This is a genomic window from Falsirhodobacter sp. 20TX0035 (assembly GCF_028307215.1).
Lineage (GTDB): Bacteria > Pseudomonadota > Alphaproteobacteria > Rhodobacterales > Rhodobacteraceae > Falsirhodobacter.
In genome coordinates this window covers 169,493-284,122 of record NZ_JAQMHV010000002.1, presented here as the reverse complement: position 1 = coordinate 284,122, position 114,630 = coordinate 169,493, and the positions used below count along the sequence as shown (strand labels likewise).

The 114,630-nt window shown below is 67.8% G+C and carries 101 protein-coding genes and 2 pseudogenes (2 of these 103 only partly in view); 55 read left to right on the top strand and 48 right to left on the bottom strand.

The features are described from left to right. Both PIJ50_RS05345 and PIJ50_RS05340 read right to left on the bottom strand, forming a co-directional pair. Positions 1–143 carry the beginning of a LysR substrate-binding domain-containing protein gene (locus PIJ50_RS05345; protein WP_271973369.1) on the bottom strand. Its footprint begins 817 nt before the window's first position, so only the first 143 of its 960 coding nucleotides appear in the window; its start codon is at positions 141–143; its stop codon lies beyond the left edge, outside the window. Then, complete coding sequence (locus PIJ50_RS05340; RefSeq protein WP_271973367.1) at positions 136–1,083, bottom strand: LysR family transcriptional regulator; 948 nt, start codon at positions 1,081–1,083, stop codon at positions 136–138. Before PIJ50_RS05340 ends, PIJ50_RS05345 begins: the two co-directional genes overlap by 8 nt. Before the next feature lie 288 nt (positions 1,084–1,371). Here PIJ50_RS05340 and tssK point away from each other — a divergent pair, with 288 nt between their 5' ends. The 6 genes from tssK to PIJ50_RS05310 are packed head-to-tail and all read left to right on the top strand — an operon-like array spanning position 1,372 to position 10,946. Further along, entirely contained in the window at positions 1,372–2,727 is a 1,356-nt protein-coding gene (gene tssK / locus PIJ50_RS05335) for a type VI secretion system baseplate subunit TssK (protein WP_271973365.1), read from the top strand. Then, the gene (locus tag PIJ50_RS05330) at positions 2,727–3,947 is read left to right on the top strand and encodes a type VI secretion system-associated FHA domain protein (RefSeq protein ID WP_271973364.1); all 1,221 of its coding nucleotides are present in this window, start codon (positions 2,727–2,729) and stop codon (positions 3,945–3,947) included. The genes tssK and PIJ50_RS05330 overlap by 1 nt, the downstream gene beginning before the upstream one ends. Next, positions 3,940–5,229, top strand: coding sequence for a type VI secretion system protein TssL, long form (tssL, locus tag PIJ50_RS05325; RefSeq protein WP_271973362.1), 1,290 nt, complete (start codon positions 3,940–3,942; stop codon positions 5,227–5,229). The genes PIJ50_RS05330 and tssL overlap by 8 nt, the downstream gene beginning before the upstream one ends. Then, entirely contained in the window at positions 5,226–8,678 is a 3,453-nt protein-coding gene (tssM, locus tag PIJ50_RS05320) for a type VI secretion system membrane subunit TssM (protein ID WP_271973360.1), read from the top strand. Before tssL ends, tssM begins: the two co-directional genes overlap by 4 nt. After that, on the top strand, positions 8,678–9,409 hold the full coding sequence (gene tagF, locus PIJ50_RS05315; RefSeq protein WP_271973358.1) for a type VI secretion system-associated protein TagF: 732 nt from the start codon (positions 8,678–8,680) through the stop codon (positions 9,407–9,409). Before tssM ends, tagF begins: the two co-directional genes overlap by 1 nt. Before the next feature lie 37 nt (positions 9,410–9,446). Beyond that, positions 9,447–10,946, top strand: coding sequence for a chemotaxis protein CheA (locus PIJ50_RS05310; protein WP_271973357.1), 1,500 nt, complete (start codon positions 9,447–9,449; stop codon positions 10,944–10,946). Positions 10,947–10,988: 42 nt separating this feature from the next. Here the strand turns inward: PIJ50_RS05310 and PIJ50_RS05305 are convergent, their stop codons facing one another. Continuing rightward, positions 10,989–12,629: an FAD-binding oxidoreductase gene (locus tag PIJ50_RS05305; protein WP_271973356.1), complete on the bottom strand. Its 1,641-nt coding sequence runs from the start codon at positions 12,627–12,629 to the stop codon at positions 10,989–10,991. Between the two features lie 24 nt (positions 12,630–12,653). Beyond that, complete coding sequence (locus tag PIJ50_RS05300) at positions 12,654–15,773, bottom strand: FHA domain-containing protein (RefSeq protein ID WP_271973355.1); 3,120 nt, start codon at positions 15,771–15,773, stop codon at positions 12,654–12,656. 194 nt (positions 15,774–15,967) lie between these two features. On the opposite strand from PIJ50_RS05300, the gene PIJ50_RS05295 reads away from it, so the two are divergent. The 12 genes from PIJ50_RS05295 (at position 15,968) to PIJ50_RS05240 (ending at position 30,155) form a co-directional block, all read left to right on the top strand. After that, positions 15,968–16,993, top strand: coding sequence for a cytochrome-c peroxidase (locus PIJ50_RS05295; protein ID WP_271973353.1), 1,026 nt, complete (start codon positions 15,968–15,970; stop codon positions 16,991–16,993). Then, entirely contained in the window at positions 16,990–18,771 is a 1,782-nt protein-coding gene (locus PIJ50_RS05290; protein ID WP_271973351.1) for a DAHL domain-containing sensor histidine kinase, read from the top strand. The genes PIJ50_RS05295 and PIJ50_RS05290 overlap by 4 nt, the downstream gene beginning before the upstream one ends. A gap of 44 nt (positions 18,772–18,815) precedes the next feature. Next, the gene (locus PIJ50_RS05285) at positions 18,816–19,760 is read left to right on the top strand and encodes a response regulator (protein ID WP_271973350.1); all 945 of its coding nucleotides are present in this window, start codon (positions 18,816–18,818) and stop codon (positions 19,758–19,760) included. 226 nt (positions 19,761–19,986) lie between these two features. Then, complete coding sequence (gene tssA, locus PIJ50_RS05280; RefSeq protein WP_271973348.1) at positions 19,987–20,994, top strand: type VI secretion system protein TssA; 1,008 nt, start codon at positions 19,987–19,989, stop codon at positions 20,992–20,994. Positions 20,995–21,030: 36 nt separating this feature from the next. Beyond that, on the top strand, positions 21,031–21,564 hold the full coding sequence (gene tssB / locus PIJ50_RS05275; RefSeq protein WP_271973346.1) for a type VI secretion system contractile sheath small subunit: 534 nt from the start codon (positions 21,031–21,033) through the stop codon (positions 21,562–21,564). A gap of 4 nt (positions 21,565–21,568) precedes the next feature. Continuing rightward, positions 21,569–23,074, top strand: a complete 1,506-nt coding sequence (gene tssC, locus PIJ50_RS05270; protein WP_271973345.1) for a type VI secretion system contractile sheath large subunit — start codon at positions 21,569–21,571, stop codon at positions 23,072–23,074. Positions 23,075–23,098: 24 nt separating this feature from the next. Then, on the top strand, positions 23,099–23,629 hold the full coding sequence (locus PIJ50_RS05265) for a type VI secretion system tube protein Hcp (protein WP_271973344.1): 531 nt from the start codon (positions 23,099–23,101) through the stop codon (positions 23,627–23,629). 59 nt (positions 23,630–23,688) lie between these two features. Beyond that, complete coding sequence (locus PIJ50_RS05260) at positions 23,689–24,177, top strand: type VI secretion system baseplate subunit TssE (protein ID WP_271973342.1); 489 nt, start codon at positions 23,689–23,691, stop codon at positions 24,175–24,177. Further along, positions 24,174–26,036: a type VI secretion system baseplate subunit TssF gene (gene tssF, locus PIJ50_RS05255; RefSeq protein WP_271973340.1), complete on the top strand. Its 1,863-nt coding sequence runs from the start codon at positions 24,174–24,176 to the stop codon at positions 26,034–26,036. The genes PIJ50_RS05260 and tssF overlap by 4 nt, the downstream gene beginning before the upstream one ends. Further along, positions 26,036–27,010: a type VI secretion system baseplate subunit TssG gene (tssG, locus tag PIJ50_RS05250; protein WP_271973339.1), complete on the top strand. Its 975-nt coding sequence runs from the start codon at positions 26,036–26,038 to the stop codon at positions 27,008–27,010. Before tssF ends, tssG begins: the two co-directional genes overlap by 1 nt. Positions 27,011–27,034: 24 nt before the next feature. After that, the gene (locus PIJ50_RS05245; protein WP_271973337.1) at positions 27,035–28,129 is read left to right on the top strand and encodes a hypothetical protein; all 1,095 of its coding nucleotides are present in this window, start codon (positions 27,035–27,037) and stop codon (positions 28,127–28,129) included. A 19-nt stretch (positions 28,130–28,148) separates the two neighbouring features. Further along, a complete protein-coding gene (locus tag PIJ50_RS05240; RefSeq protein ID WP_271973335.1) occupies positions 28,149–30,155 on the top strand; it encodes a type VI secretion system Vgr family protein in 2,007 nt (668 codons plus the stop codon). Positions 30,156–30,161: 6 nt separating this feature from the next. Here PIJ50_RS05240 and PIJ50_RS05235 read toward each other — a convergent pair whose 3' ends face one another. The 8 genes from PIJ50_RS05235 to PIJ50_RS05200 form a co-directional block, all read right to left on the bottom strand. After that, positions 30,162–32,390, bottom strand: a complete 2,229-nt coding sequence (locus PIJ50_RS05235; protein ID WP_271973333.1) for a pyrroloquinoline quinone-dependent dehydrogenase — start codon at positions 32,388–32,390, stop codon at positions 30,162–30,164. A 13-nt stretch (positions 32,391–32,403) separates the two neighbouring features. After that, on the bottom strand, positions 32,404–32,796 hold the full coding sequence (locus PIJ50_RS05230) for a glucose dehydrogenase (protein ID WP_271973331.1): 393 nt from the start codon (positions 32,794–32,796) through the stop codon (positions 32,404–32,406). A 162-nt stretch (positions 32,797–32,958) separates the two neighbouring features. Next, positions 32,959–34,368, bottom strand: a complete 1,410-nt coding sequence (locus PIJ50_RS05225; RefSeq protein ID WP_271973329.1) for a sugar porter family MFS transporter — start codon at positions 34,366–34,368, stop codon at positions 32,959–32,961. A gap of 171 nt (positions 34,369–34,539) precedes the next feature. Then, a complete protein-coding gene (gene mqo, locus PIJ50_RS05220) occupies positions 34,540–36,201 on the bottom strand; it encodes a malate dehydrogenase (quinone) (RefSeq protein WP_271973328.1) in 1,662 nt (553 codons plus the stop codon). A 169-nt stretch (positions 36,202–36,370) separates the two neighbouring features. Then, positions 36,371–37,399, bottom strand: a complete 1,029-nt coding sequence (locus PIJ50_RS05215; RefSeq protein WP_271973326.1) for an ABC transporter ATP-binding protein — start codon at positions 37,397–37,399, stop codon at positions 36,371–36,373. Next, positions 37,396–38,169, bottom strand: coding sequence for an ABC transporter permease (locus PIJ50_RS05210; protein ID WP_271973324.1), 774 nt, complete (start codon positions 38,167–38,169; stop codon positions 37,396–37,398). The genes PIJ50_RS05215 and PIJ50_RS05210 overlap by 4 nt, the downstream gene beginning before the upstream one ends. Further along, positions 38,166–39,044 (bottom strand): ABC transporter permease, encoded by an 879-nt coding sequence (locus PIJ50_RS05205; protein WP_442900709.1) that lies wholly within the window; start codon positions 39,042–39,044, stop codon positions 38,166–38,168. The genes PIJ50_RS05210 and PIJ50_RS05205 overlap by 4 nt, the downstream gene beginning before the upstream one ends. Further along, a complete protein-coding gene (locus PIJ50_RS05200; RefSeq protein WP_442900708.1) occupies positions 39,041–40,147 on the bottom strand; it encodes an ABC transporter substrate-binding protein in 1,107 nt (368 codons plus the stop codon). The genes PIJ50_RS05205 and PIJ50_RS05200 overlap by 4 nt, the downstream gene beginning before the upstream one ends. A gap of 206 nt (positions 40,148–40,353) precedes the next feature. On the opposite strand from PIJ50_RS05200, the gene PIJ50_RS05195 reads away from it, so the two are divergent. After that, positions 40,354–41,670: an FAD/NAD(P)-binding protein gene (locus PIJ50_RS05195; RefSeq protein ID WP_271973322.1), complete on the top strand. Its 1,317-nt coding sequence runs from the start codon at positions 40,354–40,356 to the stop codon at positions 41,668–41,670. A 3-nt stretch (positions 41,671–41,673) separates the two neighbouring features. Here the strand turns inward: PIJ50_RS05195 and PIJ50_RS05190 are convergent, their stop codons facing one another. The 10 genes from PIJ50_RS05190 to PIJ50_RS05145 form a co-directional block, all read right to left on the bottom strand. After that, positions 41,674–42,417: a glycerophosphodiester phosphodiesterase family protein gene (locus PIJ50_RS05190; RefSeq protein ID WP_271973321.1), complete on the bottom strand. Its 744-nt coding sequence runs from the start codon at positions 42,415–42,417 to the stop codon at positions 41,674–41,676. Between the two features lie 10 nt (positions 42,418–42,427). Next, positions 42,428–43,282: an ABC transporter permease gene (locus PIJ50_RS05185; protein WP_271973319.1), complete on the bottom strand. Its 855-nt coding sequence runs from the start codon at positions 43,280–43,282 to the stop codon at positions 42,428–42,430. A 13-nt stretch (positions 43,283–43,295) separates the two neighbouring features. After that, on the bottom strand, positions 43,296–44,225 hold the full coding sequence (locus PIJ50_RS05180; RefSeq protein WP_271973317.1) for an ABC transporter permease: 930 nt from the start codon (positions 44,223–44,225) through the stop codon (positions 43,296–43,298). 7 nt (positions 44,226–44,232) lie between these two features. Then, the gene (locus tag PIJ50_RS05175; RefSeq protein ID WP_271973315.1) at positions 44,233–45,207 is read right to left on the bottom strand and encodes an ABC transporter ATP-binding protein; all 975 of its coding nucleotides are present in this window, start codon (positions 45,205–45,207) and stop codon (positions 44,233–44,235) included. Continuing rightward, positions 45,204–46,184, bottom strand: a complete 981-nt coding sequence (locus PIJ50_RS05170; RefSeq protein ID WP_271973314.1) for an ABC transporter ATP-binding protein — start codon at positions 46,182–46,184, stop codon at positions 45,204–45,206. The genes PIJ50_RS05175 and PIJ50_RS05170 overlap by 4 nt, the downstream gene beginning before the upstream one ends. Positions 46,185–46,244: 60 nt before the next feature. Next, positions 46,245–47,876 carry an ABC transporter substrate-binding protein gene (locus tag PIJ50_RS05165; RefSeq protein ID WP_271973312.1) on the bottom strand — a complete coding sequence of 544 codons (1,632 nt, stop codon included), beginning with the start codon at positions 47,874–47,876 and terminating at the stop codon, positions 46,245–46,247. Between the two features lie 97 nt (positions 47,877–47,973). After that, the gene (locus tag PIJ50_RS05160; protein WP_271973310.1) at positions 47,974–48,774 is read right to left on the bottom strand and encodes an ABC transporter ATP-binding protein; all 801 of its coding nucleotides are present in this window, start codon (positions 48,772–48,774) and stop codon (positions 47,974–47,976) included. Beyond that, complete coding sequence (locus PIJ50_RS05155) at positions 48,771–49,802, bottom strand: FecCD family ABC transporter permease (protein WP_271973309.1); 1,032 nt, start codon at positions 49,800–49,802, stop codon at positions 48,771–48,773. The genes PIJ50_RS05160 and PIJ50_RS05155 overlap by 4 nt, the downstream gene beginning before the upstream one ends. Next, entirely contained in the window at positions 49,799–50,809 is a 1,011-nt protein-coding gene (locus PIJ50_RS05150) for a FecCD family ABC transporter permease (protein WP_271973307.1), read from the bottom strand. Before PIJ50_RS05150 ends, PIJ50_RS05155 begins: the two co-directional genes overlap by 4 nt. Further along, positions 50,806–51,777, bottom strand: coding sequence for an iron-siderophore ABC transporter substrate-binding protein (locus PIJ50_RS05145; RefSeq protein WP_271973305.1), 972 nt, complete (start codon positions 51,775–51,777; stop codon positions 50,806–50,808). Before PIJ50_RS05145 ends, PIJ50_RS05150 begins: the two co-directional genes overlap by 4 nt. A gap of 240 nt (positions 51,778–52,017) precedes the next feature. Here PIJ50_RS05145 and PIJ50_RS05140 point away from each other — a divergent pair, with 240 nt between their 5' ends. The 19 genes from PIJ50_RS05140 (at position 52,018) to PIJ50_RS05050 (ending at position 73,883) form a co-directional block, all read left to right on the top strand. Further along, complete coding sequence (locus PIJ50_RS05140) at positions 52,018–54,195, top strand: TonB-dependent siderophore receptor (protein WP_271973303.1); 2,178 nt, start codon at positions 52,018–52,020, stop codon at positions 54,193–54,195. A 143-nt stretch (positions 54,196–54,338) separates the two neighbouring features. Beyond that, on the top strand, positions 54,339–55,502 hold the full coding sequence (gene argE, locus PIJ50_RS05135; RefSeq protein ID WP_271973301.1) for an acetylornithine deacetylase: 1,164 nt from the start codon (positions 54,339–54,341) through the stop codon (positions 55,500–55,502). Positions 55,503–55,648: 146 nt separating this feature from the next. After that, a complete protein-coding gene (locus PIJ50_RS05130) occupies positions 55,649–56,614 on the top strand; it encodes a LysR family transcriptional regulator (protein ID WP_271973299.1) in 966 nt (321 codons plus the stop codon). Continuing rightward, entirely contained in the window at positions 56,611–58,032 is a 1,422-nt protein-coding gene (locus tag PIJ50_RS05125) for an NAD(P)-binding domain-containing protein (protein WP_271973297.1), read from the top strand. The genes PIJ50_RS05130 and PIJ50_RS05125 overlap by 4 nt, the downstream gene beginning before the upstream one ends. After that, a complete protein-coding gene (locus PIJ50_RS05120; protein ID WP_271973296.1) occupies positions 58,029–58,883 on the top strand; it encodes an alpha/beta fold hydrolase in 855 nt (284 codons plus the stop codon). The genes PIJ50_RS05125 and PIJ50_RS05120 overlap by 4 nt, the downstream gene beginning before the upstream one ends. Next, on the top strand, positions 58,883–59,803 hold the full coding sequence (locus PIJ50_RS05115; RefSeq protein WP_271973294.1) for an ABC transporter permease: 921 nt from the start codon (positions 58,883–58,885) through the stop codon (positions 59,801–59,803). The genes PIJ50_RS05120 and PIJ50_RS05115 overlap by 1 nt, the downstream gene beginning before the upstream one ends. Before the next feature lies 1 nt (position 59,804). Further along, positions 59,805–60,644: an ABC transporter permease gene (locus tag PIJ50_RS05110; protein ID WP_271973292.1), complete on the top strand. Its 840-nt coding sequence runs from the start codon at positions 59,805–59,807 to the stop codon at positions 60,642–60,644. Beyond that, positions 60,641–61,807, top strand: coding sequence for a M24 family metallopeptidase (locus tag PIJ50_RS05105; protein WP_271973290.1), 1,167 nt, complete (start codon positions 60,641–60,643; stop codon positions 61,805–61,807). The genes PIJ50_RS05110 and PIJ50_RS05105 overlap by 4 nt, the downstream gene beginning before the upstream one ends. Further along, positions 61,808–62,803: an ABC transporter ATP-binding protein gene (locus PIJ50_RS05100; RefSeq protein WP_271973289.1), complete on the top strand. Its 996-nt coding sequence runs from the start codon at positions 61,808–61,810 to the stop codon at positions 62,801–62,803. Next, on the top strand, positions 62,796–63,686 hold the full coding sequence (locus tag PIJ50_RS05095) for an ABC transporter ATP-binding protein (RefSeq protein WP_271973287.1): 891 nt from the start codon (positions 62,796–62,798) through the stop codon (positions 63,684–63,686). Before PIJ50_RS05100 ends, PIJ50_RS05095 begins: the two co-directional genes overlap by 8 nt. 10 nt (positions 63,687–63,696) lie before the next feature. After that, on the top strand, positions 63,697–65,178 hold the full coding sequence (locus PIJ50_RS05090; protein ID WP_271973286.1) for an ABC transporter substrate-binding protein: 1,482 nt from the start codon (positions 63,697–63,699) through the stop codon (positions 65,176–65,178). After that, positions 65,178–67,409 (top strand): molybdopterin-dependent oxidoreductase, encoded by a 2,232-nt coding sequence (locus PIJ50_RS05085; protein ID WP_271973285.1) that lies wholly within the window; start codon positions 65,178–65,180, stop codon positions 67,407–67,409. The genes PIJ50_RS05090 and PIJ50_RS05085 overlap by 1 nt, the downstream gene beginning before the upstream one ends. Beyond that, a complete protein-coding gene (locus PIJ50_RS05080) occupies positions 67,406–67,867 on the top strand; it encodes a CMD domain-containing protein (protein WP_271973284.1) in 462 nt (153 codons plus the stop codon). The genes PIJ50_RS05085 and PIJ50_RS05080 overlap by 4 nt, the downstream gene beginning before the upstream one ends. After that, entirely contained in the window at positions 67,864–68,427 is a 564-nt protein-coding gene (locus PIJ50_RS05075; RefSeq protein ID WP_271973283.1) for a peroxidase-related enzyme, read from the top strand. Before PIJ50_RS05080 ends, PIJ50_RS05075 begins: the two co-directional genes overlap by 4 nt. Next, positions 68,424–68,885: an Lrp/AsnC family transcriptional regulator gene (locus tag PIJ50_RS05070; protein ID WP_271973282.1), complete on the top strand. Its 462-nt coding sequence runs from the start codon at positions 68,424–68,426 to the stop codon at positions 68,883–68,885. The genes PIJ50_RS05075 and PIJ50_RS05070 overlap by 4 nt, the downstream gene beginning before the upstream one ends. A gap of 122 nt (positions 68,886–69,007) precedes the next feature. After that, entirely contained in the window at positions 69,008–70,438 is a 1,431-nt protein-coding gene (locus tag PIJ50_RS05065) for an aminotransferase class V-fold PLP-dependent enzyme (protein WP_271973281.1), read from the top strand. Position 70,439: 1 nt separating this feature from the next. Further along, on the top strand, positions 70,440–71,021 hold the full coding sequence (gene mobA, locus PIJ50_RS05060) for a molybdenum cofactor guanylyltransferase MobA (RefSeq protein ID WP_271973280.1): 582 nt from the start codon (positions 70,440–70,442) through the stop codon (positions 71,019–71,021). A gap of 67 nt (positions 71,022–71,088) precedes the next feature. Beyond that, positions 71,089–72,465 carry an FAD-binding oxidoreductase gene (locus PIJ50_RS05055; RefSeq protein ID WP_271973279.1) on the top strand — a complete coding sequence of 459 codons (1,377 nt, stop codon included), beginning with the start codon at positions 71,089–71,091 and terminating at the stop codon, positions 72,463–72,465. A 149-nt stretch (positions 72,466–72,614) separates the two neighbouring features. Then, complete coding sequence (locus PIJ50_RS05050) at positions 72,615–73,883, top strand: MFS transporter (RefSeq protein WP_271973278.1); 1,269 nt, start codon at positions 72,615–72,617, stop codon at positions 73,881–73,883. Positions 73,884–73,922: 39 nt separating this feature from the next. On the opposite strand, the gene PIJ50_RS05045 is transcribed toward PIJ50_RS05050, so the two are convergent. From PIJ50_RS05045 to PIJ50_RS05020, 6 genes are all read right to left on the bottom strand, one after another. Continuing rightward, the gene (locus PIJ50_RS05045) at positions 73,923–76,202 is read right to left on the bottom strand and encodes an FdhF/YdeP family oxidoreductase (protein WP_271973277.1); all 2,280 of its coding nucleotides are present in this window, start codon (positions 76,200–76,202) and stop codon (positions 73,923–73,925) included. Between the two features lie 99 nt (positions 76,203–76,301). Next, the gene (gene fdhD / locus PIJ50_RS05040; RefSeq protein ID WP_271973276.1) at positions 76,302–77,057 is read right to left on the bottom strand and encodes a formate dehydrogenase accessory sulfurtransferase FdhD; all 756 of its coding nucleotides are present in this window, start codon (positions 77,055–77,057) and stop codon (positions 76,302–76,304) included. Positions 77,058–77,160: 103 nt separating this feature from the next. Further along, positions 77,161–77,730, bottom strand: a complete 570-nt coding sequence (locus PIJ50_RS05035; RefSeq protein ID WP_271973275.1) for a type 1 glutamine amidotransferase domain-containing protein — start codon at positions 77,728–77,730, stop codon at positions 77,161–77,163. Positions 77,731–77,742: 12 nt separating this feature from the next. After that, complete coding sequence (locus PIJ50_RS05030) at positions 77,743–78,174, bottom strand: PRC-barrel domain-containing protein (RefSeq protein WP_271973274.1); 432 nt, start codon at positions 78,172–78,174, stop codon at positions 77,743–77,745. Between the two features lie 75 nt (positions 78,175–78,249). Then, on the bottom strand, positions 78,250–78,663 hold the full coding sequence (locus PIJ50_RS05025) for a type II toxin-antitoxin system VapC family toxin (RefSeq protein WP_271973273.1): 414 nt from the start codon (positions 78,661–78,663) through the stop codon (positions 78,250–78,252). Next, positions 78,663–78,905 (bottom strand): type II toxin-antitoxin system Phd/YefM family antitoxin, encoded by a 243-nt coding sequence (locus PIJ50_RS05020; RefSeq protein ID WP_271973272.1) that lies wholly within the window; start codon positions 78,903–78,905, stop codon positions 78,663–78,665. Before PIJ50_RS05020 ends, PIJ50_RS05025 begins: the two co-directional genes overlap by 1 nt. Positions 78,906–79,082: 177 nt before the next feature. On the opposite strand from PIJ50_RS05020, the gene PIJ50_RS05015 reads away from it, so the two are divergent. Further along, entirely contained in the window at positions 79,083–79,505 is a 423-nt protein-coding gene (locus PIJ50_RS05015) for a GvpU-like protein (protein WP_271973270.1), read from the top strand. A 5-nt stretch (positions 79,506–79,510) separates the two neighbouring features. Here PIJ50_RS05015 and PIJ50_RS05010 read toward each other — a convergent pair whose 3' ends face one another. Continuing rightward, entirely contained in the window at positions 79,511–80,245 is a 735-nt protein-coding gene (locus PIJ50_RS05010) for an ImuA family protein (protein WP_271973269.1), read from the bottom strand. 143 nt (positions 80,246–80,388) lie between these two features. Between PIJ50_RS05010 and PIJ50_RS05005 the strand changes: the two genes are divergently transcribed. Then, complete coding sequence (locus PIJ50_RS05005; RefSeq protein ID WP_271973267.1) at positions 80,389–81,576, top strand: glycosyltransferase; 1,188 nt, start codon at positions 80,389–80,391, stop codon at positions 81,574–81,576. Here PIJ50_RS05005 and PIJ50_RS05000 read toward each other — a convergent pair. The 9 genes from PIJ50_RS05000 to PIJ50_RS04960 form a co-directional block, all read right to left on the bottom strand. Next, positions 81,542–82,108 carry a DUF2585 family protein gene (locus tag PIJ50_RS05000; RefSeq protein WP_271973265.1) on the bottom strand — a complete coding sequence of 189 codons (567 nt, stop codon included), beginning with the start codon at positions 82,106–82,108 and terminating at the stop codon, positions 81,542–81,544. The two genes, PIJ50_RS05005 and PIJ50_RS05000, sit on opposite strands and share 35 nt — an antisense overlap. 8 nt (positions 82,109–82,116) lie before the next feature. After that, a complete protein-coding gene (locus PIJ50_RS04995) occupies positions 82,117–82,725 on the bottom strand; it encodes a cysteine hydrolase family protein (RefSeq protein WP_271973263.1) in 609 nt (202 codons plus the stop codon). Positions 82,726–82,729: 4 nt separating this feature from the next. Continuing rightward, positions 82,730–83,473, bottom strand: coding sequence for an SDR family NAD(P)-dependent oxidoreductase (locus tag PIJ50_RS04990; protein WP_271973262.1), 744 nt, complete (start codon positions 83,471–83,473; stop codon positions 82,730–82,732). After that, positions 83,470–84,639: a zinc-dependent alcohol dehydrogenase gene (locus PIJ50_RS04985; RefSeq protein WP_271973261.1), complete on the bottom strand. Its 1,170-nt coding sequence runs from the start codon at positions 84,637–84,639 to the stop codon at positions 83,470–83,472. The genes PIJ50_RS04990 and PIJ50_RS04985 overlap by 4 nt, the downstream gene beginning before the upstream one ends. A gap of 59 nt (positions 84,640–84,698) precedes the next feature. Beyond that, entirely contained in the window at positions 84,699–85,583 is an 885-nt protein-coding gene (locus tag PIJ50_RS04980) for a hypothetical protein (protein ID WP_271973259.1), read from the bottom strand. Beyond that, entirely contained in the window at positions 85,580–85,987 is a 408-nt protein-coding gene (locus tag PIJ50_RS04975) for a phage holin family protein (RefSeq protein WP_271973257.1), read from the bottom strand. Before PIJ50_RS04975 ends, PIJ50_RS04980 begins: the two co-directional genes overlap by 4 nt. After that, on the bottom strand, positions 85,974–86,657 hold the full coding sequence (locus tag PIJ50_RS04970) for a hypothetical protein (RefSeq protein ID WP_271973255.1): 684 nt from the start codon (positions 86,655–86,657) through the stop codon (positions 85,974–85,976). The genes PIJ50_RS04975 and PIJ50_RS04970 overlap by 14 nt, the downstream gene beginning before the upstream one ends. Positions 86,658–87,246: 589 nt before the next feature. Further along, on the bottom strand, positions 87,247–87,486 hold the full coding sequence (locus tag PIJ50_RS04965) for an alpha/beta fold hydrolase (RefSeq protein WP_271973254.1): 240 nt from the start codon (positions 87,484–87,486) through the stop codon (positions 87,247–87,249). A 240-nt stretch (positions 87,487–87,726) separates the two neighbouring features. Next, complete coding sequence (locus PIJ50_RS04960) at positions 87,727–88,026, bottom strand: alpha/beta fold hydrolase (protein WP_271973253.1); 300 nt, start codon at positions 88,024–88,026, stop codon at positions 87,727–87,729. A 206-nt stretch (positions 88,027–88,232) separates the two neighbouring features. Here PIJ50_RS04960 and PIJ50_RS04955 point away from each other — a divergent pair, with 206 nt between their 5' ends. From PIJ50_RS04955 to PIJ50_RS04945, 3 genes are read left to right on the top strand one after another with little or no spacing between them, the layout of a single operon-like run. Next, positions 88,233–90,002: a thiamine pyrophosphate-requiring protein gene (locus PIJ50_RS04955; RefSeq protein WP_271973252.1), complete on the top strand. Its 1,770-nt coding sequence runs from the start codon at positions 88,233–88,235 to the stop codon at positions 90,000–90,002. A gap of 26 nt (positions 90,003–90,028) precedes the next feature. Next, the gene (locus tag PIJ50_RS04950) at positions 90,029–90,535 is read left to right on the top strand and encodes a hypothetical protein (protein ID WP_271973250.1); all 507 of its coding nucleotides are present in this window, start codon (positions 90,029–90,031) and stop codon (positions 90,533–90,535) included. A gap of 9 nt (positions 90,536–90,544) precedes the next feature. Continuing rightward, the gene (locus PIJ50_RS04945; RefSeq protein WP_271973249.1) at positions 90,545–90,991 is read left to right on the top strand and encodes a DUF421 domain-containing protein; all 447 of its coding nucleotides are present in this window, start codon (positions 90,545–90,547) and stop codon (positions 90,989–90,991) included. 328 nt (positions 90,992–91,319) lie between these two features. On the opposite strand, the gene PIJ50_RS04940 is transcribed toward PIJ50_RS04945, so the two are convergent. Beyond that, the gene (locus tag PIJ50_RS04940; RefSeq protein WP_271973247.1) at positions 91,320–92,978 is read right to left on the bottom strand and encodes a BCCT family transporter; all 1,659 of its coding nucleotides are present in this window, start codon (positions 92,976–92,978) and stop codon (positions 91,320–91,322) included. A 479-nt stretch (positions 92,979–93,457) separates the two neighbouring features. On the opposite strand from PIJ50_RS04940, the gene PIJ50_RS04935 reads away from it, so the two are divergent. The 3 genes and pseudogenes from PIJ50_RS04935 to PIJ50_RS04925 form a co-directional block, all read left to right on the top strand. Then, positions 93,458–94,219, top strand: a complete 762-nt coding sequence (locus PIJ50_RS04935; RefSeq protein WP_271973246.1) for a glycerophosphodiester phosphodiesterase family protein — start codon at positions 93,458–93,460, stop codon at positions 94,217–94,219. Next, positions 94,216–94,698 (top strand): annotated as a pseudogene (locus PIJ50_RS04930) (inositol monophosphatase family protein); the annotation flags it as partial. The gene PIJ50_RS04935 and the pseudogene PIJ50_RS04930, both read left to right, overlap by 4 nt. 87 nt (positions 94,699–94,785) lie before the next feature. Beyond that, positions 94,786–95,390 (top strand): annotated as a pseudogene (locus tag PIJ50_RS04925) (IS5 family transposase); the annotation flags it as partial. A 171-nt stretch (positions 95,391–95,561) separates the two neighbouring features. Here PIJ50_RS04925 and PIJ50_RS04920 read toward each other — a convergent pair. From PIJ50_RS04920 to PIJ50_RS04910, 3 genes are read right to left on the bottom strand one after another with little or no spacing between them, the layout of a single operon-like run. Further along, positions 95,562–96,449: an amidohydrolase family protein gene (locus PIJ50_RS04920; protein ID WP_271973245.1), complete on the bottom strand. Its 888-nt coding sequence runs from the start codon at positions 96,447–96,449 to the stop codon at positions 95,562–95,564. Next, positions 96,449–97,471 (bottom strand): amidohydrolase family protein, encoded by a 1,023-nt coding sequence (locus PIJ50_RS04915; RefSeq protein ID WP_271973244.1) that lies wholly within the window; start codon positions 97,469–97,471, stop codon positions 96,449–96,451. The genes PIJ50_RS04920 and PIJ50_RS04915 overlap by 1 nt, the downstream gene beginning before the upstream one ends. Positions 97,472–97,526: 55 nt before the next feature. Next, on the bottom strand, positions 97,527–98,774 hold the full coding sequence (locus PIJ50_RS04910) for a LysR family transcriptional regulator (protein ID WP_271973243.1): 1,248 nt from the start codon (positions 98,772–98,774) through the stop codon (positions 97,527–97,529). Positions 98,775–98,955: 181 nt separating this feature from the next. Between PIJ50_RS04910 and dctA the strand changes: the two genes are divergently transcribed. The 5 genes from dctA to PIJ50_RS04885 all read left to right on the top strand — a co-directional run bounded on the left by dctA (position 98,956) and on the right by PIJ50_RS04885 (position 103,864). Continuing rightward, the gene (gene dctA, locus PIJ50_RS04905) at positions 98,956–100,260 is read left to right on the top strand and encodes a C4-dicarboxylate transporter DctA (protein WP_271973241.1); all 1,305 of its coding nucleotides are present in this window, start codon (positions 98,956–98,958) and stop codon (positions 100,258–100,260) included. Continuing rightward, a complete protein-coding gene (locus tag PIJ50_RS04900) occupies positions 100,257–100,928 on the top strand; it encodes a 4-carboxy-4-hydroxy-2-oxoadipate aldolase/oxaloacetate decarboxylase (RefSeq protein WP_271973240.1) in 672 nt (223 codons plus the stop codon). Before dctA ends, PIJ50_RS04900 begins: the two co-directional genes overlap by 4 nt. Then, positions 100,921–101,976 carry a 4-oxalomesaconate tautomerase gene (locus PIJ50_RS04895; protein WP_271973238.1) on the top strand — a complete coding sequence of 352 codons (1,056 nt, stop codon included), beginning with the start codon at positions 100,921–100,923 and terminating at the stop codon, positions 101,974–101,976. Before PIJ50_RS04900 ends, PIJ50_RS04895 begins: the two co-directional genes overlap by 8 nt. A gap of 226 nt (positions 101,977–102,202) precedes the next feature. Beyond that, positions 102,203–102,475: a methyltransferase gene (locus tag PIJ50_RS04890; RefSeq protein WP_271973236.1), complete on the top strand. Its 273-nt coding sequence runs from the start codon at positions 102,203–102,205 to the stop codon at positions 102,473–102,475. 198 nt (positions 102,476–102,673) lie between these two features. After that, complete coding sequence (locus tag PIJ50_RS04885; protein WP_271973235.1) at positions 102,674–103,864, top strand: lipase family protein; 1,191 nt, start codon at positions 102,674–102,676, stop codon at positions 103,862–103,864. Positions 103,865–104,650: 786 nt separating this feature from the next. On the opposite strand, the gene PIJ50_RS04880 is transcribed toward PIJ50_RS04885, so the two are convergent. Both PIJ50_RS04880 and PIJ50_RS04875 read right to left on the bottom strand, forming a co-directional pair. Continuing rightward, on the bottom strand, positions 104,651–106,564 hold the full coding sequence (locus PIJ50_RS04880; protein WP_271973234.1) for a cellulase family glycosylhydrolase: 1,914 nt from the start codon (positions 106,562–106,564) through the stop codon (positions 104,651–104,653). Positions 106,565–106,667: 103 nt separating this feature from the next. Next, entirely contained in the window at positions 106,668–107,153 is a 486-nt protein-coding gene (locus PIJ50_RS04875) for a hypothetical protein (protein ID WP_271973232.1), read from the bottom strand. A 161-nt stretch (positions 107,154–107,314) separates the two neighbouring features. Between PIJ50_RS04875 and PIJ50_RS04870 the strand changes: the two genes are divergently transcribed. The 4 genes from PIJ50_RS04870 to PIJ50_RS04855 are packed head-to-tail and all read left to right on the top strand — an operon-like array spanning position 107,315 to position 111,204. Next, positions 107,315–108,277, top strand: coding sequence for a Bug family tripartite tricarboxylate transporter substrate binding protein (locus PIJ50_RS04870; RefSeq protein WP_271973231.1), 963 nt, complete (start codon positions 107,315–107,317; stop codon positions 108,275–108,277). Positions 108,278–108,328: 51 nt separating this feature from the next. After that, entirely contained in the window at positions 108,329–108,799 is a 471-nt protein-coding gene (locus PIJ50_RS04865; RefSeq protein WP_271973230.1) for a tripartite tricarboxylate transporter TctB family protein, read from the top strand. Between the two features lie 7 nt (positions 108,800–108,806). Then, complete coding sequence (locus PIJ50_RS04860) at positions 108,807–110,306, top strand: tripartite tricarboxylate transporter permease (protein ID WP_271973228.1); 1,500 nt, start codon at positions 108,807–108,809, stop codon at positions 110,304–110,306. Between the two features lie 22 nt (positions 110,307–110,328). Continuing rightward, positions 110,329–111,204 (top strand): GntR family transcriptional regulator, encoded by an 876-nt coding sequence (locus PIJ50_RS04855; protein ID WP_271973226.1) that lies wholly within the window; start codon positions 110,329–110,331, stop codon positions 111,202–111,204. Positions 111,205–111,237: 33 nt separating this feature from the next. On the opposite strand, the gene PIJ50_RS04850 is transcribed toward PIJ50_RS04855, so the two are convergent. The 4 genes in view from PIJ50_RS04850 to PIJ50_RS04835 are tightly spaced (at most 20 nt apart) and all read right to left on the bottom strand, a layout consistent with a single transcriptional unit that may run on beyond the window. Then, on the bottom strand, positions 111,238–111,963 hold the full coding sequence (locus PIJ50_RS04850; protein WP_334212717.1) for an SDR family oxidoreductase: 726 nt from the start codon (positions 111,961–111,963) through the stop codon (positions 111,238–111,240). A 20-nt stretch (positions 111,964–111,983) separates the two neighbouring features. Then, complete coding sequence (locus PIJ50_RS04845) at positions 111,984–113,567, bottom strand: FGGY-family carbohydrate kinase (protein ID WP_271973223.1); 1,584 nt, start codon at positions 113,565–113,567, stop codon at positions 111,984–111,986. 3 nt (positions 113,568–113,570) lie between these two features. Then, positions 113,571–114,302 carry an SDR family oxidoreductase gene (locus PIJ50_RS04840; RefSeq protein ID WP_271973221.1) on the bottom strand — a complete coding sequence of 244 codons (732 nt, stop codon included), beginning with the start codon at positions 114,300–114,302 and terminating at the stop codon, positions 113,571–113,573. 16 nt (positions 114,303–114,318) lie between these two features. Further along, positions 114,319–114,630, bottom strand: the 3' end of a protein-coding gene (locus PIJ50_RS04835; RefSeq protein WP_271973219.1) for an ABC transporter permease. 651 nt of this gene lie beyond the right edge of the window; the window shows 312 of its 963 coding nt (coding positions 652–963); its start codon lies off the right edge, out of view; the stop codon is at positions 114,319–114,321.

The following is a 114,630-nucleotide window of genomic DNA, read 5'->3' as shown; positions in this document are numbered from 1 at the left end:
CCCGCATGGGTGATGTTGCGCCGGCGCAGAAGCGCGGCCAGCACCACCAGCAGGTTGAGGTCGAATTCGCCCAGATCCTGCACCTCGGCGATGTCGTCCAGTTGCAGGTCGGACAGGCTGTCGATGGGCCGGTGTTCAACCATGGGGGGCGGCGTCCCGGCCTGCGGCCGTCAGCGTGCCGTGGGCGAAGGCGCCCAGCCGGTCCAGAAGCGACAGGTGCGACAAGGGCAGGTCCCGTTCGATCCAGGTGATCCGCACTTCGTGGTCGGGCAGGGCGACGGGCGGGGGAAGCGCGCGCAGGTCCACCGTGCGGCGCAGCCAGGTGCCAATGCTGTGCGGCACGGTCAGCGCCACCCGCCCCTGCGCGGCCAGAAGCGAGGCCGCCATCATGTCAGGTACGTCCACGACCGGTGCGGCCGTGTCCTGCAAGGCGGCGGAGACCTGCGGGAAAGGCCCCCCTTCGATCAGCGCATGGGGCGGAAGGGCGGCGGGATCGGTGCCGGGGGCCACAAGGGTCACGAACGCCTCGCGGAAGACAAGGCGGCTGGCCACGCCGTCGCGGTCCGGCAGCGCGGGGCCGAGGATGAATTCGGCCGCCCGCGCCTCCAACTGGTCCAGCGCGTCCTGCGGCAGCCCGTGGGTGCCCACGCGCAGCGGCGTGTTGCCCTGCGGCCGTTCGTGCATCAGCCCCGACATCAGCAGCGGCGAGAAGCATTCGCTGATCGACAGCGCCACGCGGGATTCCGCCTGGCGCAGGTGGCACGCTTCGCGCACCTGCGCCATGGCGGCGGGCAGGCGACGGGCCAGAAAGGCGCCGCGGGTCGTCAGTTGCAGGCCGGCCGACCCGCGCACCAGGAGGTCGTCGTCCAGCAGGTCGCGCAGGCGCGCCAGCGCCCGGCTCATGGCGGGCTGGGTCTGTCCGATCTTGCGCGCGGCCAGCGTCACGTTTTGGTGAAGCAGCAGCGCCTCCAGCGCGATCAGCAGGTTGAGGTCGACTCCGGCCAGACGGATCTCCACCCCCGGGCCTTCGGCGTCCTGACCCTCGGACCTGGGCGACAGGTAGGATTGAGGGACATAATTCATTCTGGAACCTCGTCTTCGATCAATGCTGCCATCCGGCCTCCTCACGGATGGCAACACCATACATACCGGATTTTTGCGTAGCTTATCAGACAGTTTCGGCCAGCGCCCCCCAAAGTCCAGTCCAAGCCATCCCCGCGTCCGGGGCAAAGGGAACGTCGTGGCGGCCATGCCATTTTGCCATGCGCCTATGCCGCCATGCCCAGATTACAGGCTGCGGGCCTCCGTGCCAATCATCATCCAGCGCACGGGGCCGCCGCCCCGTCGGAACGGTTTTGAAAGGGGCACTGCATGTCATGGGACAACCGGGTCGCGTGGACCGAGGGACTTTTCCTGTGCCCCGAGCATCTGCAGCAGGCCGACCGCCACAACGAGAAGTTCGCCCGCCAGATCATGGCCGCGCGCCACGGTTACGGCTGGGGCTTCACCCAGCTGACGCTGAACGCCGAGATGCTGGCGCAGGGCCGCATCGGGATCGTGGAGGCCGCGGGCATTCTGGATGACGGGACGCCCTTTTCCATTCCCGACGACGCCGACGCGCCCCCGCCCTATGCCCCGCCGCGCCATCTGCGGGACGAACGGATCCACCTGTGCCTGCCCCTGCGCCAGCCGGGGATGAGCGAGGTGGAGCATCACCCCGCCCCCGACATTCCGGCCCGCTTCGCCATCGCGGAAAAGGCGCTGGTGGACACGGTCAGCGGCGAAAAGGACCCGGCCCGGATCGAGGTGATGCGCCTGCGCTTCCGCATCCTGCCCGAGAGTGCGGACCGGGCAGGGTTCACCTCCCTTCCCCTTGCGCGGGTGGTGGAGGTGCGAAACGACGGCAAGATCCTGCTGGACGCGGCCCATGTGCCGCCCGTTCTGGATTGCGCCGCGGCCCAGCCTCTGACCGATCAGATTGCCGAGGTGGCGGGCTTGCTGCACCATCGGGGCGAGGCGTTGTCGGGGCGGCTGACAGAATCGGGATCGCGCGGCGTGGCCGAGATGAGCGATTTCCTGCTGTTGCAGCTGATCAACCGGACCGAGCCGCTGTTCCGCCATCTGGGCCAGACGCCGCGCCTGCACCCCGAGGCGGCCTTTGCCGCCCTTCTTCAGCTGGCGGGCGAATTGGCGACCTTTTCACGCGCGAACAAGCGCTTTGCCGAGATGCCGGCCTATGACCATCACGATCTGGCGGGCTGCTTCCGCCCGCTGATCGTGCTGATCCGCGCCGCGCTGAACGCCGTGCTGGCGCCCACGGCGCTGCGCATCCCGCTGCGCCAGTTTAAATACGGCGTCCACATGGCCGAGGTGGCGGATCGCGGGCTGTTCACCGCAGCCAGCTTCGTGCTGGTGGTGCGGGCCGCCACGCCCCCCGAACGGCTGCGGCGCGAGTTTCCGGCGCAGGTCAAGGTGGGCCCGGCCGAACGCATCCGCGAACTGGTGAACGTAGCGCTTCCGGGTGTCGCGCTGGAGCCGCTGGCCCTGACCCCGCGCGAGATCCCGTTCGCGCCGCAGACGGTCTGCTTCCAGCTGGACCAGAACAGCGCCTACTGGAAGGACATGCGCGCTTCGGGCGGGCTGGCGCTGCACGTGCCGGGGGACTTCCCGGACCTTCACATGGCGTTGTGGGCGATCCCGCGGCACGGTTCGGAAGGGGGCGCGTGATGGGACTGCTTCTGGCGATCGAGGGGGAGGCGCCGCTTCCGCCGAACCTGCGCCCCGACGGCACCCTTGTGGTGGAGGATCGGCTGACGCTGGGCAGCGCGGCGGACAATGGGCTGGTTCTGGACGGCGTGGCCCCCGTGCACTGCCTGATCTTCAACGACCGCGGCGCCTATCAGGTGCTGGACCACAGCGAGGGCGGCACCGTCATGAACGACGCGGCCGAACCGTTGCAGGGCGGCGGCCCGTTGCCGCTGGAGATCGGGGACAGCCTGGTGATGGGCCCCTACCGCATCACCGTTCTGGGCCAGTCCCGCCCCGCCGAGGAGGCGCCGCCCGAGGAGCCGGAGCCGCATTTCCTGGAACAGGTGCTGATGGCCGAGGAAGATGCGGATTACGCCATCCGGTCCGGCGGCGACACGACGCCGCCCTGGGATGACGGCGACGGGGACCTGTTCCCGGCCGAGGACGGCGCGTCGCAGTTCGATCACCGCGATCCGGTCCATGACGCCTATGACCCGCCGCGCACGGGGGTGGAGGCGATCCCCGACGACTGGGACCTGTTCGCCGAGATGGGAACGACGGCCCCTGCGCCCGTGCCGGGCCCTGCTGCGCCCGTGACCCCCTCGGCCCCTGTGCCAATGCGGGCGACGGCCCCCGCCGCCGCCGCGCCCGTCACGGATCGGGGCTTGGCCGCCGCCTTCTGCCGGGGCGCGGGGCTGGACCCGTCCGATCTGCCCCCGGGGCAGGAGGCGGCGACGCTGGAACTCGCGGGGGAGCTGCTGGCGACGGCGCTGGCGGGCCTGCACATGCTGCTTCAGGCGGGCGACGACGGACGCCGGACGGGAACGGAGCTGACGAACCCGCTGAGCCTTCCCGGCACCTCGCGCGACATGCTGCGCCTTTTGCTGCGGGGGCCGCTGCCGAACCTGCTGCCGGGGGACATGGCCATCAGCCGCGCCTGTTCCGACATCACCGCGCAGATGGAGGATCTGCGCGACCGCCTGCGCCGCGTCACCGCCATCGCGACCGAGATGCTGGCCCCCGAGGCGATCGCGGAGGCGGTGGAGCCGGCCTCGGTCACCGAAAAGCTGCGCCGGATGCGGGGCGGGCCCGATCCCTTCCGCCGTGCCTATGAACGCCGCCACCGCGAGGCCGCGCTGAGCATCCGCGTGCTGACGGGGCCGGCGGGCGTGCCGCAGGAAGGAGCCGACCATGGCTGACATCGCCCTTGATTTGCAACGCGGGCGTGGCCCCGCGCCGATGGCCAACCTGCCCAACGCGCCGAAGGCCGCGCCCTTGATGCCGTCGGGCGTGGTGTGGGCGGCGTCCTCGGCTGGGCGGCGGTCGCCCCTGGTGATCGCGGCAGGCCCGGTGCTGGAGCTGTGCGCCGAGATGAAGGCGGGGCGGCAGGTGCGGCAGGCCGAACAGGTCCACCGCGAAGCGTTCCGCGCCATCCGGCAGTTCGAAACCCGCGCGGCCACGCTGGGCCTTGCGCCCAAGGCGCTGAAGGCCAGCAAATACGTGCTGTGCGCCACGCTGGACGACATCGCGATGAACTCCTCCTGGGGGAGCCGGTCGGTCTGGACCTCTCGGTCGCTGGTCGGCGCGCATTTCAGCGAGACATGGGGCGGGGACCGGGTCTTCGATCTTCTGGACCAGATGCGCCCCGACGCGCGTGGCAACGTGGAGCTGCTGGAGCTGATCTATTGCTGCCTCAGCCTCGGGTTTGAGGGGCGGTATCGCATTTCCGCGCGCGGTGCGGGCGAGATGCAGATCCTGCGCGAGGATCTTTATCGCCTGATCCGCAGCGTGCGCGGCCCCGCCGAGGCGGATCTGGCCGTGCGCTGGAAGGGTGTGGACGTGCCCTCGGATGCGGGCCGGCTGCGCGTGCCGCTGCTGGCGGCGGCGGGCGCGGCGGTGGCCTTCTTGTTGGCGCTTCTGGCGCTGTTGTGGTTGCTGTTCAATCCGTCGCTTCAGAAGGTGGGCGATCTGGCGGCGGCGATCCCGCCTGACGGCCCCGTGACGCTGGCGCGCGCGCCCGTGACCGCCTTTGTCCTGATGCCCGCCGACCGCCTGCGCGGTTTCCTGGAGCCGGAGATCCGCGAGGGTCTGGTGACCGTGACCGAGGATGACCAGAGCATCAAGGTCACCATCCGGGGCGACGGCATGTTCGACTCCGCCGCCGCCGAGCCGCGCGCCGCGTTCCTGCCACTGTTGCAGCGCATCGGGCGAGCGCTCGACGCCGAAACCGGCGCCGTCACGGTCGAGGGGCACACGGATTCGCAAGCCATCCGCTCGGCCGAGTTTCCGTCGAACGACGCCCTGTCGCTGGCGCGGGCCGAAGCGGTGCGCGCCGTGATCGGCGGGCAGATGGGCGATCCCGACCGCCTTCTGGTCGAAGGGCGGGGGGCCGCCGCGCCCGTGGCCGACAACGACACCCCCGAGGGGCGCGCGCTGAACCGCCGCACCGAGGTCATCCTGATGAAGGAGGCACGCCCATGACCCTGAAGACCCTTCTGGGCCGCCGCAAGACCTGGATGGTGCTGGCGCCCGTCCTGTCGGTGGTGCTGCTGCTGGCCGTGATCTTTGCGGACCCCTTCGGCGGCACCGCGCTGGAAAGCTACAAGGGCCTTGTGATGGGGGCGCTGGTGCTGCCGGTGATCGGCATCCTCTACAGCTATGTCCAGATGATGATCGACGATCAGGTGCGCCGCCGCGTGTCGACCCTTGTGGGTGAGGGCGGGGACACCGCCACCCCCAAGGCCGGCCGGGCCGAGGTGGAGGACGAGGTCGCCACCATCGGCGCCAACCTGAAGGAGGCGCTGGCCACCCTGCGCAAGCGCCGCTTCGGCCCGCGCGGTCGCCGGCTGTATCAGTTGCCGTGGTATGCGGTGATCGGGCCGCCGGGATCGGGGAAGACAACGGCGATCCTGAATTCGGGCCTGCGGTTCCCGCTGGCCGCGCGGCATGGCAGCGCGCCCCTGCGCGGCATCGGCGGCACGCGCAACTGCGACTGGTGGTTCACCGACAAGGCCGTCCTGATCGACACCGCTGGCCGTTATGCGCTGCAGGACGATCCCGGCGGGGTGGAGCGGGGGGCCTGGCTCGGTTTCCTGCGCCTGCTGCGCAAGCACCGGCGGAGGGAGCCGATCAACGGCATCCTCGTGGTGGTGGGGGTGGACCTGCTGACGGGCGCGCCCGGCGTACGGCACGACCATGCGACGCGCATCCGCGAACGCATCGCCGAGCTGTACGAGGAGCTGGGCACGCGCATTCCTGTCTATGTCGTGATCTCCAAGCTGGATCTGGTGGACGGGTTCATGGAGTTCTTCGCCCCCTTGGGCCGCGAAGGGCGCGACGCCGTGTGGGGCGTGACCTTCGATCTGCCGAAGGCGGGCGAGAACGGGCGCCTGTCCAACCCCTGCGACGCCTTCGCGACCGAATTCGATGCGCTGGTGGACCGGGTGGACGGCCTTCTGGTGGACCGGCTGCACGGGGAAACCGACAGCCGCAGCCGGGGGGCGCTTTTCGGGTTCCCGCAGCGCGTGGCCAGCCTGCGCGACGTGCTGACCGAGTTCATGAACGAGGCGTTCGTGCCCGACAGCTATGCCGATCCCGCGCTGCTGCGCGGCGTCTACATGGTCAGCGGCACGCAGGGCGCGGTGGTGCCGGTGGAAGCGGGGGCGGCGCCGAACAGCTTCTTCCTCAACCGTCTGTTCGGGGAAGTGGTGTTTCACGAGGCGGGGCTGGTCGGCGTCGATCCCGCCCGCCTGCGCCGCCGCCGCAAGGGTCTGGCGCTTGGCCATGCGGCGGTGGCGGTGCTGGCCGTGGCCTTCGGGTCGGCCATCGTCTGGGGCTATCTGCGCAACGCGGCCGTGGCCACGGAATTGTCGCGCACCTTTGGCGCCGTGTCGGCCGAGGCGACGGCCCTTGGCCCGGCCGAGGTGTCCGAACCCGCCCTTCCCGACATCGTGCCGCTACTGGACCAGCTGGACGCGGCGCGCGCGCAGGCGCAGGCCGACCGCTGGGGCCAGCCCGTCTTTGACGGGGCGGACCAACTGGCAGGGGCCGCCGTCGGGGCCTATGACCACGCGCTGCAACGGCTGCTGCTGCCCCGGCTGGTGCTGGCGGCGGAACAGGCGCTGGCGCGGGATTCGGACGACGCGCCCGCGCTGTATCACGATCTGAAGGTCTATCTGATGCTGGGCGGCCGCGGCCCCCTGCAGCCCGAGGTGGTGACCGAATGGAGCCATCAGGAAGCGCTGGACACCCTTCCGGGGGATGAGAACGCACCGCTGCGCGAGGCGCTTGGCCGGCATGTGGCGACGCTGGTGGCCGTACCCTTCCCGCCCTTTGCGCTGGACAACGCGCAGGTGGAAGGGGCCCGCGCCTCGCTGACCGAACGCTCGGCGGCGGCGCGGGTGCTGCAGGACATCCTGCAATCGCCCGAGGCGCAGGATCTGGCGCCGTGGCGCCTGATCAACAACGCAGGCCCCGAGGCGGGCCTTGTCTTCAGCGACCGGCGCGGAGAGATCGAGGGCACGCGCGTGCCGGGCATCTTCACGGCGGACGGCTTCCATTCCGTCTTTCTGCCCCGGCTGGACGCGGTGGCCGAGGCCGAGGCCCGCGACCTGTGGGTGCTGGAGGATCAGACGGATACGCCCCAGCCGCAGATGGCCGAAAAGCTGGCCGCCGATGCCACCCGGCTTTATCTGCGCGAAGCCTCCCTCGCGTGGGACGAGACGCTGGCCGCGGTCACGCTGCGGCCGCTGCGCACGCTGGGGGACGCGCTGCGGGTGATGAACGCGCTGTCGGCCTCCACCTCTCCCATGCGGTTGCTGCTGGCGTCGGTGGTGACGGAAACGGGTTTCGACCGTGCGCCCGTTCTAGCCGAGGGGCAGGAGGATCCCATCGCGGGCCACCCCATGGCGCAGAACGCGCGCGATCGGGGCACGGCCTTTGCGAAAGAGCATTTCCACGACATCCGCGCCCTGATCGAGGTGCCGGGCAACAGCCAGCATAACGCCGTGCCCCCCGTGGATCAGGTGATCGGGGACCTGCAGATGCTGTATCGCCAGCTGCGCGATGTCAGCGCCAGCGACCTCAATGGCCCCCTGGACGACACGGCCGGGGCGATGGGCGTGCTGCGTCAGGTCACCGTCAGCGCCGAGCGTCTGCCCGAACCGGTGCAAGGCTGGATTTCCGACATCAGCACCACCTCGGTCAACCAGTCGGCGCGGTCGGCGCATGAAACGCTGAACCGCCGCTGGCAGGAAGGCCCGGCCGCCTTGTGCCGTCAGGTCACCGAGGGGCGCTATCCCTTTGCCGGCGGTGCGCGGCGCGAGGCGGACCTTGTGCGCTTTGGCGAACTGTTCGGCCCCGGCGGCGCGCTGGAGGAGTTCACGAAGACCAACCTCGACAACATCGTGGACCGCACGCCCACGGGCTGGAAATGGCGCGACGTGAACGAGCTGGCCGATCTGGACCCCAAGGCGCTGGCCGAGATGGAGCAGGCGGCGCGCATCCGGTCGGTCATGTTCGGGGGCACGGGGCAGCGGCCGTCCTTTGGCGTGCAGGTCACGCTGGCCGAAGTCACACCCGCCCGGTCCACCGTGCGCGTGATGATGAACGGCCAGAACGCGGAGCTGGATGGGGCGGCCACGCGGTCGGTCCGGATGCAGTGGCCGGGGGCCAGCGGCGGGGGCCAGACCTCGGTCAGTTTTCCGCAGTTCATGAACAACCGCGAACCGGGCATCGCCATGCAGGGCGACTGGGCGATCTACCGCCTGCTGGACCGCGCCAACCGCCGCACCAACCCGCGCGATGGGTCGCTTCAGGCGCGCTTTGCCGTCGCCGACCGGGTGGTGAACCTGGTGATCCAGTCGGACACCGCGCTGAACCCGCTGGACCGCCGGCTTCTGTCCGGCTTCCGCTGCCCCGAGTCGTTCTGATGGCGGCGCTTCCCGAAGGCCGGCTGTGCGTGTTCGGCAAGATCCCGGGCCGGGCCGACTTCATCAACCGGGGCCTGTCGCCCGCCCTGCGCCGCGTCTGGGACGGGTGGGTGGAGGAGGGGCTGGCCGTGGTCCACCGCATCTATGGCCCGGGCTGGATGAACACGCTGTCGGTGCCGATCTGGCGGCTGTGCCTGCCGCCGGAACTGGCCCCCGGCGCGCCCGGCCTGATCGGCGTGATGCTGTGCGGGATGGACGCGGTGGGGCGGCCTTATCCCCTTCTTCTGGGGGTGGAACTGGCGCAGCCGCTGGATCCGCTGCCCCTGATGGCGGGATCGTCACGCTGGTTCGCGGCGGTAGAGGCGCTTGGCCTTGACGCGCTGGACCCGGCCTTTGATCCGCAGGAACTGGACCGCCGCGTTCTGCCCCGCTGGCACGCGGCCGACCTTCCGCCCGTGCCTGGGGCGCCCGCGACGGCGGCCCTTTCGGCGGCGCTGCCCATGGCCTCGGCCGCGGCGGCCACCGCGCAGCGGCTGTGCGGCGATCGGGCGGACAGCGTCTGCCTGTTCTGGACCGCCGGGACGGGCCGCGTGCCGCCGCGTCTGGCCGTCATGCCCGCCCTTTTGCCCGAACGCCTGTTTCCCGCCCTGATCGACGGCCAGTGGCGCAGCCACGGCTGGCCCGCCGAGGCCGATCCCGCCCCCGCCGGGGGCTGGGACCGCGAGGCCTGAACCCCTTCCTGCCCAGACCCGACCGAAAGGACATCCCATGCCCAAGCACAGCCCGGCCATCGCCAAGAACATGCTGGCCCAGATGCGAAAGACCGCGAAGATCCGCAAGACAAAGCCCGACTGGGTGTCGGCCTTTGCCACCGGCACGGTGGAGGGGGGCAAATTCTCGGCCGTGTGCGCGCTGAAACTGCCCAAGGCGCAGTCGGACTTGCGCAACTATGGCATCACGCAGACGAAGGCGGACCAACTGAAGGACGTGACCGCAGGTTTCGTCTGGTTCGAGGACGGGGCGTTGTGGCTTTCGGTCCAGAAGGGGTCGTTCGCCAACGCGCGCAAGACGATGCTGGGCTACTTCAAGGACTTCAAGGCCGGCAACCCACAGATCCGCGAAGGCGAGCCGCTGAGCGCGGATCGCATCGCCGCGCTGGAAGGGGAGGATGACGACGCCTTGGCCCTGCTGGCCGAAGGTGAGGAGGACGAGGTCGAGGCCGATGACGCCATGGCCGCGCCCGATGAAGAGCCCACCCCCGCCGAAGACATGGTGGCCGCGCCGGCCGAAGACACCGCACCCGCCGCAAAGGAGCACGCGCCCGCCCGCGCGCCGCTGAGCGAGGCGGAGGTGAAGGCGGTGAAGGACAGCACGGGCAAGGTCGCCTCGGTCCTTCAGGCGGCGCTGGCGCGGGTGGCGCGTGAAAAGATGCCGGAAGCGGCCGAGATGGCCCGCCAGCTGGAGGAGCGGCTGACGGCCCGTCTGGCCGAAACGGAGGAGGCGCTGCGCCCCGACCTTCTGGAAACCGCGCCCAGCCGGATGCTGATGGAGGAATCGCGCGCCGCGATCCTGGGCTGGACCGGGCGGACCGACATCGACGATGTGCTGGACCTTTACGAACCCTCCCACCCCGTGGGCAAGGCGGAGGTGGCCAACCATTTCGTCGACCTCGGCTCGCACGTGCTGGCGCAGGCGGGGCGGACGGCCAACGTGTCGCGCCGGCTGGTGGAGATGCGGGTGGACGGGCTGTATCAGGACGGTGACGCGGCCAATGCCCGGTTCGCGGCGCTGGAGCGGCTGTTCAAGGTGCTGCTGCCGGTGATGGGCGACGCCGCGCGGCTGGAGCAGACCTTCGGGGTGAAAAGCCCGGCGGCCCTTGACGACATCCCCGGTCCCGAACGCGCCCTGGGCGCGGTGCAGACGACGCTGTTCAGCGCGCTGAGCCAGATCGAGGCGTGCCGCGCCGCGCATGAGGCCGGCCTTCAGGCCGAGGGCGAAACACTGAGCGCGGAGGAAAACGCCTTCTTCGACGGGCTGGGGGACGAACTGACGGCCCGGACCAACGCCTTCCTGTCGGCGGCGCAGGCGCTGGTGAAGGCGGGGAATGCCGACGGGCTGGCGGCGGAGGTGGCGGCGCTGACCGCCCATGTGAACGACGCCTTCGCCGGCACCGACAACTGCCCTTCCGATCATGCCCCGACCGGCATCCGCCGTCTTTATGCGGAGGCGCTGGTCGGGATCGGCACCGCCCGTCAGCAGGCGGCGTGAACCCGCTCCCCGCGCGGCGCCCAGCCGCGCGGGGATGTGGCCTTAGCGCTCCAGCGTCAGGTTGCCCGTGGCCGTGCCGATGCAGGTGAGGACGTAACCCTCCGCAACCTCGTCCGCGCCCAGAAGGGCCTGTTCCGGCATCTGGGCCTTGCCCTTGGTGCAGCGCATCCGGCAGGCGCCGCAGATCCCCGACCGGCAGGAATGTTCTAGGCGATGGCCCGCGGCCTCTGCCGCCTCCAGGATGGTCTGGCCGCTGCGAATGGCAAAGCTGTCGCCGGTGTCCAGCGTGACCGTGGCGGCGGGCAGTGCGGCGGGGGCCAGGGCGGCGCGGGGCAGCGCCACGGGCGTGGGCGGGGCGGGGATGCGCGGGGCCGCCGGGGCGGGCGCGGGGGCGGCGCCGCCGAAGCTTTCCTCGTGATACCTGTGGGTGGGATGGCCCATCTCGGCCAGCGTGTCCTTGACCGCGGCCATGTAGCCGGCGGGGCCGCAGGTGAACACCTCACGCTCGGCGAAGTCGGGGGCGAGGCTCCGCACCAGATCCGCCCCGAACCGGCCCGTCATGCCGTTCCAGATCTGCCCGGGCGGCACGGCGGCCGGGATCACGGCCAGCCGGACGGAGGCCGCGCTGCGCCCGGCCAAGTGCAGCAGTTCGTGCTGGAAGATCACGTCCTGCGGGGTGCGGACGTTGTTGATGAAGACGACGTCGGCCTCGGTCCCCGTGTCGACGATCCAGCGCAGCATCGACATGACGGGGGTGACCCCGCTGCCGCCCGACAGGAACAGCAGCTTCTGCGCGGGATGGTCCACGCAGGTGAAATGCCCGGCCGGACCGAGGATGTCGAATTCGAACCCTTCGACCATGTTGTCGTACAGCCAGTTGGAGATCCACCCCTTGGGCACCCGTTTGACGGTGATGGAGATGGTGTAGGGCCGCGAGGGGGAGGAGGAGATCGTGTAGCTGCGCCGCAGGATACGCCCGTCCACGGGCAGTTCCAGCGTGACGAACTGCCCCGGCTTGAAGTGGAACAGGGTGCGGGGTTCGGACACGAAGGTGTAGGTCTTGGCGTCATGGGTTTCGGGCGTGATGGCGATGCAGCGCACGCGGGTGCGGCCGCCGGCCCAGCCTGCCCCGCCCGGCGTCAGGGTGGCGGCGGGCCAAGCCGCGTCGGTGGCTGCGGGCGCCGGGGTGGCGACGGGGGCGCGGGCGGCGGGCAGGGGGGCGCGGACGGGCGGGGCCTCGGGCTCGTCCCCCTCGATCAGGGCGCGGAGTTCTTCGCGGGCGCGGACGCGGTTTTCAGGCTCCGCCCCCGTCAGGCCGGTGCCGCGTTCCAGCCGTTGCAGGAACACGACCAGCGACCGGCGCAGCGCCGTCATCCGCTCGGGGTCCAGCGCGCCTTCGGCCTGTTCCAGCGCCTGGCCCAGCGTGTCGATGTCGTGGTCGTTCTGCCCTTCGGCATAGGCGGTCCAGCGGCGGGAATAGTCGCGCGCAAGTTCGGCCGCGGCCTCGGTCAGGTCGTCGCTTTGGGACCAGCGGCGGTCCTTCAGCAGGGACTGGAAGCGGCGCACGTCCTGCGGCGACACGTCCCGGTCCACGTCGGCGACATAAACGAAGACCGAGAAGAGGAGGTCGGCCAGAGCCTGCGACGCGCCTTCGGAGGCGGGATTGGGGAAAGGCATGTTCATGGGAACTCCATTGGCGGAATGGTATCACAAGGGGGCGAGGGCGGCGTCCAGCGGTTCGGCACGGGCGCGGGCCTTTCGGGGTGCGGGGGGTGGCGTGACGATGGCGTCCACCTCGGCCGTCTGCGGCAGGTGCACGAGGATGGCGAACCCGCCCGACACCTCGGGCAAAAGCGGCGCGTCGGGGGTGGTGAGGGTGCCCGGCACGATGTCCCCCGGCCCGAAGGCGGTGTCGGGATCGAAACGCATGGCCTGGGGGTCGAACAGGCGGACAGAGCCGGAGTGGATCAGGACGGCGGACGGGCGGCCCTGCGACATGATCCGCGCATGGGCCCCGTGCCGCCGCACGGTGGAGGCGGTGGCCAGCGCCGCCAGACGGTCCAGCGGCAGGCGGCGCAGCGCGGGGTTGCGGGCCAGCATGGCCAGGCGCATCACAGGCTCGATCCCGATGCGGTCGCCGCCCATGCTGTCCGACTCCCATGTCAGCTCGACGGTCGCATCCTCGCCGAAGCCGATCTGCACGCCGCTTTCAAGCGGGGCGGTCTCGTCCTCCACCGGGCGGCGGTTCACGAACAAATCAGAGGCGTCCAGCCGCTGAAGGCGGATCGCGCCGTCGTCCAGCCGCAGAACGGCGTGATAGGCGCTGGCCTCGGGCACGACGATGTCGTTGTCGAAGCTGGAGCCGAGGGACAGGCGCGTGCGGCCGGCGGTGCCCATCTCCTCAACCCGGTCGCCGATGCGCACGTGCAGGCGCAGTTCGGGCGTGCCGGCATGGTCGGGGGCGATGTCGGCCAGCCGGTCGACGACGCTGCGCAGCAGCGGGTCGCGCGGCGGGACAGGGGCGTTCAGCAGGTTTTCGGCCACCTGCTGGGCGGCGGCGCGGTCCACCAGCGCCAGCGCGGCAAGGGCGAGGGCGGCGGTCAGCGCGTCGTCGTCCATCGCCAGCCGTTCGAGGTTCGCCGCCGCGTCCAGCCCCGCCAGCAGCACCTGGCGGGAAGCAGGGCGCGTCCCTTCGGCCCCGGCGCCCTTCAGGATGGCGAGGATCTCGGGCTCCATCGGGCCGCTTGCCTCCAGCCTTGCGTCAAGGCTTTTGCCCGCCACGGCGCGCAGGTTGCGGGCATGGTCGGCCGCGATGGGGCTGGCGCCGAAGATGCGAAGCAGCCGCAGCGCGCTGTCGCACAGGTCGCTTTCCCGCTGGCCCAGACGGTCGGCCAGCAGTTCGACCAGCGTCGTGCCCAGGTGATCGCGGATGTCGGCGGTGGCCAGCGCGAACTGGAAGCCGCGTTCGGCGATCAGCCGGTCCAGCGCGTTCTGCAGCATGCGGCCCAGGGCGCCGTCGGGTTCGGCCAGATGCGCCAGCGCCGACAGATGGCCGCGTTCGTCGATCTGAAGGCTGTCGCGCAGGATGCGGGTCATCTGCTGGAACTCGGGATCGGCGAGGTTTTCATCCATCGACCGCCCCGAGGCGACGCGCGAGGCGACGAGGTTGCCCAGCATGTCGCGATAGGTGTCCCAGGATTCGCGCCGCTCCTCGTCCGTCACCGGGGCGCGGCTGGCCTCGAAGGCCTGCGTGACGCCCAGCTCCTCCACGATGCGGGTGTGTTCGTCTTCGCTCAGGTCCATCTGGACGCGCAGTTCGTCCAGCATCTTCAGGGTGCCGGCGCTGGCCGTGCCGCCTTCGCTGACGGCCTGCCCCAGCACGTTGCGATAGGCCGAGACGCGTTCCTCGTGCGAGACGACGGGAAGGACCTTGGACAGCACGAACACCTCGTCAGGCTTCAGGTCGTCGATGCTGCGGCCGCCCAGCACGCGGCTGATGTCGATCCGCATCCGGCGCAGCTGGTCCAGCAGGCGAGAGGACATGCTTTCGCGTTCATACCGTTCGGGCGTGCGGGCCAGCACCTGCCGCAGCCATAGCGTGGTCAGCGCGATGATCAGGAGGTCCACCACCCGCACGCCCGCCGTGGGCAGAAGCGACAGGTTGGGCCGTCCGCCGAACAGGTAGAACGTGTTGATCGACGCCCACGCGCTGACGCTGAGGCAGTGGTTCATCACGATGGCTTCGGTGTATCCGCGCTGTCCGCGGCGGAAGCGGCGATAAAGCGCCTCCAACCCCCGGCCAAGGGCCAGCGTCGCGGCGCAGGCCAGTGCCAGCGTCAGGGGGGCCGCGATCAGCTTCGGGATGGGCAGCGTGTGGCCGAAGAGGTAGACGCCCGGCGCAAGGATGCGGTCGCGCAGGTTGTCCTCATGCGTCCATACGCCCGAGAAATAGTAGCGCCACGTGCCGGAATACACGTAGTAGTAGCCGTAGAAGCCGATGATCAGCCCCAGGAACATGTAATAGGTGTTGCGGCGGTGCGGATGTTCGATCCCCTGCCAGTAGGAGCGTTCGAGGTCGATGTCGCCGCAGTTGACGGTGCAGCCGACGCAGCCGCTGCGGTCGCCCTGCGGCGTGGGCTTACGGCACATGGATTGCGGCAGGGCCGGGCGCGTCAGGTGCGGCGCGCTTTCCAGAAGGCCGCGCGGTTCGGTGTAGATCTTCTGGACGATGTTGGCGGGGCAGAAGTAGTTGCACCACGTCTTGCCGCCCCAAAGCACGCCCGTCAGCATCGCGGCCCCGATCACCGCCAGCAGCGCCCCCGCCAGCGCATAGCGGTCGGAGTTGATCAGAAGAAGCCGGGCCGTGATCCCCGCGAACAGCAGGCCGAACTGCACATACCAGGTGTGGCGCGCCAGCCAGCTGTCGCGTTCCACCAGCGCCACCACCCGGTCCAGCGTACCCGTGCGGCGGTCCAGCCGGGCCCGCCCGCGCGTCAGCCCCAGATAGCCGGGGATCTGCGAGGCGAAGGAGAGGGGGCAGATCCGGCGCCACGTCTCGTGCCCGAAGACCATCAGGAACAAGGGCAGGATCGGCACGATCATGGTCCAGAAGATCCGCGCGCCCATCGGATAGGGGTCCGAGGACACGCTTCCCTCCTGAAGGGGCACCGCCTCGTCCCCCACGCGGAAGGGGCTGGAGTGGTTCGTGGCCTCGGTCAGCGCGGCCGAGAAGGGGTCCCAGAAGAGCGAGCCGATAAGGATCAGCCAGCCGGCCAGCAACAGTCCTCGGACCGTCAGCATGTTGCGTTCAGGCAGGTTTGCGAACATGGATCAACTCGTGCGATAGGGTTGGCGGACCTTATCGCCCGCTCGCCCTGCGGCGAAACGCGGTGCCGTCGCATGTGCCCATGACGAGAACGCATGAGGCGGGGGGCATGGGCATCGGCTATGCAGATGGGGATACGGCCGCGCCCTTCCCGTGCCGGGGAAGGCGGGGCTTCTGGAAAGGATGTGACACCGTCATGACCGACGACATTCGGATCCGCCGTGCAGGGCGGGGCTGCAGGAAGGCCGGGCGCTTGCCGATCGTGGCGCTGGCCTTCCTGTTGGCGGGGGGCGTGACGGGCGCCCATGCGCAGGGCACGCCCCTGTCGGGAGAGCCCATCACGCCCGTTCCGCTGGACGTGGTCACGGATCCGGCCCGGGTGTCGCTGGGCCAGCGGCTGTTTTCGGACACGCGTCTGTCGGGGGACAACAGCATCTCCTGCTCCAGCTGCCACATGATTGCGCGGGGCGGGGCCGACGGCCTGCGCCTGTCGCGCGGGCCGCAGAACCGCGTGCCGCCCACGAACACGCCCACGATCCTGAACGTGTCCCTCAGCGCGCTGCTGAACTGGAACGGGCGCAACCGCAGCCTGACAGGGCAACTGCGCGAGGTGGTGACCAATCCCCACATCATGGACGGCGAATGGCCGACCGTGCTGGCGCGCCTGCGGGCCGACACCGCGCTGGCGGCCGAATTCCGCGGCCTTTATCCCGACGGCATCACGCAGGACAGCGTGATCGACGCGCTGGCGGAATACGAACGCTCCCTCCTGACGCCGAACGCGCCCTTCGACCGTTACCTGCGCGGAGAGGCGGACGCGCTGAGCCCCGAGGCCAAGGCCGGATACGAGCTGTTCAAGTTCTATGGCTGCGTGTCGTGCCACCAGGGGGTGAACGTGGGCGGCAACATGCTGCAGGCCTTCGGCATCTTCGGATCGCCCGCGGCGGCCGAAGGCGGGCCCGACACGCCGGGCGCCGCGCGCGACACCGGCATCTCTCCGTCCGAGCCGGTGTTCCGGGTGCCCAGCCTGCGCAACGTGGCCCAGACGGCGCCCTATTTCCACAACGGCTCGGTCCAGACGCTGCCGGAGGCGATCGACATCATGGCCAACTATCAGCTTGGCCGGTCGATCACCCCGGACGACATCGCGCAGATCGAGGCGTTCCTGAACTCTTTGACCGGTGAATACCAAGGCATCCCGCTGGGGGATTATCAACCATGACACAGATCACGACCGCGCCCCGGGGCGCCTTGTTCACCCGCGACACCGCGCGGGAATTCCTCGCCTCCAATCGGGCCTGGGCCATCTGCGCGGGGGTCATCGCGGCGCTTGCCTTGGCGATGGCGGGGGTGCTGTGGCACATGCGCCCCACGACCGAGGATCTGCCCCAGTTCCGCGCCCGGTTCGAAACGCTGCGCCAGATCGAAAAGCAGTGGGACCTGGACCTTCTGGCGCTGGAACTGGGCATCGCGCCCAACTATGACGCCGTGTCCCGCGGCACCAACGTCCTTCTGGAGGAGCTGGACCGGGTGGGGGCCTCCATCGAAGGGCAGCCCGATCTGGCGGGCATCGCGCCGCGCTACCAGGATTACGCCGCCACGGTGCGCGAGAAGATCCACCTGGGCGACCAGATCAAGGCGAGCTATGCCATGCTGCGCAACTCCGCCAGCGTGCTACCGGCGGGGATCCAGGCCTTCTTTGACGCGCCGGACGTGTATCAGCCGGCCGGCGACGGCGTCCGCCCGTCCGAGGAGTTGACGCGGTCCGTCATCTCCATGGCGAGCTTCGTCATCAGCCCGACGGACGTGCTGGCCCGGACGGTGGAGGAGGATCTGGCACGGATGCGCGCGCTGGCCGCGGGGCAGGGCCCTATCCTGGCCGAAGCCGTGGAAAGCCTTGCCGCGCAGGCCGAGGTGGTGGTGCGCGAGCGCCGCCGCGGGAACGACCTGATGCTGGCCGTGACCGCCCTTCCGGCCGACGACGCCGCCACCGCCATTCAGGCGGCGGTGGTGGAGGCGGAGGCCGGCGCGGTCAACGCCCGCCAGCGGCTTCAGGCGGTGGCGATCGGCCTTGGCGCGCTTCTGGCGCTGGCGATCGCCCTTCTGGTCCTGACGCTGCGCCGCCGCTTCGTGAAGCTGGATCAGGACAACGTCCTGTTGCAGCAGGAAAAGCAGGACGCGCAGGAACAGGTGCTGCAATCGGCCAAGCTGTCGGCCATCGGCCAGATGGTTGCGGGCATCACGCACGAGATCAACACCCCCCTGTCCTATGTCCGCACCGTGTTCGAACTGGTGAAGGAACGGGTCATGTCCGACCGCATGATCGAGGCGCTGGCCGCCGTCGACGCGACCGACGACGACACCGAGGAGGACGCCCATTACCGGCAGGAGGAGCTGATCCTGATGCTGGACGACGGCCTGCACGGCATCGACGAGATCACGACCCTTGTGCGCACGATGAAGAACTTCAGCCGCTTCGACCGGGGCCATGCCGAGACGTTCTCGGTCGTGGACGGGCTGGAAAGCGCGCTTCTGATCGCGCGGTCGCAGCTGAAATACGTGGCCGACATCGAACGCGACTTTGACACGGTGCCCGACATCATCGCCGCCCCCTCGCAGATCCGGCAGGTGTTCCTGAACCTGATCAACAACGCGGTGGACGCGATGGCCACCACGGGGCGGCGGGGCAAGCTGGTGCTGCGCACGCGGCTGACCGCCTCCGACACCGTGCGGGTGGAGATCAGCGACAACGGCCCCGGCATCCCTGACGACGTGCTGCCCAAGATCTTCGATCCGTTCTTCACGACAAAGCCGGTGGGCGACGGCACCGGAATGGGGCTGTCCATCTGCTACCGCATCATCGAAAACCATGGCGGCACCATCGCCGTCAGCACGGCGCCCGGAAAGGGCACCGCCTTCACGATCACCCTGCCGCGCCACATCGCGACCCACAACAGCAGCACGCCGATCCGCATCGGCCACCACACCATCCCGGCATGAGGCCGCGCCGCAGCTGCGGCCCCACGTAAGAAAGGAAAACGACCATGAGCCAGAAGCCGGTGCTGCTTTTCGTCGATGACGAGCAACGGATCGTGAAGCTTTTGAAGATCATGTTCCGCGGCGAATACGAGGTCCACACTGCGCTGAGCGGGCAGGACGCCTTGGCCATCATGGACACGGTTCAGGTGGACGTGATCGCCAGCGACCAGCGCATGCCCAACATGACGGGGATCGAACTGCTGACGCAGGTGCGCGAACAGCATCCCAGCACGGTGCGCATCCTGCTGACCGGCTACAGCGACCTTGTGGCCATCATCGGCGCCGTGAACGAGGGGGAGGTGTTCCGCTTCCTCAGCAAGCCCTGGGACCAGACCGAACTGCGCGCCGTCATCGCCGAGGCGGTGGAGGTCGCGCAAAGCGCGCGCCGCGTGGCGGGCACGCTGCCGCCGGTGTGGCAGGGGGACGTGTCGGGGGATGCGGGCGGGCCGGGCACGGCGCGCTTCAACATCGGGTCCGAACTTCTGGCCATCGACGGCGTGGACAGCGACCGACAAAGCATGGTGGAGATGTTCACCCGCGATTACAACGTGCGGGCCGTGCCCCATGTGCGCGACGCGCTGGAGATCCTGAAGCAGGAGCAGATCGGCGTGATCGTGATCAACGCCGAGCTGGACGGGGTGGACGTGGCCCACTTCCTGTCCGAGGTGGAGGCCTATGATCCGGCGGTGACGGTGGTGGCCACGACGTCGGATCCCAACAGCGACATGATCATCCGCCTGATCAACAAGGGCAGGATCTACCGCTTCGCGATCAAGCCGCTCAGCCTCAACCTGTTCCGGCTGGCGGTGAACACCGCGATGCGCGAACACCACCGCCGGCTGGCCGATCCGCGCGTGGTGCGCCAGCGGATGCAGCGCAGCGCCGAGCCCGACAACACCTTCTTCGACAGCTTCGTGGAAGGGCTGAGTCGCTTTACCCAGGTCGGCTGATCCCCTTATCCTTCGCCCCTTTGACCGCCCGCCCCCTTCACGGGGGCGGGCGGTTTGCGTTCGTCCACCCCCGCCACCATGCAAAATCGCCATGTCCCCATGCGCCGGCTGACAGGGTGACGGCGCCGCATGGGACCATGAGCAATGCGCATGCCGCCAAACGCGGCGCCCGCCCGTAAAGTCCAACCTGTCGGGGCATCAAGGCCCCTGCCTGAAGGATACGACGATGCTGGACACGGGCGACATGGCCACGGTTCTTCCCATCTCGCAGGATGAACCCTGCGGAGAGGCGCTGGATTACGACCTCGATTTCTTGGATCTGGAGATCATGGCCCGGGGCCGTCCGGAACGGCAGGCGGGGGACGCCACCTCTCCGGCCGAGCCGCCGGACTGGCAGGCGGTGCGGGAGCTGGCCACGCGGCTGGCCGAGCGCAGTCACGACATCCGGCTGGAGATCCTTCTGGCCCGCACCGGCGTGCATCTGGAGGGTGGAACGGGCCCGCTGGCGCAGCGGCTGCGCCGGATCGCGGCCCTGATCGACGGCTTCTGGACGCATCTGCATCCCTGCCCCGAGGACGGGGACGACGACCTGACCGTGCGCACCAACGCACTGGCGGATCTGGCCGATCCGGATGGGCTTCTGGCCGATCTGCGGGGCCTGACGCTGGCCAGCTCGCGCCGCACGGGCAGTTTTTCCCTTCGTGACTGGACCGCCGCCCGCCACGACGACGAGGCGGAGGCGCAGAAGATCGTGGCCGCTTTGGCCGAAACCGATGCCGCGCTGCACGAGGCCGCCGCGGGACAGCTGCGCGCTTGTCTGGACGCGCTGGCGGCGGTGGACACGGCGCTGCGCAATCACGTCCCCGCGCCCGAGGCGCCGAAGCTGGCCCCCCTCGCCTTGGTCCTGACGCAGATGCTGGAGATGCTGACGCCCTATCTGGCACCGCCCGAAGGGGAACCCGCGCCGGCCGCGGCGGCCGAGCTTGCCGCCGAGGCGACTGCCGCCGTGCCGTCGCGCGGGCCGCGCAACCGCGACGACATCGTCGTGATGCTGGACCGGATCTGTGCCTGGTACCGGCTGAACGAACCCGCCAGCCCCATTCCCGCCCTGCTGGAGCGCGCGCGCGCCCTTGTGGCGAAGGATTTCCTTGCCCTGCTGCAGGAGCTTGCTCCGGACGGGGCCGCGCAGTTCCGCCACCTTGCGGGGCTGAAGACCACGCGCACCGACGAGTGACGGTCGCGTTCCCGTATCCCCCTCAGGAGACCATTCATGGCCAAATCCAGCAGTCAGAAGTTCATCGGACGCAACCGCGCGCCGCGCGTGCAGATCGAATACGACGTCGAAACCTACGGATCGGAAAAGAAGGTCCAGCTTCCCTTCGTGATGGGGGTGATGTCGGACCTTGCGGGCAAGTCGAACGACCTGCTGCCCGATCTTGAAAACCGCGAGATGGTGGAGATCGACGTCGACAACTTCGACGCCCGCATGAAGGCGCTGAAGCCGCGTGTGGTGATGCAGGTCCCGAACCGCCTGACGGGCGAAGGCACGCTGCCCGTGGACCTGACGTTCGAGCGGATGGAGGACTTTTCCCCCGCCGCGGTGGCGCGCAACGTCGAAAGCCTGGCCCGTCTGCTGGAGGCGCGCAGCCAGCTTGCGAACCTGCTGACCTACATGGACGGCAAGACCTCGGCCGAAGGGCTGGTCGGCAGCCTTCTGGCCGATCCGGAGCTGTTGAAGGTCCTTGCCGCCGACTCCCCCGTCACCGCCATCGAGGATGGCACCCACCCCAAGCACGGAGAGTGAGGACATGAGCCCCACCGACACCACGCTGGTCGAATCCCCGGCGCAGATCGCGCCCCTTCCGGCCGAGGCGAACGCCCTTCAGGCGCTGGTCCATCAGGAATTCCGCTCCCGCTCCGAGGAAACGCGGGCTTCGGTCGAACAGGCGGTCCGCACGCTGGCCCGAGCCGCCCTTCAGGACGGCACGCTGATCCGGGACGAGGTGATCCCGACGATCGAGGCGATGATCGCGGCCATCGACGCCAAGATGACGGCCCAGATCAACGAGATCGTGCATCACGAGGAGTTCCAGCAGCTGGAATCCGCGTGGCGCGGCCTCAACCATCTTGTCTACAACACCGAAAGCGACGAGACGCTGAAGATCCGCGTCCTGCCCACCACGAAGAAGGAGCTGTCGCGCACGCTGCGCAAGTTCAAGGGCGTGGCCTGGGACCAGAGCCCGATCTTCCGCAAGCTGTACGAGGAAGAATACGGCCAGCTGGGCGGAGAGCCCTATGGCGCCCTGATCGGCGACTTCTACTTCGACCACAGCCCCGTGGACGTGGAACTGCTGGGCAACATCAGCCGGGTGGCCGCCGCCGCGCACGCGCCGTTCATCGCCGCGGCCTCCCCCCGTCTTCTGCACATGGACGACTGGCAGGAAGTGGCGAACCCCCGCGACATCGCCAAGCTGTTTCTGACGCCCGAACACGCCGCATGGAACGCCCTGCGTGAGACCGAGGATTCGCGTTACGTCGCGCTGACCATGCCGCGCTTTCTGGGCCGTCTGCCCTATGGCGCGCGCACGAACCCCGTCGAGGAGTTCGACTTCGAAGAGGAAACCGACGGCGGCGACACCTCGCGCTACCTGTGGTGCAACGCGGCCTATGCGATGGGCGTGAACATCACCCGGTCGTTCAAGCTGTATGGCTGGCTGTCGCGCATCCGCGGGGTGGAATCCGGCGGTCTGGTGGAAAACCTGCCGGTGCACGTCTTCCCCAGCGACGACGGCGGCATGGACTTTAAGTGCCCGACCGAAACGGCGATCAGCGACCGGCGCGAACTGGAACTGTCGAAGGCCGGCCTCCTGCCGCTGCTGCACCGCAAGAATACCGAATACGGCGTGTTCATCGGTGCGCAGACGCTGAACAAGCCCACGGTCTACGAGGACCCGAACGCCACCGCCAATGCCGAGTTGAGCGCGCGTCTGCCCTACATCTTCGCTTCCAGCCGGTTCGCGCATTACCTGAAATGCATGGTCCGCGACAAGATCGGCAGCTTCAAGGAGCGGCACGAGGTCGAGGAGTGGCTGAACAACTGGGTTCAGCAATACGTCCACCCCTCGCCCACGCTGGCGAGTGAGGAGAGCAAGGCCGAAAAGCCCCTGTCGGCCGGCCATGTGGTGGTGGAGGACGTGGAGGACAATCCCGGCTTCTATCGCGCGCGCTTCTTCCTGCGCCCTCATTACCAGCTGGAAGGCCTGACGGTGTCGCTGCGGCTGGTGTCGCGGCTGCCTTCGGCCGGCAAAGAATAACCCAACCAAGCGACGGAGAAAGTCATGGCACATGATGCCTATCTGGTCTTCACCAAAGGGGTGCAAGGCGTTTGGCCGAAAGGCGAATCCAAGGTCGGCAGCGACGAAGGCGCGATCATGCTGACGGACCAGTGGGGGTTCGCGCTGGAAAACAAGCTGAACATCGGCCCCCAGACGATGGGCGCGGGCGCCGGCAAGGCGGAATTCGAAGCGTTCACGATCAAGAAGCAGATCGACAAGGCGTCCTCGCACCTGCTGGAAGCCTGCGGCCGCGTCTGCCACTTCAACGACGTGAAGCTGAAGCTGCGCAAGTCCACGGGTTCGGGCACCGGCAAGATGAACAACTACCTGACCTGGACCTTCCAGATGCTGGCGGTCGAAAAGGTGGAATGGACCTATGGCGACCCCGCCCCCGAGGAGACGGTCACCTTCAAGTTCGGCGTCTGCAAGATCGAATACAAGATGCAGGACGATCAGGGCAACCTGACCCAGGCCGGCCAGGGCATCTGGAACCAGGTGGACAACAACAACACCGAAAAGATCGCCACCCGCTAAGGCGCCCTTCGGGGCGGCGGATGCGCCGCCGCCCCTTTCCCGACAGGTCCGGATCCCCGATGTCACGCAAACCCGATGGCCCCCGGCTGCGCCCGTCGCTGCTGGACTGCTTTTCCGACGCCGCCGAGGGTGGCCCCGCTTCCATGTCTCCGGGGGATCTGAAGCGCGCGCTGGTGCGCGACATCTCCACCCTTTTGAACGCGAGCGGGCTGGAGCAGGTGGTGGACCTGTCGGACTATCCTTACGTCGCGAACAGCACCCTGAATTTCGGTAGCCCCGCGCTGGACGGCCAGCACCGCGAGGGGCTGGATCTCTATCACGTGCAGGAAGGCGTCGCCCGCAGCCTGCACCGGTTCGAACCGCGCCTGATGCCCGACACGCTGCGCGTGACCAGCGCCGACGATCCCGGGCAGGGCGCCATCGTGTTGCGGATCGAGGGAGAGATCCGCGCCGATCCCGCCCCCCTGCGCGTCGTGATGCGGACCGAGGTGGAGGCCGAGATGCCGGCGATCCGCGTCGTCGAATGCCGGGACGAGGGCTTCGCATGACCCCCGACCTTCTGCGCCTTTACAATGAGGAACTGGCCTATCTGCGCGAGATGGGGGACGAGTTCGCCACCGCCTATCCCAAGGTCGCGGGCCGCCTGGGGCTTGAGGCGGGCGAGGCGTCGGACCCGCATGTGGAACGCCTTCTGGAAGGCGTGGCCTTTCTGTCGGCCCGCGTGCAGGCCAAGCTGCGCGCGCGCTTTCCCGATTTCACGCAGGCGCTCTTGGACATCGTTTATCCGCATTTCACCTCGCCCATCCCGTCGATGACGATCGCGGGCTTCACCCCGGACGCCGAGGCGGGGCGGATGGAAAAGGGCCACCTGATCCCGCGCGGCACCCGGCTGGTCACGGGCGTGGTGCCCGGCACCATCACCGCCTGCGAGTTCCGCACGGCGCAGGACGTGCATCTTTGGCCGATCGAGGTGCGGTCGCTCGACTACATCCACACGCCGGACCGCATCTCCTCGCTCCATCTGGGCGGGCGGGGCGCGCAGGCGGTGATCCGGCTTCGGCTGGGCACGACCAACGGCATGGCGCTGCAAAAGCTGGCCCTGCGCACGCTGGCGCTGCACTTCCCGTCGGACGGGGGCACCGGCGGGGCGCTGTTGCAGCAGTTGCTGTCGGACTGCACGGGGGTGGTGTTGCGCCCGCTGGACCGGCCCTGCCCGTGGCAGGAACGGCTTCCGCCCTCGGCCCTGCGGCACGCGTTCGACGCGCCGGAACAGGCGCTTCTGCCGCCGGTGCCGCGGTCTTTCAGCGGCTATCGGCTGTTGCAGGAATACTTCGCGCTGCCCGACCGGGTGCTGTTTGCGGAACTGACGGGGCTGGCCGACGCCATCGCCGCCAGCGATACGGCCGAGATCGAGATCCTGTTCCCCCTGCGCCGCAGCCATCCGCAACTGGAACGCCAGCTTCGGCGCGAGAATGTGCGCCTGTTCGCCACGCCCGCCGTGAACCTGTTCGAAAAGACGGCCGACCGCATCCGCGTGGACGGGACGCGGCACGAGTTCCACATCGTGCCCGACCGCGTGCGCCCGCTGGATATGGAACTGCATTCCGTGCTGGGCGTGCAGGGGGAGCTGGCGTCGGGCGAGCGCATGCCGTTCCGCGCCCTTTACGCCCTGCATGATGCGCGGGATGGGGAGGTGGCGGGCTACTACACTCTGCGGCGCGAGACCCGCGTGCTGTCGCAGCGCGTGCGGCAATACGGGACGCGGACTTCTTACGTTGGGACGGAAGGGTTCCTGACGATCACCGATCCCGCCGCCCCGCCGTTCCGGGCCGATCTGCAGCAACTGTCCGTCCGTTGCCTGTGCAGCAACCGCGACCTGCCCCTGATGCTGCCCTGCGGCGAGGGGGCGACCGACTTTTCGCTGGACATCGCGGCGCCCGTCACGGCCATCCGCTGCCTGACGCTGCCCACGCGGCCCGGCCCCGCACCGGCGGAAGGGGACGTGGCGTGGAAGCTGATCAGCCACCTGTCCCTCAACTACCTGTCGATCACGGATGCGGAGGAAGGGGCGACGGCGCTGCGCGAGTTGCTGTCCCTGTACGCGCCCGCCGATCGGCCCGAACTGGCGCATCAGATTGCGGGGGTGGAACGGGTGTCCGCCGCCCCCGCCATCCGCCGCATCCCCGGCGCGGGCCTCTCCGCCGTCGCGCGGGGCGTGGAGGTGACTTTGCATCTGGACGAGGCGGCTTTTGCCGGCATCGGCAGCTTCCCCCTGTCCTCGGTGCTGGCGCGGTTCTTTGCGCGCCACGCCTCCATCAACAGCTTTGCCGAAACGGTGCTGCACAGCGGGCAGGACGGGGAGGTGGCGCGCTGGCCGGCGATCCCCGGCCGCGTGACGGTGCTGTGATGGAGGGGGGCGACTTCTTCCTGGCCCTGCGCACGCTGGAAGCGGGGGACGACCGCCCCCGCCTGGGTGAAAGCGCCCGCCCGGCCGAGGACGGCGTCCGCATCGGGCAGGAGGCCGGCTTCGGCTTTGCCCCGCGCCCCGTGGCCAGCCTGTCGGAGGACGAGGATGGCGAGGTGCTGCGCCTGCGCACCTTCTTCTTCGGCCTGTTCGGTCCGAACGGCCCGCTGCCCCTGAACATGACGGAACTGGCGCATGCGCGCGGCCTGAACCGCGACGGCGGCTTTGCCGATTTCGCCGACGCGCTTCAGCACCGGATGGCGACCCTGTTCTATCGGGCCTGGGCGGAGGGGGAGCCGGTGCTGGGTCTGGACCGCGCCGAACCGGATGGCTTCGGGCGGCGGGTCGGTGCGCTGGCGGGTTATGGCATGGCCTCGCTGGAGGACCGGGACGCGATGCCGGACCTGTTGAAGCGGCACTTCACCGGGCGGCTGGCCGACGGGGCGCGCAACCCCGAAGGGCTGTGCGCGATCCTGTCCTCGTTCTTCGAGACGCCGGTGGCGATCGAGGAGTTCGTGCCGAGCCGTGCCGTTCTGCCCGTCGAGGCGCGCTGCCGTCTGGGCGGGGGCGCGGGAAACGCCGCCCTTGGCCGTACGGCGTCGGCAGGGCGCGAGGTGCAGGTCCATCACCACGTCTTTCGCATCGTTCTGGGGCCGATGACGCTGGCCACCTATGAACGGTTCCTACCCGGCGGCCCCGCGCTGGCCCGGCTGGAGCCGATCCTGCGCAACTATGTCGGCGAGGCGCTGGACTGGGAGGTGAACCTGGTTCTGGCCGCGCCCGAGGTGCCGGCCCAGCGTCTGGGGCATCAGGGCCGGCTGGGCTTCACCAGCTGGCTGGGGGCCCGCCGCACCGCCGAACCCGCCCGTGACCTGTCGCTGGGCCGCGCCTCGCGCGGTCGGGCGGCCCCTGCATGACCCCCAACCCGAAGGAGACGTGCCATGTCCTCGAACACCCGCCGCAGCCTGACCAGCCTGATCGGCAACACCCCCGAGCCAGATCTGGAAGCGGGCATCCCGCTGGACGACCTGCCCCTTGATCCGCAGGCCGCCTGGGAGCGGCAGGAACAGAACCTGTTCGCCAGCTTCGGCATGGTGGCACCCGCGCCGGTGAACCCCCCGGCGAACACGCCCGCGCCGGCGCCGGCCCCTGCGCCCGCGGCCGCCGTCGTGGCCCCCGTGGCCCCGCCCGCCCCCGCACCGGCGGGCGGATGGACCTTTGCCGGCCTCGCCTCCGGTGTCTGGGACCGCATGCCGGGGCGGGGCCCCGCGCAGCCGAGCGAGATGATGCGATACGTCCAGAACCACTTCGACGGGTCCGAGGTCAACCCCGCGCATCGGGCGCAACAGGACGTCCAGCTGGCGCACCGGCCCAAGCAGGTCGGCGCCGAAACCCTGACCAAGATGAAGCCGCATGACGTGTCGGCCTATCCTCGGGCCAAGGGTGTGGTCGTGATCCTGTCGAACGCCAAGGAAGCCGAAGGCAAGGACGTCACGCTGAAATTCGCCATCCCCCTTCAGCGCGAGGGGCGCAAGGTCTTTGCCCAGTTCACCCCCGACATGGGCGACATGATCCGCGGCACCGTCAAGGTTGAGGGGAGCGACACCGAGGAGGAGGTCGAGTTCGACTTCATCCGCGAACAATGGACCACCCCCGCGCAGCGTCAGGCCAGCCTGGCCACCATGAACGTCGTCGTCCAGAGCGCGTTCGAGGACGTGGTGCGCGAGGAGCAGGTGGATGCCATGTCGAGCGACAGCGTCGTCATGCAGATGCAGCAGCTGATACGGTCCGCGGAACGCAGCGTGGCCCAGTTCTATCGCGGAGAGATCAGCTATGCCGACCTGCTGAAGGAGCTGAGCGCGCGCGAGGCCGACATCCTGAAGCACGCGTCGGACAAGAAGACACGGTCCAGCGCCAAGACCCGCCAATATGCGCTGGCCGGGCTGACCGCCGTGATCGCCCTGGGATCGCTGTCGTTCATGGTCTGGCGCTTCGGCAACCTTGCGGCGAACAACCAGACCAACCGGCCGACCTGAGCCCCGAAGGATCCCCCCGATGGCCCTGAACAGCTCCCCCTCCGTGGCGACGATGCCCTTGCGGGCCAACCGCTTCGCCGCCATCACCGCGGCCCCGTTTCCCCTGCGCGACGTCACGCTGCGCTGGCTAAAAGGGACGGAGCGGCTGGGGGAGCCGTTCAGCTACCGCGTCAAGTTCATCTCCAAGGAGCCGATCCGCGACTTCGGCCGCCTTCCGGGGGAGCCGATGACGGTGGGGATGCTTCTGGCCGACCGGCGCACGGTGCGCCATTTCAACGGCATCGTGACGGCCTTCGAATATGTCGGGATCGAGGACACGCGCCGCCTGAACTACGAGGTGGAGCTGGGCCCGTGGATCGCCCTTCTGGCCCTGCGCCGCAACAGCCGCATCTTTCACGACAAGACGAGCGTGGAGATTCTGCGCACGATCTTCGCCGAACATCGCGGCACGTTCCGGGTGAAGGTGCGCGGCGCGCTGCCCCGCCGCCCGACCTGCGTCCAGTATGACGAGACGGATCTGGATTTCGTCTCGCGCCTGATGGAGCAGGACGGGCTTTACTATTTCTTCGAACACGCGGCCACGGATCACGTCCTGATCCTGGCCGACGATCCTGCCGATCACGATCCCTGCACGCCCGAGGTGGTGACGACGCAGCTGAACCTGCGCCGTTTCCGCTACAAGGAGGACATGATCTGGCAGTGGCGCGAACGCGCCGCGCTGACGCCGGGGCGGGTGTCGCTGCTGGATTACGACCATGAAAAGCCCAATGCGACGCTGAACGCGCTGGAGCCGGTGCCGGACGCCGCGATGGGCGATGTGCGCGGCACCACGACGCGCCTGATGAACGGGGGGGCGGGATCGCTGTTCGGCGCGAAATCCGCCGCCCGCACGGCCCCGCGCAGCAGCCAGACGCGCGAGGTGTTCCGCTTCCCCGGCCGTTTCGTCACGCAGAAGGACGCGGCCTTTTACGCCCGCCGCGAGGCGGAGGGCATCGCCAGCCGCGCCTACCGCGTGGAGGTGGAGGGCAGCATGCGGCAGGTGACCACCGGTTGCCGCTTCCGCGCCGAAAACCCCTATGACCAGCCCGACATGGCGCAGATCCCGACCCCGTCGCAAAGCTGGCTCGCCATCGGCATGCGGTTCGAGATCATGGGCGAGGTGGGCGAGCATGTGGAGACCGCCGATCCCGACGACCACACCGTCTTCGTCTACCGGACGGTGGTGGAGGCGCAGGCCGCCGCCACGCCCTTCCGGCCCACGGTCCGCACACCGTGGCCTCGCATCACCGGCCCCCAGACGGCCGAGGTGGAGGGCCCGCCCGGATCGCAAGTGGCGACGGACAAGCTGGGTCGGGTGCGCGTGCGGTTCCGCTGGGACCGCGACAACGCGACCCCCGCCTCGGGCTGGATCCGGGTGGCGCAGCCCTGGGCCGGCAAGGGGTTCGGGGGGCTGGTGACCCCTCGGGTCGGGCAGGAGGTTCTGGTGCACTTCCACGACGGCAACCCCGACTGGCCGATCATCACCGGCGCCGTCTACAACATGACAAACCTGCCCGCCGAAAGCCTCCCCGCCAAGGGCACGCGGTCGGCCTTCCGCACGCAAAGCGTGCCGTCAAAGGGCGGTCAGACCTACAACGAGCTGCGCTTCGAGGACGCTGCCGGGTCCGAGGAGGTGCTTCTGCGGGCCGAGCGCGACTACAACCTGAAGGTCGGCGACACACACCGCGTGAACGTGGGCACCCGCTTTGTCCTTCAGGCCAGCGCCGCGCCCACGGGCACCGGCGGCAGCTTCCTGGAGGTGGAGGGCGACACGATCCGGCTGGTGACGCGCGGCCCCGGCGGCGCGCAGGGGATCGAGATTTCGCCTACGGGGGTGCTGATCCTTGGCACCACGGTCTCGCTTGCCTCGCGCACGGGGCCGGTCACGGCCAGCCCCGCGATCCTGCCCGTGCCCCAGCCGTCGCCGTTGGTGGTGAAATCCATGGGCACGCTTCCCGTCCTGCGGGACGCGCGCGTGGTGGAATAGCCGCCCTTACTTCGGCAGCTTGTAGGCGATGATGTAGTCGCCCACGGGGGTTTCCATGAAGTGGTGCCCCGTGGCCGCGATCAGCACGTATTGCTGGCCGTCCACCTCATAGCTGATCGGGTTGGCCTGCGGGCCGGCTGGCAGCACGTCGGACCAAACCGTTTCACCCGTTTCCATGTCGATGGCGCGGAACAGGTTGTCGGTGGCCGCCCCGATGAAGATGAGGCCCCCCGCCGTCACGACGGACCCGCCATTGTTCGGCGTGCCGATCTTGAAGGGCAGGTAGGACGGAATGCCGAACGGCCCGTTGCGGCGCGCGGTGCCGAGGGGGGTGTCCCACAGCGTCTCGCCCGAGTTCATGTCGATCGCGCGGATGCCGCCATAGGGCGGGCGGGTGCAGGGAACGCCGGTGCCCGTGTTGCGCCAGCCCGCGTTCACGTTGATCGCATAAGGGCTGCCGGCCTGCGGATCGCCCGCGCCTTCGGCATGGCCTTCGTCCGCCTTGCCGCCGCCTTCGTTGATGGGGCGCAGGCCCATCTTGTCGGCCTTTTCGCGCGGGATCAGCTGGTTGTAGTTCGGCACGTCGTTGTAGTTGGCGATCAGGACGTTGCGCTCGGGATCGATGGCGACCGAGCCCCAGTCCGACCCGCCGTTGTAGCCCGGATACTGGATCCACGGACGATCGGCCGAAGGCGGCGTGAAGAAGCCTTCGTAATGCGCGCGGCGGAACTGGATGCGGCACCACAGCTGATCGATGGGGGTGAAGCCCCACATGTCACGCTCTTCCAGATCGTCCTTGCGCAGTGTGTGCCATTCCGACACGGGCTGGGTCTTCGAGATGAAGTCGGGCTCCACGCTGCCTTCCGTCGGGGCCTCAATCTCCCCCACCGGGACCAGCGATTCGCCGGTGGCGCGGTTCAGGATGTAGATGTCGCCCTGTTTCGACGGCAGCAGGATCGCAGGCGTGCCCTTGAAGTCGATGAGCGAGGCCTGCGAGCCCAGATCGTAGTCCCACACGTCGTGCCGCACCGTCTGGAAGGACCAGACCGGTTCCCCCGTCAACGCGTTCAGCGCCACGAGCGAGGTCGCCCACTGGCTTTCCAGCTCGCTCCGGTTCGAGCCGTAGTAGTCGACGGAGGAGTTGCCCATGGGCAGGTAGACAAGGCCCAGATCCTCGTCCGCCGTGGCGGTGGTCCACATGTTGGGGGTGCCGCGGGTGTAGGTCTCGCCCTCGGCCGGTGCGTCGAAGTCGCCGGGATTGCCCAGATCCCAGGCCCAAAGGAAATCGCCCGTCACGGCGTCGAAGCCGCGGATCACGCCCGAGGGGGCGTTTTCCGCCTGACCGTCCTTCACCTGCGCGCCCGTCACCACCACGCCGCGCACGATGGCGGGCGGTGCGGTCACGGCGTACCAGCCGGGCACCTTCTCTCCGATCCCGGCCCACAGATCGACCTGCCCGTTTTCGCCGAAATCGGCGCAAGGCTGGCCGGTGGCCAGATCCACCGCGATCAGGCGGGCGTCGATGGTGCCCTCGATCACGCGGGTCTTGCACTGGGCGTCCTCGGCCAGATCCGGCGCGGTGTAGCTGGACACGCCCCGGCAGGACGCGGAATATGGAATCGCGTCGTTCGACACGCCCGGATCGAAGCGCCAGTTCTCCTCGCCCGTGGCGGCGTCGATGGAGATCAGGATGTTCTTGGCCGAGCACATGACCAGCTGGCGACCGATCTTCAGCGGGGTGGTTTCGGCGGCGTATTTGTTCTTGGCGTCACCCTCGGGCATGTCGCCGGTGCGGAAGACGAAGGCACGCTCCAACTCGCCCACGTTGTCCGGCGTGATCTGCGCGAGGGGGGAGTGGCGAGTCGCCTGCGCGTCGCCGCCCCAGAAGGGCCAGTCGGCGCCCACGGCGGGCTGGGGCTGCGCCACGCGTTCCTGCGGAGCGGGGGGGGCCTCGGCCGGGCCGGTGCCCGCCTCGGGTGCCGTGTCGGGGGCCAGTTCGGGCTGGCCGGGTGCGGTTGCGTCGGGTTGGGCGGGTGTTTCGGGGGTGGACTGGGCCGGGACCGGCTGTTCGGGCGCGGCCGCATCCGGTTGGGCGGGGGCCTCGGGGGCCGGCCGCGCGGGGGCGGGCTGGGCCGGAACCGCCGGTTCGGGGGCGGTCCCCTCTTGCGCCAGAACCGGAAGGGCGGTGGAGGCCAGCAGCGTGGCGAGCGTGGCGCGCAGGATCAACGAGGTCATGATCTTCCCCCCTTTAGCGGATGCGGTTGCGGCCAAGCGCCGGCAGGACCAGCACGATCAGCACAAGAACGACGGTGGGGGCAACGAGGCGCGGCACCTGCGCCCAGACGTCTAGGCCCACCTCCCAGAAGGCCCAGATCACGGTCAGCAGCCAGATGAGGACATACAGGGGAAGGGCTGCCCGGCGCTGCTTGGCAAGCAGGACGGCGGTGATGAGAAGGCCCAGACCCGCCAGCCCGTAATACCAGCTTCCGCCCAGAAGGATCAGCCAGACCCCGCCCACCAGAAGGGCCAGACCGAAGAGGCCGAGCACGACCGCCAGCACGACGGCTGCGGCCTTCCAGCCGCCGGACCGGGGCGTGCCCGCCCGCAGCCATGTGGATTGGTGAAATGTCGTTTCGGTCATCGGGCCCCTCCGCACGTTCTGGCGTCCGGCCTTCGCCCGTGGCGGGCCCGACCGGCTTTCCGCTGCAAGTGGGGCCGTGCGGAGCGAAGTCGAGAAATTTCACCGCCCTGAACGGCAAAAGGCGGCACCGGGGTGCCGCCTTTTCCTGTGGTGCGATCGGGGTCAGTGCCGGTCGCGGATCTGCTCCAGGCTCCGGCCCTTCGTCTCCTCGATCGCGCGCCAGACGAAGATCAGCGACAGCAGGGCGAAGAAGGCGTAAAGGCTGTAGGCGAAGTCCAGACCGATGCCCGACAGGATCGGGAAGGTGGTGGAGATGGCGAAGTTCGCCAGCCACTGGGCCGCCGCCGCGATGCCAAGGGCCATGCCCCGAATGCGGTTGGGGAACATCTCTCCCAGCAGGACCCAGACGACGGGGCCCCAGCTGGCGGCGAAGCCCAGGATGAAGAGGTTTGCCGCGACCAGCGCGATCATGCCCCACGGGTCGGGCAGGGTCAGCGTGCCGTCGACGACGGTGGCGTTGTGGAAGGCCAGCGCCATCACGGCCAGCGTCACGGTCATCGTGGCCGATCCCGCCAGCAGCAGCGCGCGGCGGCCCACCTTGTCGATCAGCGCGATGGCGAGGAACGTCGCGAGGATGTTCACGAACGACATGAAGACCGAGATCATGAAGCTGTTCGATTCATCGAAGCCGACCGACTGCCACAGCGTGGTGGAGTAGTAGAAGATCACGTTGATGCCCACGAACTGCTGGAACACCGACAGGATGATCCCGACCCAGACCACCGGCAGGAACAGGAACGTGCCGCCCTTCAGGTCCGAGAACGACTTGCGCGCGTCCGCCGTGACGGTGGCGCGGATTTCCTGGATCATGCGGGGGATGTGGGCGGGCGCCACGCCCACCACGTTCTGCAGCACGGTGGCCGCTTCGGACGTGCGGTTGCGTTCGACAAGGAAACGGGGGGATTCCGGCAGGCGCAGCGCCATCAGGCCATAGGCCGCCGTGGGCACGATAGCCGACAGGAACATCCAGCGCCAGGCGGGGATGCCCCACAAAAGCTCGGACGCCCCGCCCGCCGCACGGGCGAACAGCGCGCTGACCAGAAGCGACAGGAAGATGCCGAACACGATCGCCATCTGCTGCAGCGATCCCAGCCGGCCCCGCGCGTCCGAGGGCGACACCTCGGCGATGTAGGCGGGCGCGATGACCGAGGCGAAGCCCACGCCGATGCCGCCCACGAACCGCCACAGGATCAGGTCCCAGGCCGAAAACGCGAAGGCCGACCCGATGGCCGACACCGCCAAGAGCGCCGCCGCGATCAGCATGGTGCGCACGCGGCCCAGCTTGTCGGCGCATACGCCGGCATACCAGGCGCCGACCATCGCGCCCAGAAGGGCGCAGGACACGGTGAAGCCGATCCCCGCCGCCGACAGACCGAAGCGGTCGCGCACGGCGTCGACCGCCCCGTTGATGATGGAGCTGTCATAGCCGAACAGGAACCCGCCCAGGGCGGCCGTCCCCGTGACAAGGAACAGGCGGCCCGACAGGGCGCCGTCGTGATCTTGGTTTTGCATCTATCCTCAGGAAACAACGTCACACGTGTCGGGGCATCTGGCTTGCGAGGGGGCAAGGTCAACGTGCGGGTCCGACAAGCCCGCCTCATGGCAGCGCGCCATGGGGTTGGCAAGGAAACAACGGGTACAAATGAAAGCGAAACGGCGCCTTTCGGCGCCGCTTGCATCAGATCAAAGGGCCATGTCCGGCTGGGGCGCGACCGTGCCCGTGGGGGCGACGCGGTTGTCCTGCTGTTCCTGCAGGCGGCCCGGATTGATGACCGGCGGCGCGATGGCCAGCTGCAGGATGCCCGAGGTGCGGTTCCATTCCTGCTGCAGAAGCTCCGGATTCTCGTTCAGCTTCTGGCCGTAGCTGGGGACGATCTCCTTCATCTTGGCCTGCCATTCAGGGGTGGCCAGCTTTTCGCCGAAGACGGTCTTCAGCAGCGTCAGCATGATCGGTGCCGCGGTGGAGGCGCCGGGCGATGCGCCCAGAAGCGCCGTCAGGGTGCCGTCTTCCGAGGCCACCAGTTCGGTCCCCAGCTTCAGCACGCCGCCTTCTTCGGGGTCGCGCTTGATGATCTGCACGCGTTGGCCGGCCTGCCACAGGCGCCAGTCTTCGGCCTTCGCCTCCGGATAGTATTCGCGCAGCGCGTCGATCCGATCCTCGTCCGACAGCATCAGCTGGCCGGCGAGGTATTGGACCAGGCTGAACTGGTCGTAGCTGACCTTCAGCATCGGCCACAGGTTGTCCAGCGTGACCGACGCCGGAAGGTCGAAGTAGGACCCGTTCTTCAGGAACTTCGTGGAGAAGGTCGCGAACGGCCCGAAGAGGACCATCTGCTTGCCGTCCAGCACGCGGGTGTCAAGGTGCGGCACCGACATGGGCGGCGCGCCGACCGTGGCCTGACCATAGGCCTTGGCCAGGTGGCGGGAGGCCACGTCCGGGTTTTCGCACACAAGGAACGAACCGCCCACGGGGAAGCCGGCATAGTCGTCACCTTCCGGGATGCCCGACATCTGCAGCAGCGGCAGCGCACCGCCGCCGGCGCCGAGGAACAGGAACTTCGCGTTGACCACGCGCTCGTTCCCGCCGTCCGTGTCGGCCAGCGTCACGCGCCAGGACTGGTCGTCGTTGCGCTGGATGTCCTGCACCTCGGTCCCCGTCTGCAGGGCGAAGTTCGGCAGCGTCTGCAGATGCGCGATGTACTGGCGCGTCACCTCGCCCCAGTTGGCGTCGGTGCCCAGGGGGGACCAGGTGGCGGCGAGCTTCTGGTTCGGGTCGCGCCCTTCCAGCATCAGCGGCACCCATTCCGCGATTTTCGCGTGATCGGTGGAGAATTCCATGCCGGCGAACAGCGGGCTGGACTTCAGCGCCTCGAACCGCTTCTGAAGGAAGGCGGTGTTCGCATCGCCCCAGACAAAGCTCATATGCGGGGTGGAGTTCAGGAAAGACCGCGGGTTCTTCAGCACGCCGCGTTCGGTCTGGTAGGCCAAGAACTGGCGCGTGACCTGCCACTGTTCGTTGATGTCGATGGCTTTTTCGATGTGGATGTCGCCGTTACTGTCTTCCGGCGTGTAGTTCAGTTCGGCGAGGGCCGAGTGGCCGGTGCCCGCGTTGTTCCAGCCGTTGGAGCTTTCCTCGGCGACCGCGTCCAGACGCTCCACCATCTCATAGGTCCAGCCGGGTTCCAGCTCGCTCAGCAGGACGCCGAGCGTCGCGCTCATGATGCCGCCGCCGATCAGCAGCACGTCGACCGTCTTGTCGGCGGCCTGGGCCCGTGCGGCAAAGGCGGGCAGCGTGGTCACGGCAGCACCTGCGGCGGCGGTTCCAAGAAGCTGCCGGCGGTTCATGCGAAGCTGCGCGGAGGAGGCATCGGCCCGAAGGCCAACAGGTTTTTGCGTCATTGGTTCAGCCAACTCGATCAAGATCCATAAATTCTCCCCGGGGGGCATCTAATACGTTCTTGCGCAGGGGACAAGGCGGTGCACCGCCGTATGCGGATCGGAAGGCCCCGTGACGTCAGGTCGCGACGAGCACGGGGTCCCCCGGATGGAAGCCGACGGTGACGGGCGAGCCCACCGCCGGCGGCGGCGTCCGGTCGTTGAAACGGTCCAGCGCGAGGGCCTGACCCTCCACCTCCACCCGCAGGCGCTGGACGGAGCCGAGGAAGTCGACCGCCGTCACCCGCGCCGGAAGCCGCAGGGATCCGCCGTCCAGTTGCAGCATTTCCGGGCGCAGGCCCAGCGTGACGGGGCCGGGGGGCAGCGGGCGCTGCAGGTCCAGCCGGTGCGGGCCCAGCACGAAGGTTGAACCGTCGCCCAGGCCTTCCAGCGTGTTCAGCGTGCCGACGAAGCCCGCCACGAAGCGGGTCGTAGGGTGGTTGTAGATGTCGAAGGGCGTGCCGATCTGGTCCGCGACGCCCCCGTGCATGACGACCACGCGGTCGGACAGGGACAGCGCCTCTTCCTGATCGTGGGTCACGAAGATGGTGGTGATGCCCGTCTTGCGCTGAATATCGCGGATCTGGTTGCGCAGCGACACGCGGATCTTGGCGTCCAGCGCCGATAGCGGTTCGTCCAGCAGCAGCACCTTGGGCTGGGGGGCCAGCGCGCGGGCCAGCGCCACCCGCTGCTGCTGGCCGCCCGACAGCTGCCAAGGATAACGGTCGCCCATCTGGGGCAGGCCGATCAGGTCCAGCATCTCGGCCACGCGGGGGGCGATCTGGCGGGTGGGCGTGCCCTTCACCCGCAGGCCGAACCCCACGTTCTGCGCCACGGTCAGGTTCGGGAACAGGGCATAGGACTGGAACACCATCCCGATGTCGCGCTTGCGCACGCCAAGGCGCGTCACGTCGCGGCCGTCGATGGATACGATGCCCGCGTCCGGAACCTCGAACCCGCCGACCATGCGCAGGACGGTGGTCTTGCCGCAGCCCGACGGCCCGAGGAGGGAGATGAACTCCCCCCGCTCCACCTCCAGCCGGAAGTCGCGGACGACGTGGGTGCCGCCAAAGCTTTTCTGCAGGTTCGAAAGGGTCAGGAAGCTCATGCGCGGGCCTTGGCGAAACGGGTGAACAACTGGATGGCGCCCATGCAGGCCCAGGTGATCGCGAAGGCGATGGTGGCCAGCGCGAAGGGTTCATAGGCGCGGTTGGCGCCCATCAGCTGCAGGTAGGGGCCGAAGGCCGGCCGGTTCAGAAGCGCCGCCATTGTGAACTCGCCCATGACGATGGCAAAGGTGACGAAGGCGCCCGACAGCACGGCCACCAGCACGTTGGGCAGGATGATCCGCAGCAGGATCGTGAACCATCCCGCGCCCAGCGACTGCGCGGCCTCGGTCAGCGTCGCGATGTCGATGGCGCGCATCCCCGTGTCCACCGCCCGGTACATGTAGGGCAGGGCCAGCGTGGCGTAGCCGAACATCAGCAGGATGTTGGTGCCCGTCAGCGACCCCGTCAGCGGCAGCCAGCTGGAGGTGTTGTAGAGCCGGATGTAGCCGAACACGACCACGATGGCCGGGATGACCAGCGGCAGCAGGGTGACGAACTCGATCACCGGGCGCAGGTGGGGCAGGCGCAGGCGGACCCAGAAGGCGGTGGGTACCACAAGCGCCATGCCGAAGACGATCGTCGCCAGCGCCATCATCACCGAATACAGGAACGTCTGCCGGAACTGCGGGTCGGCCAGCACGATGCGGTAGGCGTCGAAGCTGTATTCCCCCCGCCGCATGGACAGCGAGAATTCGACCATCCCGATCAGCGGCAGGATGAAGTAGACGAGGCCCAGCAGCAGCGCGGCCCATGCGGCGGCGCGGGTCATTTCAGCCACCGTTCGGACCGGATGCGCAGGACGATGTAGATCAGGTTGGCCGCCCCCGTGATCACGATCATCCCGAAGGCCATGGCATAGCCCAAGTGGGGGTTGCCCAGCACGTCGCCGCGGATCTGGGCGAACAGGCTGATCGGCACGATGTTGAGCGAGGATCCCGTCAGGGCATAGGCCGTGGCCACCGCGCCGAAGGCGTTGGCGAACAGCAAGGCGAAGGTGCCCAGAAGCGTCGGGAACAGGATCGGCAGCGCCACGATGCGCCAGTACTGCGCGCCGGTGGCGCCAAGGCAGGACGCCGCCTCGCGCCATTCGCGCTTCAGGCCGTCCAGCGCGGGGGTGACGATCAGGATCATCAGCGGGATCTGGAAGAACAGGTAAGTGATCGTCAGCCCCCAGAAGCTGAGGATGTTGAACCCGTAGGCCCGCAGGTTGATCCCCAGTTCCGTCCGCAAGACGCCCGTGACCAGCCCCAGCGGCCCCAGCGTGGCCAGGAACGCGAAAGCCAGCGGCACGCCCGCGAAGTTGGACGCGACGCCCGAAAACGTCATCAGGGGCGCGCGGATGGCGCGGGGCAGCCCGCCCAGCACCACCGCCGCCGCCATGGCGAACCCCACAAGGCAGCCGATCGCCGCCGAGGCGACCGAGATCTTGATGGAAATCCAGTAGGACGACAGGATCGAGGGCGTGAACAGCCCCCGGATGTTGGCCAAGGTAAAGCCCCCCTCCGGCGTGCGGAAGGCGCCCAGGACGATGTTCAGGGTCGGCGCGATCAGGAACATCGCGATGAACAGCGCAAAGGGCAGGATGCCAAGCCACGCCGGATTGAACCGGCGCGGGCGGGGCGCGGGGGGCCTTGGGGTCGTCACTGGACGTTGGCGCCCACGACCTGATCCCAGGCGCCGGTCACGGCCTCCTGGTTCTCGGCCTGCTGGTCCAGCGTCGGGAAGACGGCCTTGGCATAGGCTTCGGCCGGGGGCAGGGCATCGATCAGCTCCTGCGGGACCGATCCGGCCTCCACCATCGCGTTGAAGCGGGCGGGGTGGCAGTAGCCCTTCAGCCAAAGGTTCTGGCCTTCATCCGAATACAGGTATTCCATCCACAGCTTGGCCGCGTTCGGATGCGGCGCGTGGGCGGAGATGCCCTGCACGTAGACGCCGGCGAGCACGCCCGTTTCCGGCACGACGATCTGCGTGGGCGGGTTGCCGTTCAGGCTGTCGCGCCAGGACAGCGCGTTGTAGTCCCAGGCCACGACGATCGGCGTCGCGCCCTGTGCCAGCGTGCCGGCCTTGCCGATCACGGGCACGAAGTTGCCGTTCTCGTTCATCTGCTTGAAGTAGTCGAGGCCGGCTTCCGCCGCCGCCTTGCCCGGTTCCGCCCCCGTGGACAGGCCTGCCGCCTGCACCGAGAGGATCGCCTGCGCCGAGGCGCGGGGATCGCCCGACAGCGCGACCTGGCCCGCGTAATCCTCGTCCAGAAGGTCGGCCCAGTCGGTCGGCACCTCCGTCACCAGATCCTCGTTCACGAGGAAGGCCATGACGCCGTAATATCCGGCGTACCAGTGGCCTTCCGGATCCTTGATGTCGTCCGAGACTTGGTCCCAGTTCGACACCTTGTAGGGTTGCAGCAGCCCTTCCTTGGCCGCCTGCGGACCAAAGGCAAGGCCCACGTCCAGAACGTCCGGCGCCTGCGGGCCGGTGTTGCCCTTGTTGGCGCGCACGGCCTCCAGCTCGTCCGCAGAACCCGCGTCGGGGTTCAGCTCGTTCACCTGGATCCACGGGTATTTCGCCTTGAAGCCGGCGATGACCTCGCCATAGGCGCACCAGTTGTGGGGCAGCGCGATCGTGGTCAGCATGCCTTCCTTCTTGGCGGCCGCTTCCAGCGTCGCAAGATCCTGCGCCGCCACCATGGAGGTGGAGGCCAGAAGCGCCGCGGCGCCCAGCATCAGGTGGCGGGGGGTCGATCCGGTCATCCATCGTCTCCGTGCTTTGTCCGGCCGTCGGGCGCGGATTCGCCGGGATCATAGGCAAAATCCGGCCGCCGCCCCAAGAAGATTTTGTAACGGCCGGCGGGCGCCGGACAGATGAAATATTTCCTTGATCCCCCGACCCATGCGGAACAAAAGACTGGAACGGCCGCATCTTCGTGAATGGCGTCCGGCATAAGGAGGAGCCTGCCATGACGAAGACCCAGAACGACGCGCATGATCTGGTCATCGGGGGCGGGGCGACGGGCGTGATCATGGCCGCGCAGATCCTGTCCCGATCCGGCCGGCGGGTGACGCTGGTGGGCCGGGACGCGGCGTTCGGCCATGGCATCGCCTATTCCACGCGCGACGCCGACCACCTTCTGAACACCCGCGTGGCGAGCATGAGCGCCTATTCCGACCGCCCCGACGACTTCATGGACTGGCTGGCGGCGAACGGCCTGCCCGCGCGGCCGGACGGGTTTGTCAGCCGCGCCACCTATGGCCGCTACATGCAGGACCTGCTGCGTCCGTGGCGGAACGATCCGCGCCTGACCCTTGTGCAGGGGGAAGTCGTGCGCCTGCGCCCCGGGGCGGCGGGCGTGACGGCCACGCTGGACGACGGGCGGGCGGTGGATGCGGACCGCGCGCTGCTGGCCACCGGCCACGCGCTTGCGGCCGAGGAGGCGGGTCTGGACAACGCGTGGCGCTTCGACGGCGCGGCCGCGACGGACGGGCGGGTGGTCATCATCGGCACCGGCCTCAGCATGGTGGACCAGACGCTGTCGCTGCTGAACGGCAGGCATCGCGGCCCGATCGTTGCCGTGTCCCGGCGCGGCCTTCTGCCCCTGCCGCACGACGAGGGCGTGCCCGAGGTTCACGCGATTCACCCGCCGGTGGGCGGCCCGGTCAGCCAGCTTCTGCACTGGGTGCGGCGGCACGCGCGGGAGGCCGAGGCTGCGGGCGGCACGTGGCGCGACACGGTGGACAGCCTGCGCCCCCACGCGCAGGCCCTGTGGCAGGCGATGTCGCAGGATCAGCGGCGGCGGTTCCTGCGCCACGCGGCGTCCTGGTGGGGGATCCACCGCCACCGCATCCCGCCCGGATCGGGGGCGCGGATCCGCGCCGCGATGGACAGCGGCCAGCTGGAGATTCGACGCGGCACCTTCCGGCGGGCAGAGCCGGGGGTGGCCCATCTGCGCGCGCCCGACGGAACCGAAACGCGGCTGGACGCGGCCCGGATCATCGACTGCCGGGGCATCCTGCGCGATCCGGCCACCCACGGATCGCCCCTTGTGCGGGATCTGCTGGAACAGGGCGTAGCCCGGATGGACCCGCTGCGCATCGGGCTGGACGTGACGCCCGCGGGGCACCTGATCGGGCGCGACGGCCAGCCGCAGCCGCGCCTTCTGGCCGTCGGCCCTGTCGCCCGTGCGGCGCTGTGGGAGGTCACGGCCATTCCCGACATCCGCGAACAGGCGGTGCAGCTGGCGATACCCGATCCGGCGGTGCCGGCGGTGGCCGGCTGACGCTCAGCCTGCCATCAGGGTCCGCACCAGCACCGGATCGTCCGAGACAAGGAACCCCGGATCACGGGCGATCCAGCGGCGGATCGTATCCGGGTCGTTGATGGTCCAGACCGACATCACCTCCATCGGGCGCAGGGATCGGATGGTGTCCAGCTCCGCCTCGAACAGTTCGTGGTGGACGCCGACCACGTCCACCAGACCGTCCACATGGCGCAGGAAGGTGGCGATCCCTCCCTGACGGTCGGCCCATTCGCGGTTGACCGAGATCAGGCGGCGGAAGTCGGGCGCCAGATCGCGCACCTCCTCCACCACGGCGATGTCGAAGCTGTGCAGGACCGACCGATCCTCAAGGCCCCGAGCGCGCAGGATGCCGGCCACGCGGGCGACCATGCCGGGATAGGGGCGTCCGGCTTCGTCGGCCTTCAGCTCCACGTAAAGGTCGGCCGTGCCGGTGGCCAGAACGTCCAGCGCTTCGTCGAACGAGGGGACACCTTCGTCGATCAGGGCCCCGTCCGGCCCCTTCAGGCGCAGGACGCGGCGGCTGTCCGGCGTCAGGGCGCGCACCGGGCCGGTGCCGGTCGTCGTGCGGTCCAGCGTGGCGTCGTGGATCACCACCAGTTCGCCCGCGTCGGTCAGGTGCAGGTCGAACTCGATCGCGTCGAAGCCGAGCGCCACCGTTTCGCGGAATCCCAGAAGCGAGTTTTCCGCCCAAAGGTTGCGGGCACCGCGATGGGCCATGATCTTCATGTGGGTGTCCTTACCGGATGGTGGGGTCAAGCGTGTCGCGCAGCCAGTCCCCCAGCAACGAGATCGACAGCGTGGTCAGCACGATCACGACGGACGGGGCGAGCATGATCCACGGCGCCCGCGTCAGGTATTCCCGCCCGAAGCCCACCATATTGCCCAAAGAGGATTCTGGCGGCTGCACGCCAAGGCCGAGGAAGCTGAGACCGGATTCCATCAGGATGATCTCGGGGAAGGTCAGCGTCATCGACACGATCAGGGTGGAGGCGACGTTGGGGAGGATGTGCTTGAGGTAGACGCGACCGGGCGTCGCCCCCAGTTGCACAACGGCCGAGGCGTAGCCCTGCGCCGAGGCGGAGATCGCGAGGCCGCGCGCGATCCGGGCGTAGCGTTCCCAGCCGTAGAACCCCATCAGGCCGACCAGAAGCACCATGGAGGTGCCGAAGAAGGCCAGCACCGACAGCGCCATGATCATGAAGGGCAGGGCGGCCTGAAAATCCGCCAGCGCCATGACCAGATGTTCGACCCAGCCGCGGAACTGCGCGGCCAGGAACCCCAGCGTGGTGCCGAACACGGCCGACAGGATCGTGGCGCCAAAGGCGATCACCAACGACATGCGGATGGATTGCAGAAGGCGGGACAGCACGTCGCGCCCCAGTTCGTCCGTGCCGAGGATGTGGCCGGGCGTGCCCATGGGGGCAAGGCGGGCCATCAGGTCCATGCGCGTGATCTCGTACGGGCGCAGCTGGTCGGCGAAGATCGCGACGCCCACCATCAGCGCCATCCAGACGCCCGCCAGCAGCACAAGGGCAGGGACCTTCAGCCGCAGGCGGCGGACCAAAGGCGGGTTGGCGGTGGCCGTGGTCATGCAAACCTCCGTTTCAATGTGCGGGACGGGCCGCGCGCAGGCGCGGGTCCAGAAGGCCGTAGGCCAGATCGACCAGAAGGTTCGCGACCACCATGGAGGCCGCGATCACCAGAAGCAGGCACTGCACGACGGCCAGATCGCGGTTCGACACGGACACCACGATCAGCCGTCCCACGCCGGGCCAGGAAAAGATGCTTTCCACCACCACGGCCCCCGCGATCAGCGCGCCGACCATGAAGCCCACCAGCGTGACGATGGGCACGGCGGCGTTGGGCAGCGCGTGCTTCCACACCACGTCGCGCCAGGGCAGGCCCTTGGCCATCGCGGTGCGGATGTAGGGCTGGCCCAGAACCTCGATCATGGCGGAACGGGAAAAGCGGGCGAGGATGCCGATGCCGCCGATGGACAGGGTGGCGATGGGCAGGATCGCGTGCCGCCACGTGTCCTGCCCGCCCGAGGGCAGCCAGTCCAGCGTCACGGCGAAGATCAGCACCAGCACAAGGCCCAGCACGAAGGACGGGATGGTGAAGCCGAAGATCGACAAAAGGATCACCCCGCGATCGGCGATGGATTCGCGGTGCAGCGCGGCGTAAACGCCCGCCGGGATGCCGATGCACAGCTTCAGCATCAGCGCGGGCAGGGTCAGGGCCAGTGTGGCCGGCACACGCTCCATCACCAGCGCCAGCGCGGGAGAGCCGTCGCGCATCGACACGCCGAAATCGCCGTTCAGAAGCTGCTGAAGGTAGGCGAGGTATTGCTTCCACAGCGGATCGTCGAGGCCCCAGCGGGCGCGGAACGCGTCGATGGCGTCCTGCGGGGCGTCCGGGCCCAGCATGATCTGCGCGGGATCGCCCGACAGGCGCAGGACAACGAAGGCGAAGGTCATGACCAGCACGATGGTCAGAAAGGCGCGCAGCAGCCGGGTCAGGAGGTAGGTGGCCATGGGATCCTCAGGCGGCGGAGGGAAGGGGTTCGTCCAGCCGGAGGCAGGCCGCGAGCCGCCCGTCATGCCGCGCCAGCGCGGGTTCGGTGGCGGCGCAGGCGGGAAGGGCGAAGCGGCAGCGGGGGTGGAAGGCGCAGCCCGACGGGCGCTGCGCCGGGTTCGGCGGTTCGCCCGACAGGATGATCCGCCCGCCCAGACCCTGCCCCGCCCGGGGGATGGAGGAGACGAGCGCCTGCGTGTAGGGGTGCCGCGGGTCCGAGAAGATCTGGTCCGAGGGCGCTTCCTCCACCACGCGGCCCAGATACATCACGGCCACGCGGTCGCAGATGTTGCGGACGACCTTCAGGTCGTGGCTGATGAAGACCATGGTCAGGGATTGCTGTTCCTGCAGGTCGCGCAGCAGGTTCACCACCTGCGCCTGGATCGACACGTCCAGCGCCGAGACGGGTTCGTCGCAGACAAGGAACCGTGGCCTTGTCGCCAGCGCGCGGGCGATCACGACCCGCTGGCGCTGCCCGCCCGAAAGTTCGTGCGGATAGCGGTCCGCCTGATCCGGGCGCAGGCCGACCTGCGCCATCAGCGCGTCGACGCGCGGGCGGATGTCGCCCTGCGGCACGCCGTGGATCTCCAGCGGTTCGGCGATCTGGCGGGCGATGGTCAGGCGGCGGTCCAGCGCGGCCAGCGGGTCCTGATAAATCAGCTGCATTTCCGCCCGCAGGCGGCGCCATTCCTTTGTGCGCGGGGCGGGCATCGGCCGGCCCTGCCAGCGCACCTGCCCGGCAAAGGGCGCCTCCAGCCCCAGAAGCATCCGGCCCAGCGTGGATTTGCCCGATCCGCTTTCGCCAACGATGCCCAGGATCTCCCCCTCGCGCACCGAAAGGTCGATCCCGTCCACCGCGCGCACATGGGACGTGGCGCCGAACATCGACCGGGCAGTGGCGTATTGCTGGACCAGACCCTCGGCCTGCAGAAGAACGGTCATGCGAGGGCCTTTTCGCGGTGGGGCTGGGTCAGGGACACGGGGTAGAAGCAGGCGACCTCGCCCCCCGCCGCCTGCGGTTTCAGGTCGGGCAGGTGTTCGCGGCAGAAACCGGTGGCGCGGGGGCAGCGGGGGGCGAAGGCGCAGCCGGGGGGCAGGTGCTTTGGGTCGGGCACCGTGCCTTCGATCGGCTGAAGGCGGCGGCGGTCGGCGTCGATCTCGGGGATCGCGGCGAACAGGCCGTGGGTGTAGGGGTGCTGCGGCGCCGCGAACAGGGCCGACACGTCGCCGCGTTCCACGATGCGCCCGGCATACATCACGGCCGCGCGGTCACAGACGGCGGACACGGCGCCCAGATCGTGGCTGATGAAGACCATCGCCATCCCGGTCTGGCGGCGCAGGCTGGCCAGAAGATCCAGGATCTGCGCCTGGATCGTGGCGTCCAGCGCCGTGGTCGGTTCGTCCGCGATCAGAAGGTCGGGCTGGCCCGCCAGCGCCATGGCGATCATGATGCGCTGGCACTGCCCGCCGGAAAACTCGTGCGGGTAAAGGTCGATCCGGGTGCGGGCGGCGGGGATGCCCACCATGTCCATCAGGCGGATCGCCTCCTCCCGCGCCGCGGCCCCGCGCAGGCCCCGATGCAGGCGCAGGCTTTCACCGATCTGGCGCCCCACCCGGTGCACGGGGTTGAGAGACGAGGACGGGTCCTGAAAGATCATCGCGATCCGGGCGCCGCGCACCTTTTCCACGGCAGGACGGGGCGCGCCGATCAACTCCTCCCCCTCCAGCCGGACGGAGCCGGAGACGCGGGCCTTGCCCGGCAGAAGGCCAAGGGCCGCCAGCCAAGTCACGGACTTGCCGCACCCGCTTTCGCCGACAAGGCCCACGGCCTCGCCCTTCGCGATGTCCAGATCGATGCCGTGCAGAACCGGCACGCCGTCGAAGCTGACGCGCAGGTCACGGAGCGAGACAAACGACATGCGCCCCTCCTTTCTTGGGTCGTCGTGCCGGGGATGGGAGCCGCCCACCCCCGGCGGGGATCACGCGTTCCAGTTCTCGGCGCGGAAATCCATGGCGAAGGCCGGGGCGGCCTTCCAGTTCAGCTCCGACTTCATGCCGGTGAAGACCGCGTTCTGGTGCAGGACGGTGAAGGCGGGGTCTTCACGCTCCGTGATCTGCAGCATGCGCGCGATGGCCTTCTTGCGTTCGGCGTGGTTGGTGGAGGTTTCCATCACCAGCGACAGCTGGTCCACCTCGTCGTTCCAGTAGTCGCGCTTCTGCTGGGCCTCGCCGTTCGGGCCGAACTGCACGACCAGCGGCGTGATCGGATCGTTGATATTGTTGGAGGCCGACCAGTCGCGCACGCCCTTGGTGCCCGCGGGATCGTGGATCTGCGCCCAGTTCTCCTTCATCTCGATCTCGACGTTCAGGCCGACCTGCTTCCACATCTCCACCAGGATCTGGGCGGTGGGGGTCTGGTTGGTGTAGTAGTTGTTCAGAAGGCGGTAGGGGATCGCGTCGCCCTTGTAGCCGGCCTGCTTCAGCAGGTCCTGCGCCAGTTCGGGGTTGTATTCCGGCACGCCCCAGCCTTCGACGAACATGTCCGAGGTCTTGAAGCTGTCGAACTGCATGCCCGCGGGGATGGCGGTTTGCCCGCCCCACAGCGCGTCCACGATGGCCTGACGGTCGATCGAATGGGTGAAGGCGCGGCGGACCAGCGGGTCGGCCAGGATCTCGTTCTGCTTGTTGAAGACGGTGATCCGGTGGTTCCAGATGGTCGACGACTGCACCTCCAGCCCCGGGGCGGCGGCAATGGTCGCGATCTGGTCGGGCGGCAGGTCGCAGGCGAAGTCGTATTCGCCCGACAGAAGGCCGTTCACGCGGCTGGCGACTTCCGGCACCTCCACGAAGCGGATGCGGGCCAGCGGCGGGCGGCCGCCCCAGTAGTCGTCAAAGGCGACAAGGGTCAGCGACACGTCGGGGCGGAACTCCTCCACCCGGTAGGGGCCGGTGGTGACGGGCTTGTTGGCCCATTCGGCATAGCTTCCGGCCTCATCCCACGCACGCTTGTTCGCGATCTGCGAGCCGAAGGCGTAAAGGCGGCCTTCCAGCGTCACGTCGGGCGTCGCGTTCAGGAAGCGGACCGTGTACTTGTCCACGGCCTCCACCCCGCGCAGGGCGGGCCACAGGCGACGCGCGGTGCCGGGGATGGCGGCCGGCAATTCCTTGGCGTTCTGCGGCTTGAAGTTTTCCTCATACAGCGTCTTGCCGCCGGCGGGCGGGGTGCCCGCGAACAACCGCTCGTCCGAGAAGGAGAAGACCACGTCCTCGGCCGTCAGCTCGTCACCGTTGTGGAAGCGGACGCCTTCGCGCAGCTTCAGCTCGATCGTCTGGTCGTCGATGCGCTTCCATTCGGTGGCCAAGCCCGCGACCGGGCCTTGGTTGCCCATCCAGTCGCGGTTGATCAGACCTTCCCACATGTTGGGGAAGAACACCCGCTCGCCCACGTTGGACTGTTCATTCCAGACGTCCAGCGTGTTGTTGTTGGTGATCTTCTGCACCGCCACCGTGATCTCGCGGCGCGTGCCCTGCGCCACCATGCGGCGCGGCAGAAGAAGCGTGCCGGCGGCGGCACCGAAAAGCCCGAGTGTGTGACGGCGGTTGATCAGCATTTGTCCCTCTGGAAGTGCATGTGACACCTTGGAGACCCCTTTCTGCCAGAAGCGTGACAGTTGGGTGATGCTTTTGCGGCGTTCCGATGAATTCTCCTTAACCAACCATTCCGTGCCGCCCGATGGGCAGCATCATCGGCCGGCCCGAGGTGGGGTCCGTCATGATCCGGCTGTCCAGGTCGAACACGGCCCGCACCATATCGGCCGTCAGCACCTGGTCGGGATGGCCCGTGGCGTGGACGCGCCCGCCCGCCATGGCCACAAGGTGATCGGCGTAGCGGGCGGCGAGGTTCAGGTCGTGCAGCACCATCACCACGGTCGTGCCGCGCTGGCGGTTCAGGTCGGTCAGAAGGTCCAGAACCTCCACCTGGTGGCTGATGTCGAGGAACGTCGTCGGCTCGTCCAGAAGCAGAAGCTCCGTTTCCTGTGCAAGGGCCATGGCGATCCAGACGCGCTGGCGCTGGCCACCCGACAACTCGTCGACCGCGCGGTCGGCCAGCGGCGCGGTGCGCGTGGCCTCCATCGCGGCGGCGATTGCGTCGTCGTCCTTGCGGGTCCAGCGGGCGAACAGGCCGTGATGCGGGTGGCGGCCGCGGCTGACCAGATCCGCGACCGTGATGCCTTCGGGCGCTGTGGGGGACTGTGGCAGGAGCCCCAAGGTCCGGGCCAGCGTCCGCGCGGGCAGGCGGTGGATGGCGGCGCCGTCCAGCAGAACCTCGCCCCCCTTGGGTGACAGAAGGCGGGCCATGGTCCGCAGCAGCGTAGACTTCCCGCAGGCGTTGGCCCCCACGATGGCGGTGATCCGGCCGGGCGGCACGTCCAGATCCAGACCGTCCAGAATGGTCGTGTCGCCGTATCCGGCCACGAGTTGGCGCACGTGAAGGGCGTTCCGGGTCACAGCGATCCTCCGATGCGGTTCACCCGCACGATCAGGTAAATCAGGTAGGGCGCGCCAAGCGCCCCGGTCACCACGCCCACGGGATAGCGGCCGGGCAGCAGGAACTGCCCCGCGTAATCCCCGGCCAGCACTAGCACCCCCCCCACCAGTGCGGCGGGCAGCAGGACGGACCCGTTGCGCCCGACGATCCGCGCGGCGATGGGGCCGGACAGGAAGGCCACGAAGGCGATGGGTCCGGTCACGGCGGTGGCCACCGCGATCAGGCCCACGGCGGTCACGATCACCACGACGCGGGTGCGGGCCACGCGCACGCCCAGGGCGGCGGCGGTGTCGTCGCCCAAACGCAGCGCCTCCAGATCCCGGGCACGGGACAAAAGGGTGCCGCCGAAGACCAGAAGCGACAAAAGGAGGGGCCCCGCCTCGGCCAGCGTGGCGCCGTTGACGCTGCCGGTCATCCAGCGCATCGCGTCCTGCAAGGTCCAGCTGGGGGCCTGCGACAGGACATAGGCGATCACGCTGTCCAGCATGGAGGACACGCCGATCCCCACGAGGATCAGCCGCGTGCCCGCCACCCCGTTGCGGAAGGACAGGCCATAGACCAGAAGCGCCACGCCCAGCCCCACCGCCACCGCGAGGACCGACACCGCCGGACCGCTGAGCGAAAGGACCACGATGGCGAACACCGCCGCCGCGCTCGCGCCCGACGTGATGCCGATGATGTCGGGGCTGGCCAGCGGGTTGCGCAGCATCGTCTGGAACGCCGCGCCGCCCAGCCCGAAGCTGAGTCCCGCCAGAAGGGACAGAAGGGCGCGGGGCAGCCGCAGCTCCCCCACCGTGAAGGCGGCGCCGGGCACGTTCTGGCCCGCCAGCACGCGGATCACGTCGCCCAGCGGCACGAAGGATTGGCCCAGCATCAGCGTCAGCGCGAACAGGGCCGCCAGCAGCAGCGCCAGCCCCGCGATCAGGCGGCGGCGCTGGCGGGTGCGGCGGTGGCGGTGGTCCGCGACGGACAGGGCAAGACCGCTCACAGCTCGCGCACCCGCTGCCGCCGGACGATCCAGATGAAGAACGGCCCGCCGATCAGGGCGGTGACGATGCCGACATCCAGTTCGCTTGGCCGGGCGAGGATGCGGCCCGCGATGTCGGCGGCCACCAGCAGGCACCCGCCCGTGAGGGTGGAGAAGGGAAGGAGCCAGCGGTGGTCGATCCCCACCAGAAGGCGGCACAGATGCGGCACCACCAGCCCCACGAAGCCGATCGGCCCGCAGATCGCGGTGGCCGCCCCGCACAGAAGGATCGCGCCCAGGGCCGCCAGCCCGCGCGCAAAGGCCACGCTTTCGCCGAGGCCTGCGGCCAGTTCGTCCCCAAGCGCCAGCGCGTTCAGCTTTCGTGCCGACAGCAGGCTGATGACGAAGCCCGCGATCAGCACCGGCAGCCCCTGGGCCATCGTGTCGAAGGTGGCGCCGCCGACGCCGCCGATCTGCCACGATCGGACGTTGCCCGCGATGTCGCCGCGCGGCAGCACGATCGCCATCACCAGCGAGGAGAACGCGACCGAGGTGGCCGCCCCCGCCAAAGCCAGCTTCAGGGGCGTCGCCCCGCCGCGGCCCATCGACCCGATGGCATAAACGAACACCGCCGCCAGCCCCGCGCCCAGAACCGCCGTCCACACCTGCGCGTGGGACGAAGACAGCCCGAACCATGCGATCCCCACTACGATGGCCAGCGACGCGCCCATGTTCACGCCCAGGATGCCCGGATCGGCCAAGGGGTTGCGCGTGACGCCCTGCATCACCGCCCCCGCCAGCCCAAGCGCCCCGCCCGCCAGCGCGGCCAGCAGCGTGCGGGGAATGCGCGTCGCCACCGCAGCCTGTGATATGGTGTCGGCGTGCCCCGCCAGCGCGGCGCGGATGTCCGTCCAGCCCACGTCCCGCGTGCCCACCGCGACCGAGGCCGCGCACAAAAGGACCAGAACGCCCAGCACGACCGCCAGCCACAGGGCGCGCGGGCCGCCCGAACGGGCCGTCACGCTCATTCCGGGGTCTGGGCGGCTTTGGCCAGAAGGGCCGCGTAATCGTCCAGCACCCACGGGATGGACAGGGGCGTCGGCGTGGCGGCCGTGCCCATGGGATCGTTGTTCAGCATCACCACGGCGTCCCGCGCCACCGCCGGCATGTGCGACATCAGCGGGTCCTTGGCCAGCGCGGCCTTCAGGTCCGCCCCGCCATAGGTCACGACGATGTCCACGTCGTCGAAGGCGTCCACCTGCTCGGCGCTGACCTCCCCCGCGAAACGGCCGGAGGTGGAGGCCGCGACCACGCTTTTGGGAGAGATGAGGCCGAGGTCGTGGAAGAACTTCACCCGCGCGTCGGCGGTGGTGTAGAAGTGCACCACGCTCAGATCGCGGGAATCCAGATGGGTGACGAACATCGCGGACTTGCCCTGCAGGGCGGGAAAGCGGGCGGCGGTGTCGGCGATCCGGCCGTCCAGCTGTGCGATCAGCGCGTCGCCTTCGGCGGCCATCCCCATGCCCGCGCTGTCCATCCGGATCATGTCGCGCCAGTCGGTGCCCCAGGCCGTGTCGGGATAGGCGACCACGGGGGCGATCTTGCTCAGCGTGTCGTAATCCTCCTGGCTCAGCCCGGAATAGGCGGCGAGGATCACGTCGGGGCGGGTGCCCGCCACCGCCTCGAAGTCGATGCCGTCGCCTTCGTCGAACAGGACGGGGGTGGGGGCGCCCAGTTCGTCCAGGCGCGCCTTGACCCAGGGCAGGACGCCGTCGCCGTCGTCATCGCCGAAATTCGCCGCCGCCATGCCGACCGGGACGATGCCCAGGGCCAGCGGCACCTCCTGGTTGGCCCAGGACACGGTGGCGACGCGCAGGGGCTTTGCGGGGATCACCGTGGTGCCAAGCGCGTGGCGCAGCGTCAGCGGAAAGTCCTGCGCCAGCGCCGCACCGGCCGACAGCGACAGGCACAGAACGGCAAGAAGACACGGGCGCATGGTTTCCTCCGGAAAAGTTTAGTATTTGCGTCGGCTTTTCCATGTTCCCCGCCCGCGGTCAAGATGCCGGGCGGCCGAACCCGCGGGCCGGGCCGTTCAATTTGTGCAAGACAGGGGCGGAAACCTCCGCTATAGCCGCGAAATGCAGAGACTCTGCCGGCGCACCCGCGCCGGGCAAGCGAGACGGCCCGTGCCGATAGCCAGCCTATCCCCACATTGCCCATCGTATGAAAGAGAATCATGCCAGTCCCGATGACCGCCGACCGCCGGAGGCTGCCGAGCCGCCTGTCCCTTCTGACCTGCTGCACCGCGCTGGTGGCTCTGGCGCCGATCAGCACGCTGGCGCAGGAGGTCACGGTTCTGGCGCCCATCATCGTGGACGGGTCGGATGACGATTCCAGCACCGTGGTCGCGCAGGGCCTGTCCTTTGGCGGCAAGGTCGGAACGGACCTTCTGGACACCGCGGGCTCCATCTCCGTCATCACGCAGAAGGAACTGCGGGACCGGGGCGTGCAAAGCACCGAACAGGCGCTGCAATACACGGCGGGCGTGGTGACGGACTTCTACGGGTCGGACGACCGCTGGGACTATTTCAAGATCCGCGGCTTCAACGCGACCACCTATCGCGACGGGCTGCGCGTGGGCGGCAGCGGCCAAAGCGCCAACAACCTGCGCGAGGACGTCTTCGCCTATGAACGCGTCGAGGTCCTGAAGGGCGCTGATACGACCCTGTTCGGCGTGTCCGATCCGGGCGGCATGGTGAACTACGTCACCAAGACCCCGAAGACCGAACGCTTCGGCGAAGCCTATGCCACTGTCGGATCCTTCAGCCACAAGGAGGCGGGCGTCGATTTCGGCGACAACCTGACCCCGGATTCGACCCTGTCCTACCGCGTCACCGCGCGCGTGCAGGATGCGGACGCCGAGGAGGACTATTCCCGCGACGACGGCAAGCTCCTGATGGGCGGCCTCAGCTGGCGGCCCTCGGACGCTACCACGGTCAGCGTCGTGGCGGATTACCTGAAGTCCGACGGATCGACCAGCGCGGGCCTGCCCTTCAACACCGATCTGGACCGCGAAACCTTCCTGGGAGAGCCGGACTTCAACTATGTCGGAAATGAGCGGACGTCGCTGAGCGTGATGGTCGACCATGACTTCGGCGGCGGGCTAACCTTCAGCGGCAACGCCCGCTATGACGACACGGCCAGCGATTTCGGCATGATCTTCCTGAGCGCCACGCCCGAGGAGGGGACGGTCATCGGCCGGTCGTTCTTCTCGGGCGACACGCGAGGACACACGTTCAACGCCGACGCACGCCTCACCTACCAGACGGACCTTGGCTCAGCCCATAGCACGACAACCTTGGGGGCGCAGTATGTCGACACAGGCTATACCGCTCAGGGCTACTATATTGCAACGGACGCGATAGACTGGACAAATCCGAACTATACTGGCGGGCTGAATGAAAGCACGCTTCCCTTCTATAATGACGCCCGCCGTTCCGAGGAAACGCGGGCGATTTACATCCAGCAGCAATTTGACATTGCGGATCGATTTATCATCTCTCTGGGGCTACGGCACGATTGGACGGACATCCGGCAACGCGTGAAAACGCCGACATATTTGGATGACCCAGAAGATCCCACTGACCCTAATGACGTGTATGCTCGTGGACCTGATGGAGATTTTCTCATAAATACTGCGCGCAGCGAAGGTGATTTTAGCGAGACCACCGCCCGCGTCGGCCTGACCTACAAGATCACGCCGGAACTGTCGGCTTATGCGACCTATGCGGAATCGGCCGTGCCCGCCTCCACCCTCACGCTGGACCCAGAAACGGGCAAGCAGTACGAGATCGGCGTCAAGTACCAGCCCGAGGCGATGCGCGCCCTGTTCAGCGCCGCGCTGTTCGACCTGACGAAGGAGAACATCACCCGCACCGACGCGTCCACCGGTCTGCAATACCTGACGGGGGAAATCCGTTCGCGCGGACTGGAACTGGAAGCGCGGGCCGAGGTGATGGACGGGCTCGAACTGATCGCGGCCTACACCTACATCGACACCGAGGTGCAGGACGAGCTGTCGGGCCTTCAGGGCAACGAGCTGGAGAAGGTGCCGAACCACCTCGCCTCGCTGTGGTCCAACTACACGCTGGCGGGGGATGGCACGCGGGGCGACATGACCTTCGGTCTGGGCGCGCGCTACACCGGCACCTATTTCAACACCGCCGCCAACACGGGCGGCAAGAGCGAGGCGGCCGTGATCTACGACGCCGCGGTCAGCTATGAGGTCACCCCCGACACCGCGCTGTCGCTGAACGTGAAGAACCTGTTCGACGAACAGCACGACACCGGCGGGTCGGCCGTCTACTACAACCCGGGGCGCGAGATCTCGGCCACGATCCGTCGCACCTGGTAAGGGGCGGGCACCCGCTCATCAGCGCGTCGACCTCTTTGGCACCGTTGTCATCCAGCGTGCCGCCGGGCCGGGTGGTCGGGGTGCCTTTCCTTGCGGGTGGAATGGGTGCAGGATGGCGTCTTCCGATGCTCAAGGACCGACACATGCCTGCCGAACGGACCGCCCGCGACATTCTTGCCGAACTGGTCGCCTTTCCCACCGTCAGCCGCGACACGAACCTGCCGCTGATCGACTGGGTGCAGACCTATCTGGAGGAATGGGGCGCCGAATGCGTGCGCGTGCCGTCGCCCTGCGGGACCAAGGCGAACCTTTACGCGCATGTGGGCCCGAAGGTGGAAGGCGGGGTGATCCTGTCAGGCCACACCGACGTCGTGCCGGTGGACGGACAGGACTGGGCCACCGACCCGTTCACGCTGACCGAACGCGACGGGCGGCTTTACGGGCGCGGCGCGGCCGACATGAAGGGCTTTCTGGCCCTTGCGATCGCGGCCGTGCCGCTGGCGGTGAAGGCGGGCTTGAGGCGCCCCCTGCAACTGGCCCTGTCCTTTGACGAGGAGGTGGGCTGCGCCGGCTGCATCCCCATGGTGGAGGCGATGGCCCGCGACCTGCCCCGCGCCGTCGCCGTCATCGTGGGGGAGCCGAGCCGGATGAAGGTCGTGACGGGCCACAAGGGCAGCCGCGCCTTTGTCACGCGGATCGTCGGCGTGCCGGTCCATTCCTCGCGCCAGCATGTGGGCGTGTCCGCGATCCACGAAGCCGGGCGCATCCTGCACTGGCTGAACGAGACGAACGCCGCCCTGATGGCCGCCACGCCCACCGCCACGGCCGCGCTGTTCGATCCGCCCTTCAGCACCGTCAGCGTGGGCACCATCGCGGGGGGCGAGGCGCACAACATCACCGCCGCCGAATGCCGCTTCACGCTGGGCGTCCGCGCCGTCGCGGACGAACGGCTGGACGACTGGGCCGACCGCTACCGCGCCGAGGCCGCTCGGGTGGAGGCCGGGATGCAGGCGGTCGATCCGCGCTCCCGGATCGAGATCACGGACGGCTTCACCGTGCCGCCCCTGCGCCCCGAGACGGACGGCGCCGCCGAAACCATGGTGCGCGGCCTGACGGGGGACAACTCGACCAACGTCGTCAGCTACGGGACCGAGGCCGGGCATTTCCAGGCCAACGGCTATTCGACCGTGGTCTGCGGTCCGGGCGACATCGCGCAGGCGCACATCCCCGACGAATACCTCGAGATCTCGCAGTTCGAGGCGGGCTGGGACTTCATGCAGCGGCTGGTGGCGCATCTGGCGCAATAGGGTTGGCCGGAACCATTCTCCGCCTTCTGCTTTTTGTTTAGACATCTGTTTCGGCTTTGCCGTGTTTCGCAGCATCCTGTCCCGTTTCACTCATGCCGGTTTGAAATGGATTGAGGCGACTTATCCGAAATGGATATGATGACCTCATGGAAACGCGTGATCTTCAGACCTTCCTTGCCGTTGCTGCCAGCGGCAGCATCACCCGGGCCGCGGACATGCTGGGCCGGTCGCAGCCCTCCGTCTCGCGCATCATTCAGGATCTGGAGGCGGAGCTGGGCTTTCAGCTGTTCCACCGGACGGGCCGCCGCGTGCAGCTGTCCGAGGAAGGGGTAGCCTTCGAGATCGAGGCGCGGCGGCTCCTGTCCTCGTTCACGGAACTGGCGGCGCGGGCCAAGGCCATCGCGGGGGGCAAGGGGCGCATCTTTCAGGTGGCGGCGACGGCGGCCATGGCCTGGGGGCTGATCCCGAACGCCATCGCGCGCGTGACGGGCGATCTGCCGTTCGAGGTGCATGTGGCCCAGCACGTGCCTTCGGCCGTGGCGCAGGATGTTCGGACGGGGAGGGCCGAGATCGGGTTTTCCAGCCTTCCCCTGGACGTTCCCGGGCTGGAGGTTCTGCGCCTGTATGCCGCCTCGAACGTCGTGGCCCTGCGGGCCGACGATCCCTTGGCGGCCGAGGATGTGGTGCCGCTGGCCGTCTTCACCGAGCGGACGCTGGTCACCATGCTGGACCCGCTGCGGTTCCAGGCCCGCGTCGCCCGCCTGATGGAAACCCGGGGCCTGGTGCCGAAGGCGATCATCCGCACCAACGTGGCCCTTGGCGCGTTGCAGATGGTCCGCCAGACCGGGGGCGTGGCCATCATCGATCCGGTGACGGCCTATGGCGGGCCCTTGCCCGACATCGTGGTCCGTCCGCTGGACGTGGCGGTGCCGTTTCACTGGGGCGTCATCGCTCCCTTGGGGCGCCCGCTGCGGCCCCTGACCCTCGCCTTGGTGGATGCGGCGGAAGCCGTGGCCCGCGAGGCCATTCCCGATCTGCAGATCTTGGACCCGGCCGGTGCCGGCGAAGCCGCCGGGGCCTGGACCCCGCCTGAACCTACGGACGATCGATGACCCTGCACGCCCTTGAAACCCGACTGGCCGAGGATCTTCGCAACCTCGAACTGCCCTCTAAGCCTTGGGTGCCGCCGCGGGAAGGCGTGCACGACGTCATCGTCATCGGCGCCGGGATGTGCGGCCTGGCGGCAACGGCGAAGCTGAAGCTGACGGGCATCACCAACATCCTGACGCTGGACGCCGCCCCCGCGGGGCGGGAAGGGCCGTGGATCACCTTCGCCCGCATGGAAACGCTGCGATCGCCCAAGGCGCTGGCGGGGCCCGCGCTTGGCCTGCCCGCCCTGACCTTCCGCGCCTGGTTCACCGCCCAGCACGGAGAGGCGGAGTGGGAGCGGCTGGACAAGATCCCCAAGGGGATGTGGATGGACTACCTCGTCTGGTATCGCCACGTGCTGGACCTGCCCGTGGTGAACGACACGCGGATGACGAAGCTGTCCTTTGACGGCGACCTGATCGCGCTGGAGGTGAAGGGGGCGATCTCCGGCCGCCTGTTGTGCCGCCGCCTTGTGCTGGCCACGGGGCGGTCGGGGCTGGGGGGTGCGGCGGTGCCGGACTTCCTGAAGAACGTGGACCGCCGCTTCTGGGCGCATTCGGCCGATGACATCGACTTTGACGCCCTGCGCGGCAAGCATGTGGCGGTGATCGGGGCGGGCGCGTCGTCAATGGACAACGCCGCCGCCGCGTTGGAGGCGGGGGCGGGGCAGGTGGACCTGCTGATCCGCCGCAAGGAGATGCCGCGCGTCAACAAGATGACCGGGATCGGCAGCCAAGGCGTGGTGCACGGCATGCACCTGCTGCCCGACGCGTGGCGCTGGCGGTTCGTGGACTACACCGCCGGTACGCAGACGCCGCCGCCCCGCAGTTCCACCCTTCGCGTGTCGCGCCACCCGAACGCGCGGTTCTTTCTGGATTGCGGCATCCGGTCGGTGCACGAGGATGCGGGCCGCCTGCGGATCGAAACGACGCAAGGGGCCATGCCGGTGGACTTCCTGATCGCGGCCACCGGCTTTGCCAACGACTTTTCGGGCCGGGACGAGTTCGCCGCCATCGCCCCCCACATCCGCAACTGGGCAGATGGTCGCTACACACCCGACATGGGCCCCGCCCGCCAGAACATGATCGAGGCGCCCGATCTGGGCCCGGATTTCGAGTTCCGGGAAAAGGTGCCCGGCGCCTGCCCGCTGCTGGCCCACATCCACTGCTTCAACGACGCGGCCATGTTGACGCATGGCAAGGTGTCGGGCGACATTCCGGCCGTCAGCGCGGGGGCCGACCGTCTGGTGCGCGGCATCGCCGCCAGCCTGTTCGCCGAGGATGTGGCCGTGCATTACGAACGGCTGCAGGCGTTTGACACGCCGGAACTTCAGGGCGACGAATGGACGGATTCCACCCCGACGCTGAAGGTGCAGGCATGACCGACGAACGTTACATCACCCTGAACGGCTGCACCTTCCGCTATCGCATCGCAGGGGAGGAGCATCCCGAGACGATCATCCTGCTGCATGGCGGGCGCGGCATCGGGGACCATCTGGGTGAATGGAACGCCTACAAGGCTCTGGCCGACCGCTACCGCGTGATCGCCTATGACCAGCGCGGCTGCGGGCTGTCCACGATCACCTATCCCATGAACTTCCGCCAGTATGCCGACGACGTGGACGCCTTCCGCCGCCATTTCTGCGGCGAGGAGGGGAAGATCATCCTGCAGGGCGGCAGCTTCGGCGGCATGATCGCGCTGACCTATGCCGTCCATTATCACCGCCACCTGTCGCGGCTGATCGTGCGCGGCACGGCCCCCAGCCACCACCACGAGGCGGAGGCGATCGAGACGTTCAAGGCGCGGATCGACAAGGTGCCCTCGGCCTCACCCGCGATGATCGACAAGCTGTTTTCGGAAAACATCGTGGACGACATTGAATTGCGGCTGATCTGGCTGGCGCTGCAACCGCTGTATTACGAGACATTCGATCCCGACGCCGCGCTGGAGCGCACCCGCACGATGCATCTGCATGCCGAAACCCACAACGAGATGTTCCGCGAAAAGGCCCATGACCTGCGCGACGCCTTGCGCTCGGTGCCGACACCCACGCTGGCCTTCTGCGGCGAAAAGGACTGGATCTGCCCGCCCAGCCAGTCCCGCCTGATCGCCGAACTGATGCCCAACGCCGAACTGTGGGAGGTGCCCGGCGCCAACCATTCCTGCCATGTCGAGAAGAACGCCGAGGTCGTGGCCCATATCCGCGGCTTCCTGGCGCGGACGGAGGGCTGATGGGCAGCTACCTGATCAAGCGCCTGCTGGAATCGCTGCTGGCCGTCTGGGGCGTGGTGACGATCGTGTTCTTTGTCACGCGCGTTCTGGGCGATCCCTCCACCCTTCTGCTGCCCGTGGGCGCCAGCGCCGAGCAGATCGAGGCGCTGCGGAGCCAGCTGGGCCTGAACGAGCCGTTGGTGATGCAGTATTTGACCTTCCTGTGGCAGGCGGTGCAGGGCGATTTCGGCACCTCGTTCCAGCACGGGCGTCCGGCGCTGGCGGTGGTGTGGGAACGCATGCCCGCCACGGCGCTGCTGGCCGGATCGGCCATGGTGCTGGGCATCGCGATCGGGGCGGTCGCGGGCGCCATCGCGGCGCTGAAGCGCGGCACGGTGGCCGAACTCGTCGTGATGACTGTGGCCCTTCTGGGGCAGGCGACGCCGGTGTTCTGGCTGGGGATCATGCTGATCCTCTATTTCGGCGTGTCGCTGGGCTGGTTGCCCACCGGGGGCTACGGCACCTTCGCGCATCTGGTGCTGCCCGCGCTGACGCTGGCGGTGTTCGTCTCCGCCTCCATCGCGCGGCTTTTGCGGTCGTCGATGCTGGACATCCTGCGCGAGGATTACATACGCACCGCCCGCGCCAAGGGGCTGATGCCCACGACCGTGTTCCTGTGGCACACGGCCCGCAACGCGCTGATCCCGGTCACGACCATGACGGCCATCCTTGCGGGGGAGCTTCTGGGCGGGTCAGTGGTGACGGAAACCGTCTTCGCCTGGCCCGGCGTGGGGCGGCTGATCCTGCAGGCGATCCAGGCCAACGACTTTCCGGTGATCCAGGCGGGCATCTTCGTCGTGGCCACGATCTTCGTGCTGATCAACTTCGCGGTCGACATGCTCTATGGCGTGCTGGACCCCCGCATCCGGGCGGAGCGCTGACATGACCTTCTTCAAGGAACTGGCGCGCAGCAAGGTCGGGATGGCGGGGTTCGTCATCCTCGTGCTGTTCGTCGCGGTGGCCGTCCTGGCGCCGTGGCTGGGGCTGGAGGATCCGACGCGCGGCAGCTTGCGTGCCCGCATGGTGCCGCCGGACTGGTGGGGGCCGCATCCTTTAGGCACGGACGAGGTCGGCCGCGACATCCTGTCCCGCATCGTTTACGGCAGCCGCATCACGCTGATGGTGGCCGGGGCGGCGGTGGTGGCGGGCGGGATCGTCGGCACCTTCCTTGGCATCCTTGCCGGTTATGCGGGCGGGATCACCGACCGCATCCTGATGCGGCTGGTGGACATCCAGCTGGCCATCCCCCTGATGATGCTGGCGCTGCTGGTCGTCGCCGCCCTCGGCCCGTCGATGGTGAACGTGGTGGCGGTCCTCGCCCTGACCTCGTGGATCCGCTATGCCCGCATCATCCGGGGGCAGGTCCTGTCCTTGCGGGAGCGGGAGTTCGTGCAGTCGGCCCGCGCCATCGGGGCCTCCGGCTGGCGGATCATGCTGCGGCACATCCTGCCCAACGTCCTGACGCCCGCGCTGGTCGTGGCCACGCTGGAACTGGCGCGGATCATCGTGATGGACGCCGCGCTGTCTTTCCTCGGCCTTGGCGTGCAGCCGCCGAACCCGTCCTGGGGACGGATGCTGGCGGACGGGCGGACCTACATCTCCACCGCGTGGTGGGCCGTCACCTTCCCCGGCGTGGCCATCATGCTGACCGTGCTGGGCGTCAACCTGTTCGGCGACTGGCTGCGCGATTACTTCGACCCAAAGACAAGGAGCGCCCGATGAACCGCATCTCCCGCCTGAAGACGCTGATGGCCGCGAAGGGCATCGACGCGCTCGTGACCTTCAAGCCCGAGCACAGCTTCTACCTGTCCGGCTTCAACCCGATCATCTTCTCCCACCCCGTGATCGCGATCCTGCCGGCCGAGGGGGAGCCTGTGATCCTTGTCCACGCATTGCGCGACGATCACGGCCGGTCAGAAAGCTGGGTGAAGGACATCCGGCTTTACGGCGCATGGTCCACCAAGGTCACCATGGGGCCGAACTGGCAGGACGCGCTGCGCGCCATTCTGGCCGAAAAGGGTCTGGATGCCGGCGTGCTGGGGGTGGAGGAGGATTACCTGCCCGTCGCCCGCCACCGCCTGCTGACCGAGCTGCTGCCGAAGGCGAAGCTGGTGGACAGCTCTGCCATCTTCGACCGCGCGCGTCTGGTAAAGGACGCGGACGAGATCGCGAACGCCCGTGTCGCCGCCGCGGTGGCGGATATCGGCATGGACGCCGCGCAGGACGCGCTGGCGCAGGGCGGGAGCGAGCGTGAGATCGCCACCGCCTCCATGTCCGCGATGAACCGGCACTGGGCGCTGCACTTGCCGGATCACGAGGTTGCGGATTTCGGATCGCTGGAAGGCGGCGCGCAGAACGGCCTTTGGACCTGGGCGCTGGCGGGGGACCGGATGTTCCGCAACTGCGACAACCCCACGCAACGCCGTCCGCAGCGGGGGGAGGCGGTCGCCGTCTTCATCTGGGCCATCGCGAACGGCATCCATGCCGAGAACGAACGCACCTTCGCCTATGGCCCGTTGCCGGACGCGAACCGCCGCGCGATCGACACGATCCTGAAGATCCGCGAAGACATCGCCCCCGCCATGCGCCCCGGCGCCCCGCTAGCGGACCTGTTCCACATCACGAAGCGCGGGCTGGAGGCTGCTGGTTATGCCGCGAACATTCCCGGCCGGATCGGCCACACCATCGGCCTTGGCGCGCATGAACACACCTCGCTGGACGGCAAGACGGACGTGATCCTTGAACCCGGCATGCTGTTTACGCTGGAGCCGAACCTGCGCGTGCCGGACCGGGGGGTGGCCACCCAGATATCGGACACGATCCTGATCACGGAAACGGGGCACGAGTTCCTCACGCGGTCCCGCGGCGGGTATATCGAGGTCTGAATGGCGCTCTTGGAGGTCGAGAACCTGACTGTCGCCTTTGACACCCCTTCGGGGCGTGTCCATGCGGTGAACGATGTCAGCTACACGCTGGACGAGGGCGAGACGCTGGGCGTCGTGGGCGAAAGCGGCTCGGGCAAGTCGGTGCATGTGCTGGCGATGCTGGGGCTGCTGCCGAAGCCGCCCGCCAAGGTGCTGGGCGGGCGGGTGCTGTTTCAGGGGCGCGACCTTCTTTCCATGTCGCAGGGCGAATTGCGGAACCTGCGCGGCGGGCAGATCGGCATGGTGTTCCAGGATCCCATGTCCTCGCTCAACCCTGTCCTGACCGTGGGGCGGCAGCTGCGCGAGGTGATCGAGCGGCACACCGACCTGAAGGGACGCCGCGCCGACGCCCGCGCGACGGAGCTGCTGGAGCTGGTCGGCATTCCGCGCCCCGCCGACCGCCTGAAGCAGTATCCGCACGAGTTTTCCGGCGGGATGCGCCAGCGCGTGATGATCGCCATCGGCCTGTCCTGCAACCCGAAGCTGCTGATCGCGGACGAGGCGACGACGGCGCTGGACGTGACGGTGCAGGCGCAGATCCTGGATCTGGTGCGCGACCTGAAGGACCGGCTGGGCACCACCGTCATCTGGATCACGCATGACATGGGCGTGGTCGCCGAACTCGCCGATACGATCCAGGTCATGTATGGCGGGCGGATCATGGAGCGGGGGCCGGTGGGCCCGGTGTTCCGCGATCCACGCTCGGCCTATACTTGGGGGCTTCTGCGGTCACTGCCGGACGAAGGCGCGCGGGCGCAAAGGCGGCTCTACCAGATCCCCGGATCGCCGCCGAACATGGCCGATCCGCCGAAGGGCGACCCCTTCGCCCCCCGCAACCCCTTCGCCACCCCCCGCTGCCACACGGAGGTTCCGCCCTTGCGATCCGTGGGGGATGGGCACATGGTCGCGGCATGGTACGATCTGCCCACCGCGCTGAAGGAGGCGGGCCATGTCTGATCCGCTGATCGAGGTCCGGGGCCTGCGCCGCAGCTATGGCGGCGGGCGCACCCTGCTGGGGGCGGAAAAGCCCGTGACCCATGCGGTCAACGACATCTCGTTCCACGTCATGCCGGGGGAAACGCTGGGTCTGGTGGGGGAAAGCGGGTCGGGCAAGTCCACCGCCGGCCGCGTGACGCTGCAACTGGAACCGGCCGACGAAGGGTCGATCCGGTTCGAGGGGCGGGAGATCACGGGGTTGGGCGCGCGCGAGATGAAGCCCCTGCGCGCCCGGATGCAGATGATCTTTCAGGATCCCTATTCCGCGCTGAACCCGCGGATGAAGGTGGGCGCCTTTGTGGCCGAACCGCTGGTCGTTCACAAGCAGGACGCCCATCCCGACCGGGTGGCGGAGCTATTCCGGATGACCGGCCTCGACCCCGCGTTCATGTCGCGATACCCGCATGAATTCAGTGGCGGGCAGCGCCAGCGCATCAACATCGCCCGCGCCATTGCCCTGAACCCGTCCTTCATCGTTGCGGACGAACCGATCACCGCGCTGGACGTGTCCATCCAGGCGCAGATCGTGAACCTGTTCCAGGATTTGCAGGACCGGCTGGGGCTCGCCTATCTGTTCATCGCGCACGATCTGTCGATGGTGCGCTACCTGTGCCAGCGGGTCGCCGTGATGCTGCGCGGACGCATCGTGGAGACGGGCCCGGTGGAGCAGATCTTCGCCGACCCGCGTCACCCCTACACCCGGTCGCTCCTAGCCGCGATCCCCGTGCCCGACCCGGACCGCCCCCGCCCGAAGCGCGAGATCTTCGACGTGTCCGCCAACATCCCCGCGCGCGAGGCCGCCATGGCCGAGGTCGCGCCGGGTCATTTCGTCCTCCAGCCCTGAAGGAAATCCCATGCGACATCTTGGATACACCGCCGTTCTGGCCGCCCTTCTGGGGTCCGCCGCCGCCGCGCAGGACGTGACGCTGGCGCTGACCAACGCCGTCAACACGCTGGACCCGCATCAAAGCGCGTCGGTGGGGCTGGACCTGTCGGTCCTCAGCCACGTCTACCCCTCGCTGATCCTGCGCGGGCCGGACATGGAACTGCACCCCTCCCTCGCGACCGAGTGGGAGGCCGTGGACGACCTGACCTGGCGCTTCAAGCTGGTGGAAGGGGCGAAGTTCGCGAACGGGGAGCCGATCGACGCCAACACCGTGGCGTGGAACATCGCCCGCGTCACGAACAAGGACAACCCGACGCGCATCTCCTCGTGGTTCACGCCGGTGACGGGGGCGACGGTGATCTCGCCGACCGAGGTGGAGATCAAGACCTCCAGCCCCTATCCCGCGCTGCCGGCGCAGTTGTCGATGTTCATGCTGCTGCCGCCCGAATGGGCCGCAAGCCACGATCCCGCGTCCGAAACCATGTCGGGCGGGCCTTATGTCATCGAGAGGGTGACCCCCGGCGACAGCATCACCATGACCCGCAACCCCGACTTCTTCGGCGAGGCGCCGGCCTTCGAGCATGTGACCTTCCGCACGATCCCCGAAACCTCCTCGGCCATCGCGGCGCTGGTGGCGGGCGAGGTCGACTTCATCAACAAGATCCCGCCCTCGGAACTGCCGCGCATCAGCGCCAGCGGCGTGGCCAAGGGGGGCGCCGTGCCGTCCACGCGGTCGGTCTTCATCAAGTTCAACACCGAAAAGCCGCCGATGGACAACAAGATGTTCCGTCAGGCGCTGAACTACGCCGTGGACAAGGACGCCATCGTGGACGTCCTGTTCGGGGGCGAGGCCGAGGTGTCGAACTGCCAAGTCATGACGCCCGCCTATTTCGGCTACAACCCCGACCTGAAACCTTACGTCTACGACCCCGAAAAGGCCGAGGAGATGATCAAGGAGTCTGGCGTGGACCTGTCCCGCCCCCTGGAGTTCGAGGTTCCGACGGCGACCTATCTTCAGGGCGAGGAGGTGGCGCAGGCCGTCGCCCAGATGTTCGCCGATGTGGGCGTGCAGACCGAATACCGTGCGATGGAATTCGGCGCCTACATGGACAAGTACCGCAAGGCGCATGATCTGGGGCAGATGTCGCTGCTGGGTCAGGCCTGGCCCACGATCGACGCGGACGGGCTGCTGACGCTGTTCAAGCCGGGAGATCAATACGCCTACTGGAACGACGCGAACTTCGGCGCGGCGCTGGAGGCGGGCAACGCCACCACCGACCCGGACGCCCGCAAGGCCGCCTATGCCGACGCCGCCCGCATCATGTGTGAGGAGGCGCCCGTCGTCTTCATGTACGCCCAGCCCGCGACCTATGGTGTGTCCAACAAGGTGGACTACACGCCGCGCGGGGATGACTGGGTGCGCGCCTTCGACATGAAGCCCGCCGGCTGATGCAGATCTTCGCCTCGCATTTCGGGTTCTTCGAGGTGGGGCCGGGCCCCACCCTGAAGCCCTTCCGCCACGACCCCGCCCCGTCCCCCGTGGGCCTGACGCATCTGGACCTTGCGCGCGATCCGGCGCGGGTGCGCGTGCCGATGGCCCGCAAGGGATGGCTGGCCGGGGATGGCGGGGCCGCGCGGGGCGACGACACCTATGTCGAACTGTCGCTGGAGGAGGCGACGGCGCTGGCCGCCCGCGAACTGGACCGGGTGCGGACGGCGCATGGCAACCGCGCGATCTTCGGCGGGTCCTACGGCTGGGGCAGCGCGGGGCGGTTCCACCACCCGCAAAGCCAGCTGAAGCGGTTCCTGAACCTTGCCGGCGGGTTCACCTTCGCGGTGAACACCTACAGCTATGGCACGGCCAAGGTCATCCTGCCCCATGTCGTCGGCGCCGAACATGCCGAGGTGGGGGCGCTGGCGCCCAGCTGGGACCAGATCGTGGAGCATTGCCGCCTGATCGTGGCCTTTGGCGGCATGCGTCTGGCCAACGCGCAGGTGGAGGCCGGATCGACCGGCGCCCACCGCGTCGGCGACTGGCTGGAACGGTTCCGCGCCGCCGGGGGCGAAATCGTCACCCTGTCCCCCGACGCGCGGGACGCGGTGCAGGGCCGGCACATCCCGATCCGGCCGGGCAGCGACACCGCCGCCATGCTGGCCATGTGCCACACGCTGCTGGAGGAGGGGCTGGCCGACGCCGCCTTCCTTGGATCCTTCACCACGGGGGCAGAGGAGTTCGCGCGCCATCTTCTGGGCCAGGACGACGGCACCCCGAAATCGGCCGACTGGGCCGCCGCCCTGTGCGGCGTCCCGGCCGAGGATCTGCGCGCCCTCGCCCGGCGGCTGGCGGCCGAGCCGAGCCTTCTGAACCTTGCCTGGTCGTTGCAGCGCGCGCGGTTCGGGGAACAGCCCTACTGGGCCTCGGTCGCGCTGGCGGCCATGGCAGGGGTGATGGGACGGCCGGGGCTGGGGCTGGCGCTTGGCCTCTCGGCCGTGTCTTCGGTCGGGCAGCCGGTGCGGGGGCTGCGGGGACCGTCTTTCCCCATGGGCACGAACCCCGTGTCCGACTACATCCCCGTCGCGCGGATCACCGATCTGCTGGAGCGTCCGGGCGGCACGCTGCCCTATGACGGCAAGATGCTGGACCTGCCGGACATCCGGCTGGTCTGGTGGGCCGGCGGCAATCCGTATCACCACCATCAGGACCTGTTCCGGCTGGAACGCGCGTGGACGCGCCCCGACACCGTGATCGTGCACGAGAATGTCTGGACGGCCACCGCGCGCCACGCCGATCTTGTCTTTCCCTCGGCCATGCCGTTCGAGCGGTCGGACATCGCCGGATCGTCGCGGGACCGGTGGCTCGCCTACAGCCCCGCCGTGATGCCGCCCCCGCCCGGCGTGCCGACGGATCACGAGGTCTTCGCCCGCATCGCCGCCCATCTGGGGCTGGAGAACGCCTTCCGCGATGGCCGGGACGAAGCCGCGTGGCTGGAGCACCTGTATGACCGCTACCGCATGGCGCATCCGGAGCTTCCGGACTGGGACCGCTTCCGTCAGGACGGCTATGCCTGCCTGGACGCGGATCAAGCCGCCCCGCGGCCGATGGTGCCCTTTGCCCAGCTTCGGGCCGGACACCCGCTGTCCACGCCGTCCGGCCGGATCGAGCTGGTATCCGACCGGATCGCAGGCTTCGCGCTGTCCGATTGCCCGTCCCACCCCACCTGGCTGGATCCGGACGGGGAGGAGGAGCCGCTGCCCTTCCACCTCCTGTCCCCCCAGCCCGAAACGCGGCTGCACAGCCAGCTGGACCCGGGTCCGCTGGCGCGCGACGCACGGGCGCAGGGGTTCGAGGTGCTGCGCGCCCATCCAGACGACCTGTCCCCGCTGGAACTGGACACGGGCGACATTGCCGAGGTGTTCAACGCCCGCGGCGTCACCCTTGTCAGCGTCGCGCCCGATCCGGGCGTGCGCCGGGGCACACTGGTGCTGCCGACGGGCGGCTGGTTCGATCCGGTGACCGACGCGCTTGGCCGGCGGGTGGATCTGGGCGGCAACCCGAACGTCCTCACCTCCGACGCGGGCAGTTCGGCTTTGAGCCAGGGCGCCAGCGCGAACCATCCCCGCGTGGGATTGCGGCCCTTGGCCGACCCCACGCTGATCGAGATCCGAAAGGCACGCCTATGACAGACGCCATCGATCAGGCCGCCGGTCTGGACGGCACCGATCCCCGCCATGCCCTGCGGCGCCGGCGGCCGGAATTCGTGGAGGGGGCGGAGGCCTGCCGCGCCTCGGTCCTGCACCCTGCGGACGATCTGGGGCTGAGCGCAGGGCTGCGGAATGCACTGGCCCACCGCATGGCGCTGTTGAACAAGGATGACACCATCGCTGCGCAATACGTTGTGATGGAAGATTTTTCCGCTGTCGCATCGGGCGCGACGGACCTTCCAGAGCCTCTGAACACCATTGCGCGGCATGTCGACATGGTCACCGCCGATCCGACCTCCGCCACCGCCGAGCACATCCGGCGGCTGGAGGCGGCGGGCCTCTCCGCACCGCAGATCGTGGCCTTGTCGGAGCTGATCGCCTATGTGAACTTTCAGGTCCGCGTCGTGGCGGGCCTTCGCCTTCTGGGGGCCGCATGACACCGCAGATCAAGCTGAAACCCCTGGTGTGGCACCCGCATGTCGCCCCCGTGGAGCTGGCCGACGCCACGTCCGCGCAGTTGGAGGCGATGAAGGTCACGCCCTCGGCCAAGAAGGTGTCGCCCTATGTGCGGACGCTGGCCCATGATCCGGAAAGCTATGTCGCGCGGACCGTTTTGTTCAACGCGATCATGTACGCCGAGGGCGGCCTGCCGCGTCCGGACCGGGAACTGGGGGCGCTTGGCGCCTCGGTCGTGAACGGGTGCCGGTATTGCGCGGTGGTCCATGCCCGCCAGCACGCACACCTGACGCAAAGCGACGCCGTGGTGTCGGCGGTCTATCTGGACCGGCCGCAGGATCTGTCACCCCGCGACGCCGCCATCTACGCCTTCGCCCGCCGCCTGTCGGTCACCCCAAGCACGGCCACGACGGCGGATGTGCAGGCCCTGCGGGATGCGGGGATGGAGGAGGCGGAGATCGTGGACCTGATCCATTCCATCGCGATCTTCGGCTGGGCGAACCGGCTGATGCACGTCCTTGGCCACGCCACACCCGCATGAAGGACGCGCTGGACCGGATCGACGCGCGCATCCTGGCGGAGTTGCAGCGCGACGCCCGCCAGACCCAGCGGGATCTGGCGGACAAGGTCGGCCTGTCGCAGAACGCCTGCTGGCGCCGCATCCGCAACCTGGAGGAGCGGGGCATCATCACCGGCCAGACCATCCGCGTCGACCGCGAGGCGTTGGGCCAAGGGCTGGTGGTGTTCGCGATGATTCGCACGCGCAACCATTCCGGCGACTGGCTGAAGCGGTTCCGCGCGCATGTCCTGTCCATTCCAAATGTGGTCGACTTTCACCGGATCGGGGGCGACTACGATTACATGCTGAAGATCGTGGCGCCGGACATGAAGGGCTACGATCACGTCTACCAGCGCCTGATCGAGACGATGGAGCTGGACGCCGTCACCTCCTACTTCTCGATGGAGGCAATTGCCGAAGGGCGGCCGGTGGATGTGTAGGTGATCGGCCTGATTGTCCTTTTTACTATCAGTGACCCGATACAGCGCAGGTTTGCATTCATCTTTGGGACAAATTCACGGGGCGGACGGTGTACTTGTTGAAAAAAACAGGGGGACCTCGCATGACAGCTTTGACCGACTTCCGCCACCGCCTGACGCGCGACGATCTGCTGGACCATCTGCGGCAGGGGCTGATCGGCGACGGCATGGCGTTCGAGACGCCCTTCGGCACGCAGAACCTGCTGTATGCGGATTACATCGCCTCGGGCCGGGCGCTGCGGGTGGTGGAGGCGTTCGTGGCCGAGGAGGTGCTGCCCTTCTATGCGAACAGCCACACCGAGGCGAGCTTCTGCGGCATGACCATGACCCGCATGCGCGAGGAAGGCCGGGCCACCATCGCGCGGCTGGTCGGTGCGGGGGACGGGTGCCACGTGATCTTCACAGGCTCGGGCGCGACGTCGGGGATCAACCGGATCGTGAACCTGCTGCGCGTGGCCGACCGCGTCCGGGCGGGGGAGCGGGTGGTCGTGCTGTGCGGCCCTTACGAGCATCATTCGAACATCCTGCCCTGGCGCGAAACCGGCGCCACCATGGTGGAGGTGGCGGAGGCCGAGGCGGGCGGCGTGGACATGGCCGACCTGTCGCGCGCGCTGATGGCGGCCGAAGGGGCGGATCTGGTGATCGGCACGTTTTCGGCCGCGTCGAACGTGACGGGGATCCTGACGGACACCGAGGCGGTCACGGCGGCCCTGAAGGCGGCGGGCGCGCTCGCGATCTGGGATTACGCGGGGGGCGGGCCCTATCTGCCCATGTCGATGGAGGGCAAGGACGCCATCGTCTTTTCCGCGCACAAGTTCGCGGGCGGGCCAGGTGCCTCGGGCGTGCTGGTCTTGCGCGATACGGTGGTGCAGCGGGCAACGCCGACGCTGCCGGGCGGGGGGTCGGTGTCCTTCGTGTCCCCGCGCGGTCACGCCTACAGCGGCCGCGTCACCGCGCGCGAGGAGGCGGGCACCCCCAACGTCGTGGGCGACATCCGCGCGGCCCTTGTGATGCTGGTGAAGGACGCCGTCGGCACCGACCGCATCCATCACCGCGAACAGGCGCTGCGGGCGCGGGCCCTGTCCGCGTGGTCCGCCGTGCCGCAGATGGAGATCTTGGGCAAGCGGGCCGACGCGCTGCCGATCTTTTCCTTCCGCATCCGGGACGGGCGGGGCGGCCATGTCCATCACCAGCTGTTCACCCGCATGCTGTCGGACATGACGGGCATTCAGGCCCGCGGCGGCTGCGCCTGCGCCGGGCCCTACGCACACCGCCTGATGGGCATCGACGACACTGCCTCGGACGCGCTGTTCGCGCGCCTGACGGCGGGGGAGGAGCTGGCAAAGCCCGGCTGGGTGCGGCTGAACCTGTCCTGGCTGCACAGCGACGCGCAGGCGGACCGCATCATCGCGGGCGTGGCGGGGCTGGCCGCAAATGCCTCCGCGCTTGCGTCGCGCTACATCGGCGATTCGGCCACCGCGCGTTTCCGCGTGGCCGACATGGCGGCGGAGTAGGATGCTGGCCGTCATCCTGGCCGGGGGCCGCGCGCAACGGATGGGCGGGGGGGACAAGTGCCGGCTGGATCTGGGCGGCACGACCATTCTGGACGAAATCCTGCGCCGCCTGCGCCCGCAATGCGCGCGGGTGGTCCTGTCGGCCAATGGCGATCCGTCCCGCTTTGCCGATCTGGGCCTGACCGTCCTGCCGGATGCGGAGCCGGACCATCCCGGACCGCTGGCCGGGCTGCTGGCGGGGATGGACCATGCGGCGGGGCTTGGCATGAACCGGGTGCTGACCCTGGCGGGCGACACGCCCTTTTTGCCGCCCGATCTGTGCGACCGCCTGCGCGGGGACGGGGCCATCGCCCTTGCCGCCAGCAACGGCGTCCGGCACCCGACGGTCGGGGTCTGGCGGGTGGACCTGCGCGAGGATCTGCGCGCCGCCCTGCGCCGGGGCGAACGGGCCGTCGGCCGCTGGGCCATGCGGCATGACGCGCGGCTGGTAGAGTTCCCGGTGGAAGACCACGACCCCTTCTTCAACGTGAACACGCCCGAGGATCTGGAGACCGCCCGCGCGATCCACCTCTCTGCGAGGTGATGGCGGCGGTCTGGGCATCGCTGGGGCGGGGGTCTATGACAGGGCGACCGCTGCCAAGGGGATGTCCATGACCACCGCACTTCAACCTCTTCTGTCCACACTGGAAAACGCGTTCGGAGGGCGCCTGTCCACCTCGCAGGCCGTGCGCGACCAGCACGGGCGGGGGGAGGCGCATCACGCCACCGCCGCGCCCGACGCCGTCGTCATGGTCCGCAGCACCGAGGAGGTGGCCTTCGTGGTCCGCCACTGCGCCGAGGCGGGCGTTCCCGTCATCCCCTACGGCGCGGGCACCTCGCTGGAAGGGCATCTGGCGGCGGTGCGGGGCGGCATCTCAGTCGACCTGTCGCAGATGGACCGGGTGCTGCGCGCCAGCGCCGAGGATATGGACTGCACCGTTCAGGCCGGCGTTACGCGTGAGGCGCTGAATGCCCATCTGCGCGATCAGGGGTTGTTCTTCCCGATCGATCCGGGCGCCAACGCCTCCCTCGGCGGGATGGTGTCCACCCGGGCGTCGGGCACGAACGCCGTGCGCTATGGCACGATGCGTGAGGTGACGCTGTCCCTGACGGTGGTGCTGCCGGACGGGGAGGTGATCCGCACCGCCTCGCGCGCCCGCAAGTCCTCGGCGGGCTATGATCTGACACGGCTGTTCGTGGGGGCGGAAGGCACGCTGGGCATCGTGACAGAGATCACGCTGCGCCTGTTCGGCATTCCGCAGGCCATTTCCGCCGCGCTGTGCAGCTTTCCGGATGTGGAAAGCGCGGTGGCCGCGGCGACGATGGTCACCCAGTTCGGCATCCCCGTCGCCCGGATGGAGCTGATGGACCGCGGGCTGATCGAGGCCGTAAACCAGCATGCCGGCCTGTCGCTGCCCGTGGCCGACACGCTGGCGTTCGAGTTTCACGGGACCGATGCCGGCGTGGCCGAACAGGCGGCCGTGGTGGCCGAGATCGTGAACGATTTCGGAGCCCTGGGGTTCGAAGCTGCTACGGACCCTGAAGAGCGGTCGCGTTTGTGGAAGGCGCGTCACAACGCGTGGTATGCCGTTGTCGGGCAACGGAAAGGTGCCGTGGGCTGGACTTCGGACGTGTGCGTGCCAGTGTCGGAGCTGACGGGCTGCATCCGCCATGCGCGCGACCTGCTGACCGATTGCCCGGTGCCGGCGGTGATCCTGGGGCATGTAGGTGACGGGAACTTCCACGTCGTCTTCGCGATCGACCCCGACCGCCCCGAGGAGATGGCCGCGGTGAAGCGCATCAACGCCGAAATGGTGGCCCGCGCCATTGCCGTGGACGGGACCTGCACCGGCGAACACGGGGTGGGGATGGGCAAGGCGCCCTATCTGCAACAGGAATACGCCCCCGCCGCCCTGCGCCTGATGGCTGCGCTGAAGCAGGCGGTGGATCCGCGCGACATCATGAACCCCGGCAAGATCCTTCCCTAGACGGGGCTTCATCTTCCTTTTGCCTTCCGGCCCCTCCCTCCGCTATGTCCTGTGATGGGGGAGGGTCTTCGACCGCATGACGCGGCGAGGGCGGAACGCGGGTGGCCGGCACGGCCGTTCGTCCGACCCGCAGGGAAGGAAACGGACACGTGACATCGGCATCCGCCACCATTGAACGGGACGGCGCAAGGGCCGGCTGGGTCGTGACCCTTTGCTGGATCGCGGTGGTCCTTGACGGGTTCGACCTTGTGGTTCTGGGGGCGCTGATCCCCACGCTGACGGGATCGGCCGCGCCCTTCATGACCGGGGGGGAGGCGACCTTCATCGCCACCATCGGGCTGGTCGGGATGATGATCGGCGCGCTGTCCATCGGCGCCGCGACCGACCGCTTCGGCCGCCGTCAGGCGCTGATCTGGACCGTGGCGGCCTTTTCGCTGCTAAGCGCGCTGTGCGGGATGGCCCAGACGCCGACGCAACTGGCGGTCCTGCGCTTTCTGGCGGGGATCGGTCTGGGCGGCTGCCTGCCCACCGCCATCGCCATGGTGACGGAGTTTTCGCGCGGTCGCGCGGGCCGCGCCTCCACCACCGTGATGACGGGGTATCACGTGGGCGCGGTCAGCACGGCGCTTCTGGCGCTGCTGCTTCTGCCCGTGGCGGGGTGGCGGGCGATGTTCGTAGCGGGGGCGCTGCCGGGGCTGATCCTCGTGCCCCTGATGCTGCGGCATCTGGCGGAAAGCCCGGCCTATCTTCTGGCACAGGGCCGGCGGGCCGAGGCGGAGCGGATCGCCCGCGCCCACGGCATCGTGCTGACCGGGCCAGAGGCGGGGGCGGCGAAGGCCTCCACCCGCACGCTGTTCGAGGCGGGACGGCTGAAAACGACGTTGGCGATCTGGGTCACCTCCTTCATGGGGCTGCTGCTGGTCTATGGGCTGAACAGCTGGCTGCCCGCGCTGATGGTGGCCGCCGATTACGGGCTGGAGCGTGGGCTGTGGCTTCTCCTTCTCCTCAACCTCGGGGCCATCTGCGGATTGGTGGTGGCCGGGCAGGTTGGGGACCGGATCGGGTTGAAGCGGGCGGCGGTGATCTGGTTTGCCGCAGGTGCCGTGCTGCTGGCTTTCCTGTCGTGGAAGATGCCGGTGGGGCTGCTGTATCCGGCCGTGTTCCTGACGGGGTGCTTTGTATTCTCGGCACAGGTGCTGGTCTATGCCTATACGGCCGCGCATCATCCGGCCGGCGTTCGCGCCACGGCCATCGGCATGTCCGCCGGGGTGGGGCGGCTTGGGGCCATCGCGGGCCCCCTGATCGGCGGCACGCTGGTCAGCATGGGGCTGGGGCACCCGTGGGGCTTTTACATCTTCGCGCTGGTGGGGGTGGTGGCCACTCTGGCCATGGGCCTGACGGCGGGCCGCGCAAGATAAGCGATCCTCACGGGCCGGGCGCCCGTGAGGATCCGATGGTCAGGCCGCCTCGATCCGGATCGGCACGCCCTTGAAGGCCGGGGTCTTGGAGGCCATGTCGTAAAGATCCAGCGGCACAAGGACGTTCGCCTCGGGGTAATAGGCCCCGACGCAGCCGGGCGGCAGGTCGTAGGCCACAAGGCGCAACCCTTCCAGCCGCCGGGGCGTGCCGTCCTGATGGGCGGAGACGAGCGTCACGCCCTGCCCGTCGCGGAAGCCGGCGGCGGCGATCTCCTCCGGCGCCATCATCACGATCATCCGGTCGGTGTTCAGGCCACGCAGACGGTCGCGATAACCGTAGATCGTCGTGTTGAACTGGTCGTTCGACCGCAGGGTGACCAGCGTGTACACGTCCCCGCCCGGCATCTGGCCAAGGGAGCTGGGGCCGACGGGGGTCGTGAACTCGGCCTTGCCGCTTTCCGTCTTCCAGTTCCGGTCGCGCGCGGTGTTGCCGCGATAGAAGCCGCCCGGCGTGAACATCCGGTCGTTGAAGTCGCGGAACTGGTCGGGATAGGTTTGTTCGATCAGGTCGCGGACAAGGGCGTAGTTCCCGATCCAGGCGTCCCAATGCACGTTGGGGTTCGGATCCAGCGTGGCCTTGGCGATGCCCGCGATGATCGCGGGTTCCGACAGCAGCGTGGGTGCCGCGGGCTTCCGGCGGCCGATGGAGCCGTGGATATGGCTCATCGTGTCCTCGATCGTGACGGCCTGCGGGCCGGTGGCCTGCAGGTCCTCCTCGCCCCTCACAAGGCAGGGCAGCAGCCATGCCCCGTCCGCCACCAGCGTGTGGGAGCGGTTGAGCCGGGTCGCGATCTGGACGTTCAGCCCGAGCTTGGCCCAGGCGTGATCGACGCGGCCCTGATCGGGAATGGCGCGGGCGAAGTTGCCGCCAAGGCTCAGGAACGCCGTGATGTCACCGTCAAGGATGCCTTGCGCCGCCTCCACCGTGGTGACGCCGGTGTCGCGGGGCGGCTCGAAGTCGAAGATCTCGGCCAGACGGTCCAGCGGGACGAGTTCCGGTTTTTCGGACACGCCCACCGTGCGCTGGCCCTGCACGTTGGAATGGCCGCGCACCGGGCAGATGCCCGCGCCCAGACGGCCGATATTGCCGCGCATCAGCAGCAGGTTGACCAGCATCCCGATGGAGTCCGCGCCATGGACGTGCTGGGTCAGGCCCATGCCATAGACACCGATCACGCGTTGCGACCGGGCGTACATCTCCGCCACCTCGACCAGATCGTCGCGGGTCAGGCCGGAGGTGTGCTCTATCTCGTCCCAGCCGAGGTTGCGAACCCATGTCTCGAAGCCGGCAAAGTCATGGGTGTGCTGGGCGATGAAGGCGCGGTCCAGAACCTCGCCCCGCTCCTCGTCCAGTGTCAGAAGGTGCTTGACCATGCCGGCGATGGCCGCGATGTCGCCGCCCGGCTTTACCTGAAGGTAGAGGTCCGAGATCTTGGTGGCCTTGCCGCCCAGCATCTCCACCGGGCTTTGCGGGTTGGCGAATTCCACCAGACCGCGTTCCCGGACGGGGTTGAAGGTGACGATCTTGCAGCCGCGCTTGCGGGCCTCTTGCAGGGGATGCAGGAAGCGGGGGCTGTTCGATCCGGTGTTCTGGCCGAAGAACAGGATCATGTCGCAATGTTCGAAATCGTCCAGAATGCAGGTGCCGACCGGCGCGCCGATCTTCTGCTTCAGCGCCACGCTGGTCGTCTCGTGGCACATGTTGGAGCTGTCGGGCAGGTTGTTGTGCCCGTAAAGCCGCCCGAACAGCGCCCAAAGGTAGGACGATTCAAGGCTGGCGCGGCCGGAGGCGTAGAAGACCGTGGATTTCGGGTCCAGCGTCCGCAGCTTCGCCCCGATGGCTTGGAACGCGGCGTCCCATGACGTTTCCACATAACGGTCGGTCGCGGCGTCAAAGCGCATGGGGTGGGTCAGGCGTCCCAGCATCTCAAGATCATGGTCGCGCCACATCCGCAGTTCCGTCGCCGTGTACCGCCCCAGAACCTCCGGCCCGCAGCGTTCCAGCGTGTGGTCCCAGATCGTGGCCTTGGCCCCGTTCTCGCAGAACTCCGCCAGATGGGGGGAGGCGGGCTTGGCCCAGGCGCAGGAGGTGCACATGTGCCCCTTCGGCTTGTTCTGCTTCAGCAGCGTTTCCAGAACGCCGACGGCCGGCTTGTCGCCGCCCAGATGACGCGCCACGCTCTTGATCGAGCCCCATCCGCCCGTGGGATGGTCATAGAACGGCGTGTTAGGATCCTGATCGGTTTCGGAACGGCTCATGTGCGGTCCCCGGCTGGTTGCGGTCGCGTCATCAGTGCCCCCTGCATGATATGGCTGCGTCTACCCTTCCGGAAACACGGCCATCGCCGGATGGTTCCCCTATGTGATGCGGTGCGGGTGGGTGAAGCATTCAAAGGACGCGCCGCGCGCCAGCCCGACCAGCGTGATGTTCAGCCGGTTCGCCAGTTCCACCGCCTGCGCCGTCGGGGCCGAGACGGCGATCAGGACCGGCACGTTCATCGCGGCTATCTTCTGGACCAGATCGACCGAGACGCGGCTGGTCATCACCACCGCCCCGTCGCAGCGCCCCGCCACGGCCCCGGCCAGCTTATCCAGGGCGTTGTGCCGACCCACATCCTCGCGCACCGCCAGATAGCCGCCTTCGGGCTGCCAGAAGCCCGCTGCATGGGCGGCACGGGTGGCGTCGTGCAGGGGCTGGTGGTTGCGCAGGGTGCCGGTGGCGGCCTCCACCTCGGCCCGCGTCAGGCGCAGGTCGGCGGTGACGGCAGGCATTTCCCGCAGGGCCTGTTCCAGCGAGTCGATGCCGCACAAGCCGCACCCAACCGGCCCCGTCATCATGCGCCGCCGTTCCGCCAGCCGCAGGCCCGCCTGCGGTTTCAGCCAGATGCGCAGGTCGATGCCGCGGGGGACGTCGGCCACCTCTACGCCCGTGATCTCCTCGCGCGTGGCGATGCCTTCGGTCAGGGAAAAGCCATAGGCGAAATCTTCAAGATCCTGCGGCGTGGCCATCATCACCGCCTGGGTGGAGGCGTTGTAGGTGACAGCGACGGCGATCTCCTCGGGCAGGTTGCGGCCAAGGATCGGGCGGAAGGCAGGGGCAGGGGCAGGGGGCATGGGCGATCTTTCCGGAAACACCGCCTTTATCTAGCGGAAAACGGGCCCGCCGACATGCAAAAAGCACCGCCCGGGGGCGGTGCTTTCTGTGATAGGGGCTGCATCAGACGCTGCGCGACTGTTCGTCGTGCACGCCCTCGGCGAACTCCTCCACCAGCTTGGCGCAGAAGGCGTCCAGATCGTCCGGCGTGCGGCTGGTCACGAGGCCGGTGTCCACCACCACCTCCTGATCGACCCAGACGCCGCCCGCGTTGCGAATGTCGGTCTGGAGCGAGGGGTAGGACGTGACGGTGCGGCCGCGCAGCACGTCCGCCTCCACCAGCAACCAAGGACCGTGGCAGATGGCTCCCACCGGTTTACCCTGTTCGATGAAGCGGCGCACAAAGGCCACGGCGTCTTTGTCGGCCCGCAGCGTGTCGGCCCCGACGGTGCCGCCCGGAATGACCAGACCGTCGAAGTTGTCGGCGTTGGCCTCGGCAAAGGCCATGTCGACCTCGTGCTTGTCCGCCGGTTCCAGATCGCCGTTCACGGCCTTGGCCGCGTCGGTGCTCTGGCTGATGACGGTGACCTTGGCCCCCGCCTTTTCCAACGCCTTGCGCGGCGCCGTGAATTCAACCTGTTCCGTCCCCTTGGGAGAAATCAGGAGCGCGATCGTCTTGCCGTTCAGTTGCATGATGTTTCCCGCTCAGTTCCAGAAGCTGTCTTCGACGGCCGGCAGGTTCTTCAGCTCTTCCAGCGAATAGCGGGTGATGTAGGAATACTTGCCATTCTGTTCGGGAACCACGGCCACGTCGGTGATGGGCAGCAGCACGTCGCGGCTGCCGATGTCGAGGAAGCCACCGACCTCGGCCACGACGGCCACGACCTTGCCGGAGCGGTCCATGACGATGTCCTCAACCTCGCCCACGTCCTTCCAGGTGGAATCGATGGTGGTGTAGGTGGTGCCGCCGAAGGTCGACTGCTCGATCCCGGCCTCCACGCTGTAGATGTTGCCATCTTCCAGGTCATCGGCGCGGATCAGTTGCGAAGGATCCGAAAGATCGACGGCGGCTGTCTGGGCGGCAACGGCGCCCGCACCAAGGGTGAGTGCCAGAATCGAGCCAGTGATGATCTTCATGTTATATCCTTTCGTTTGCGTGGCAGCCCAACGGAGAGGCGCGGCAAAAGTTCCTGCGCGCCTCAAGGCGGGCCTTCAAGCCAAGGGCAGAAAAGGGTTTTCCAGACGGCAGCCGGTATGGGCGAAGTCGTCGGTGTTGCCGGTCACCACCGTCGCGTCGTAAGCGAGGGCGCTGGCCGCGATCATCAGGTCGGCCCCGTTATGCCCGATCCGCGCGGACAACTGGCCCCAGATGCGGGCATCTTCGGCCCCGAAAGGCAGGATGCGGTCGGAAAACAGCGCCACCGTCCGGTCCAGCCAGATCCGCAGGTCCTGCGCGAAGGCGGGGTTGCGGGGCTCCTGAAGATGGATGCCGCGCGCGATCTCCCCCAGCGTGATGGTGGACAGGAACAGCCGATCCTCGGGCTGGCGGGCCAGCCATGCGGCCACGAGGGGAGCGCGTTCGGGCCGCCGCGCGGCGGAGATGACGTTCGTGTCGAGGATGAACATCAGAAGGCGACGTCACGCGGGGCGGCCTGTGCACGGGGCGCCTCCTCGGCCGGAAAGGAGAGGAGGTGGTCGGCGAAGCTGGGCCGCTGATCCCGGGCGTCGGCCACCAGACGGTGGTAATCCTGCGCCGAGAGCACGACGACCGCAGGCTTGCCCCGGCGTGTCACCTCTTGCGGGTGGCCGGACAGGGCGGCGTCCACTACAGCGCTGAAGCGGTTCTTGGCGTCCTGCAAGGTCCACATGATCTTCTCCTGTCTAGCTCTCTGGCTAGATAGATCTGGATCAGGTTTTGTTCAAGCCTGACCGCATATGCGCGTCGTCCGCTTCCTTTATCACCACGGAAGATTCGCATGGCTTGATGACAGCTGTTGCAAGCCCTGCGGAATGTCCCGGAATGCGAGGATGTCATGGTGGACGACATGAACCGTGCAGAGATTGAACTTCCCGATCCCCCCTTCGATCCGGCGTGCTGGTTCCTTCGGGATCTGGTGCGGCTGGCGAATGACGGGCTGGGCCTGTCCGTCACCCTGTGCGTCGACGGCTCCGTCGTCACGGGCATCCTGATGGCGGGGGCGGATTATTTCGACCACCTGTCCCGCACCTATGCCGCCGCGTCTCGGGAAGAGGACGATCTGGCCGACAACCTTCGCAAGCTGATGGATGTCTACAAGGCGGTCTATGTGGATGGAAAGGCACCCGTGTCGCGGGGGCGGCCGCAATACATCCACCTGAAAGCGGCAAGGTACCTGGGCGTTGTTTCGCCACGGACGGATCTGGTGTGGCGGGGGCGGCTGTCCTCGGTCAGCGGGTTCAGTCTGGGGCTGACGCCGGTGGGCGGGTAAGGCGGTCAGCCCGCGGCGCGGTCTTCGGCCCGATCCTCCAGCGGCGCGGAAAGGCCCAGATGGCCCGTGGCGTCGCATCCCTCCACCTCTATCTGGAACGGCTCGCCGCCCCGCACGCGGATCAGCTCGATCCGCCAGCGGGATCGTCCTACCCCCGGCACCGGCAGGGGGGCAGAGGGCAGTGCCGACACGCACCAGCGCGTCATGGCCGCCGTGGGTTGTCCGAAAGTGCTGAATTCGGCCTGCGCCCCGCGCCACAGGACCATGCCGGTGGTGCCCGTGCCCTTGGCCGCCAGATGCAACCGGCGCGAGGCGGTCATGGTCAGGCTCTCCACCTCGGCCACGACGGTGGAGAGGCCGCCGTGCCGCAGGCCTTCCTCCATGCAGGCCAGAACGTCGCGATCGTCCTGGGCGTTGACGAAGATTACCCGACCGGGCGGCAGGCCCGCCTGTTCCAGCCCGGGGGCGAAGATGTCCTGCACCGGGGCGCACCACAGCACGTGACCCGGCAGCCGCCCCGCGATGCCCGCGATGAAGGCGGCGGCCACGGCATTGTCCGCCGAACGCCGGCCCGCCACCTCGTGCAGACAGCCAAGGGCAAGCCCGCCCTGAGGCAGGTGGTCGTCCAGCGCGGGAAGGCCAAAGGGCAGATGGCCATGGGCGGCCACACCCCGACCCTCCAGCCGGGCGATCCGGGCGCGCAGGTCCTGAAGGGCAGAGATGTCGGGACGGGGTGGCATGACGGGCCTGTAAGAGGGTTGACGTGTTCATGCTTTGTTCATTTTGGCCGACAAGTCAACCCTGACGGGCAGAGTGCAGATGCCGGCTGTTCCCCGGCGCTGGCGGTGCTACATGCGTTCTTGCCTACGACATCGGGTTGTTCATGAACTTCATCGCCTTCTGCCCGCCTTATGCCAGCCATCTGCGCGCCTTCATGGCCCTGGCGGACGGGTTGCGCGCACGGGGCCATCGGGTGACGTTCGTCCTGCCGGGCCAAGTGCATATGCCTTGGCCCGGCGCGGTGCCCGAAACCTTGGCCTTGGGGACGGAGGTAGAGGACACCGCCCGCACCGCCATCGAGCGCAGCGTCTGGCGGACGGACACGCTGTGCCGCCACATCGACGTGCTGCCCCCGGCCGACGCCATCCTGGGCGACCAGACCGAACCCGCGGGCGGGCTGATCGCCGACGCCCTTGGCCTGCCGCTGATCTCGGTCGCCTGCGCCCTTCCGTTCGAGCGGGAGCCGGGCATCCCCCTGCCGTTCCTTGGCTGGCCCTTCGACGAAAGCCGTCGGGGGCGGAGGCGCAACGTGGGCGGCGAACGGGTGGCCCGCCTGATCCTGCGAAAGCAGAACGCCGTCATCGCCCACTGGGCGGACCGCTTCGCCATCGGCCCGAGGCGGGAACTGACGGATTGCCTGTCCCCCCTTCTGACCCTGTCGCAGACGCTGCCGGGCTTCGACTTTCCGCGGCGCAACCCGGTGGTGCTGGAAACGGGACCCCTGCGCCCGGCGGGCACGGCGGCCTTTCCCGACGATATCCGGCCCGACCCGTCGCGGCCCTTCGTCTACGCCTCGCTTGGCACGATTCAGGGGCATCGGGAGGCGATCCTTCGCAGGATCGTGGCCGCCTGCCACCGGGCGGGTGCGCAAGTCCTCGTGTCCCATGCGGGGGGGTTGTCGGACAGCGCGGCGCGGGATTTGGGCGCCACATGGGTGCGCAATCATGTGCCGCAAGAGGCGGTTCTGGACCGGGCCGACCTGTGCATCACCCATGCCGGCCTGAACACGGCGATGGAGGCGCTGGTGCGGGGCGTGCCGATGCTGGCCATTCCCATCGCCTATGACCAGCCCGGCGTGGCGGCGCGGCTGGTGCATCACGGGGTGGGGTTGCGCCATTCCCGCCACTGGCTGGACACCGGCAGCCTTGTGCGGTCGATCTCTCGGCTGCTGAACGATCCAGGGTTCCGCGAGCGGGCGCGCGCCTTCCGCCCCGGAGGCGGCGTGCCGCTGGCGGTCGCGCGGATCGAGGATGTTGTCAGACCAGCCCCACAGCTCGTAGCAGCCCAATGACGTAGCCGTCGCCGATGGACAGGCTGGTCCACAGTTCCACCGCCACGATGGACAGGACGGCCATCCACAGCGGGGTGAAGGCGGCGAAGATCCCCCCGGCCAAGGCGAAGGCCGTGTCGCCCAGCGAGTTCAGGATGCTGTCGCCGTCATAGGCCAGCGGATCGTCCGCGCTGTAGCCGAAGACGTCGATGACGATGGGCAGGTTCTCCATCACCTCCCACACGACGGAGCAGAAGACCACCAGAAGCGCCAAATCCCGGCGGCGCCACAAGGGCCGCATCAGGGCCAGCACGCTGAACACTGCGACGCCGAAGCCGAAATGCAGCAACGAATAGGGATCGGCGAAATGCTGGGAGTTGTGGGCCGGATCGGGCGTGCGCTGCCACAGCACGTCCCAGCCGCAATCGCACCCGGCGTCGCGGCCCATCAGGTGCAGCGCCACGACCTGAACCAGAAGCAGCACCAGCATCGCGGGCAGGACGGGGAACGGCATCCGGAAGGTCGACAGGGACGGGTCCTTGACGTGCATCATCGTCACGGTCAGCCGTTCCAGGCCGACAGGATCTCCTCGACCTTCGCCGTCTCGATTTGCTGGCCATAGCGGTCGTGATACAGGCGCAGCATCGCGTCATGCGTCTCGTCGGCGGAACTGCAGGTCGCATCCTCGGCCAGGATGACGCGGTAGCCGCGATCCACGGCTCCGATCATCGCGCCCAGAACGCAGACGTCGGTTTCCCCGCCCGACACGACCAGCGTGTCGACGCCGGTGCCCTGCAGCATCCGGTCCAGCCCGCCTTCGGTCCAAGGGGAGTAGACCTTCTTGTCCAGAACCCGCGCCGGCGGAGTCAGGCGTTCCAGCACCGGGACCAGTCGCACCATCTCGGGCGGCATGACTTCCAGCGTGACGTCGCGCCAGCGTTCGTAATACTGGCGCCACGTGCCCTGCATCTCGGACGGGCGGTGCGGGGGGATAAAGCGGGTGAAGATGGTGGCCGCGGCGTGACGGGCGGACAGCTCTTCCAGTTGCGGCATGATGCCTTCCATCCATGGCACGGCCCAGGGGCTTCCCGGGCCGAACAGGAGCTGCATGTCCACGCACAGGTGGATCGTGTTCGGCCCGATGGGCCCGAAGATCAGCCCGCTGCCCATCCCGTCACTCCTTGGGTTTGAACATCTTGGCGCTCAGGCCCGCGACCAGCCCCGCGGGCAGGACCTCGGCCGCCGCACCTTGCGCCTTGTTCAGAAGGCCCGGCGTCATCTGCGCCTTGCCCGCCAGCATCGCGTCGAAGCCGGCCCGCGCCACGTCGGCGGGATCGTCCTTCTTGATCTTGGCGACAGGCGTGTCCTGCATGCCCGCGCGTTCGAAGAACCGCGTTTCCGTGGCGCCCGGCATCAGGCAGGTGATGGTCACGTCCGTGCCCTTCATCTCATCCGCCATGGCGCCGCAGAGGGAGTTGAGGAAGGCCTTGGATGCCGAGTAGATCGCCTGCCAGCTGCCCGGCATGTAGCCCACGATCGAGCCGGTCACGAGGATCCGGCCTGCGTTCCGGGCGACCATGCGGCGGGCCAGCGGATGCAGCAGGCGCAGGGTGCCCAGCACGTTGGTGTTCACGATCCGCTCGATCCCCGGCAGGTCCTGTTCCAGAACGGAGCCGACAAGCCCGGTGCCCGCGTTCAGGAACAGAAGGTCCACCTCGCGATCCGCCAGCGCGGCCAGAACGGCCGCGCAGCCTTCGGGCGTGGCCAGATCTGCCTCCACCGCCTGTGCCGCCAGACCTGTGGAATGGATCGCGGGTTCGTTGGCCACGATGACCAGATCGAAACCTTCCGCCTCGCACAGGCGGGCAAGCTCGAGGCCAATGCCGCTGGAGGCGCCGGTGACAAGGGCGAGGGTCATGGGTTCAGCACCACCTTGATGCAGCCGTCCTTCTTGTCGCGGAAGGTCTTGTACAGCTCCGGCCCGTCTTGAAGGGGGGCCTTGTGCGTGATGACGAAGGACGGGTCGATCCGGCCTTCCTGAATGTGGTCCAGCAAGGTCGGCAGGTAACGCTGCACCGGCGTCTGGGCCATGCGGAAGGTCAGACCGCGGTTGATGGCCGATCCCATCGGGATCTTGTCCACGAAGCCGCCATAGACGCCCACGATCGACACGGTGCCGAAGTTGCGGCAGCACATGATCGCCTGACGCAGCACGAAGGGACGGTCGGTGCCCATGAAGGTGGCCATCTTGATCCGATCCACCACGGCGGTGAAGCCCGACAACGTGTCGGCTTCCGTGCCCACCGCGTCGATGCAGGCATCGGCGCCGCGGCCTTCGGTGCGGGACATGATCTCGTCATAGATGTCGACGTCGCGGAAATCGAGCGTTTCGGCCCCGGCCGCGGCGGCCATCACCAGACGTTCGGGCACCGTGTCGATGGCGATCACGCGCTCGGCGCCCAGAAGGAAGGCCGACCGGATGGCCATCTGGCCCACGGGACCGCAGCCCCAGATCGCGATCGTCTCGCCGCCCTTGATGTCGCAGAAATCGGCGGCCATGTAGCCGGTCGGGAAGATGTCCGACAGGAACAGCGCCTGATCGTCCGTCAGGTTGTCGGGCACGTGGATGGGGCCCGCATCGGCGAACGGCACGCGCAGGTATTCGGCCTGACCGCCGGCATAGCCGCCCAGCAGGTGCGAATAGCCGAACAGCCCGGCGGGGGAGTTGCCCCACATCGTCTTGGCCTTGTCGAAGTTCCGGTTGCTGCGTTCGCAGCCCGAGAAGTAGCCGCGCTTGCAGAAGAAGCATTCGCCGCAGGCAATGGTGAAGGGCACGACCACCCGGTCGCCGACCTTCAGCTTCTTGTTGTCGCGGCCGACCTCGACCACCTCGCCCATGGATTCGTGGCCGATCACGTCGCCATGTTCCATGCAGGGGATGACGCCGTCATAGATGTGCAGGTCCGATCCGCAGATCGCGCAGGAGGACACCTTGATGATCGCGTCCCGCCCATCCTCGATCTTGGGGTCGGGAACGGTTTCATACCGCATGTCGCTTTTGCCGTGCCAGGTCAGAGCTTTCATGGTGTCCACCTTTTAAAGAAGACGACCCGGCCATTGGGTGGCCGGGTCGGAATGCAGGATCAGCCGCGCTGCGTGTCGGTGAACGTGTTGCTGGCTTCCTTGGTGGCGGCTTCGGCCACGTGCTGCACACGCTCGGCCACCGTCTTGTCGCCGCCGGGCAGCAGGCCTTCTTCCTTGGCCACGTCGGAGGCGGCGGCCAGACCGGCTTCGGCCGCCGATTTCGCGCGGTCCACCAGCCCCGATGCGACGTCCTTGGCCGTTTCGGTCAGGCGGTCATGGCTCGGCCCCAGAAGGCGGTTCTCGGCCTGCGACTTCGGCAGGGCGGCGCCCAGCACGGCGCCGGCGACCAAGGCGATCGCGCCGAACAGAAGAGGCTGCTGCACCATCTGGTCGCCCGCGCGCTGCGACAGGTTGGAGGCGCGGTAACGGGCGTCACGGTAGCCGCCATACACGCTGTCACGCGCGCCGTGCAGCGCTTCCGATGCCGCGTTGGCATAGTGGCTTGCGCCCTCACGCACGGAACCGGCGTAATGGCTCGCACCTTCGCGCACGCCGCTGGCATAGTGGCTGGCGCCATCACGGACGCTGCCAACATAGCCCGAGGCCTTTTCCTTCATCGACGGGCCTTCGGGTTCGGACACGACAGAGCGGTTCATCCCGTCATAGGGGCGCTGCGCATAGGCCGCGTGCGGGTTGCGGCGCGTGGCACCGGTGGCAAGGCAGGCGATGCCCGCCGCCAGCAGGCCAAAGGCCAGCGGGTTTGCCGACACCTGACGGCCCGCGGCTTCCAGCGTGCCGCGCGCGTCCTCGATGCCGATGTAACGGGTCACGTCGCCCATCACGCCCTGCATCGTGGCCTTGCCGCGCAGCGCGTCCAGCGTTTGTTCCACATTCGCCCGGTTGGCTTCGACTTCGGCTTCCAGAGCTTTGGGGGATTCGGTCATTTCAGTTGTTCCTTCACAAGACGGGCGTCACGGTTGACTTGCTCCATGCTCCGGTCGGGCATGAGCGAGCTGGCGGAAAGGTCCTTGCGGCCGCGCAGCATCAGCATGGCGCCGATGACGAACAGCACGAAGCCGACGATCACGGCGGCCCAGCCGGCACCGACCCAATGGGCCAGCGCGATCACGAGCGCCTGCAGCAGTACGATCGCGGCCAGAAGCAGGATCACGCCGCCGGCGATGATCATTTCGGCCCCGTGGGCCATGCGGCGGCCGGCTTCGGCGATCTCGGCCTTCACGAGGCGGCTTTCGCTGCGCACGAGGTCCGACAGGTCACGGATCAGGTCGGCGACCAGATCCGGGAGCGAGCGGTTGTCGACAGGGGGGCGTTCGTCAAAGGCCGACATCGTCATCCTCCCGCTTGGGCGACACGTAGGGCGCGGCCGGCGTGGTCGACGGCGTAGCCGTGGAGGGCGTCGCGTCGGTGGCATAGGACGAGGGCGTCGTCGCCGTGTTCGTGTTGGGGTTCGTGTTGTAGGACGACGCGGCGCCGGTGGAGCCCATGCCTGTCGACGACGCGCCGGCATAGGGCGTGCCGGTGGAGGAGGCGCCCGAATAGGACGACGACGTTGCGGCCGAGCTGCTGGCCGTCAGCAGGCGTCCAAGAGCCAGACCCGCGACCAGGCAGCCGCCGATGAACACGGCCGGATTGCCACGTGCGTAGCCCGACAGCGACTGTCCGATCTCGTTGACCGAGCGGCCTTCGAGGCCGCGGCTCAGATCCTCGACCAGCTGCGCGCCGTGTCCGATCAGGCCCGACGCCTGAAGCGAGTCCTTGCCCGATTGCTGTTCGTCCGACGCGTGGCGCAGCGTCTCGGCCAGCGAGCGCAGCTCGGCGCTCAGCCCGTCCTTGCGACGCTCCAGCTCTCCGGTGACGGAGTTCATCAGGGTCGGGGCGGCCTCGGTCTTAAGGCGCTGCGCCCCTTCGTGAAGACGCGTGCGCGCATCGTCGTATTCGTTCTGCGCGCGGGCTTTCAGGGAATCCTGGGTCGAGGTGGAGGGATCGGTGTAGGTCATGGTTCTCTCTCTTTCGAATGGTTGCCTGCAAGGGCGACCCGCGTTGCGATCTTGTCCGTGCAGGGTCCGGGACGCCTGCCGCGAAAAGAACCGCGTCTGCCCGGTTCATGCGTCGCCAATGACCGGAAGGGGCGGAATGTTCCCTTGAACGGGCGATACATGTCGGGAAAAGTGGACAGGATCGGCGCAGGAGCATTGCGGCAAGGGGCTGTGATCGCATTCGGGCGTGCAGATCGATGCCCTGATCAAGGCAGGCCGAGCCTGATCTTTCCTAAGGTTAAGATCGGTCAATGAGAGACGGGCGGACGAGGCGATGACAGAACGCCTCAAGATGATTGCACGGGTTCGGAATCCGGCCCATTGATCGCCTGTCGGGGGGCAGCTGCAACGGGCGCTGTTCGCTCGGGTTATCGTCCAGGATGCCCGGTTGATCCTTCTGGATGAACCATGTGTCGCGGTGGACGAAGGCACGGACCGGAGGGACATGCCGTCGCGACTGCGCGCCTTGATAGACTGCATCCGCTTGGCACGGCCAGTTGCGGGGTGACGTGCTGCGAAGGGTGAAGGATCATGGGATGCTCCGCCCGGTTCACCCCTTTTCAGCCGCGCCATGATGGTCTGCATGCGTTTCCAGGGCGAAGTGGCCGGCATCGAGCAGATGGATTTCGGCGTCGGGCAGGTCCCGGCGGTACGCTTCCGCCCCGGCGGGAATGAACGCGGGATCGTGGCGCCCCCAGACCGCCAGCAATGGCGGCCGATGTGTCCGGAAGAACTCCTGGAATGCAGGATAACGCGCAAGGTTGCTGCGGTAGTCGAAGATGAGGTCCAACTGGATGTCCTCTGCTCCCGGCCGCGCCATGCAAGCGATGTCGAGCTTCCACGCGTCCGGCGACAGGCGCGACGGATCAGCCCCGATGCCGTATTGCCAGTCGCGGATCGTGTCTGGCGCGAGAGAGGGACGGCAGGGCTCGCGGCTTTCTGCGCTTGGGTCACGCCAGTAGGCCTCCCACAGACCCCACTGGTCACTGAACCCGTCCAGATAGGCGTTGCCGTTCTGGGTGATGATCGCTTAGATTCGCTCAGGGTGCTGCAAGGCCAGGCGCAGACCTACGGGCGCGCCGTAGTCGAAGATATAGAGCGCGTAACGCTCCAGCGACAGCGCTTCGGTGAAGCCATCGATCACCTCGGCCAGCCGGTCGAAGGTGTAGTCAAAGGTTCCTCGCGGCGGAGCCTTCGTTTGTCCAAAGCCGGGCAGGTCCGGGGCGATCAGCCGGAAGCGATCCGACAGGAGCGGGATCAGGTCGCGGAACATGTGGCTGGGCGAGGGAAAGCCGTGCAGCAACAGGATCACTTTGCCAGATGGCGACATGCCTGCTTCGCTTCTACAACATTAAATCTGAGAATATAAATTATGTTATATTTATGATGTAAGGGATATCGAGAACGGCACGAGGGAAACCTAATGACCCGCAGATGTCTGGACCATTTCTCCGCGGGCATCTTGTGCTTTTTGGGGGAACAGGCCCAGAGGCAGACGGTTCGCTTAGAGAACCTCGAACCATCAGGAGGTGGCAGATGGCCCCGACAGTCAGCGATTTTTTCTGGGAACGCCTGAAGGCCTGGGGGGTGACCCGGGTCTTCGGCTATCCCGGCGACGGGATCAACGGGCTTTTGGGTGCGCTGCAACGGCGTGACGGCGACATTGAATTCGTTCAGACCCGGCACGAGGAGATGGCGGCCTTCATGGCCTCGGCCCATGCGAAGTTCACGGGGGAACTGGGCGTTTGCCTTGCCACTTCGGGACCAGGGGCATCCCACCTGTTGACCGGGCTTTATGACGCCAAGCTTGACCATATGCCGGTTCTGGCCATCGCCGGGCAGCAGGCGCGGACGTCCCTTGGCGCGCATTACCAGCAGGAGATCGACCTCATCTCCATGTTCAAGGATGTGGCCGGCGCCTTCGTGCAGCAGGCGTCCGTGCCGGCGCAGGTGCGTCATCTGACCGACCGCGCCGTTCGCACCGCCATCGGGCAGCGCAAGGTGACGACGCTGATCTTCCCCAACGATCTGCAGGAAATGCCCTATAAGGATCCGCCCCGCGCCCATGGGGCGGTGTTCTCTGGCGTGGGGCTGTCGCGTCCGCGCGTGGTTCCCGAACCGGCGGACCTGCAGCGCGCGGCCGATGTGCTGAACGAAGGCAAGAAGGTGGCGATGCTGGTCGGTGCCGGCGCCTTGGGGGCCAGCGCCGAGGTGCGGGCCGTGGCCGACGCGCTTCAGGCGGGCGTCGCCAAGGCGCTGCTGGGCAAGGCGGTGCTGCCGGACGATCTGCCCTATGTCACCGGCTCGATCGGTCTTCTGGGCACCTCTGCCAGTTGGGAGCTGATGCAGGATTGCGACACGCTTCTGATGGTCGGCTCCGGCTTCCCTTATTCGGAATTCCTTCCCGAGGAAGGGGCGGCGCGTGGCGTGCAGATAGATCTGGATCCCACCATGCTGTCGCTTCGCTATCCGATGGAGGAAAATCTGGTGGGTGACAGTGCGGAAACGCTGCGCGCCCTGCTGCCGCTGCTGAAGCCGAAGGAGCCGGGCGCGTGGCGCCAGACGATCGAGAAGAACATCGCCTCCTCGTGGAAGACGCTGGAAGATCGGGCGATGCAGCCCGCCACACCCGTCAACCCGCAGCGCCCGTTCTGGGAATTGTCGAAGCGGCTGCCCGACCGCGCGATCCTGACTTCGGACTCAGGCTCCTGCGCCAACTGGTTTGCGCGGGACATCAGGATGCGCGAGGGGATGATGGCCTCGCTGTCGGGCGGGCTGGCCTCCATGGGCGCGGCCGTGCCTTATGCCATCGCCGCGAAGTTCGCCCATCCCGACCGGCCGGTGATCGCCATGGTCGGCGACGGCGCGATGCAGATGAACAACATGGCCGAACTGATCACCGTGGCGAAATACTGGCGCGGATGGAGCAGCCCAACCTGGGTCTGCCTTGTGCTGAACAACCAGGACCTGAACCAGGTGACGTGGGAGCAGCGGGTCATGGAGGGAAATCCGAAGTTCGAGGCCTCGCAGAACATCCCCGACGTGCCCTATCACCGCTTTGCCGAGATGATCGGCCTGAAGGGCATCTTCGTGGACACGCCTGACGACGTCGGCCCGGCCTGGGAGGCGGCGTTGTCCGCAGGCGTGCCAACGGTGATCGAGGTGCGGACCGACCCCGAGGTGCCGCCGATGCCGCCGCACTTCACCTTCAAGCAGGTGCAGCACTTCCTGACCGCCACTGCGGCGGACCCCGAACGCGGGAACATCCTGCTGAACACCGCGCGGCAGGTTCTGGGCCGATCCTGAGCGGGCAACGGCAGGGGAGCGATGCGATGAGCGAGGACATCACCATTCCGCCCATGCGCGAGGATGGGCTTCAACTGGATGAACACCGCCGGATGCAAAGGGTGTTCTGGACCGTCCAGCGCATATCCTGGGTGATCTTTGGGATCGTCTGCCTGGTGGCGGTGCTTGGCTTCACAGGAAGCGGCGGGGTTTTCCAGAAGCAGACGGTCCAAGTTGGCGACGCGGAGGTGGAACTGCCGCGCGTCGCCCGATGGGAGGGGTCCGACACCATGACGGTGCGCTTCGCCGCAGAGGCGTCGCCCGAACTCGTCCTGTCGCAGCCATTCTTCGAGCGCTTCTCAATGGAGCGCATCCAGCCGGAACCGCAGGAAGCCGTGCTGGCCCCAGCGGCGCAGCGTCTGCGGTTCCACGCCGAGGGCGCCCCTCCTTACCAGCTTTCTGTCGGCATCAGGCCCATGCATTTCGGCTGGGCACATTTTGACGTGACCATCGGCGGTGAAACCCGGATGGTGAACGTCCTTGTTCTGCCCTGAGAGGTCCTGATGGATTCTGTCATTCGCGGTCTGGCCGTCTACGTCGTCCTGCTGATCGTCGCCCGCCTGTCGGGACGTCGCACGCTGGCCCAGGCCACGCCATTCGATTTCGTCCTTCTGCTGATCATCGCCGAGACGACGCAGCAGGCCCTGCTGGGCGACGACTTCTCGATCGTGAACGCCTTCGTCCTGATTGTCACGCTCTTCACCACCGATGTCCTGCTGGCCTTTGCAAAGGGGCGGTCGGCGCGTCTTGCGCTCTGGCTTGACGGGGCGCCGACGGTTCTTGTCAGCAACGGAAAGATCGACGCCGAAGCCCTGCGGCGCGCCCGGGTGAGCGTCTCGGATGTGCTGGAAGCGGCCCGGGCGCAGCAGGGGGTCGCCTCGTTGGACCGGATCGACGCCGCCGTGCTGGAAACCAGCGGCGGCATCAGCATCATCCTCAAGGACAACTAGCGAGTTCGGCAAACCGCGAGCCAAGCGGAAGGCGCAATTCAGGATGTCGCGCTTTTCGCCGGATCTCGAAGCGAAGCCTTGGGACCGCTCCCCCACTGGGGTGGGTCATACGTCTCATTCATCAACCGGAATGGACTGCCCGCACGATTATCGTTTGGTGACCACGCGATCGAACATCATGGCGCGGTCAGGTTCCAGCGTCAGTAATCGTTTCGCCGGCGGCACCCGGGGGTGGCGGGCGTTGTGGTTATTGCCGAGTATCATGAGCGCGAGTTTTGGATGAGGCACCCCTCCCCCGCCATGAGGAGCGGTGCCTTATCCCTGCAGGTCAGGACGCGTCGATGGCGCCTTCCTGTACTTCCGCCCACTTGTCGCGATGATGGTCGCGGTAAAGCGCCTTGGCCAGCGACACGCACATCATCACCATCACGAAGGCAAAGGGCAGCGCGCCGATGATCATGGCGTTCTGCAGGACGACTAGGCCACCACCGCCGGCCAGGATCAGCGCCGCGATCACCAGCGTGAGCAGTACGCCCCAGACGACGCGGTGACGCGCGTCCGTTTCTTCCTCGCCGCCGGCCATGATCGTGTTGATCACCAGAAGCCCCGAGTCCGCCGAGGTCACGAGGAAGGTCAGGATCAGCACGGCGCACATGACGGCGACGATGCCGTAGACCTGATCCCCAACGATGAACTGCAGCGTGGCGAACAGTTTGTTGGTGGCCGAGGCGTCGATGATCGCGCCTTGCGCCACCCCCGACAGTTCCAGATCGACGGAGGTTCCGCCAAGAATGGTCATCCATGCAAAGCAGACGATGGACGGCATCACGACCGCTCCGAACACGAACTCCCTCACCGTGCGCCCGCGCGAGATGCGGGCCAGGAACAGGCCCACGAAGGGCGAGAAGGCGATCCACCATGCCCAGTAGAAGGTGGTGGTGCCGGTCTGCCACTCGCCCAGTTCGCTGCTGGCGGAATAGGCCTCGAAAGACAGCGCGGGGAAATGGAGGAGGTAATCGGTCAGGGCCGTGCCGTAGGTCGTCATGGCAAACCCGAAGGAGCCTGCGACGACGAAGACCAGCAGCAGCAGGCTGGACAGCACGAGGTTCAGGTTCGACAGGTATTTCACCCCGCGCCCCACGCCCGACACCGCCGACAGCGTAGACAGCAGCATCACCACGACCAGGGCCACGATCAGCCCGACGGCCGACGGATGGGGCGGGCCGCCGTTCTGGCCCGATTGCAGCAACCACTCCATCCCGGTGATCGAATAGAACCCCTCGACCAGCTGGCTGATGCCGAAGCCGATGGTGACGGCGACGCCAAGGATGGTGGCGATCACGCCAAGGATATCGACGACATGGCCGACGGGACCGTTCAGATACCGCCCGAACAGCGGCGTCAACGCGGTGCGGATCGTCAGCGGCATGTCACGGGTGTAGGCGTAGTAGGCCAGACACAGCCCGGTCACCACATAGATGCCCCAGGCGTGCAGGCCGTAATGCATGAAGGTGTAGCGATATGCGGACTGGACCGCCTCCGCCGAGTAGGCGGCGACGTCGCCCTTGATAATCTCGGGGTTCTGGCCCCAGTTGTTCATGGGCTCGGCCGTGGCATAGACCATCAGGCCGACGCCAAGGCCCGCCCCGAACATCATCGCGAACCATGAAAAGTAGGTGAATTCGGGCTTTTCATCCGCCTTGCCCAGCTTGCGGCGCCCCGACGAAGGCACGGCGGCGACGATCAAAAGGAACCAGGCAAACAGGCCGACGGCGATGATGTAGAACAGGTTGAAAACGCCAAGGATCTCGGTGTTGAGGAGCGAGAGGATCGCCTCGGCGCTGCCGGGTCGAAGCAGGGCCCAGACAGTCAGCAGTGCGAAGGCGATCTTGGCCGTCAGCGCGATGGGAAGGGAATATCCCTGGTAGAAGCCCTTATCGGCGGTCGGAATGTCGAGGTCTGTGAAGGGGGGGTTCAGCTCAGTCATGCGGAGTTCCGGATGAACCTTTCAATGTCGAGGGAAGGGATGCCGTCGCGGGGATCATGTCGTGACCGGAAAGCGGCGCCGCGCCAGGGGCGCACGGGCAGCCGACAGGCCGAACGAGAGCGATCGCGCCAACGGGCGCGTCCTGTGACTGCGGATGTCTTGCTGTATCCCGAGCCGTCTCGTCCGTGGCGATCCGCGAGGGATCGCCCATGATTGGGTCAACCAACATGACGGACTTTATATCGCAGGATCTTGGATTTTCAACCCATGTCGGCCCTTTACAGGAAATGTGGGTGGCTGTGCACGTGCCTTACCCACGCGCTCTGCCTTTTAGGATTCGCGTTGGCAGGCGCACGCGTGAAGCCTGTGAAGCCGCTCGCCGCCGAAGGTTTGGCGGAGGATCAGCCTGAACACCTTACCCCAAAGGCTATTGGAAGCAGACAGGATGTTAGCTACCCGGAGGGTCTCACCTGCGGCACTTGAAGGCGTTGCTTGCAAGTATAGGTGCCGCGATCCAGCGGGCGCGGGACGTGCGGGCGGACATCGTGGAAGTGGACGTGCGGCAAAGCGCGGATGGCGTCCTGTTCCTGTGCCACGACGAAACGCTTGAACGCATGGCCGGCGTGGGTCGACCGGCCGAGAGCTTCACGATGTCGGAGTTGAAGAAATTCTCCCTTCGGGAGGACAATGGAGGGGAAGGCCGTGCCACGACCGCCGAGCAAATTCCGACCTTGGACGAGGCGCTGGACCTGATCCGTGGCAACATCTTCGCCGATCTGGACCTCAAGGACCGCGGCCTGTTTCCCCAGGTGGCCGAAGCGGCGCGACGCATGGGTGCGCAGGATTACGTCGACCTGAAGACCGAGGTCGCCATCCGCGCGGACCTGGACTGGGTGGCCGCGCAGAAGATCGACGGCATCGCCTTCATGGCCATGACACGGTTCACCTCCGACACCGTAGAGGAACGGTTGGCCCTTCTGTCCACAATCCGGCCGTTCATGGCCGAAATCCGCTTCGATGATCTGAATACCATCGCCGCCAATCGGGACCGTTTCGAGGCGGCGAACCTGTCGCTTTGGAAGAACACGCTGGACCCGGCCAACAGCGGGGAGTGGAACGATGAGGCGGCGCTGAAGGATCCCGACGCGATCTGGGGCACGCTGATCCGCGCAGGTATCAGCTGCATTCAGACCGATGAACCGGAAGCACTGCGTGCCTGGCTGGAGGGAAGGAAGGCATGACACACGTAGACGATGCCCTTCTGGAGGCACTGCTGGCGGACATGGACGCTGTCGCACGGGCAGAAGTTCTGCCCCGATTTCAGGCCATTACCTCCGACAGCGCGCGGGCCAAGACAGCGCCCGACGATCTTGTGACGGACGCTGATCTGGCCGCCGAACAGGCGCTTGGCGTCGCGCTGGCCCGCCGCCTGCCCGGCGTGGTTCTGGTGGGGGAAGAGGCGGTGGCCGCCGACCAAACCGTCCTCGACCGGCTGGCCGGGGCCGAGCTGGCCGCAATCATCGATCCGGTGGACGGCACTCGGAACTTTGCCCATGGCATTCCTGTATTCGGGATGATCCTGGCGATTGTCGCGGAGGGCCGGACCATTGCCGGGCTGATCCACTATCCGATAACCCGCGACTTCATCGTGGCGCGTCCGGGTCAGGGGGCGTGGCATGTCGGCGCAGACGGTGCGAGTCAGCGCCTGTCGGTGGCGGCTCCTGCCCCGCTTGATCAGATGCCGGGGTTCATCACGATGAACCTGCTGCCCCCCACCCTGCGCGCCGACATGACCCCACTGCACTTCCGCAACGTGCTGAACTGGCGCTGTTCGGCGTTCGAATACCGTCTACTTGCCACGAAGCGATGGGGCGACATGGGGGTCTTCGCACGGATGATGGCCAAGCGGGCAAACGATGCCGCAAGGAAGAAGATGGTCATGATCGACGCGACCTATCTCAAGACACCCCGCACGGCTTCGGGCGTTTCGGTGAAAAAGGGGGCGTGGCCGACCGATTGGGCGGACGAGAGGTGGCATGAACAGCTTCATGCCGCCACGGATGCCTAAGGTCGCCCGGTCCGGTTCTTCATGACGGCGGGCCGGAAACGGTGACTACACCGGAGCGGCGGCGCTTCTGGGGGATTTCCCCCAGCAGGCTGGTTGCTGGCGGACCGTGGATACGACGCGGACCGGTTCCGCGACACCCTGAAAAACAAGGGATCCGGCCCTGCACTGCAGGCCGAAAGCCGCACGGAAAGACCATCACAAGCATCATTAAAATGCCGCAACCGGATCGAGATCATGTTCGGCAGGCTCAAGGACCGGCGTCGGGTCGCGACCCGCTATGACAGATTCCCAAAGTCTTCGTGTCCGCCCTCGCCTTGGCAGCCATCGACATGTTCTGGCTATGACAGATGAATGAAGCCTGATCCTAACAAGGCGCCGAGCGTCCACTTCGAAACGATGCGGGGCCCGCTTGCATTCTTGCCGCAGGCCATCCTCCCTCGGACTCCTTGGGAAGACCCGAGAGGGCTGCCGCCGTCATCTGCGTCCGTCCGGGGCGCCTCGAACACCACCGCGTCCTATCCCCAGTAGATCCGCATCGGGTTGTCGACCAGCAGCCGGCGCTGCAGATCTGCCGTGGGGGCGATGCGCGGGATGATATCGACCAGCCCGCCATCATCCGGCGCATGGGTGGTCATGTTGGGATGCGGCCAGTCGGTGCCCCAAAGAACCCGGTCGGGGAACCGTTCCACCAGCAGGCGCGCGAAGGGGATCACGTCGTCATAGGTGGGCGGGCCGGAGCGGGACAAACGCTCCGGGCAGGTGACCTTGCTGACGAAATTTGGATGATCCTCCATCAGTCGGATGAAGCGACCGAACTCGGGTCCGTCCACGGGCTTCGTCACGTCCGGGCGGCCCATGTGGTCGACTACCACCGTCGTGGGCAGAGAGGTGAAGAAGCCCCACTTCTCCTCAAGGTCCGCAGCCTCGAAATAGATCACGATGTGCCAGCCGAGAGGCGCGATGCGGTCGATGATCGCGCGGTAATAGGCGTCGGGCTTGGGATCGACCAGCCGGCGCACGAAGTTGAAGCGTACGCCGCGCACCCCCGCCTCATGCAGGTCGGCCAGTTCCGCGTCCGTCACCGTGTCGCGCACCGTGGCCACGCCCCGCGCCATCCCGCCCGAGGCGCGCAGCGCATCGACCATCGCGCGATTATCAGCCCCGTGGCAGGTGGCCTGCACGATCACGTTCCGCTGGAACCCTAGAAAGTCGCGCAGCGCGAACAGTTTGTCCTTTCCGGCATCGCAGGGCGTGTACTTCCGCTCGGGCGCATAGGGAAACTCGTTCCCCGGACCGAAGACGTGGCAATGCGCGTCCACCGCCCCTTCCGGCAGGCGGAAGGCGGGCTTCGACGGGTTCGGGTCGAATGGGATCCAGTTCGGATCCATCGTGAACGCGGCCATCAGAGCCCCCTCGCCTTCAGTTGCGCGTCAAGGCGCGGATAGACGCGGCGGGCGTTGCCCTCGAACACCTTGCGCTTGTCGGCCTCTGGGATCGGCAGCGCGTCGACATAGCGCTTGGTGTCGTCGAAATATTGCCCCGTTTCGGGGTCGATGCCGCGGACGGCGCCCACCATCTCGGACCCGAACAGGATGTTGTCGATGTCGATCACCTTGAACAGCAGGTCTATCCCCGGCTGGTGATAAATGCAGGTGTCGAAGAACACGTTCTTCATCACATGCTCGGCCAGCGGGGGGCGCTTCAGCATGTCGGCCAGCCCGCGATAGCGGCCCCAGTGATAGGGCACGGCCCCGCCCCCATGCGGGATGATGAAGCGCAGGTCCGGGAAATCGCGGAACAGGTCCCCTTCCAAGAACTGCATGAAGGCGATGGTGTCGGCGGCGATGTAATAAGCCCCCGTCGCGTGCATTGCGCAGTTGCAGCTGCCCGAGACGTGGATCATCGCAGGCACGTCCAGCTCCACCATCTTCTCGAAGAAGGGATACCAGGCGCGGTCGGTCAAGGGCGGCGCGTCGAACTTGCCGCCCGACGGGTCGGGGTTCAGGTTGCAGCCGACAAAGCCCAGCTCTGTCACGCACCGCTCCAGCTCGTGGATGGAGGTTTCGACGGACACGCCGGGGGTCTGGGGCAGCTGGCAGACGCCGATGAACGTTTCGGGGTAAAGGTCCACCACCCGCTTGATCAGGTCGTTCGACCGCCGCGCCCAGACCTGCGCCGCGCGCTGGTCGCCCACATGCGGCGCCATGGCCGAGGCGCGGGGCGAGAAGATGGTCATGTCCGCGCCGCGTTCGCGCAGAAGGCGCAGCTGGTTCGCCTCGATCGTCTCGCGGATCGCGTCGTCCGGGATGTCGGGATAGGCGGGATCGATGTCGCCGCCGTTGCGGATCCCCTCTTCCTGCCGTTTGCGCCAGTCGGTATGGGCGGCGGGTGCCGTGGTGTAATGTCCGTGGCAGTCGATGATCATGCGGGCTCCCCCTCCTGCATCCGTCATGGAAGGACCATAGGCTGAGGGGGCGGCGCTACGCATATCGGAACGGTTTCCCGGCCATTGGATTTCCTGAACTCCATTCCGCCGTTACATCCCGGAAGGTACGTGCAAATTCGGCCTGAAGGTGGGTCGGGTGCCAGTCGGCCCGTGTGGTGATGCCGATGCGGCGATGCGCGGGCATGCCGTCGTCCGCGATCTCGGTCAGAAGGCCGGACCGCCGTTCGAACGCGAACTGGTCGCGGGACATGAGGGTCAGCCAGTCGTCGTCCAGAAGCAGCCCCCGGCTGATGACGATGGAGTTGGTTTCGATCCGCCGCGCTGGCAGCGGAAGACCGCGCCCCTCGAACATCGCCTCCCACCGGCGGCGGACGGGGGCGGTGGCGGTGGCGACGATCCAGGGAAAATCCAGCAGCTGGGCCATGTCCAAGGGCGCGCCTGCCAGCGGGTGACCCGCGCGGGCGACGATCACGGGATCGTCGGCAAACAGCGCCTCCTGCGTGATGTCGCGGGTGGGCGCAGGATCGCGCAGCGCGCCGATCAGCAGGTCCACCTGCCCTGACCGCAGGCTGGCGAGAAGGTCGGAATAAGGCCCTTCCACCACGCTGATCTGCGCCGTGGGGTAAAGGGCCGAAAAGCGTGACAGCGCCCGTGGCAGAAGGATCGCCTGGGCCATCGGCAGCGTGCCGACCGTAACCCGCCCGGCCCCCTCAACCCGCAGGGCGGCCAGTTCGTCCAAGCCTGATTGCAGTTCTGCAAGGGCCAGCCGGGCATGGCGCAGCAGCACGCTCGCCGCCGGGGTGGGCTGCACCGTGCGGCCCTGCCGGACCAGCAGAAGAAGTCCCAGCAATTGCTCCAGATCCCGGGCGGACCGGTGCAGCGCGGGTTCCGACAGCCCGGTGATGGTCGAGGCCAAGGCAAAGCTGCCCGCCTGATCCACCGTCGTCAGCGTCCGCAGATGGCCGAAGGTGATGCGCCGCCCGATATGAGGCAAAGGCGGCAGCCGCGCTGCGCGCCGCACGCTTTGGCCCCCGCGCGTGATGTAAGCCAATGCCCGGTCCGTTCGTTCAGCCAGAAGCGCCCCCGCACGGGTGAAGGTCACGCCCGCCGGCTGACGGTCCAGCAGCGCATGGTCCAACTGCGATTCTAGCTTTGCCACCGCCTGCGTGATGGCGGGCTGCGACAGGTTCATCGCCTGCGCGGCCTTGCTGATGCTGCCAAGGCGCCCCGCAGCGCTGACCGCTTCCAAGTGGCGGAGGTTGAGGTCGGGCAAGGTGTTCATCCACCGAACTTAACCACAGCTTATGATCCACGCGCAATTCCACTTTGCATCTTTCGCCGTTCCGCCCCCTGATGGCAGGCAGGAGGAGGACGGGGTCCGTCGCCCGGAGGGGGCCACGCGACCCGCGTCGTCAGGATCATGCGGAGTGCGGCCATCGGCCCTCCGTGGGAGGAGGTATCGCGTGGAGAACACGATCGACGGCACGCCGCCGCGGCGGAAGGGCATTCTGGGGCAGTTGTGGTTCCAGGTGCTGGCGGGAACGATCATCGGCATCGTGCTGGGCCATTACGCGCCCGGCATCGGGGTGGCGATGAAGCCCTTCGGGGACGCGTTCATCAAGCTGATCAAGATGATGATCGGGCCGATCATCTTCGTGACCGTCGTCCATGGCATCGCCGGGATGAACGACATGAAAAGCGTGGGCCGCATGGCGCTGAAGTCGCTGATCTATTTCGAGGTCATCACCACGCTGGCGTTGGTTTTCGGACTGGTCGCGGTGAACCTGTGGAAGCCCGGCGCGGGCATGAATATCGACCCCGCCACGCTGAACGCCGATGCGGTGAAGGGCTATGTCGCCACGGCGCATGATCAGTCGATGACGGCCTATATCCTGAACATCATCCCCGACACCTTCGTCAGCGCCTTCACCGGCGGCTATGTTCTGCAGGTGCTGTTCGTGGCCGTGCTGTTCGGGATCGCGCTTGCCTCGCTCGGCGAACGCGGAAAGCCCGTCTACAACGTGATCGACAGCGCCTCGCAGGGGTTCTTCCGCATCATTGGCTACATCATGTTTTTCGCCCCGCTGGGGGCGTTCGGGGCCATCGCCTTCACCGTCGGGCAGTTCGGCACCGCCTCCCTGATCTCGTTGGGAGAGCTGATCATCCAGTTCTTCATCGTCTGCGCGCTGTTCACCGTTTTCGTCTTCGGCACGATCGCCTGGTGGTGCGATGTCAGCCTGTGGCGCCTGATGGGCTACCTGAAGGATGAGATCATCATCGTCGCGGCCACCACGTCCACGGAAACGGTGCTGCCGCGCCTTGTCCAGAAGATGCGCGGCGCGGGCTGCGAGGAATCGGTCGTGGGCTTCGTGATCCCGGCCGGCTATTCCTTCAACCTCGACGGGACCTGCCTGTATCTGACCACCGTGGCCGTGTTCCTTGCCCAGGCCACCAACACCCCGCTGACCACTTGGCACGAGCTGACGCTGGTGGGCGTGCTGCTGCTGACGTCCAAAGGTGCTGCGGGCGTGGCCGGCGCGGCCTTCGTGGTGCTGGCCGCGACGCTGAACACCACGGGCGTGATCCCCGTCGCCTCCATCGCGCTGATCCTCGGCATCCACCGCATCCTGGCCGAGGGGCTGACCTTCGTGAACCTGATCGGCAACGCACTTGCCACCGTGGTCATCGCGAAATGGGAAGGAAAGCTGGACCCCGTGATGCTGGCCGCAACCATCGGCCGCCGCCGCAACGAAAGGAAAACCGCATGACCATCGTCGTTCAGAACATCGACCGCACCGACCGGGCCATCATCGACGGCCTTGCCGCCGCAGGCGTTGCCACCGTGCACGAGGCGCAGGGCCGCCGGGGGATGCTGGCCAGCTACATGCGTCCGATCTATGCGGGCGCGCAGGTGGCGGGATCGGCCATCACCATCTCCGCCCCGCCCGGCGACAACTGGATGCTGCATGTCGCGATCGAGCAGCTGCGCGAAGGCGACATCCTCGTTCTCGCTCCCACCTCGCCCTGCGACAACGGCTATTTCGGCGACCTGCTGGCAACCTCGGCCATGGCGCGGGGATGCCGAGGGCTGGTGATCGACGCAGGCGTGCGCGACATCCGTGACCTGACGCGGATGGGCTTCCCCGTGTGGTCCAAGGCCGTGTCGGCACAAGGGACCGTGAAGGCGACCCTCGGTTCCGTCAACGTGCCAGTCGTCTGCGCCGGTGCGGCGGTCGAGGCGGGGGATATCCTCGTGGCCGACGATGACGGCGTCTGCGTGGTCAAGCGGGCCGAGGCCGCAGAGGTTCTGGCCGCCGCCGAAAAACGTCTGGCCGCGGAGGAGGCCAAGCGCAGCCGGCTTGCCGCCGGCGAACTGGGCCTCGACATCTACGACATGCGCGGGACGCTGGAACAGAAGGGACTTCGCTATGTCTGAGGGCATTCCCTGCCTGTGGATGCGCGGGGGCACGTCGAAGGGGGCATATTTCCTCGCCTCCGACCTGCCGGATGACGTCGCCGAACGCGATGCGCTGCTGCTGCGGATCATGGGCTCGCCCGACCCGCGCCAGATCGACGGGATCGGCGGGGCAGACCCGCTGACGTCGAAGGTGGCGGTGCTGTCGCCGTCGACGTGGCCCGATGCGGATGTGGACTACCTGTTCCTGCAGGTATTCCCCGATCAGGCGCTGGTCAGCGACAAGCAGAACTGCGGCAACATCCTGGCCGGCGTCGGCCCCGCCGCGATCGAACGCGGAATGATCGCCGCCACGGGGGATGAGACGCCCGTCCGCATCCACATGGTCAACACGGGCGAGGTCGCGGTTGCCCGCGTCGCCACCCCTGGGGGGACCGTCACCTACAAGGGCGATGCCTCCATCGCCGGGGTGCCCGGGCATCATGCCGCCGTTCCGCTGATGTTCCAGAATATCGCGGGGTCCATGTGCGGTGCCCTTCTGCCCACGGGGAACGAGGTGGACGTGATCGACGGCGTGGACGCCACCCTGATCGACAACGGCATGCCTTGCGTCATCCTGCGCGCTGCTGACTTCGGCCTGTCCGGGACTGAAACGCGCGAAGAGCTGGAAGGCAACGCCGAGCTGAAGGCGCGGATCGAGGCGATCCGCCTGAAGGCCGGCCCTCTGATGAACCTCGGCGACGTGGCCGAGGCGTCCGTGCCGAAGATGACCCTTGTTTCCGCTCCGACGGCGGGCGGCGCCATCTCCACCCGCAGCTTCATCCCGAAACGCGTCCACGCCTCGGTCGGGGTTCTCGCGGCGGTAACGGTGGCGACGGCGGCGCGTCTGTCCTCTGGACCTGCCGCGGACGTGGCGGCGCACCCCGAGAATGGGCGTTACCGCGTGGAACATCCGACCGGCGACATGGAGGTGCTGCTGGACCTCGGCCCCGACGGAACCGTGGCGGGCGCGGGCACCATCCGCACGGCGCGCAAGCTGTTCGACGGCGAGGTATTTCCGGCGCCCTGACAACCTATGCCATTGTAAGATGGATATCCCGGTTCAACGGCGATGGCCTGAACCGACCATGCGCGGCGTCACCTGCAACGATGGAAGGTGTGGAAATGACGTGGTCTGCTTCCCAATAGTCGAAGTTTCTGGATGACCGGACGCGCACCGCCCGCGATCTTCTGAATGCGGTGCCGCCGTCCTGAATCCGACGCGTGGTCGACCTCGGATGCGGGCCGGGAATTCCATGCGGCTTCTGGCAGACCGGTATCCGGAGGCGGACCTTGTCGGCATCGATCCAGACCCCGACAGGATCGCGACGGCGCGCAGGGAATTTCCGCAGGTCAGCTGGGACCTGATCGACGTGGAACGCTGGACACCGCGGGAGGCGCCGGACCTGATGTTCGCGAACGCCTCCCTTCATTGGGTAGACGACCATGCCGCGCTGTTCCCAAAGCTGATCGGGAGGCTGGCACCCGTCGGATGTCTGGGCGTCCAGATGCCCAACAACCTGGCATGACATCTGCCTGACCTCGCGATGGGCGAGGCACCCAAGCGTCGCCCCGAGCCTGCCTGGGCTTAGACCCGCTCGCGTATACATATATATATGCATATTGACGGAGGCGCCGCATGGATGCGTCTATTTCACTGTCTTTTGGGAGGAAGACGCCCGTCGGCATAGGCCGCGGGCTGATTGACGGGAGGATACATCGTGCACATGTCACTTCGGATCGCTTGCCTTGTCGCGGCTGCGGCCATGCAGCCGGCCTTTGCGCGAACCCTGCCCACCGGCCCTGCCGTGGGGGACATCGACATCTCGCCCTTCTATCGCTGGACCGAAGCCCTGCCGGACGCCCCTGGCCGGATGCTGCGTCGCGAACCCATGGCGGCCGAGACCCTGCCTGCCCATGCTGCCAACGCGGACCGGATCCTTTACACCTCCGATGACGGGCATTGGGATTCGGGGATCATTCCCGTCAGCGGCATCCTTTACGTTCCCAAGGGTGAGGCCCCGGAAGGCGGCTGGCCCCTGGTCGCCTGGGCTCATGGCACCTTGGGCGTGAACGACGCGTGTGCGGCCTCCTGGACCGGCGCGCGTCCGCGCGATGCCGACTACATCGACCGCTGGCTGGAATCGGGCTACGCGGTGGTCGCCACGGACTATCAGGGCCTCGGCGGCCCCGGCCCGCATCCCTACCTCGTGTCCGCGGCCGAAGGCCGGTCGGTCCTCGACTCCGCCCGCGCCGCCATGACGACGGACGTGCCGCTGGCCGACGTGGTGATCCTGACAGGGCAGTCGCAAGGCTCCGGCGCATCACTGGGCGCGGCGCGGATTGCGGCCGACTATGCCCCTGACTTGCCCGTGAAGGGTGCCATCGCCACCGCGCTGATCACCTACATGCCGGAACCGGGTGTGGAAGTGGACCGCGAAATGCCGGGCGGCGAACCTCGTTATGTCCTTTACCGCCTGATCGGCGAGGGGCTGCCCGAAGGAGGCCCGATCGACGCCCTTCTGACCGAAAAGGGCGCCATCCTCGCCGACGCGGTCCGAACCACTTGCAACCAGCTGGAGGTGACGGAACGCGAAGGCATCACGCGCGATAACGCCTTCACCCGCCCCATCGCCGAGGTCAACGCCCTGCTGCCTCCTGCCGGTCAGGTGGAACCGTTCAAGGTGGACATGCCCCTGTTCCTTGGCACCAGCCCGGACGATGCTGTGATCCGGCCGGAGCGGCAGATGACAGCGGTGCGCGGGCTGTGCGATGCGGGCAATACGGTCGTTCTGCGCTCCTACCCCGGGGCGACACACAGCGACACGCTGACCCGTTCAGGGGATGACGCCTTGGCTTTCGCAAAGATGGTCGTGGCCGGCGATATGCCCGTCTCGGATTGCGCAACGGTGGACTGACGATCCCCGCAGCACCGTCTTTTGTGGCCACGAAAGAGCATGATCGGATCACGCTCCCTGAGAGGGTCTCAGTCATCATCGCCTGACGGGCGGACGTCGCGGTTTCGATACGAGGAGGTTTTCCGCCCGGGCAGTCCATGGATATCGGGCGCTTTTGGGCACCCGACCCTTGATCCAGCGGAAAGGTTTCGATCCGCCGCGGTCAATCCCCGGTCTCGTGGGGGAAGGTGCGGCAAGAGCGCGGGCCAAAAACCTGCGCTCTTGCATTCGTCTCAGCGGCGGGGTTCGTCGGCCTTGGGCGGCACCGGAGGCCGCTCGTCATGGTCCCGTGGCGGATCGCGGTAATCCTTGCGCTCTTCCCCATGCCGGGGTTGGCCCTGCGCGGCCTGCGAATGTTCGGCACGCGGCGGCTTCGGCTTGTGGGGATGAGGCTGAACGCAATGTTCGGCGCCCTTCCCGCACGTCGGAGGCGCCGCGTCATGTCCTTGGGCAAAGGCCGTCGGGGCAAGACCCAGAGCCAGCAGGGCCGTCAGGGACCCGATCTTGAAAGCACGCATATGAAAAGCCTGTTTGATTGTCGTCACTGGGGCACGTGACGCTCTATCTGCTCCTGATCGCGGCTCCGGCTATTGCACTCTTCCATCAATATGGCTTCGGTCGCGGCTTTTCCGTCTGGGGGGATGCAGATCTTCACGCGGCAACCGGCTCGTGGCGTGGATTATGGAGCGGGGCGGCAACTGGCACGGAGAACTGGGCTGGGCGCTGGCCGTGACCGCACAAACAGGCTCATTTCCCGCCGTGGACGAGTTGACCGGTCGCAGGATCCAGCACACGCCCCTCATCGACGCCATTCCTCAGACTGAGGCCGCTATCCGCGCCCGAAAAATTCTCCACCCCGCGGAAGCCGTCCAGCGCCCGCGCGGTCAGGACAATGCCGAGGTTCTTGCCGGGATCGTAAAGGAGAAGGCCCGGAGCCTCGCCGGCGATCGCCACGGGCTCGGCCGTCAGTTCGACGGTGCCTTTGCGCTTGCTGCCCTTTGCGGGAACCCAGGCGGACAGGTCGATCCGGTCGCCGGGTTGCAACTCGTCGATGATGAGGGGGCGGCCGTCCTCGTCCGCCTTTGTCAGGAGGATGAGGTCGTTCCCCTCGCCGGACACGACGTTGCTTCCCTCACCGGCCAGGATCGTGTCGTTTCCGGCACCGCCCTCCAGCCGGTCACGCCCGTCGCCGCCCTCGATCCAGTCGTCGCCGGCGCCGCCCGTCACGGTGTCGTCGCCCGGCCCGCCGAACAGCCGGTCCGCGCCCGTGCCGCCGGTCACCCTGTCATCCCCGCGCTGGCCGAACAGCCAGTCGCCTTCCGGTCCGGCCGTCAGATCGTCCTGCCCGTCGCCGCCGTACAGCAGGTTCACAACACCCGGATCGGCGGTGATCGTGTCGTCGCCCGCGCGCCCGTAAGCCTGCGCGATGGCGGTCTTGATGCGTCCTTCCACCCGCCGGGCGGTCAGGGTATCGTCGCCCGCCTCCTCCGCCGTGCCCGCCTCATCGAAGGACCAGACGTTGTTGGCAAAGGCCAGCTGCGGGAGCGAGACGTCGAACGCCCCCTTCCCGGCGTTCAGAAGCGGTGAGGACCGCCGCCCCGCCATGGGCCAGTAGGTCCAGCCGATGCCGCTTTCGGCGAACCATTCCGCCGTGCGCGCCGCGTTGAAGCTGGCGGCGGAGGTTCCCGTGGCGTGCGGGTCCAGAAGGTCCGGAATGCCATTCGCATCCTGATCGCTGCGCCCAAGATGGGTTTCGGTCAGCAGAACGTCATCGTCCCCCACATCCCCAAGGCGGTCGGCCATGCCGGACAGGAAGGCCTTGCGGTCGAACGACGCCTCGCTTGGGTTCAGCCAGCCGGGATAGCCGTGCAGCGACCAGACCAGCTGGTCCCCCACCGCCCTCCGGATCGTGTCCAGATCCACGTTGCGGAACGTGCCGGAGGCGCCGAGACCGCCGACCAGGATCTTCCGCCCGTGCCAGTCGATGCCCAGATCGTCCACGATATGGCGGATGTCCCGGGCGTAGGCCCGCCCGCCCTCGGCCGTCTTGGGATAGGCCATCGGCTCGTTGATGATCTCGAACCCGTAGACCGCGTTCAGGATCGGGGCCTGCGCCGGGTCCTCGAACCAGGCCATGACCTCCTGCCAGCCGGTCCCGATCTCCTCCATCCGGGCCGAGGGGTCGGGCGCCTTCTGCCGCCCTCCCGCCCGCACCCGGCCGGCCATCAGCCCGTCGGAATACTGAATGATCAGCTTGAAGCCCCGGTCCGCCGCCGCTGTGGTGAAGGCGTGGAAGTCCTTCAGATACCCATCGTTGCGCAGGGTATAGGCGTTGAAGTCCACGCGGATGGTGTTCACGTCGGGCGATACCTGCCGCACGGCGTCCAGGAAGTTTCCGGCGCTGGACGGATACTGGAGGTCTGCCCCGAACTCGGTCCGCCAGCTGACGTCGCTGAAGCTTTTGCTGACGGTGGCGCCGCTGGCGCGGACGGCGTCCAGCGTCAGGGGGCGACCCCGCCGGTCGGCCACGGCGCGGTCCGGATCGCCGATGGCGAACAGGACGCCGTTTTTGCCAAGGCGATACACATCCTCCTCGACCTGGACCATCTCCACATAGCGGGTGGGCATCGAGATGATGTTGAGATCGGCCGTGTCCGACATGAACCGCACTCCTGTTGGCGTTGTCGGGGGGAAGCATAGCGCGGCGGACAGGATGTCGCGCGGTTTTCCTACGCCTCGGCGCGCCTTTGCCGAAAAGCCCGGATCAGCGCGGGGCGAAGGTGCCCGTCCGGTTCTCCACCTCCCACCGCAGGGTTTCCGGCGGGTTTTCGGCAAAACCGCTGGTGTCCGTGCCACGGATGGCGTCGGGCATGGGCCAGCACTCCTCCCACCCGCCATCCGGGTCAAGAATCCGGTCCGAGACATAGCCGCGCGTGCGATAGAGCGGGATGCTGTGCCCGGCGCGATAGGCGGCGATGTCAAAGGTCACCGCCTCCACCCTGCGGCCGGTGTCGTTGCGCAGGGCGATCCGCACAGGCTTGCCCAGATCGCAACTCGGATCATAGGCCACGGTCATGACCAGACCGTCCATCAACCGCTCGATCCGATGCTCGCGCCGCGATTCCAACGCCAGATAGATGCCGACGCTGGCAAAGACCAGTGCCACCAGAACCGCCATCACCAGAACCGTCTTGCGCGTGAAGCCGATCACCAGAAGCGCAAGAATGGCCGCCGCAACAATGTAACCCATGAATGTCCTCCACGGGTTAAGTGGTCCATCCCGTGCCCGGGGGCAAGGGTGGGGACGCGATCCTTTTGGCGTCCGACACCGCCACAATCACATTGCGTTTCACTTGCATTTCGTGCAATACGGATATGCGCCTGATGCAAGGGTGCGTAGGGGAGGAAGTCATGTCGTTTTTCACATCCAGACTGGGTGCCGCCTGCCTGGCCGCACTGGTCGTGGCCAGCCCGCTGGCCGCACAGGACCTTGAACTGTCCATCGTGGCACCTGCGGGCGCCGGCGGGGGCTGGGACTCGGCCGCACGCTCGCTTCAGGAAGCGATGATGGAAACGGGCAACGCCCGCAGCGTCCAGGTCCTGAACGTGCCGGGCGCCGGTGGCACGGTCGGTCTTGCGCAATTCGTGCAAAGCGCCAAGGGCTCGTCCGACCAGATGCTGGTGGGCGGGATCACCATGGTCGGCGCCATCATCACCAACGGCGCGCCGTACGACCTGACCAACGTCACGCCGATCGCGCGCCTGACGGGCGACCCGCTGGTCATCGCCGTGCCCGCCTCCTCGCCCTTCCAGACGATGGACGACCTCGTGAAGGCCATTAAGGCCGACGTGTCGCGGACCGTCTGGGCCGGCGGTTCGGCCGGCGGTGCGGACCACATTCTGGCCGCCCTGATCACCGAAGCGGCCGGGGCGGATCCGTCCAAGGTCAACTACGTCGCCTATTCCGGCGGCGGCGAATCGCTGGCGGCCATGCTGGGCGGTCAGGTGTCGGCCGGGATCTCGGGCTATGGCGAATGGCAGGGTCAGATCGAATCGGGCGACCTGCGCGCGCTTGCCATCTCCTACCCCGAACCGATCGAAGGGATCGACGCCCAGCCCCTGAAGGCGCAGGGACTGGACATCGAATTGGTGAACTGGCGCGGCATCTTCGCCGGTCCCGACATCAGCGACGCCGACAAGGCCACGCTGAGCGATGCCGTCGAAAAGACCGTCAAGTCTGACAAGTGGCAGGAGATCCTGACGGCCCGCGGCTGGTCCGACTACTACGCCCCGTCGGACGAGTTCACGACCTTTATCGCGTCTGAGACGGACCGCGTGCACGAGGTCCTGACGTCGATCGGCCTCGCAAAGTGATGCCTGTCGGGCGGGGCTCCGGCCGCGCCTGACCTTCCTCGGGAAACAGCCATGCTTCAGCCAACCAAAACCGGCCTGCACCGGCCGACCGTCATCATCGGCATCGCCCTGTTCGCCATCGCCGCCATCACCTTCAACGACGCCCGCGGCATGAACATCCGCGCGGGCTACGGCATGGGTGCGGACGCGGCCTCCTATTTCGTCGCGGCCTTCTTCGCGGTTCTGGGCGTCGGCCACCTGATCGCCGCCTTCCGCCCGGGGCTGGAGGCGGAGCAGGCCGACTGGAGCGCCTTCGCCTGGGTCGCCCTTGCGCTGACCAGCCTCGTGCTGTCGATCTGGCTGGGCGGCGGCTTCATCCTGGGGTCCACGCTTCTGTTCGCCTTTACGGCGCGCGCCTTTGGTCGCAAGGCCATCATCGCCGATGTGCTGCTGGGCTTCGTGCTCGCGCTCGGCATCTTCTTCCTCTTCAACAAGCTCCTGACGCTCGCGCTCCCCATGGGACCGCTCGAACGCCTTCTCTGAGGTCGCCATGGAATCGCTGATGTATCTGGCCGGCGGGTTCGCGACCGCGCTGGAGCCGATGAACCTTGTCTTTGCCGCCATCGGGGTGCTTCTGGGCACGGCGGTGGGCGTACTGCCCGGCATCGGGCCCGCCCTGACGGTGGCGCTTCTGCTGCCCGTCACGTTCAAGCTGGATCCGGGCGGCTCGCTCATCATGTTCGCGGGCATCTATTACGGCGGGATGTATGGCGGTTCGACCACCGCTATCCTGCTGAACACGCCGGGCGAAAGCGCCTCGGTCGTCACCGCGCTGGAAGGCAACCGCATGGCCCGTCAGGGGCGCGGCGGCCCGGCGCTGGCCACCGCCGCCATCGGTTCCTTCGTGGCGGCGCTGATCGCCACGCTGGGCCTTGCGTTCTTTGCGCCCCTTCTGGTGAAGGTCGCGGTGAAGTTCGGCCCGTGGGATTATTTCGGCCTGATGCTGATCGCTTTCGTGACCGTCTCGGCCACGTTCGGCAGCTCCCCCCTGCGCGGTCTGACCAGCCTGGCGCTCGGCTTGTGGCTGGGCCTCGTGGGGATCGACCAGCTGACGGGGCAGACGCGTCTGGCCTTCGGCGTCCCCAACCTCTTCGACGGGATTGAGGTCACGACCCTGGCCGTCGGCCTGTTTGCCATCGGCGAGGCGCTGCACGTCGTGTCCCGCCACCTTTACGGCGCGGAAAAGCCCATGGCGATCAAGGGCTCCATCTGGATGTCCAAGGAGGACTGGTCGCGGTCCTGGCGCCCGTGGCTGCGCGGCACGGCGGTGGGCTTTCCCATCGGCGCCCTGCCCGCCGGCGGGGCCGAGATCCCGACCTTCCTCAGCTACACCATGGAACGCAAGCTGGCCCGCAAGCCCGAGGAGTTCGGCAAGGGCGCCATCGAGGGCGTGGCGGGGCCGGAGGCCGCGAACAACGCCTCGGCCGCCGGAACGCTGGTGCCGCTGCTGACGCTGGGCCTGCCCACCTCGGCCACGGCGGCGGTGATGCTGGCGGGCTTCCAGCAGTACAACCTGCAACCGGGCCCGCTGCTGTTCGTGCAGCATCCGGCGCTGGTCTGGGGTCTGGTCGCCTCGCTCTTCATCGCGAACGTCATGCTGCTGGTGCTGAACCTGCCGCTGGTGGGCCTGTGGGTGCGGCTGCTGAAGATCCCGCTGCCCTGGCTTTACGCGGGCATCCTGGTCTTCGCGACCATGGGCACGATCGCGGCAAACCCGTCGGTGGTGGAACTGCTGCTGCTGGTGGCCTTCGGCGTCCTCGGCTTCCTGATGCGGCGCTACGACTATCCCATCGCGCCGGTCGTCGTAGGCCTGATCCTGGGGCCAATGGCCGACAGCCAGCTGCGCCGCGCCCTGCAGATGAGCCTGGGCGACCCGATGGTCCTGTTCCAGCATCCGGGATCGGCGATCATGATTACCATCGCGATCGTGGCGCTCGTGGCCCCCTTCCTGTTCCGCAGCCTTGCAAAATTCCGCCAGGACGAGGATTGAGGGCGCAAAAAGGAGACACATCATGGCGCGAAGCAGCCTGGCCCCCCAGATCGTCGCACGCATTCTGGACCATGTTCGCGCCAATGACCTGAAATCCGGCCAGCACCTGCCTGCGCAGGCGCTGGCCGACGCGTTCCGCGTGTCGCGCGCGCCCGTGGTCAGTGCGCTGAAGACCCTGACCGAACAAGGGATTGTCCGCAACGAAGCCAATCGCGGCCATTTTCTGGCCGTCGACGGCGCCTCCATCCCCGTGCCGGAGGAAGAGGAGGCGGTGGGCGAGGATGCGTTGTATTTCCAGATCGCCGAGGACCGTCTGGCCGGCCGCCTGTCCGATCGGCTGAGCGAGAACGAGCTGATGCGGCTGTACGGCGCGCCGCGCAGCCACCTGCTGCGCGTGCTGCACCGCATCGCCGAGGAAGGGTGGATCGACCGCCTGCCCGGCAACGGCTGGCAGTTCCGCGAAACGCTGACCTCGCGCAAGGCCTACAACGAGGCCTACCAGTTCCGCGCCGCGATCGAGATGCAGGCCCTGCTGCTGCCCAGCTTCCGCATCGACCCGGACGCCTTCGCGCAGGCCCGCCAGCACCAGATGTCCCTGCTGGAGCATTTCGAGCACGAGAACCGGTCCGTCATCTTCAGCACCAACATAGAGTTTCACGAGATGCTGATGCAATGCGCCAACAACGTCTTCTTCCTGGACGCCGTGCGACGCATCAACCGCATCCGGCGGCTGCTGGAATATCACATCACGAACGACCGCACGCGCCTGCCCCAGCAAAGCCGGGAACATCTCCAGATCCTCGACCTGATCGAGGCGCATGACATGCAGGCCGCGGCCACGCTTCTCTACACCCACATCCGCGAGGCCGGGCATCAGAAGGTGGAGTTGATCGACTGAAAGGGCCGCCCGTTCGGGGCGGCTCAAAACGGGTCAGACGGCGAGGAAGCCGCCATCCACCGGCAGCACCGCGCCCGTCAGCATCTTCGCGTCGTCCGACAGCAGCATCGCGATGCTGGCCGCGACCTCCTCGGCCTCGGCAAAGCGGTTCAGGGGGTGGCGGACCATCATCGGTTCCGACTTTACGGGATCGCTCCACGCCTCGGCGGCGAGTTCCGTCAGGGTGATGGTCGGGGCCACGCAGTTCACGCGGATCCCGTGGGCGCCGAACTCCTTGGCCAGCACGCGGCTGGCACCTTCAAGCCCGGCCTTGGACGCCGCATAGCACAGGTGATCGCCGAAGCCGCGATGCCCGGCGATGGAGGTGATGTTGACGATGGTCCCGCCCCCGCCCGCCCGGACGCGCATGCGCCCGAACTCCTGACAGGTGATCAGCGCCGCGCGCAGGTTGACGCCCAGCACCGCCTCATATCCCGCTTCCGTCATGTCCAGACTGTGTTCCAGCACGTTGATGCCGGCGCTGTTGATCAGGAAGTCGGCGGTTCCGGCCTCGGCCATGGCGGCGCGGGTCGCGGCGGGGTCCTGCATGTCGACGCGGATCGACCGGCTTCCGATCTCCCCCTCAAGGCGGTCCAGATCGGACTGGGTGCGCGACAGGGCGATCACCTCCGCCCCCCGCGCGGCCATGGCAAGGGCGCAGGCCCGGCCGATGCCCTTGCCGGCGCCCGTCACGATGACGCGTTTTCCTGAAAATTGCATGGTGGTCTCCGGATGGGGGGTCATGGGGCCGTTGCGCCAAGGCGCAGGTCGCGGGCGGTGGCCTGAAGGGTCAGGAAGGCGTGATAGCGGGCGTCGTGCATCCGCTTGGTCGCCCCGCCGGCGGGTTCGCAGCGGGTGGCGACGCGCGACATCGCGGGCATTGCGGTGTGCAGATCGGGGAAAGCCCCCGCTGCCACCGCGCCCAGCATGGCCGACCCCAGCAGCACCGGTTCCGGGCAGGCCGTCACCTCCACCGGAAGGCCGGTCGCGTCCGCCAGGATCTGCCGCGTCAAGGGATGCGCCCCCGCCCCGCCGGACACCGAGATGGTCGCGACCGGCGCGCCATGGGCGGCCTGCGTTTCAAGGATCTGGCGCAGGCCATAGCCCAGCCCGCACACCCCCGCGACATAGAGGGACACAAGGGCGTCAACCCCCTGCTCCATCCCCAGGCCCGAGATGATGGCGCGGGCGTGCGGATCGGCGAAGGGCGCGCGGTTGCCAAGGAATTCGGGAACGACATGCAGATCGTCGGCCAGCCGCACCGCGTCCGACGCGTCACCCGCGAGCGCCAGCGCCCGATCCGCAAGCCAGCCGGGAAGGCCCTGACCGGCGGCGCGGGCCTGTTCCCCGGCGGCGCCCGAGGCCGGATGCATCGCCACCAACTGCGCGATGGCCGCACCGGCCGCGGACTGCCCCCCTTCGTTCAGCCACATGCCGGGCACCATCGCGCTGAAATACGGCCCCCACACGCCGGGCACGAAGGTCGGCTCCGTCGTCGTGGTCATGGTGCAGGAGGAGGTGCCGAACACGTAGCCGAGACAGGCCGTGGGATCCCCGCCCGCCGCCACCGTGCCGACGCCGCCCGCATGGGCGTCGATCAGTCCCGCGGCCACGGCGGTGCCCGGGCGCAGGCCCATGGCGGTTGCCGCCTCGGCCGTCAGGCCTTGGCCAAGCACGGTGCCGGGATGGACTACGCTTTGACCGATGCGGGCGAAGCCGTCCTCGGCCAGATCGCCCAGCCCGATGGCGCGGAAGTAGTCCGCGTCCCAGCGACCTTCATGCGCCAGGTACGTCCACTTGCACGTCACCGTGCAGGACGACCGGTCCACCGCGCCCGACGCCTTCCAGGTCAGGAAATCCGTCAGGTCGAAGAACTGCGCGGCCTTTGCATAGACCTCAGGCCGGTTCTCCTTCAGCCACAAAAGCTTCGGCGTCTGCATCTCGGGAGAGATGCGGCCACCGACATAGCGCAGCACCGCGTGGTCGCCCGCGTTGATGCGGGCGGTCTGGTCCAGCGCGCGGTGGTCCATCCAAACAATGATGTCACGCTCGGGGTGGGCGGGATCGCCGACGGGCAAGCCTTCGACCACCAGCGAACAGGTGGCGTCGAAGCCGATGCCCTGCACCTGCGCCGGATCAAGGCCCGCCATCGCCCCGCGGACGGCGGCGCAGACGGCCCCCCAGACCTGCGCGCTGGACTGTTCGACATGCGCGCCGTCCACATGCATCTGCAGATCGTGCCTGGCCGTGGCCAGCAGCACGCCCGCCGCGTCGAACACGCCCGCGCGGGCCGACCCCGTTCCGACATCAACGCCGATGAACACGGCTCACATCCGCGCGAAGTTGGTGGGCATGACGATCAGGTCGCGGACCGTCACCGTGCGCTTGCGCGTCAGCATGTATTCGACGGCGTCGGCCACCTCCTCGGGGTCCATCAGGCTGCCGGACTCCTTGGCCTTGCGCAGGTTCTCCTCGGGCCAGTCGGCCAGCAGGGCGGACACGACGGGGCCGGGCGACACCTGCGCCACGCGCACGCCGTGCGGAATCATCTGGCGGCGCATCCCCTGCACGAAGCTGGTCATCGCCCATTTGGAGGCGGAATAGACCGGCTCCCACTCGGCCGGGAAATGGCCCGCGATGGAGCATGTGACGATGATGTCGCCGGTCTTGCGCCCCATCATGTGGGGGATCACGGCGTGGACGTTCTTCATCACCGCGTTGATGTTCAGGTTCAGCATCTTGTCGATGGCGGCGGGGGTGGTGTCCACCAGATCGCCGCCGATGTAGCTGCCCGCGTTGCAGTACAGGATGTCGATGTGGTCCACCTTCGACAGGATCTCGGGCACCATGGCGTTGCAGCTGTCGGCGTCCAGCAGGTTCGTGACCTGTGGGATCGCGCGGTTGCCCAGACGATCCTTCAGCGCGTCGAGGGCCTTGGTGTCCCAGTCGACCATCACGACCGTCGCGCCGTTCTTCAGCAGCATCTCCGTGGTGGCCAGACCGATGCCCGAGGCCGCGCCGGTGATGACGGCGATCTTGCCGTTCAGGGATTCAGACATGTTCGTTCTCCGAAACTCAGCGCCACTCGCGCCCGATGTAGATGGCCAGAAGGATGATGAGGCCCTTGATCACGTCCTGCATGTACGGGTTGATGCCCATCAGGTTCAGGCCGTTGTTCAGGATGCCCAGAAGGATCGCGCCGATCAGCGTGCCAAGGATCAGGCCGCGCCCGCCGGCGATGGCGGTGCCGCCCAGAACCACCGCCGCGATGGCGTCCAGTTCGAACCCCACGCCGGCGTTGGGCTGGCCCGACATCAGGCGGCCCGTCAGGATCAGCGCCGCGATGGCGGCGGTCACGCCGGAAATGGCATAGACCGCCAGCTTCAC

Bases quoted from the DNA above. Each gene is read 5' to 3' on its own strand.
- PIJ50_RS04850 (WP_334212717.1), bottom strand. From the start codon at position 111,963: ATGCAATTTTCAGGAAAACGCGTCATCGTGACGGGCGCCGGCAAGGGC.
- PIJ50_RS04865 (WP_271973230.1), top strand. From the start codon at position 108,329: ATGCTTCAGCCAACCAAAACCGGCCTGCACCGGCCGACCGTCATCATC.
- fdhD (WP_271973276.1), bottom strand. From the start codon at position 77,057: ATGCCCCCTGCCCCTGCCCCTGCCTTCCGCCCGATCCTTGGCCGCAAC.
- PIJ50_RS05225 (WP_271973329.1), bottom strand. From the start codon at position 34,368: ATGCAAAACCAAGATCACGACGGCGCCCTGTCGGGCCGCCTGTTCCTT.
- PIJ50_RS05200 (WP_442900708.1), bottom strand. From the start codon at position 40,147: ATGACCGGATCGACCCCCCGCCACCTGATGCTGGGCGCCGCGGCGCTT.
- tssF (WP_271973340.1), top strand. From the start codon at position 24,174: ATGACCCCCGACCTTCTGCGCCTTTACAATGAGGAACTGGCCTATCTG.
- tssL (WP_271973362.1), top strand. From the start codon at position 3,940: ATGGCTGACATCGCCCTTGATTTGCAACGCGGGCGTGGCCCCGCGCCG.
- PIJ50_RS04960 (WP_271973253.1), bottom strand. From the start codon at position 88,026: ATGTCGCCATCTGGCAAAGTGATCCTGTTGCTGCACGGCTTTCCCTCG.
- PIJ50_RS05295 (WP_271973353.1), top strand. From the start codon at position 15,968: ATGACCGACGACATTCGGATCCGCCGTGCAGGGCGGGGCTGCAGGAAG.
- PIJ50_RS05015 (WP_271973270.1), top strand. From the start codon at position 79,083: ATGAACCGTGCAGAGATTGAACTTCCCGATCCCCCCTTCGATCCGGCG.
- PIJ50_RS04980 (WP_271973259.1), bottom strand. From the start codon at position 85,583: ATGACCGAATCCCCCAAAGCTCTGGAAGCCGAAGTCGAAGCCAACCGG.
- PIJ50_RS05005 (WP_271973267.1), top strand. From the start codon at position 80,389: ATGAACTTCATCGCCTTCTGCCCGCCTTATGCCAGCCATCTGCGCGCC.
- argE (WP_271973301.1), top strand. From the start codon at position 54,339: ATGCCTGCCGAACGGACCGCCCGCGACATTCTTGCCGAACTGGTCGCC.
- PIJ50_RS05170 (WP_271973314.1), bottom strand. From the start codon at position 46,184: ATGTCGTTTGTCTCGCTCCGTGACCTGCGCGTCAGCTTCGACGGCGTG.
- PIJ50_RS05125 (WP_271973297.1), top strand. From the start codon at position 56,611: ATGACCCTGCACGCCCTTGAAACCCGACTGGCCGAGGATCTTCGCAAC.
- PIJ50_RS05260 (WP_271973342.1), top strand. From the start codon at position 23,689: ATGTCACGCAAACCCGATGGCCCCCGGCTGCGCCCGTCGCTGCTGGAC.
- PIJ50_RS05010 (WP_271973269.1), bottom strand. From the start codon at position 80,245: ATGCCACCCCGTCCCGACATCTCTGCCCTTCAGGACCTGCGCGCCCGG.
- PIJ50_RS04840 (WP_271973221.1), bottom strand. From the start codon at position 114,302: ATGTCTGAATCCCTGAACGGCAAGATCGCCGTCATCACCGGCGCGGCC.
- mqo (WP_271973328.1), bottom strand. From the start codon at position 36,201: ATGAACCGCCGGCAGCTTCTTGGAACCGCCGCCGCAGGTGCTGCCGTG.
- PIJ50_RS05290 (WP_271973351.1), top strand. From the start codon at position 16,990: ATGACACAGATCACGACCGCGCCCCGGGGCGCCTTGTTCACCCGCGAC.
- PIJ50_RS04855 (WP_271973226.1), top strand. From the start codon at position 110,329: ATGGCGCGAAGCAGCCTGGCCCCCCAGATCGTCGCACGCATTCTGGAC.
- PIJ50_RS04880 (WP_271973234.1), bottom strand. From the start codon at position 106,564: ATGTCGGACACGGCCGATCTCAACATCATCTCGATGCCCACCCGCTAT.
- PIJ50_RS05235 (WP_271973333.1), bottom strand. From the start codon at position 32,390: ATGACCTCGTTGATCCTGCGCGCCACGCTCGCCACGCTGCTGGCCTCC.
- PIJ50_RS04870 (WP_271973231.1), top strand. From the start codon at position 107,315: ATGTCGTTTTTCACATCCAGACTGGGTGCCGCCTGCCTGGCCGCACTG.
- PIJ50_RS04920 (WP_271973245.1), bottom strand. From the start codon at position 96,449: ATGGCCGCGTTCACGATGGATCCGAACTGGATCCCATTCGACCCGAAC.
- PIJ50_RS05175 (WP_271973315.1), bottom strand. From the start codon at position 45,207: ATGACCGTTCTTCTGCAGGCCGAGGGTCTGGTCCAGCAATACGCCACT.
- PIJ50_RS05210 (WP_271973324.1), bottom strand. From the start codon at position 38,169: ATGACCCGCGCCGCCGCATGGGCCGCGCTGCTGCTGGGCCTCGTCTAC.
- PIJ50_RS05195 (WP_271973322.1), top strand. From the start codon at position 40,354: ATGACGAAGACCCAGAACGACGCGCATGATCTGGTCATCGGGGGCGGG.
- PIJ50_RS04995 (WP_271973263.1), bottom strand. From the start codon at position 82,725: ATGGGCAGCGGGCTGATCTTCGGGCCCATCGGGCCGAACACGATCCAC.
- PIJ50_RS05085 (WP_271973285.1), top strand. From the start codon at position 65,178: ATGCAGATCTTCGCCTCGCATTTCGGGTTCTTCGAGGTGGGGCCGGGC.
- PIJ50_RS04990 (WP_271973262.1), bottom strand. From the start codon at position 83,473: ATGACCCTCGCCCTTGTCACCGGCGCCTCCAGCGGCATTGGCCTCGAG.
- PIJ50_RS05150 (WP_271973307.1), bottom strand. From the start codon at position 50,809: ATGAGCGTGACGGCCCGTTCGGGCGGCCCGCGCGCCCTGTGGCTGGCG.
- PIJ50_RS04900 (WP_271973240.1), top strand. From the start codon at position 100,257: ATGACCATCGTCGTTCAGAACATCGACCGCACCGACCGGGCCATCATC.
- PIJ50_RS05075 (WP_271973283.1), top strand. From the start codon at position 67,864: ATGACACCGCAGATCAAGCTGAAACCCCTGGTGTGGCACCCGCATGTC.
- PIJ50_RS05065 (WP_271973281.1), top strand. From the start codon at position 69,008: ATGACAGCTTTGACCGACTTCCGCCACCGCCTGACGCGCGACGATCTG.
- PIJ50_RS04910 (WP_271973243.1), bottom strand. From the start codon at position 98,774: ATGAACACCTTGCCCGACCTCAACCTCCGCCACTTGGAAGCGGTCAGC.
- PIJ50_RS05240 (WP_271973335.1), top strand. From the start codon at position 28,149: ATGGCCCTGAACAGCTCCCCCTCCGTGGCGACGATGCCCTTGCGGGCC.
- PIJ50_RS05265 (WP_271973344.1), top strand. From the start codon at position 23,099: ATGGCACATGATGCCTATCTGGTCTTCACCAAAGGGGTGCAAGGCGTT.
- PIJ50_RS05120 (WP_271973296.1), top strand. From the start codon at position 58,029: ATGACCGACGAACGTTACATCACCCTGAACGGCTGCACCTTCCGCTAT.
- PIJ50_RS05025 (WP_271973273.1), bottom strand. From the start codon at position 78,663: ATGTTCATCCTCGACACGAACGTCATCTCCGCCGCGCGGCGGCCCGAA.
- PIJ50_RS05095 (WP_271973287.1), top strand. From the start codon at position 62,796: ATGTCTGATCCGCTGATCGAGGTCCGGGGCCTGCGCCGCAGCTATGGC.
- PIJ50_RS05080 (WP_271973284.1), top strand. From the start codon at position 67,406: ATGACAGACGCCATCGATCAGGCCGCCGGTCTGGACGGCACCGATCCC.
- PIJ50_RS05285 (WP_271973350.1), top strand. From the start codon at position 18,816: ATGAGCCAGAAGCCGGTGCTGCTTTTCGTCGATGACGAGCAACGGATC.
- PIJ50_RS05090 (WP_271973286.1), top strand. From the start codon at position 63,697: ATGCGACATCTTGGATACACCGCCGTTCTGGCCGCCCTTCTGGGGTCC.
- tssC (WP_271973345.1), top strand. From the start codon at position 21,569: ATGAGCCCCACCGACACCACGCTGGTCGAATCCCCGGCGCAGATCGCG.
- PIJ50_RS04890 (WP_271973236.1), top strand. From the start codon at position 102,203: ATGCGGCTTCTGGCAGACCGGTATCCGGAGGCGGACCTTGTCGGCATC.
- mobA (WP_271973280.1), top strand. From the start codon at position 70,440: ATGCTGGCCGTCATCCTGGCCGGGGGCCGCGCGCAACGGATGGGCGGG.
- PIJ50_RS04955 (WP_271973252.1), top strand. From the start codon at position 88,233: ATGGCCCCGACAGTCAGCGATTTTTTCTGGGAACGCCTGAAGGCCTGG.
- PIJ50_RS04860 (WP_271973228.1), top strand. From the start codon at position 108,807: ATGGAATCGCTGATGTATCTGGCCGGCGGGTTCGCGACCGCGCTGGAG.
- PIJ50_RS05130 (WP_271973299.1), top strand. From the start codon at position 55,649: ATGGAAACGCGTGATCTTCAGACCTTCCTTGCCGTTGCTGCCAGCGGC.
- PIJ50_RS04985 (WP_271973261.1), bottom strand. From the start codon at position 84,639: ATGAAAGCTCTGACCTGGCACGGCAAAAGCGACATGCGGTATGAAACC.
- PIJ50_RS05100 (WP_271973289.1), top strand. From the start codon at position 61,808: ATGGCGCTCTTGGAGGTCGAGAACCTGACTGTCGCCTTTGACACCCCT.
- PIJ50_RS05230 (WP_271973331.1), bottom strand. From the start codon at position 32,796: ATGACCGAAACGACATTTCACCAATCCACATGGCTGCGGGCGGGCACG.
- tssA (WP_271973348.1), top strand. From the start codon at position 19,987: ATGCTGGACACGGGCGACATGGCCACGGTTCTTCCCATCTCGCAGGAT.
- PIJ50_RS05305 (WP_271973356.1), bottom strand. From the start codon at position 12,629: ATGAACATGCCTTTCCCCAATCCCGCCTCCGAAGGCGCGTCGCAGGCT.
- tssG (WP_271973339.1), top strand. From the start codon at position 26,036: ATGGAGGGGGGCGACTTCTTCCTGGCCCTGCGCACGCTGGAAGCGGGG.
- PIJ50_RS04970 (WP_271973255.1), bottom strand. From the start codon at position 86,657: ATGACCTACACCGATCCCTCCACCTCGACCCAGGATTCCCTGAAAGCC.
- PIJ50_RS05145 (WP_271973305.1), bottom strand. From the start codon at position 51,777: ATGCGCCCGTGTCTTCTTGCCGTTCTGTGCCTGTCGCTGTCGGCCGGT.
- PIJ50_RS04915 (WP_271973244.1), bottom strand. From the start codon at position 97,471: ATGATCATCGACTGCCACGGACATTACACCACGGCACCCGCCGCCCAT.
- PIJ50_RS05045 (WP_271973277.1), bottom strand. From the start codon at position 76,202: ATGAGCCGTTCCGAAACCGATCAGGATCCTAACACGCCGTTCTATGAC.
- PIJ50_RS05180 (WP_271973317.1), bottom strand. From the start codon at position 44,225: ATGGCCACCTACCTCCTGACCCGGCTGCTGCGCGCCTTTCTGACCATC.
- PIJ50_RS05115 (WP_271973294.1), top strand. From the start codon at position 58,883: ATGGGCAGCTACCTGATCAAGCGCCTGCTGGAATCGCTGCTGGCCGTC.
- PIJ50_RS05020 (WP_271973272.1), bottom strand. From the start codon at position 78,905: ATGTGGACCTTGCAGGACGCCAAGAACCGCTTCAGCGCTGTAGTGGAC.
- PIJ50_RS05110 (WP_271973292.1), top strand. From the start codon at position 59,805: ATGACCTTCTTCAAGGAACTGGCGCGCAGCAAGGTCGGGATGGCGGGG.
- PIJ50_RS04875 (WP_271973232.1), bottom strand. From the start codon at position 107,153: ATGGGTTACATTGTTGCGGCGGCCATTCTTGCGCTTCTGGTGATCGGC.
- PIJ50_RS05310 (WP_271973357.1), top strand. From the start codon at position 9,447: ATGCCCAAGCACAGCCCGGCCATCGCCAAGAACATGCTGGCCCAGATG.
- PIJ50_RS05140 (WP_271973303.1), top strand. From the start codon at position 52,018: ATGCCAGTCCCGATGACCGCCGACCGCCGGAGGCTGCCGAGCCGCCTG.
- PIJ50_RS05215 (WP_271973326.1), bottom strand. From the start codon at position 37,399: ATGAGCTTCCTGACCCTTTCGAACCTGCAGAAAAGCTTTGGCGGCACC.
- PIJ50_RS05105 (WP_271973290.1), top strand. From the start codon at position 60,641: ATGAACCGCATCTCCCGCCTGAAGACGCTGATGGCCGCGAAGGGCATC.
- PIJ50_RS05300 (WP_271973355.1), bottom strand. From the start codon at position 15,773: ATGTTCGCAAACCTGCCTGAACGCAACATGCTGACGGTCCGAGGACTG.
- PIJ50_RS05330 (WP_271973364.1), top strand. From the start codon at position 2,727: ATGGGACTGCTTCTGGCGATCGAGGGGGAGGCGCCGCTTCCGCCGAAC.
- PIJ50_RS05035 (WP_271973275.1), bottom strand. From the start codon at position 77,730: ATGCAACTGAACGGCAAGACGATCGCGCTCCTGATTTCTCCCAAGGGG.
- PIJ50_RS05190 (WP_271973321.1), bottom strand. From the start codon at position 42,417: ATGAAGATCATGGCCCATCGCGGTGCCCGCAACCTTTGGGCGGAAAAC.
- PIJ50_RS05000 (WP_271973265.1), bottom strand. From the start codon at position 82,108: ATGATGCACGTCAAGGACCCGTCCCTGTCGACCTTCCGGATGCCGTTC.
- PIJ50_RS04975 (WP_271973257.1), bottom strand. From the start codon at position 85,987: ATGTCGGCCTTTGACGAACGCCCCCCTGTCGACAACCGCTCGCTCCCG.
- tagF (WP_271973358.1), top strand. From the start codon at position 8,678: ATGGCGGCGCTTCCCGAAGGCCGGCTGTGCGTGTTCGGCAAGATCCCG.
- PIJ50_RS04895 (WP_271973238.1), top strand. From the start codon at position 100,921: ATGTCTGAGGGCATTCCCTGCCTGTGGATGCGCGGGGGCACGTCGAAG.
- tssB (WP_271973346.1), top strand. From the start codon at position 21,031: ATGGCCAAATCCAGCAGTCAGAAGTTCATCGGACGCAACCGCGCGCCG.
- PIJ50_RS04945 (WP_271973249.1), top strand. From the start codon at position 90,545: ATGGATTCTGTCATTCGCGGTCTGGCCGTCTACGTCGTCCTGCTGATC.
- PIJ50_RS05245 (WP_271973337.1), top strand. From the start codon at position 27,035: ATGTCCTCGAACACCCGCCGCAGCCTGACCAGCCTGATCGGCAACACC.
- PIJ50_RS05055 (WP_271973279.1), top strand. From the start codon at position 71,089: ATGACCACCGCACTTCAACCTCTTCTGTCCACACTGGAAAACGCGTTC.
- PIJ50_RS05185 (WP_271973319.1), bottom strand. From the start codon at position 43,282: ATGACCACGGCCACCGCCAACCCGCCTTTGGTCCGCCGCCTGCGGCTG.
- tssK (WP_271973365.1), top strand. From the start codon at position 1,372: ATGTCATGGGACAACCGGGTCGCGTGGACCGAGGGACTTTTCCTGTGC.
- PIJ50_RS04885 (WP_271973235.1), top strand. From the start codon at position 102,674: ATGTCACTTCGGATCGCTTGCCTTGTCGCGGCTGCGGCCATGCAGCCG.
- PIJ50_RS05165 (WP_271973312.1), bottom strand. From the start codon at position 47,876: ATGCTGATCAACCGCCGTCACACACTCGGGCTTTTCGGTGCCGCCGCC.
- PIJ50_RS04950 (WP_271973250.1), top strand. From the start codon at position 90,029: ATGAGCGAGGACATCACCATTCCGCCCATGCGCGAGGATGGGCTTCAA.
- PIJ50_RS05070 (WP_271973282.1), top strand. From the start codon at position 68,424: ATGAAGGACGCGCTGGACCGGATCGACGCGCGCATCCTGGCGGAGTTG.
- PIJ50_RS05340 (WP_271973367.1), bottom strand. From the start codon at position 1,083: ATGAATTATGTCCCTCAATCCTACCTGTCGCCCAGGTCCGAGGGTCAG.
- PIJ50_RS04940 (WP_271973247.1), bottom strand. From the start codon at position 92,978: ATGACTGAGCTGAACCCCCCCTTCACAGACCTCGACATTCCGACCGCC.
- tssM (WP_271973360.1), top strand. From the start codon at position 5,226: ATGACCCTGAAGACCCTTCTGGGCCGCCGCAAGACCTGGATGGTGCTG.
- PIJ50_RS05030 (WP_271973274.1), bottom strand. From the start codon at position 78,174: ATGAAGATCATCACTGGCTCGATTCTGGCACTCACCCTTGGTGCGGGC.